The sequence below is a fragment of the Paenarthrobacter sp. TAF1 genome (genome assembly GCF_052113825.1).
GTDB classification, from domain to species: Bacteria; Actinomycetota; Actinomycetes; order Actinomycetales; family Micrococcaceae; genus Arthrobacter; species Arthrobacter nicotinovorans.
The window spans coordinates 397,910-511,384 of the sequence record NZ_JBFRDO010000002.1 but is presented as its reverse complement, the minus strand read 5'-3'; the positions used below and the strand labels follow the sequence as shown (position 1 = coordinate 511,384).

At 64.0% G+C, this 113,475-nt stretch carries 104 protein-coding genes (2 of these 104 only partly in view); 65 read left to right on the top strand and 39 right to left on the bottom strand.

The features are described from left to right. Together AB4Y81_RS04445 and acs are read right to left on the bottom strand one after the other, a co-directional pair. A protein-coding gene (locus AB4Y81_RS04445) for a DeoR/GlpR family DNA-binding transcription regulator (protein WP_441995423.1) crosses the window boundary here: on the bottom strand, positions 1–662 show its 5' portion. The gene continues 127 nt to the left of window position 1, outside the view; the window shows 662 of its 789 coding nt (coding positions 1–662); the start codon lies at positions 660–662; its stop codon lies off the left edge, out of view. 157 nt (positions 663–819) lie between these two features. Then, complete coding sequence (acs, locus tag AB4Y81_RS04440) at positions 820–2,865, bottom strand: acetate--CoA ligase (RefSeq protein ID WP_441995413.1); 2,046 nt, start codon at positions 2,863–2,865, stop codon at positions 820–822. Between the two features lie 426 nt (positions 2,866–3,291). Between acs and AB4Y81_RS04435 the strand changes: the two genes are divergently transcribed. Genes AB4Y81_RS04435 through AB4Y81_RS04425 form a run of 3 tightly spaced genes read left to right on the top strand, consistent with a single transcriptional unit; the run spans position 3,292 to position 6,232 of the window. Further along, a complete protein-coding gene (locus AB4Y81_RS04435) occupies positions 3,292–4,752 on the top strand; it encodes a hypothetical protein (RefSeq protein WP_441995412.1) in 1,461 nt (486 codons plus the stop codon). Positions 4,753–4,763: 11 nt separating this feature from the next. Next, on the top strand, positions 4,764–5,558 hold the full coding sequence (gene nth, locus AB4Y81_RS04430; RefSeq protein WP_018777035.1) for an endonuclease III: 795 nt from the start codon (positions 4,764–4,766) through the stop codon (positions 5,556–5,558). After that, positions 5,555–6,232, top strand: coding sequence for an NUDIX hydrolase (locus AB4Y81_RS04425; protein ID WP_018777034.1), 678 nt, complete (start codon positions 5,555–5,557; stop codon positions 6,230–6,232). The genes nth and AB4Y81_RS04425 overlap by 4 nt, the downstream gene beginning before the upstream one ends. 21 nt (positions 6,233–6,253) lie before the next feature. On the opposite strand, the gene AB4Y81_RS04420 is transcribed toward AB4Y81_RS04425, so the two are convergent. Both AB4Y81_RS04420 and AB4Y81_RS04415 read right to left on the bottom strand, forming a co-directional pair. Further along, entirely contained in the window at positions 6,254–6,454 is a 201-nt protein-coding gene (locus AB4Y81_RS04420) for a YegP family protein (RefSeq protein ID WP_179128305.1), read from the bottom strand. A 173-nt stretch (positions 6,455–6,627) separates the two neighbouring features. Further along, complete coding sequence (locus tag AB4Y81_RS04415) at positions 6,628–8,316, bottom strand: bifunctional 3'-5' exonuclease/DNA polymerase (RefSeq protein WP_441995422.1); 1,689 nt, start codon at positions 8,314–8,316, stop codon at positions 6,628–6,630. A gap of 163 nt (positions 8,317–8,479) precedes the next feature. On the opposite strand from AB4Y81_RS04415, the gene ssd reads away from it, so the two are divergent. From ssd to AB4Y81_RS04380, 7 genes are all read left to right on the top strand, one after another. Next, complete coding sequence (gene ssd, locus AB4Y81_RS04410) at positions 8,480–9,598, top strand: septum site-determining protein Ssd (protein ID WP_441995411.1); 1,119 nt, start codon at positions 8,480–8,482, stop codon at positions 9,596–9,598. Next, a complete protein-coding gene (locus AB4Y81_RS04405) occupies positions 9,595–10,788 on the top strand; it encodes a TadA family conjugal transfer-associated ATPase (RefSeq protein WP_441995410.1) in 1,194 nt (397 codons plus the stop codon). Before ssd ends, AB4Y81_RS04405 begins: the two co-directional genes overlap by 4 nt. Further along, positions 10,785–11,576: a hypothetical protein gene (locus tag AB4Y81_RS04400; protein ID WP_441995409.1), complete on the top strand. Its 792-nt coding sequence runs from the start codon at positions 10,785–10,787 to the stop codon at positions 11,574–11,576. Before AB4Y81_RS04405 ends, AB4Y81_RS04400 begins: the two co-directional genes overlap by 4 nt. After that, positions 11,576–12,217: a type II secretion system F family protein gene (locus AB4Y81_RS04395; protein ID WP_441995408.1), complete on the top strand. Its 642-nt coding sequence runs from the start codon at positions 11,576–11,578 to the stop codon at positions 12,215–12,217. The genes AB4Y81_RS04400 and AB4Y81_RS04395 overlap by 1 nt, the downstream gene beginning before the upstream one ends. 170 nt (positions 12,218–12,387) lie before the next feature. Beyond that, complete coding sequence (locus AB4Y81_RS04390) at positions 12,388–12,738, top strand: DUF4244 domain-containing protein (protein WP_441995407.1); 351 nt, start codon at positions 12,388–12,390, stop codon at positions 12,736–12,738. Next, the gene (locus AB4Y81_RS04385; protein WP_064721414.1) at positions 12,735–13,121 is read left to right on the top strand and encodes a TadE family type IV pilus minor pilin; all 387 of its coding nucleotides are present in this window, start codon (positions 12,735–12,737) and stop codon (positions 13,119–13,121) included. The genes AB4Y81_RS04390 and AB4Y81_RS04385 overlap by 4 nt, the downstream gene beginning before the upstream one ends. Beyond that, complete coding sequence (locus AB4Y81_RS04380; protein WP_039242804.1) at positions 13,118–13,480, top strand: Rv3654c family TadE-like protein; 363 nt, start codon at positions 13,118–13,120, stop codon at positions 13,478–13,480. Before AB4Y81_RS04385 ends, AB4Y81_RS04380 begins: the two co-directional genes overlap by 4 nt. A gap of 12 nt (positions 13,481–13,492) precedes the next feature. Here the strand turns inward: AB4Y81_RS04380 and AB4Y81_RS04375 are convergent, their stop codons facing one another. Both AB4Y81_RS04375 and AB4Y81_RS04370 read right to left on the bottom strand, forming a co-directional pair. Then, a complete protein-coding gene (locus AB4Y81_RS04375) occupies positions 13,493–15,835 on the bottom strand; it encodes a DEAD/DEAH box helicase (protein WP_441995406.1) in 2,343 nt (780 codons plus the stop codon). Positions 15,836–15,920: 85 nt separating this feature from the next. Continuing rightward, positions 15,921–16,616, bottom strand: a complete 696-nt coding sequence (locus tag AB4Y81_RS04370) for a GNAT family N-acetyltransferase (protein ID WP_441995405.1) — start codon at positions 16,614–16,616, stop codon at positions 15,921–15,923. A 127-nt stretch (positions 16,617–16,743) separates the two neighbouring features. On the opposite strand from AB4Y81_RS04370, the gene trhO reads away from it, so the two are divergent. Further along, entirely contained in the window at positions 16,744–17,640 is an 897-nt protein-coding gene (gene trhO / locus AB4Y81_RS04365) for an oxygen-dependent tRNA uridine(34) hydroxylase TrhO (RefSeq protein ID WP_055971129.1), read from the top strand. Between the two features lie 8 nt (positions 17,641–17,648). On the opposite strand, the gene AB4Y81_RS04360 is transcribed toward trhO, so the two are convergent. Together AB4Y81_RS04360 and AB4Y81_RS04355 are read right to left on the bottom strand one after the other, a co-directional pair. Beyond that, positions 17,649–18,176: a hypothetical protein gene (locus AB4Y81_RS04360; protein WP_441995404.1), complete on the bottom strand. Its 528-nt coding sequence runs from the start codon at positions 18,174–18,176 to the stop codon at positions 17,649–17,651. 66 nt (positions 18,177–18,242) lie between these two features. Continuing rightward, a complete protein-coding gene (locus tag AB4Y81_RS04355) occupies positions 18,243–18,686 on the bottom strand; it encodes a hypothetical protein (RefSeq protein ID WP_052247271.1) in 444 nt (147 codons plus the stop codon). 93 nt (positions 18,687–18,779) lie between these two features. On the opposite strand from AB4Y81_RS04355, the gene AB4Y81_RS04350 reads away from it, so the two are divergent. From AB4Y81_RS04350 to proC, 7 genes are all read left to right on the top strand, one after another. Further along, positions 18,780–20,429 (top strand): DUF7059 domain-containing protein, encoded by a 1,650-nt coding sequence (locus AB4Y81_RS04350; protein WP_441995403.1) that lies wholly within the window; start codon positions 18,780–18,782, stop codon positions 20,427–20,429. Further along, positions 20,426–21,136, top strand: a complete 711-nt coding sequence (locus AB4Y81_RS04345; RefSeq protein ID WP_026267060.1) for an ArsR/SmtB family transcription factor — start codon at positions 20,426–20,428, stop codon at positions 21,134–21,136. The genes AB4Y81_RS04350 and AB4Y81_RS04345 overlap by 4 nt, the downstream gene beginning before the upstream one ends. Before the next feature lie 124 nt (positions 21,137–21,260). Further along, positions 21,261–23,984 (top strand): type I DNA topoisomerase, encoded by a 2,724-nt coding sequence (gene topA, locus AB4Y81_RS04340; protein ID WP_441995402.1) that lies wholly within the window; start codon positions 21,261–21,263, stop codon positions 23,982–23,984. Between the two features lie 65 nt (positions 23,985–24,049). Next, complete coding sequence (locus AB4Y81_RS04335) at positions 24,050–24,484, top strand: SseB family protein (protein WP_018777016.1); 435 nt, start codon at positions 24,050–24,052, stop codon at positions 24,482–24,484. A gap of 89 nt (positions 24,485–24,573) precedes the next feature. Next, positions 24,574–25,695 carry a Ppx/GppA phosphatase family protein gene (locus AB4Y81_RS04330; RefSeq protein ID WP_018777015.1) on the top strand — a complete coding sequence of 374 codons (1,122 nt, stop codon included), beginning with the start codon at positions 24,574–24,576 and terminating at the stop codon, positions 25,693–25,695. Between the two features lies 1 nt (position 25,696). Beyond that, positions 25,697–26,527 carry a sugar phosphate isomerase/epimerase family protein gene (locus AB4Y81_RS04325; protein ID WP_441995401.1) on the top strand — a complete coding sequence of 277 codons (831 nt, stop codon included), beginning with the start codon at positions 25,697–25,699 and terminating at the stop codon, positions 26,525–26,527. A gap of 318 nt (positions 26,528–26,845) precedes the next feature. Continuing rightward, positions 26,846–27,676 (top strand): pyrroline-5-carboxylate reductase, encoded by an 831-nt coding sequence (proC, locus tag AB4Y81_RS04320; RefSeq protein ID WP_064721418.1) that lies wholly within the window; start codon positions 26,846–26,848, stop codon positions 27,674–27,676. Positions 27,677–27,740: 64 nt separating this feature from the next. Here the strand turns inward: proC and AB4Y81_RS04315 are convergent, their stop codons facing one another. Then, complete coding sequence (locus AB4Y81_RS04315) at positions 27,741–28,379, bottom strand: potassium channel family protein (protein WP_011775951.1); 639 nt, start codon at positions 28,377–28,379, stop codon at positions 27,741–27,743. Positions 28,380–28,419: 40 nt separating this feature from the next. Further along, positions 28,420–29,853, bottom strand: coding sequence for a TrkH family potassium uptake protein (locus tag AB4Y81_RS04310; protein ID WP_018777012.1), 1,434 nt, complete (start codon positions 29,851–29,853; stop codon positions 28,420–28,422). 102 nt (positions 29,854–29,955) lie between these two features. On the opposite strand from AB4Y81_RS04310, the gene AB4Y81_RS04305 reads away from it, so the two are divergent. Then, positions 29,956–31,182: an acetoin utilization protein AcuC gene (locus tag AB4Y81_RS04305; protein ID WP_189075403.1), complete on the top strand. Its 1,227-nt coding sequence runs from the start codon at positions 29,956–29,958 to the stop codon at positions 31,180–31,182. Between the two features lie 23 nt (positions 31,183–31,205). On the opposite strand, the gene AB4Y81_RS04300 is transcribed toward AB4Y81_RS04305, so the two are convergent. After that, complete coding sequence (locus tag AB4Y81_RS04300) at positions 31,206–31,682, bottom strand: hypothetical protein (RefSeq protein ID WP_039242798.1); 477 nt, start codon at positions 31,680–31,682, stop codon at positions 31,206–31,208. Positions 31,683–31,859: 177 nt separating this feature from the next. Between AB4Y81_RS04300 and AB4Y81_RS04295 the strand changes: the two genes are divergently transcribed. Both AB4Y81_RS04295 and gdhA read left to right on the top strand, forming a co-directional pair. Next, positions 31,860–32,393: an ArsR/SmtB family transcription factor gene (locus tag AB4Y81_RS04295; RefSeq protein ID WP_018777009.1), complete on the top strand. Its 534-nt coding sequence runs from the start codon at positions 31,860–31,862 to the stop codon at positions 32,391–32,393. A gap of 208 nt (positions 32,394–32,601) precedes the next feature. After that, positions 32,602–33,939, top strand: a complete 1,338-nt coding sequence (gene gdhA, locus AB4Y81_RS04290; RefSeq protein WP_055971149.1) for an NADP-specific glutamate dehydrogenase — start codon at positions 32,602–32,604, stop codon at positions 33,937–33,939. A 77-nt stretch (positions 33,940–34,016) separates the two neighbouring features. Here the strand turns inward: gdhA and AB4Y81_RS04285 are convergent, their stop codons facing one another. Next, positions 34,017–35,348 carry an alpha-hydroxy acid oxidase gene (locus AB4Y81_RS04285; RefSeq protein ID WP_441995400.1) on the bottom strand — a complete coding sequence of 444 codons (1,332 nt, stop codon included), beginning with the start codon at positions 35,346–35,348 and terminating at the stop codon, positions 34,017–34,019. Positions 35,349–35,438: 90 nt separating this feature from the next. Here AB4Y81_RS04285 and AB4Y81_RS04280 point away from each other — a divergent pair, with 90 nt between their 5' ends. Next, entirely contained in the window at positions 35,439–36,134 is a 696-nt protein-coding gene (locus tag AB4Y81_RS04280; protein ID WP_018777006.1) for a FadR/GntR family transcriptional regulator, read from the top strand. A 69-nt stretch (positions 36,135–36,203) separates the two neighbouring features. Here AB4Y81_RS04280 and AB4Y81_RS04275 read toward each other — a convergent pair whose 3' ends face one another. Next, positions 36,204–37,232 carry a LacI family DNA-binding transcriptional regulator gene (locus tag AB4Y81_RS04275; protein ID WP_018777005.1) on the bottom strand — a complete coding sequence of 343 codons (1,029 nt, stop codon included), beginning with the start codon at positions 37,230–37,232 and terminating at the stop codon, positions 36,204–36,206. Positions 37,233–37,412: 180 nt separating this feature from the next. Between AB4Y81_RS04275 and AB4Y81_RS04270 the strand changes: the two genes are divergently transcribed. Genes AB4Y81_RS04270 through AB4Y81_RS04250 form a run of 5 tightly spaced genes read left to right on the top strand, consistent with a single transcriptional unit; the run spans position 37,413 to position 43,340 of the window. Beyond that, positions 37,413–38,825 (top strand): Gfo/Idh/MocA family protein, encoded by a 1,413-nt coding sequence (locus AB4Y81_RS04270; RefSeq protein ID WP_018777004.1) that lies wholly within the window; start codon positions 37,413–37,415, stop codon positions 38,823–38,825. A gap of 31 nt (positions 38,826–38,856) precedes the next feature. Continuing rightward, the gene (locus AB4Y81_RS04265; protein WP_189075402.1) at positions 38,857–39,852 is read left to right on the top strand and encodes an NAD-dependent epimerase/dehydratase family protein; all 996 of its coding nucleotides are present in this window, start codon (positions 38,857–38,859) and stop codon (positions 39,850–39,852) included. Further along, positions 39,849–40,754 carry a 5-dehydro-4-deoxyglucarate dehydratase gene (locus tag AB4Y81_RS04260; RefSeq protein ID WP_189075401.1) on the top strand — a complete coding sequence of 302 codons (906 nt, stop codon included), beginning with the start codon at positions 39,849–39,851 and terminating at the stop codon, positions 40,752–40,754. The genes AB4Y81_RS04265 and AB4Y81_RS04260 overlap by 4 nt, the downstream gene beginning before the upstream one ends. Beyond that, complete coding sequence (locus AB4Y81_RS04255) at positions 40,754–41,908, top strand: mandelate racemase/muconate lactonizing enzyme family protein (RefSeq protein WP_189075400.1); 1,155 nt, start codon at positions 40,754–40,756, stop codon at positions 41,906–41,908. Before AB4Y81_RS04260 ends, AB4Y81_RS04255 begins: the two co-directional genes overlap by 1 nt. Continuing rightward, entirely contained in the window at positions 41,889–43,340 is a 1,452-nt protein-coding gene (locus tag AB4Y81_RS04250; protein WP_441995399.1) for an aldehyde dehydrogenase (NADP(+)), read from the top strand. Before AB4Y81_RS04255 ends, AB4Y81_RS04250 begins: the two co-directional genes overlap by 20 nt. 69 nt (positions 43,341–43,409) lie before the next feature. Here the strand turns inward: AB4Y81_RS04250 and AB4Y81_RS04245 are convergent, their stop codons facing one another. From AB4Y81_RS04245 to AB4Y81_RS04235, 3 genes are read right to left on the bottom strand one after another with little or no spacing between them, the layout of a single operon-like run. Then, positions 43,410–44,516 carry a M24 family metallopeptidase gene (locus AB4Y81_RS04245; protein WP_441995398.1) on the bottom strand — a complete coding sequence of 369 codons (1,107 nt, stop codon included), beginning with the start codon at positions 44,514–44,516 and terminating at the stop codon, positions 43,410–43,412. After that, positions 44,513–46,561 carry a DUF6807 family protein gene (locus tag AB4Y81_RS04240; RefSeq protein WP_441995397.1) on the bottom strand — a complete coding sequence of 683 codons (2,049 nt, stop codon included), beginning with the start codon at positions 46,559–46,561 and terminating at the stop codon, positions 44,513–44,515. Before AB4Y81_RS04240 ends, AB4Y81_RS04245 begins: the two co-directional genes overlap by 4 nt. Continuing rightward, positions 46,558–47,751 (bottom strand): dienelactone hydrolase family protein, encoded by a 1,194-nt coding sequence (locus tag AB4Y81_RS04235; protein ID WP_441995396.1) that lies wholly within the window; start codon positions 47,749–47,751, stop codon positions 46,558–46,560. Before AB4Y81_RS04235 ends, AB4Y81_RS04240 begins: the two co-directional genes overlap by 4 nt. 372 nt (positions 47,752–48,123) lie before the next feature. Between AB4Y81_RS04235 and AB4Y81_RS04230 the strand changes: the two genes are divergently transcribed. The 3 genes from AB4Y81_RS04230 (at position 48,124) to AB4Y81_RS04220 (ending at position 51,555) form a co-directional block, all read left to right on the top strand. Continuing rightward, positions 48,124–49,068, top strand: coding sequence for a carbohydrate ABC transporter permease (locus AB4Y81_RS04230; protein ID WP_026267057.1), 945 nt, complete (start codon positions 48,124–48,126; stop codon positions 49,066–49,068). Then, complete coding sequence (locus AB4Y81_RS04225; RefSeq protein ID WP_018776995.1) at positions 49,061–49,993, top strand: carbohydrate ABC transporter permease; 933 nt, start codon at positions 49,061–49,063, stop codon at positions 49,991–49,993. Before AB4Y81_RS04230 ends, AB4Y81_RS04225 begins: the two co-directional genes overlap by 8 nt. A 185-nt stretch (positions 49,994–50,178) precedes the next feature. After that, on the top strand, positions 50,179–51,555 hold the full coding sequence (locus tag AB4Y81_RS04220; RefSeq protein ID WP_055971174.1) for an ABC transporter substrate-binding protein: 1,377 nt from the start codon (positions 50,179–50,181) through the stop codon (positions 51,553–51,555). A 74-nt stretch (positions 51,556–51,629) separates the two neighbouring features. Here the strand turns inward: AB4Y81_RS04220 and AB4Y81_RS04215 are convergent, their stop codons facing one another. Next, the gene (locus tag AB4Y81_RS04215) at positions 51,630–53,648 is read right to left on the bottom strand and encodes a beta-galactosidase (RefSeq protein WP_441995395.1); all 2,019 of its coding nucleotides are present in this window, start codon (positions 53,646–53,648) and stop codon (positions 51,630–51,632) included. A gap of 194 nt (positions 53,649–53,842) precedes the next feature. On the opposite strand from AB4Y81_RS04215, the gene AB4Y81_RS04210 reads away from it, so the two are divergent. From AB4Y81_RS04210 to AB4Y81_RS04190, 5 genes are all read left to right on the top strand, one after another. Next, positions 53,843–55,132: an ABC transporter substrate-binding protein gene (locus AB4Y81_RS04210; protein ID WP_413305038.1), complete on the top strand. Its 1,290-nt coding sequence runs from the start codon at positions 53,843–53,845 to the stop codon at positions 55,130–55,132. A gap of 50 nt (positions 55,133–55,182) precedes the next feature. Continuing rightward, positions 55,183–56,133 carry a carbohydrate ABC transporter permease gene (locus AB4Y81_RS04205; RefSeq protein ID WP_018776991.1) on the top strand — a complete coding sequence of 317 codons (951 nt, stop codon included), beginning with the start codon at positions 55,183–55,185 and terminating at the stop codon, positions 56,131–56,133. Then, entirely contained in the window at positions 56,130–57,047 is a 918-nt protein-coding gene (locus tag AB4Y81_RS04200; protein WP_018776990.1) for a carbohydrate ABC transporter permease, read from the top strand. The genes AB4Y81_RS04205 and AB4Y81_RS04200 overlap by 4 nt, the downstream gene beginning before the upstream one ends. A 13-nt stretch (positions 57,048–57,060) precedes the next feature. Beyond that, positions 57,061–57,711: a Poxvirus protein I5 gene (locus AB4Y81_RS04195; protein ID WP_441995394.1), complete on the top strand. Its 651-nt coding sequence runs from the start codon at positions 57,061–57,063 to the stop codon at positions 57,709–57,711. Between the two features lie 96 nt (positions 57,712–57,807). Continuing rightward, positions 57,808–59,109, top strand: a complete 1,302-nt coding sequence (locus tag AB4Y81_RS04190; RefSeq protein ID WP_441995393.1) for an MFS transporter — start codon at positions 57,808–57,810, stop codon at positions 59,107–59,109. Here the strand turns inward: AB4Y81_RS04190 and AB4Y81_RS04185 are convergent. Then, positions 59,060–61,138 carry a DUF6807 family protein gene (locus tag AB4Y81_RS04185; protein WP_441995392.1) on the bottom strand — a complete coding sequence of 693 codons (2,079 nt, stop codon included), beginning with the start codon at positions 61,136–61,138 and terminating at the stop codon, positions 59,060–59,062. The two genes, AB4Y81_RS04190 and AB4Y81_RS04185, sit on opposite strands and share 50 nt — an antisense overlap. 211 nt (positions 61,139–61,349) lie before the next feature. Here AB4Y81_RS04185 and AB4Y81_RS04180 point away from each other — a divergent pair, with 211 nt between their 5' ends. The 4 genes from AB4Y81_RS04180 to AB4Y81_RS04165 all read left to right on the top strand — a co-directional run bounded on the left by AB4Y81_RS04180 (position 61,350) and on the right by AB4Y81_RS04165 (position 64,352). Next, on the top strand, positions 61,350–62,369 hold the full coding sequence (locus tag AB4Y81_RS04180) for an acetylxylan esterase (RefSeq protein WP_441995391.1): 1,020 nt from the start codon (positions 61,350–61,352) through the stop codon (positions 62,367–62,369). Positions 62,370–62,588: 219 nt separating this feature from the next. Further along, positions 62,589–63,737, top strand: a complete 1,149-nt coding sequence (locus tag AB4Y81_RS04175; RefSeq protein WP_039242783.1) for a 3-deoxy-7-phosphoheptulonate synthase — start codon at positions 62,589–62,591, stop codon at positions 63,735–63,737. 139 nt (positions 63,738–63,876) lie between these two features. Then, a complete protein-coding gene (locus AB4Y81_RS04170; protein ID WP_017199160.1) occupies positions 63,877–64,089 on the top strand; it encodes a helix-turn-helix domain-containing protein in 213 nt (70 codons plus the stop codon). A 164-nt stretch (positions 64,090–64,253) separates the two neighbouring features. Next, positions 64,254–64,352 carry a 30S ribosomal protein bS22 gene (locus AB4Y81_RS04165; RefSeq protein ID WP_003792170.1) on the top strand — a complete coding sequence of 33 codons (99 nt, stop codon included), beginning with the start codon at positions 64,254–64,256 and terminating at the stop codon, positions 64,350–64,352. Between the two features lie 231 nt (positions 64,353–64,583). On the opposite strand, the gene AB4Y81_RS04160 is transcribed toward AB4Y81_RS04165, so the two are convergent. Both AB4Y81_RS04160 and AB4Y81_RS04155 read right to left on the bottom strand, forming a co-directional pair. Next, positions 64,584–65,549 carry a DUF559 domain-containing protein gene (locus AB4Y81_RS04160; protein WP_275776051.1) on the bottom strand — a complete coding sequence of 322 codons (966 nt, stop codon included), beginning with the start codon at positions 65,547–65,549 and terminating at the stop codon, positions 64,584–64,586. A gap of 157 nt (positions 65,550–65,706) precedes the next feature. After that, complete coding sequence (locus tag AB4Y81_RS04155) at positions 65,707–66,525, bottom strand: HAD family hydrolase (protein ID WP_018776983.1); 819 nt, start codon at positions 66,523–66,525, stop codon at positions 65,707–65,709. 168 nt (positions 66,526–66,693) lie between these two features. Here AB4Y81_RS04155 and AB4Y81_RS04150 point away from each other — a divergent pair, with 168 nt between their 5' ends. Next, positions 66,694–66,948: a glutaredoxin family protein gene (locus AB4Y81_RS04150; protein ID WP_441995390.1), complete on the top strand. Its 255-nt coding sequence runs from the start codon at positions 66,694–66,696 to the stop codon at positions 66,946–66,948. Positions 66,949–67,025: 77 nt separating this feature from the next. Then, a complete protein-coding gene (locus AB4Y81_RS04145) occupies positions 67,026–67,733 on the top strand; it encodes a redox-sensing transcriptional repressor Rex (RefSeq protein ID WP_039242779.1) in 708 nt (235 codons plus the stop codon). A gap of 48 nt (positions 67,734–67,781) precedes the next feature. On the opposite strand, the gene AB4Y81_RS04140 is transcribed toward AB4Y81_RS04145, so the two are convergent. The 3 genes from AB4Y81_RS04140 to AB4Y81_RS04130 form a co-directional block, all read right to left on the bottom strand. Then, entirely contained in the window at positions 67,782–68,489 is a 708-nt protein-coding gene (locus AB4Y81_RS04140) for a hypothetical protein (RefSeq protein ID WP_441995389.1), read from the bottom strand. A 228-nt stretch (positions 68,490–68,717) separates the two neighbouring features. Further along, positions 68,718–69,398, bottom strand: coding sequence for a hypothetical protein (locus tag AB4Y81_RS04135; RefSeq protein WP_144027583.1), 681 nt, complete (start codon positions 69,396–69,398; stop codon positions 68,718–68,720). Positions 69,399–69,564: 166 nt separating this feature from the next. Continuing rightward, a complete protein-coding gene (locus AB4Y81_RS04130) occupies positions 69,565–70,116 on the bottom strand; it encodes a YceI family protein (protein WP_026267054.1) in 552 nt (183 codons plus the stop codon). Positions 70,117–70,324: 208 nt separating this feature from the next. On the opposite strand from AB4Y81_RS04130, the gene AB4Y81_RS04125 reads away from it, so the two are divergent. From AB4Y81_RS04125 to AB4Y81_RS04080, 10 genes are all read left to right on the top strand, one after another. Beyond that, positions 70,325–70,990 (top strand): histidine phosphatase family protein, encoded by a 666-nt coding sequence (locus tag AB4Y81_RS04125; protein WP_055971199.1) that lies wholly within the window; start codon positions 70,325–70,327, stop codon positions 70,988–70,990. A 6-nt stretch (positions 70,991–70,996) separates the two neighbouring features. Beyond that, positions 70,997–71,602: a TlpA family protein disulfide reductase gene (locus AB4Y81_RS04120; RefSeq protein ID WP_055971202.1), complete on the top strand. Its 606-nt coding sequence runs from the start codon at positions 70,997–70,999 to the stop codon at positions 71,600–71,602. 5 nt (positions 71,603–71,607) lie between these two features. Then, positions 71,608–72,363, top strand: a complete 756-nt coding sequence (locus tag AB4Y81_RS04115; RefSeq protein WP_018776973.1) for a cytochrome c biogenesis CcdA family protein — start codon at positions 71,608–71,610, stop codon at positions 72,361–72,363. Beyond that, on the top strand, positions 72,363–74,072 hold the full coding sequence (gene resB, locus AB4Y81_RS04110; protein ID WP_039242776.1) for a cytochrome c biogenesis protein ResB: 1,710 nt from the start codon (positions 72,363–72,365) through the stop codon (positions 74,070–74,072). The genes AB4Y81_RS04115 and resB overlap by 1 nt, the downstream gene beginning before the upstream one ends. After that, positions 74,072–75,139 (top strand): c-type cytochrome biogenesis protein CcsB, encoded by a 1,068-nt coding sequence (ccsB, locus tag AB4Y81_RS04105; protein ID WP_018776971.1) that lies wholly within the window; start codon positions 74,072–74,074, stop codon positions 75,137–75,139. The genes resB and ccsB overlap by 1 nt, the downstream gene beginning before the upstream one ends. A gap of 177 nt (positions 75,140–75,316) precedes the next feature. Continuing rightward, positions 75,317–77,368, top strand: coding sequence for an Hsp70 family protein (locus AB4Y81_RS04100; protein ID WP_441995388.1), 2,052 nt, complete (start codon positions 75,317–75,319; stop codon positions 77,366–77,368). Positions 77,369–77,371: 3 nt separating this feature from the next. Then, complete coding sequence (locus AB4Y81_RS04095) at positions 77,372–79,441, top strand: LuxR C-terminal-related transcriptional regulator (RefSeq protein WP_441995387.1); 2,070 nt, start codon at positions 77,372–77,374, stop codon at positions 79,439–79,441. Between the two features lie 174 nt (positions 79,442–79,615). Further along, positions 79,616–80,977, top strand: a complete 1,362-nt coding sequence (locus AB4Y81_RS04090) for an IniB N-terminal domain-containing protein (RefSeq protein WP_441995386.1) — start codon at positions 79,616–79,618, stop codon at positions 80,975–80,977. Between the two features lie 130 nt (positions 80,978–81,107). After that, a complete protein-coding gene (locus AB4Y81_RS04085) occupies positions 81,108–82,991 on the top strand; it encodes a dynamin family protein (protein ID WP_082499699.1) in 1,884 nt (627 codons plus the stop codon). After that, on the top strand, positions 82,988–84,466 hold the full coding sequence (locus tag AB4Y81_RS04080) for a dynamin family protein (RefSeq protein ID WP_441995385.1): 1,479 nt from the start codon (positions 82,988–82,990) through the stop codon (positions 84,464–84,466). Before AB4Y81_RS04085 ends, AB4Y81_RS04080 begins: the two co-directional genes overlap by 4 nt. On the opposite strand, the gene AB4Y81_RS04075 is transcribed toward AB4Y81_RS04080, so the two are convergent. Together AB4Y81_RS04075 and AB4Y81_RS04070 are read right to left on the bottom strand one after the other, a co-directional pair. Next, on the bottom strand, positions 84,447–85,037 hold the full coding sequence (locus tag AB4Y81_RS04075; protein WP_275776037.1) for a hypothetical protein: 591 nt from the start codon (positions 85,035–85,037) through the stop codon (positions 84,447–84,449). The two genes, AB4Y81_RS04080 and AB4Y81_RS04075, sit on opposite strands and share 20 nt — an antisense overlap. Before the next feature lie 6 nt (positions 85,038–85,043). Beyond that, positions 85,044–85,451, bottom strand: a complete 408-nt coding sequence (locus AB4Y81_RS04070; protein WP_275776036.1) for a PLD nuclease N-terminal domain-containing protein — start codon at positions 85,449–85,451, stop codon at positions 85,044–85,046. A gap of 87 nt (positions 85,452–85,538) precedes the next feature. On the opposite strand from AB4Y81_RS04070, the gene AB4Y81_RS04065 reads away from it, so the two are divergent. After that, a complete protein-coding gene (locus tag AB4Y81_RS04065) occupies positions 85,539–85,850 on the top strand; it encodes a DUF4229 domain-containing protein (RefSeq protein WP_018776963.1) in 312 nt (103 codons plus the stop codon). A 59-nt stretch (positions 85,851–85,909) separates the two neighbouring features. On the opposite strand, the gene AB4Y81_RS04060 is transcribed toward AB4Y81_RS04065, so the two are convergent. The 6 genes from AB4Y81_RS04060 to AB4Y81_RS04035 form a co-directional block, all read right to left on the bottom strand. Beyond that, positions 85,910–86,791, bottom strand: a complete 882-nt coding sequence (locus AB4Y81_RS04060) for a 1,4-dihydroxy-2-naphthoate polyprenyltransferase (protein WP_018776962.1) — start codon at positions 86,789–86,791, stop codon at positions 85,910–85,912. Positions 86,792–86,844: 53 nt separating this feature from the next. After that, positions 86,845–87,984, bottom strand: a complete 1,140-nt coding sequence (locus tag AB4Y81_RS04055) for an AMP-binding protein (RefSeq protein WP_441995382.1) — start codon at positions 87,982–87,984, stop codon at positions 86,845–86,847. A gap of 9 nt (positions 87,985–87,993) precedes the next feature. Beyond that, positions 87,994–88,956: a 1,4-dihydroxy-2-naphthoyl-CoA synthase gene (locus tag AB4Y81_RS04050; RefSeq protein WP_018776960.1), complete on the bottom strand. Its 963-nt coding sequence runs from the start codon at positions 88,954–88,956 to the stop codon at positions 87,994–87,996. 21 nt (positions 88,957–88,977) lie between these two features. Next, the gene (locus AB4Y81_RS04045; protein WP_026267050.1) at positions 88,978–89,415 is read right to left on the bottom strand and encodes a VOC family protein; all 438 of its coding nucleotides are present in this window, start codon (positions 89,413–89,415) and stop codon (positions 88,978–88,980) included. 105 nt (positions 89,416–89,520) lie between these two features. Further along, a complete protein-coding gene (locus AB4Y81_RS04040; protein WP_441995380.1) occupies positions 89,521–90,249 on the bottom strand; it encodes a CPBP family intramembrane glutamic endopeptidase in 729 nt (242 codons plus the stop codon). Between the two features lie 52 nt (positions 90,250–90,301). Continuing rightward, positions 90,302–91,552, bottom strand: coding sequence for an Nramp family divalent metal transporter (locus AB4Y81_RS04035; protein ID WP_055971229.1), 1,251 nt, complete (start codon positions 91,550–91,552; stop codon positions 90,302–90,304). A gap of 368 nt (positions 91,553–91,920) precedes the next feature. Between AB4Y81_RS04035 and AB4Y81_RS04030 the strand changes: the two genes are divergently transcribed. Further along, complete coding sequence (locus AB4Y81_RS04030; protein WP_189075380.1) at positions 91,921–93,384, top strand: amino acid permease; 1,464 nt, start codon at positions 91,921–91,923, stop codon at positions 93,382–93,384. A 131-nt stretch (positions 93,385–93,515) separates the two neighbouring features. On the opposite strand, the gene AB4Y81_RS04025 is transcribed toward AB4Y81_RS04030, so the two are convergent. Further along, entirely contained in the window at positions 93,516–94,241 is a 726-nt protein-coding gene (locus AB4Y81_RS04025; RefSeq protein ID WP_189075379.1) for a dienelactone hydrolase family protein, read from the bottom strand. 100 nt (positions 94,242–94,341) lie between these two features. On the opposite strand from AB4Y81_RS04025, the gene AB4Y81_RS04020 reads away from it, so the two are divergent. From AB4Y81_RS04020 to paaZ, 8 genes are all read left to right on the top strand, one after another. Continuing rightward, positions 94,342–94,476, top strand: a complete 135-nt coding sequence (locus tag AB4Y81_RS04020; protein WP_267912540.1) for a hypothetical protein — start codon at positions 94,342–94,344, stop codon at positions 94,474–94,476. Then, on the top strand, positions 94,476–95,132 hold the full coding sequence (locus AB4Y81_RS04015; protein WP_189075378.1) for a pentapeptide repeat-containing protein: 657 nt from the start codon (positions 94,476–94,478) through the stop codon (positions 95,130–95,132). Before AB4Y81_RS04020 ends, AB4Y81_RS04015 begins: the two co-directional genes overlap by 1 nt. A 131-nt stretch (positions 95,133–95,263) precedes the next feature. Then, positions 95,264–96,490 carry a thiolase family protein gene (locus AB4Y81_RS04010; RefSeq protein WP_064721445.1) on the top strand — a complete coding sequence of 409 codons (1,227 nt, stop codon included), beginning with the start codon at positions 95,264–95,266 and terminating at the stop codon, positions 96,488–96,490. After that, positions 96,490–97,293, top strand: a complete 804-nt coding sequence (locus tag AB4Y81_RS04005) for an enoyl-CoA hydratase/isomerase family protein (protein ID WP_039242761.1) — start codon at positions 96,490–96,492, stop codon at positions 97,291–97,293. The genes AB4Y81_RS04010 and AB4Y81_RS04005 overlap by 1 nt, the downstream gene beginning before the upstream one ends. Next, a complete protein-coding gene (locus AB4Y81_RS04000) occupies positions 97,290–98,153 on the top strand; it encodes a 3-hydroxyacyl-CoA dehydrogenase family protein (RefSeq protein ID WP_441995375.1) in 864 nt (287 codons plus the stop codon). The genes AB4Y81_RS04005 and AB4Y81_RS04000 overlap by 4 nt, the downstream gene beginning before the upstream one ends. 26 nt (positions 98,154–98,179) lie before the next feature. Then, the gene (locus tag AB4Y81_RS03995) at positions 98,180–98,782 is read left to right on the top strand and encodes a GNAT family N-acetyltransferase (RefSeq protein WP_055971248.1); all 603 of its coding nucleotides are present in this window, start codon (positions 98,180–98,182) and stop codon (positions 98,780–98,782) included. 96 nt (positions 98,783–98,878) lie between these two features. Further along, the gene (locus tag AB4Y81_RS03990; protein WP_055971250.1) at positions 98,879–99,607 is read left to right on the top strand and encodes a tyrosine-protein phosphatase; all 729 of its coding nucleotides are present in this window, start codon (positions 98,879–98,881) and stop codon (positions 99,605–99,607) included. Positions 99,608–99,734: 127 nt separating this feature from the next. Beyond that, a complete protein-coding gene (gene paaZ / locus AB4Y81_RS03985) occupies positions 99,735–101,834 on the top strand; it encodes a phenylacetic acid degradation bifunctional protein PaaZ (protein WP_039242757.1) in 2,100 nt (699 codons plus the stop codon). Between the two features lie 523 nt (positions 101,835–102,357). On the opposite strand, the gene AB4Y81_RS03980 is transcribed toward paaZ, so the two are convergent. From AB4Y81_RS03980 to AB4Y81_RS03970, 3 genes are read right to left on the bottom strand one after another with little or no spacing between them, the layout of a single operon-like run. Next, the gene (locus tag AB4Y81_RS03980) at positions 102,358–102,960 is read right to left on the bottom strand and encodes a TetR/AcrR family transcriptional regulator (RefSeq protein WP_018776946.1); all 603 of its coding nucleotides are present in this window, start codon (positions 102,958–102,960) and stop codon (positions 102,358–102,360) included. Between the two features lie 37 nt (positions 102,961–102,997). Beyond that, positions 102,998–104,347 carry a phenylacetate--CoA ligase PaaK gene (paaK, locus tag AB4Y81_RS03975; RefSeq protein WP_039242731.1) on the bottom strand — a complete coding sequence of 450 codons (1,350 nt, stop codon included), beginning with the start codon at positions 104,345–104,347 and terminating at the stop codon, positions 102,998–103,000. A gap of 9 nt (positions 104,348–104,356) precedes the next feature. Next, positions 104,357–104,827, bottom strand: coding sequence for a hotdog fold thioesterase (locus tag AB4Y81_RS03970; RefSeq protein ID WP_018776944.1), 471 nt, complete (start codon positions 104,825–104,827; stop codon positions 104,357–104,359). A 108-nt stretch (positions 104,828–104,935) separates the two neighbouring features. On the opposite strand from AB4Y81_RS03970, the gene AB4Y81_RS03965 reads away from it, so the two are divergent. After that, positions 104,936–105,514 carry a GNAT family N-acetyltransferase gene (locus AB4Y81_RS03965; RefSeq protein WP_018776943.1) on the top strand — a complete coding sequence of 193 codons (579 nt, stop codon included), beginning with the start codon at positions 104,936–104,938 and terminating at the stop codon, positions 105,512–105,514. Here the strand turns inward: AB4Y81_RS03965 and AB4Y81_RS03960 are convergent. Both AB4Y81_RS03960 and AB4Y81_RS03955 read right to left on the bottom strand, forming a co-directional pair. Next, positions 105,507–107,045, bottom strand: coding sequence for a putative bifunctional diguanylate cyclase/phosphodiesterase (locus AB4Y81_RS03960; protein WP_441995421.1), 1,539 nt, complete (start codon positions 107,043–107,045; stop codon positions 105,507–105,509). The two genes, AB4Y81_RS03965 and AB4Y81_RS03960, sit on opposite strands and share 8 nt — an antisense overlap. 17 nt (positions 107,046–107,062) lie before the next feature. Next, positions 107,063–108,115, bottom strand: coding sequence for a hypothetical protein (locus AB4Y81_RS03955; protein ID WP_441995371.1), 1,053 nt, complete (start codon positions 108,113–108,115; stop codon positions 107,063–107,065). A gap of 106 nt (positions 108,116–108,221) precedes the next feature. On the opposite strand from AB4Y81_RS03955, the gene AB4Y81_RS03950 reads away from it, so the two are divergent. Continuing rightward, complete coding sequence (locus AB4Y81_RS03950) at positions 108,222–108,392, top strand: hypothetical protein (RefSeq protein WP_162239598.1); 171 nt, start codon at positions 108,222–108,224, stop codon at positions 108,390–108,392. 157 nt (positions 108,393–108,549) lie between these two features. On the opposite strand, the gene AB4Y81_RS03945 is transcribed toward AB4Y81_RS03950, so the two are convergent. Then, a complete protein-coding gene (locus AB4Y81_RS03945) occupies positions 108,550–110,190 on the bottom strand; it encodes an ATP-binding protein (protein WP_441995369.1) in 1,641 nt (546 codons plus the stop codon). 202 nt (positions 110,191–110,392) lie between these two features. On the opposite strand from AB4Y81_RS03945, the gene AB4Y81_RS03940 reads away from it, so the two are divergent. Both AB4Y81_RS03940 and AB4Y81_RS03935 read left to right on the top strand, forming a co-directional pair. Next, positions 110,393–110,776: a DUF7793 family protein gene (locus AB4Y81_RS03940; RefSeq protein ID WP_039242755.1), complete on the top strand. Its 384-nt coding sequence runs from the start codon at positions 110,393–110,395 to the stop codon at positions 110,774–110,776. Positions 110,777–110,795: 19 nt separating this feature from the next. Beyond that, positions 110,796–111,605, top strand: a complete 810-nt coding sequence (locus tag AB4Y81_RS03935; RefSeq protein WP_039242728.1) for a class I SAM-dependent methyltransferase — start codon at positions 110,796–110,798, stop codon at positions 111,603–111,605. Here AB4Y81_RS03935 and AB4Y81_RS03930 read toward each other — a convergent pair. Continuing rightward, positions 111,598–113,475 carry the 3' portion of a S9 family peptidase gene (locus AB4Y81_RS03930; protein WP_055971265.1) on the bottom strand. The gene runs 342 nt beyond the window's last position, so only the last 1,878 of its 2,220 coding nucleotides appear in the window; its start codon lies off the right edge, out of view; its stop codon occupies positions 111,598–111,600. The two genes, AB4Y81_RS03935 and AB4Y81_RS03930, sit on opposite strands and share 8 nt — an antisense overlap.

The following is a 113,475-nucleotide window of genomic DNA, read 5'->3' as shown; positions in this document are numbered from 1 at the left end:
ACACCCCATTTGCTGTGGTCGGCAAGGACAACGGTGCTGCGTGCCGAGGCCATGAAGGCGCGGTCGGTCTCTGCCTCCAGCAGGTTGGGCGTCGTGAAACCGGCTTGCGCGTCCATGCCGTGGACACCCAGGAAAAGCAGGTCAAGGTGGAGCTGCTTCAGCGAAGCGGTGGCGATCGGGCCTACCAGGGCGTCCGACGGAGTGCGCTCGCCGCCGATCAGGATCACCGTGGATCCGAAGCGGCCAGGGCCCGAGGAAGCGCCGTGGTGGAAAAGATCCGCAATCCGCACGGAGTTGGTCACCACGGTGATCCGGGGCCCATTGACCAGTTCCTTGGCCAGGGCCCAGGTGGTGGTACCCGCACTCAGGCCAATCGCCATGCCCTCCTGGACCATGGAAGCAGCCTCGACGGCGATGGCATGCTTTTCGGCGGTAAGCTGCGTGGACTTCAGTTCGAATCCGGGTTCGTGGGTGCTGGCGTCGCCGGGCAGCTTGGCTCCGCCATGGATGCGCTCAACCCGGCCCGTTTCCTCGAGGGCTTCGATGTCCCGGCGAACGGTCATGGGGGAGACACCCAGCTGTTGGGCAAGATCAGAGACCCGCACCACGCGTTCGCGCTGGACGGCATCGATGATGGCGGAGTGGCGTGCTGCCTGAAGCATCAGGGCCTTTCTGGGATCCTCGTCAAACATGGGTCTGAGTCTGGCTCCAGTCTATGGCGCGGCCCCCGTTTAAAGGCGTGACGACGCCATTAAACGCACGACGTCGCCGCTCACCCCGGGAGGTGGGCGGCGACGTCGTTATGCCGGGTCCGGGACGCTACTTGCGCAGCGACTCGGCGATCTGGGTCATGATTCCGGGGTCGGCCAGGGTGGTGGCGTCGCCGGTGTCGCGGCCTTCTGCGATGTCCTTGAGGAGACGGCGCACGATCTTGCCGGAGCGGGTCTTGGGCAGTTCCGGGACGATCAGCAGCTGCTTGGGCTTGGCGATCGGTCCGATTTCCTTGCCCACGTGGTTGCGCAGTTCCAGCACGGTTTCGTCGCCGTTGTTCACGGCGTCACCGCGGAGGATGACGAACGCGACGACGGCCTGGCCGGTGGTCTCGTCAGCGGCACCGACCACTGCTGCTTCCGCGACGGACGGGTGGCTGACGAGGGCGGATTCGATTTCGGTGGTGGAGAGGCGGTGGCCGGAGACGTTCATGACGTCGTCCACGCGGCCCAGGAGCCAGACGTCGCCGTCTTCGTCCTTCTTGGCACCGTCGCCTGCGAAGTACATGGCCTCGAAGCGGGACCAGTAGGTGTCCTTGAACCGCTCGGGGTCGCCCCAGATGCCGCGGAGCATGGAGGGCCACGGTTCGCGGACCACCAGGTAGCCGCCTTCGCCGTTGGCTACCGATTGGCCGTTTTCGTCCACCACGTCCACGGCGATGCCGGGCAGCGGAACCTGCGCGGAGCCGGGCTTGGTGGCGGTGACGCCGGGCAGCGGGGCGATCATTTGCGCGCCGGTTTCGGTCTGCCACCAGGTGTCCACGATCGGCGCCGGGTGTTCTTTCTTCTCGCCGTTCTTGCCGGCGTTGCCGCCGATGACGTCCCGGTACCACATCCACGCTTCGGGGTTGATGGATTCACCCACGGAGCCGAGGACGCGGATGGAGGAGAGGTCGTACTTGTCCGGGATGTCCCGGCCCCACTTCATGAACGTCCGGATCGCGGTGGGGGCGGTGTAGAGGATGGAGACCTTGTACTTCTCCACGATTTCCCACCAGCGGCCCTGGTGCGGGGAGTCCGGGGTGCCTTCGTACATGACCTGGGTGGCGCCGTTGATGAGCGGCGCGTAGGTGACGTAGGAGTGGCCGGTGACCCATCCGACGTCGGCGGTGCACCAGTACACGTCCGTTTCCGGGTGGAGGTCGAACACGGCTTTGTGCGTGTAGGCGCCCTGGGTGAGGTAGCCGCCGGTGGTGTGCAGGATGCCCTTGGGCTTGCCCGTGGTACCGGAGGTGTAGAGGATGAACAGCGGGTGCTCGGAGTCATGCCCGACGGCGGTGTGCTCGTTGGATGCCTTGTCCACGGTGTCGGACCACCAGAGGTCGCGGCCTTCGACCCAGTTGACGTCCTCGCCGTTGCGCTTGACCACCACGACGTTCTGGACCGTATGACCGGGCTTGGAGAGGGCTTCGTCAACGGCCGGCTTCAGGGCGGAGGGCTTGCCGCGGCGGTAGGTGCCATCAGCGGTGACCACCAGCTTGGCTTCGGCGTCCTCAATCCGGGAACGCAACGCGTCAGCGGAGAAACCGCCGAACACCACGGAGTGCACAGCACCGATCCTGGCGCAGGCAAGCAACGTGATGACCGCTTCGGGGATCATGGGCAGGTACACGGCCACACGGTCACCCTTGGCCACGCCGAGGGACTTGAAGGCGTTAGCGGCCTTCTTGACCTCTTCGGTCAGCTCCGCGTACGTGTAGCTGCGGGTATCACCGGGCTCACCCTCGAAGTAGATGGCGACGCGGTCGCCCAGGCCGTTCTCCACATGCCGGTCCAGCGCGTTGTAGGCCGCGTTGATCTCGCCACCGACGAACCACTTCGCGAACGGCGGGTTGGACCAGTCCAGGGCCTCGGTGAAGTCCTTATCCCAGGTCAGCAGCTCGCGGGCCTGTTTGGCCCAAAAAGCCGGGCGGTCAGCCTCAGCTTCTTTATAGGCATCCGCTGACGTGATCGCGTTCGAGGCGAACTCTTCCGAAGGCGCGAACTTGCGGTTCTCGTGAAGGAGGTTTTCAAGCGCCTCTACGTGTGGGGCCTGCCCGTTCTGAGCCGAAGAAGCTGCAGCGGTGGCCGTGGATCCGGTGGTGTCTTGGGACATGGTGAACCTCATTATTCATCGATCTTTGCTGCGCGGAGCCCGCCGTGAGGTCCGCAGAGTATTGTCCGCCTTCCACACTATCGCCTCGAAAGGTCCTACGTGTGCGTGGTCACAAACGTGGCAGCGAGCGGCGCATTTTTAGCGCCGAATGGCACCTTGGGCGTCGAGGAAACGCTTACATGACGCCCGACGGCGGTGCCCCCTGCCGCTGCGGACCCCGGAAGGCGTGCCGGATTCTGTAAGTAACCTTGGAGTTCCCTGTGGGCCGGGCAGTATGACCGTTTTCAGCTAGAAGGCTGTCAGTGGGGTGGCATAGGCTGAAGAAGTCTTGGGACGCATCTTCAGGCGTGTCCGGTGTTGCCGCGGAATCCCGCGTGGATCACCGGACCGGACTGCCCAAGGCGCCGCCGTACGAAGGAGAAATACATGAACCAGCTGAGCCCAGGACCGCACGACTCACAGCCGACGGGACCGGACACCACGGCTGGAACGGCCACAGCAGCAAGTAGCAACGCCGCTGCGGAGGACACCTCTGCCGTGCCGGGAAAAAGCGATGCCACAACAAACGGCGCCGCCAAGTTCGACGCCGTCGCCGGCCCCTTCACCATCCGGGACCTCACCGTCTTTGGCTCGACGCTGCTGATGTTCGTCGCGTCCCTCCTGCCGATGTTCGGCTCGCTCTACAACCTGTGGAACCTCGGAAACCTGTTCTTCCTCCTGCTGGGCATCATCCTGCCCCTGGTTGTTGTTGCCCTCTTCGTCGCCCGGCGCTTGCAGCCGGGGACGATCATCCGGGTTGGCTCGCTGTCCATCGATCAGTTCGCCTCCGTGACAGCGTCCTTTGCATTCCCCCTGTTCTTCCTGACCCTTGCCATTGACTTCAATGGCAGCGTGCTTCTGGGCTTGATTGGTTCCGTGGGCCTGCTGGCCGCGACGGTCCTTGCCCCGCACCTGCCCTTGCTGTCCGCCGATTTCAAGGGCCGCGCTGCGACTCCGGCCCATGTTGTCGCCCGTGAAGCAGCGGTGCCCAGCCGCAAGCCGGTTGCACCCAAGGCACCGAAAGAGCCCAAGGCTCCCAAGCCCACCGCGACGACGTCAACGGTCACTCCGGGCGCTGCCAACGCGGGTGCGGGTTATCAAGGGTCCTCAGCGGCGTACCCGGCATCCGGTCCCGCTGCCACTGCCGCATCTGCAGCCGGCCCGGGCGCGGGTGCTCCCGGCACCGGAAACTCCGCTACTGGCAGTGCCAATGCCGTCGCCAGCCCCTTTGCTCCGCCGGCAACCTACGGAAGCACGCCGTCGCCTGTAACGGAAGCTCCCGCCGTCGTGCACTCTGCCGACTCCAAGCCCTTTGGGGAGCCGGCTGCCGGCCCCGAAGCCGCTGCCGTATCTGAACACGCCGGGTCAGCGACGTCGCCGGAGCGCGCAGACGCCGTGAAGGATCAGCAGACCGCGGACGAGTCCGCGGTCTCCCGGCCCGTGGCTGCCGAACCGGCCACCACCCAGCACCCGCAGCAGCCGGCCGCACAGCAGCCCTCCGCGCCGCAGACAGGAGCCCAGCAGGCCGACACCCAACAGCCGTGGGCTGCCACCATGGCCACCCCGATCGTCTCCGGAGACACCCGGAAGGTCAGCGACTCCATCGGCGCAACAGTGGATCCCGCCAGCCGGCCGGAAGAGTCCGACGCGCCGCAGTACGAGGCGTTTTGGTTCGCCGTGGCCCAGCCCCGCACCGCATACGACGAACAATCGGGCGCTCCCGCCTTCGTCATCGAACCAGGCGGCTGGGTGCTCGCGCTCGAAGACCGTGGCCATGAGTTCCTGGTCCAGGACACCGACGGCAAGGTCGGGGTTCTCCGGGAGCTCAGCAACATCGAACGCGGCTAGGCAGGGACGCCGTGGCCATCGCCGAAGCTGGCTCCCTCCTTGCACTCAAGCGCAGGGCCCGCAAGATCAACAGGGTCCTCGCTGAGAAGTATCCCTACGCGCACGCGGAGCTGGACTTCAGGAATCCCTTCGAGCTGGTGGTGGCCACGGTCCTATCCGCCCAAACCACGGACGTCGCGGTCAACCAGGTCACCAAGATCCTGTTCGCCCGCTACCCCGATGCCCGGGCCATGGCCGAAGCCGAGCCCGCCGAGCTGGAGGCGATCCTCCAGCCGACGGGCTTCTTCCGGGCCAAAGCCCGGAACGTCCTGGCGCTGAGCACGCGCCTGGTGGATGAGTACGACGGCGAGGTCCCCGGCAGGCTTGAGGACCTGGTGACGCTCCCTGGTGTCGGGCGCAAGACCGCCAATGTGGTCCTGGGAAACGCCTTCGGGATTCCCGGAATCACCGTTGACACGCACTTTGGCCGCCTGGCCCGCAGATTCGGATGGACGGAGTCCGACGACCCCGTCAAGATCGAATTTGATGTCGCCGAATTGTTTGAACCCCGGGACTGGACCATGTTGTCGCACCGTGTGGTTTTCCACGGACGGCGGGTTTGCCACTCCCGGAAGCCGGCCTGCGGCGCGTGCCCGGTGGCCAGCCTGTGCCCCAGCTACGGGGAAGGCGAAACGGACCCCGTCAAGGCCGCCAAACTCCTGAAGTATGAGCTGGCCCCCGGCAACGAGGAATTGCTGGAAAGGCTGCTGGCCGAGACAGACCGCGCCGCGGAGATCCGCATGGAATCGCAAAGGAGGCCCGGGTGACCGCGCTGGAGGAACTGACCGCGCTGGTGTCCCGTTTTGAGGCGGGTCAGCAGAAGGATTCCGCCCTATGGGACCTGCTCCCGGTCACGGCCGAGACCAACCGCGCAGCTGCCGTCCTCATGCTTTTTGGCGTCCTTGATGATGTTCCCGCCGAGTCAGGACGGCAGATCGCACCCGCAGACCTTGACGTCCTGCTGCTGGAACGGGCGCACACCCTGGATGACCACCCGGGGCAAGTGGCATTCCCGGGCGGGAGCGTGGACCCAGAAGACGAGTCAGTGGTGGCAGCCGCCCTGCGCGAAGCAGTAGAAGAAACGGGGCTGGATGCCGGCGGTGTCCGCGTCCTTGGCGTGATCCCGGAGCTTGGACTCATCCGCAGCAACTTCCGGGTAACGCCGGTGTTGGCATGGTGGGATGCTCCGTCGCCTGTCCGTGTGGTGGACTACGCTGAATCGGCACAGGTGTTCAGGGTTCCGGTCCGGGATCTGCTGGACCCTGCCAACCGCGTCACCGCCACGATTTCCCGCTTGGGCCGAACCTACACAAGCCCGGGCTTCACCATCAACGGCGTGCTGGTGTGGGGCTTCACCGGTATGGTCCTCAGCGGCCTCTTCGACGAGCTGGGTTGGACCGTGCCTTGGGACAGAGCCAACCTTCACCACCTCGACCTCTGACGGCGCCGCCGGTGCAACCGTTCAGGCGGCCTTGCGTGCCGGCGTCGAACGGTCCACGATCAAGCCGGTGGCCGCATTCTCCCGAACGGCCTTGATACCGGCCACAACGCCGTCAAGGTGCGGGAACGTCGGCGACTCCGCCACCACGGTTCCATCGGCTGCCGTGAGGCGGAACCGGTATGCCCGATCGTTTTCCTTGAGAATTTCAAACCTGCCTGCCATGCTTTTCCCCCTTGTGATGCTTTCCTGCATGCCCTGTGGGTCGCTGAAGCTGCCCACACTGTGAAAATATCGGCAAGCGGCGGCGAACCAAAGTCAACCGTCATTCGTGGGTCATCGCGCCTCATACGGCGAGATGTGACTGGAAAGTGTTCAACCTGGCGGCTACTGTGCGGCTATTTCGCCTTGTCATAGGATTCGACGACGGCGACGCTCACCGGGAACTCCACCGGGATCCGGCCGAACATGAGCTCTTTCGCAGCCGCTGCGGACTCTTCAATGGCACGGATGCAGGCGTCCACGGCGATATCGGGGGCGTGGACCATCACCTCATCGTGAAGGAAAAACACGAGCTCCCCGGACGGCGACCCTTCCGAGCGCAAAGCCCGCAACCGGCGTCGTAATTCCGCGAGCCAGCAGGCAGCCCACTCAGCTGCAGAACCCTGGACGACAAAGTTGCGTGTGAAGCGGCCGCGTGAGCGGGCCAGATTGTCCGCCCGGCGTTGTTCCTCGGCGGTGGTCGATTGCTGGCTCCGCAGCCAGCCGACAGAGGGCGGCGGGCTGCTCCGGCCAAGCCGGGTGGTGACAGTCCTGCCGGCCTCGCCCTCGCGGGCTGCCTGTTCCACGAACCCCACGGCGCGGGGATACATTCGGGCCAATTGGGGCATCAGCCTGCCTGATTCGCCGGTGGTGGCGCCGTAAATCGCACCCAGCAATGCAATCTTCGCCTTCGCCCGGTCGCCGCCAAAGCCTTGGGCTGCGATGCCGGCGTAGAGGTCCTTGTCGCGGGCAGCCTCGGCCATTTTTGTGTCCTGGGCCAAGGCCACCAGAACCCGGGGCTCCAACTGCGACGCGTCAGCCACGATCAGTTTGTGTCCCGGGTCAGCATGGACCGCTGCACGGATATTGCGCGGGATCTGCAGGGCGCCTCCACCACGCGAGGCCCAGCGGCCTGACACCACGCCACCCACCACGTATTCGGGATGGAACCGTCCATCACGGACCCACGCATCCAACCATGCCCATCCATTGGCTGTGTGCAGCCGGGAGAGCTTTTTGTAGGCGAGCAACGGCTGGATGGCCGGGTGCTTGGACTCCTGGAGTTCCCACTGCCGTGTGCTCTTGACCTCGATGCCGTTGCGGTGGAGGGCGCGCATCAGATCCTGCGGGGAATCGGGGTTCAGACCGGGGGAGTTGAGGATGGTCCGCAACTCAGCGCAGAGAGCTTCCAAAGCAGGAGGCCTGTGTCCGGGTGCCGGTCGGGGGCCGAGCACGTCGGCCAGGATCTGCTGATGCAGCTCCTCACGCCAGGGAACCCCGGCATGCTGCATTTCGACGGCAATGATCGCGCACGCCGATTCCGCTGCGAGCAGCAACTGCAGCCGTTGCCTGCATTGGTTGTCAGTAGTCAGGTCGGCGACCGCTTGCTGTTGGGCCGCGAACTCCGCCTTCAGTTCGGCCAGCCCAGCCCCCGGAGCCGCCGGGGAAAGGTCCTCGAAGAGGGCGCCCTGGTCCGCCGGCGGTGGTGGCGGCTGGAGGATGCGGGGAGGGCCGTCGTCGTCCTGGGTGAGCTTGACCGCATTCTTCGCATAGTCCGTGTGGGCGGTGAATTCCGAGTGCGCCAGGATTGCCCCGCACAGCGCCAGGTCGTGGCACCGCTCCAGCTCGACGCCCTGGGCCAGCAGTTCGGGGTACCAGTCCTGCGCGCGTTGCCACACCCAGCGGGGCCGCTGGGCTTCGAATTCACGGACGACGCCGGCCAGCTCACCACGGGTGAGGACGCGTGCGTCGGCAGTTGCCTTCCCGGTGGGGGAGAGCCGCTGTATGGCTGCGCCATCCGGGTGGGCGGCGAGCAGCAAATACATGCGTTCCATTCTGCCCTGTTGCTTGCGCTGCCGGTGTACAGCGGGACTTTTTTGCGCGCTAGTTGTCCTCCACATCCCTTGTTGGCGCATCGCGTGGGCGGGGTTTTGCACATACGGGCGGCCGCTCCTTACCGGGGTTCCGGGATTCGGCCACTGTGGTTCCATGAGCAAGCGAAATCGTAGGCACCGGCAATCCATCAGCCCCGCAACGGAAGGTGAGCCGAACAGATCGTGGCTGCCCCGGGATGCCTCCGGGGTACTCCTCGTTTCGGCGGATCCGTACCTCCAGGAGGAGGCAAAACGGGTGGTGGCCGCGGCAGGTGGAACGCTTCGAACAGCCGTCAGCGTGACCGAAGCCGTCCACGGATGGGACAGCGCGGACGTTGTCTTGGTGGGCAGCGATGTTCGTGAACTGCCACCTCGACGGCGGCCGCCCTCAGTACTGCTGGGCAGGGCGGGTGAAGGAGACGGGCTTTGGAGGTTGGCTGCTGCGCTGGGGGCCGACCGGGTGGCAGTCCTTCCGGAGGCAGCCGCTTGGCTGGCCGAGTATCTGAGCATGTCCGGAGCGCCCGACCCCGGAGGAACAGTGACGGGGATCGTCGGCGGTTGCGGCGGCGCCGGCGCGTCAACAGCGGCCATCTGGCTTGCCCAGGCCGCAGCCTCGGAAGGCGTCAGTACCCTCCTTATTGACGGAGATCCTTGGGGAGGTGGACTGGAACTTGCCCTGACGGACGGGTCTGTCCCGGGTCTTCGATGGCCGGATTTCCAGGAAAGCCGGGGGAGTATTGATCCTGCCCAGTTCAGGGATTCCTTGCCTGCCGCCGGTGGGTTCGCGTACTTGTCCTGGCCGGGTACGCGGGAAGCGGTGAAGAGTCCCGATGCGGGTGCCGTTGCCGCCATCATGGACGCTGCGCGCCGGGGGTTCGAACTCATCATCGTGGACCTCGGACGCAGCGGCGAAGGCGTGGGAAGACTCGCGTGGGACTGCGACAAAATGTTGTTGCTGACCACCGCCCACCTCAGGTCTGCAGTCGCATCCGCCCGGATCCTGAACGAACTTCCACCCGTGGAGACAGGGCTGATCGTGCGCGGGAGCAACGCATCGCCCGTCGGCCCCTCCTTCATCGCCGAATCGCTCGGGCTTCCATTGGTCGGCGTTGTTCCCGAGGTGCGTGGCGTCGCCGCAGGCACGGAACTGGGCCGCCTGCTTGAAATGGGCAGACGCAAGAGCGTCAGCCGCTTCACGGACGAGGTGCTGGAGCTGAACGGAGCAATCCAGTGAGCCGCTTCGTTGACGGTCCACGCCGCCGTCAGAACCCGAAACTGGACTCGGTACTGCTTGAAACGGTTCGCGGCTCGGTACTTGCCAACAACGGACCAGTCACTCCCTCCTCGGTGGCAGCAGCTGTGCAGGCCAGCGGCAGGTTGCTGGGCACTGCCGGAGCTTTGGAAGCCGCAGAATCGATCAATGCCGAACTGAACGGGCTCGGACCTTTACAGCAGCTCGCCCACGACCCGGCCGTCACTGACATTTTCGTCAATGCACCGGATTCGGTGTGGTTCGACCGCGGGCGAGGCCTGGAACGCAGCTCACTTCGTTTTGACGCCGAGCACCAGGTCAGATCGCTCGCATCCCGGCTGGTCGCCGCAGGGGGACGCCGGTTGGACGATGGTTCCCCGTGCGTGGACGTCCGGCTGAAGGGCGGCTACCGGGTGCACGCAGTGCTGTCTCCCATCTCCACCGCCGGAACTCTCTTGTCCATCCGCATTCGTCGGGAAGAAGTCTTCACACTGTCGGAGCTGCGGGAAAGCGGCATGTTCTGCGACAGGGTGGAGGCGGTTCTCCGTGCCATCATCGCGCAGAGGCTGAGCTTCCTGATCAGCGGCGCCACGGGATCAGGGAAGACCACCCTCCTGTCCACCCTGCTGGGCCTCAGCGATCCGGGCGAACGCATGGTGCTGATTGAGGACGCTGCAGAACTCAACCCGGTCCATCCCCACGTTGTCAGCCTTGAATCCCGCCACGGAAATCTTGAGGGTGGAGGCACGTTGGACCTGGGCGAACTGGTCCGCCAGGCGCTGCGCATGCGGCCGGACCGGCTGATCGTCGGGGAATGCCGGGGTGCTGAGGTCCGTGAATTGCTGACGGCCTTGAACACGGGCCATACCGGTGGCGGTGGCACCATTCACGCCAACACAGCTGAAGCGGTGCCCGCGCGCCTTGTTGCCCTCGGCGCGCTAGCCGGGTTGAACGCCGAGGCCGTCCGGTTGCAGGTCTCCTCGGCCCTGGACGCCATCATCCATGTGGCCAGGAACCACTCCGGACGCAGGGTGGCTTCCATCGGAGTGATGACCCAAACCCCGAAAGGACCGGAAGTGGTCTCCGCCCTCAGCCTGGGTCCAACCGGGATATCGCACGGACCGGCGTGGCCGGAACTCTCCGGTCGCCTTTCCCTGAACCACCAACCATGACAGTCGTCTTCGTCCTCGCCTTGGCTTTGGCTGCCTGGCTGCAGTTCCGGAGCAACCGGTCTGATCGCCGCCGCCTGGCGAACAGCCTGGGCATTGAAGGGGAGGCTCTCGCCCGTTCGCCACTCCAGTTCCCGTTCCTGCGGTTGCGGCGTCATCGATCTCCCGGGGGTCTGCCCCTTGTGGTCCTGGTCCAACAATTGGCAGCACTCCTGCGCGGTGGCCGTGGGACGTCACGGCTATGGGAAGAACTGTGGCTTGTCCATGCCTCCCGATCCTCGGGGGAAGCTGCCGCGCCTGCCCATGCCGCAGGCGGTGTTGCCTCGCTTTCCGCCACGTCGCTAAAAGTACTGGCTGCGGCGCGGGCCGCGTCCAGCGTGGGAAATTCCCCGGCTGAAGCGATCCGCGGAACTGCAGCGCAGAGTTACCCATCCCGGGGAAGCTCCGAGCGCAGGGTGTGGATGGAACTGGCTGCCTGCCTCGACGTTGCCGAAAGCAGTGGATGCCCCTTGGCAGAGCTCTTGGCCCGGTTCGCGGCACAACTGGAAGCCGAAGAGGATGCCGAGGCGGCACGCCAAACAGCGCTCGCGGGGCCGAAGGCCACCGTTCGGCTGCTGTCGTGGCTGCCGCTGCTCGGGCTGGCGCTCGGCATGGCGCTGGGTGTGGACCCCCTGGGTATCCTGCTGGACAACCCCTGGGGCATTGCCACTTTCGCGACCGGGCTTCTGCTCACAGCAGCGGGACGCATCTGGTCGTCGAAGCTGGTTGCAGCCGCGGTGGGAGGAAACTGATGCCCGGAGCATGGGTCCTCTTGATGATGGGCGTCCTGGCGCTCGCAGCGTTCGTTTCATTCCCGCTCCGGCACCGCGCAAGCCGGCTCCTTGCAGATCGGGCCGGGACATCAAGCGTACCCGGCACATCAAGTGTGCCCGGGACATCAAGTATGCCCGGCACAGCGTCGGACGGCGAGGCTCGGGAGGCCGTGAGCGCCGCAGTGGATGGCCTTCGCGACACCGCCATGATGTTGGAGCTGACGGCTTCCATGCTGGATGCCGGGGCGGGGATAGGGAGGGCATTGGAACTCCTCGCCAGAGCGGCGTCGCCCCCGATCAATCACTCGTTGAGACCCGTTGTAGCGGCGCTGGCCATTGGCGCCGACTGGGAAACCGCGTGGCAGACGCCTCAGCGACACGCCCCTGAGGCGCTGCGCCTGAGGGATGCCCTCGCCTTCGCCGCTCTGACCGGAGCTCCCTCCGCGTCGATCCTCTCTGCGCAGGCAGCCAGGGAACGGCGCGAGCACTTCCGGGCCGCAGAGAAACGTGCCGCGGCATTGGGCGTGAAACTCGTGGTGCCGTTGGGGCTTTGCTCCCTTCCGGCCTTCATCTGCCTGGGCATCGTGCCCGTACTGATCGCCATGCTTCCCGCGGCCTGAAGCGGACGTTCCGCCGTCGCTCGGCCGCGCTCCGCGGCACTGCTCCTCCACATGCGGTCGATCCGTAGGGGTTTTCCACTTGCAGGAATCCGGTTCTTCCGAGGCCTGCCCGGGCCGCGGAAGAGTCAAAGCAGCCAGTGAATGCTGGCATCCCTTGAAAGGAACAAACCGTGAAAACAACAGTCAGCCCGCCCCTCGCCGAGCTCATCGGCCCAAGTGTCCCATCCCTCCCCGCCCGTAAGGCCGAGTCAAGCCAAGGGGTTGTGGCGCTCCGGGATCCCGAACCGGGCGCAACATCCGTGCGTTTGCGAACCAGGCAAGGCCGCCGCTCGAACAGTCGCCCACGGACCGGCCCCCTGAAAGGGTTGATGGGTTCGGAAACGGGTATGGCCACCGCCGAATACGCGATCACCACCCTGGCCGCCGTTGGCCTGGCCGGATTGCTCGTGGTCATCCTGCGCAGCGAAGAAGTCCGGGGCTTCCTGCTCAACGTCATCCGCACGGCTTTGTCGCTGCCATGACAGAAGTGCTGCCTGCCCGCAGGAGAGTGGTCGCAGCAGCGCGGGAGCGGGGCGCCGTCACTGCCGAGTTCGCTGTCGCCTTGCCGGCTGTGGTGTTGCTACTGGCTTTCCTGTTGGCAGGCGGCGCTGCCGGCCTCACACAATTGCGGCTGGAAGAGGCTGTGAGGGCCGGAGCCAGGGCCGCAGCACGGGACGAGTCCATTGACTCGGTGAAAGATACCGTCGGACGGCTTGCGGGGAAGGACGTCACGTCGTCAGTGACCGACGACGGCAGCTGGCTCACGGTCACTGCCTCATCACCGGTTGGGGGCGCCTTGGGGTCGTTGATCCCATGGCGCCTGACAGCTTCGGCGGCCGCTCGCGCAGAGACGGGAACTCCATGAGGAACCGAACCATCAACGTCGATTCAGAGCGCGGGTCCGGGACGGTGCTTGCGCTGGCCTTGGGTGCTGTGGTGATCGCCCTCCTGCTTGGCCTGCTCCTGTTGGCACAAGCAGCGGTCATGGCCTCCCGGGCGGCGTCTGCTGCCGACCTCGCGGCCCTTGCAGGAGCCGATGCTGCCCGGGGCCTGACGTCGGGAGAGCCTTGCGCCGTGGCGGAAAGCGTGGTGGGGCAGCACCACGTAACCCTGGCATCCTGCGTGGTGACAGGTGGGGAGATCGTGGAGGTGGTTACCGAGTTGGCTTACCCCTTCAACGTAGGAGTCGCCTCGGGCCACGCCAGAGCGGGACCCCCACCGTAACTGCCGGAGCGCTTAGACGGCGTCCTTCAGCAGGACGCCGAGGAGGGTGATGGCGGCTGCCTTGTCCAGGGGATTGTTCTTGTTGCCGCATTTGGGCGACTGGACGCAGGACGGGCAGCCGGCCTCGCATTCACAGGCCTTGATGGCCTCCCGGGTCGCGGTCAACCAGGTTTTGGCTTTTTCGAAGCCCCGCTCCGCGAATCCGGCGCCTCCGGGATGTCCGTCGTAGACAAAGATCGTAGGTACCCCGGTGTCGGCGTGCAGGGCGGTGGAAACGCCGCCGATGTCCCAGCGGTCGCTTGACGCCACCAAGGGCAGAAGGCCGATGGCGGCGTGTTCTGCGGCATGGAGCGCGCCGGGGAACTCAGCTTCCACCAGTCCGGCGCCGTGCAGCGAGCGGTTGTCCACTACAAACCAGACGGCCTTGGTAAAGAGATCCCGGGCTCCGAGATCCAGCGGTTCCTCGCCGAGGATCTCATTTGAAATCAATGCCTTGCGTTGGAAGGAAACTACTTGGGTGGTTACTTTGACGTCGCCGAAGTGCACGGTGATGTCGCCCCATTGAACGGTGCGTGTGGTTTCCAGCACCTCGATCTGCGTCACGTCCCGTGCCGTGGTGTAGAAGTCGGGGTTCACGCGGCGGACCATGACGCAGTGGTCGGTCTCATTGAGATCCTCCACCAGATAGCTGTCGCCCTGATGGACGTAGATGGCCCCTGTGTGGGCCTGGTAATGGGTTTGTGGCGAGTCCATGGTTCCCAGGAGGGACCCGGTCTCGGCGTCCACGATGCTCACCGGTCCACCGCCGTCGGCCCGCAGGTTCACCATCCCGGCTGCGCTTTCCGGGTGTGTCCAGAACCATCCTGCCGGCCTCTTGCGGAGATAGCCCTGGGCCACCAAGCGATCAAGGAGGCCCTCTGCCGTGGGGCCGAAAAGGTCGAGTTCCGCCGGGCCGATGGGCAACTCCGCGGCCGCCGCGCACAAGTGCGGGCCAAGGACATAGGGGTTGCCCGGATCGAAGACAGTGGCTTCCACCGACACGTCAAAGATGGCCTCGGGGTGATTCACCAAGTAGGTGTCCAGGGGGTCGTCGCTGGCAACGAACGCAGCGATCGCGTCCTGTCCGGCACGCCCTGCGCGGCCAATCTGTTGGAACAGCGAAGCCCGCGTCCCGGGCCACCCCGCCACCAGCACAGCGTCCAGTCCCGAGATATCGATGCCCAGTTCAAGGGCAGACGTGCTGGAGACTCCGAGCAGTTGGCCGGATCTGAGTGCTTGTTCCAGGGCACGCCGTTCTTCGGGCAGATAACCGGATCTGTAGGCAGCCACCCGCCCCGGCAGGCTGGGATCCACCTCGTCCAGAAGCCTCTTGGTAATGGACGCAATGGACTCCGCCCCGCGCCGGGACTTGATGAACGCGATGGTGCGGACCCGCGAGGAAACCAGGTTGGCCAGGATGTCGGCCGTTTCGGCGACTGCCGTCCGCCGCTGTTTGGCCCCGTTTTCACCTTTGACGTCAGTCAGTGCAGGTTCCCAGAACGCCACTGTGGTGGATCCGTGCGGGGAGCAATCCTCGGACACTTCCCGCACCGGGGCACCGATAAGCCTGCCAAAGGAGACAGCGGGATCGGAGGCGGTGGCCGAGGCCGCGATGAACACCGGCTCGGGGAAGGAGGTCCCCGCGCCGTAGTAGGCGCAGATCCGGCGCAGACGCCTCATGAGGTTCGCTACATGCGAGCCAAAGACTCCACGGTAGCTGTGTGCTTCGTCCACGATCACGTAGCGAAGCCTCCGGAAGAACCTGGCCCACCACGTGTGGTTGGGCAGGATCCCGAAGTGCAGCATGTCCGGATTCGCCAGGATGAAATTGGCGTGGTCGCGGATCCACCGACGCGACGAGACGTCAGTGTCGCCGTCGTAGGTTTCGGCCCGGACGGTGGGCAACTTCAAGGCGCGGATCGCGGCGAGTTGGTCTGCAGCCAGGGCCTTGGTGGGTGAGAGGTAGAGCGTGACGGCGCCGTCGTCGTGGATTTTCCCCGGATCAGCCAGGACCCGCAATTCGGATCGATGGATGGCATCCAAGGCCGGCAGTTGGTACGCCAGGGACTTCCCCGAAGCGGTTCCGGTGGCGATGACCACGTGCTGGCCGCCATGCGCTATGTCCGCGGCCTGGATCTGGTGCCGGTACGGTTCCTGGATACCCAAGGTGTCGTAAGCAGCCACGACATCCGGATGCACCCAGGCCGGCCAAGGCTCATTGACGGCCTTTCGAGCAGGGATCGTGTGGACATGGCGAAGCTGCTCAGGGTCGGGGGCCCGGCCCAGCAAGGAGATCAGCGAATTCGGTGCAGCCACCGAATCATTCTGTCACTCTACGGAGACGCTGACGGCGGCCCACCGGGGGGAGCCGTCGTCGAGCCCGGCCGCCAAGCGTCAAACGTCAGGCGCCGGAGAGGTCCGAGCCATCCACTCCGCTGGCCGACATCATGAGCACGTGGCACACGACGTCCCAGCCAAGGTGCGAGTAGAGCTTCTGGCCATCAAGGGAGGCCAGGAGGAGGCCGTTCTCGACGTCGTGGGAGAAAGCCTGGGCGGCGAGTGCTTTCATGATGAAGCTGCCCAGTCCGCGGCGCTGGAACCTGGGTTCGGTGACGATCTTGTCGAATACGGCGGTGCCTTCCACCACATACACCCTGCCGCTGGCAGCCACTTCTTCGCCGGAATGCACCACTGCGTAGTGGACCCCGTTGGATTCGGAGGTGGCAAGTTCAAGGTCGTCGTCGGGAAGCCAGGGGTCCTCGGCATCCTGGGTTTCCATGTCGACGATCATCATGGTCTGGGAAGCGGACGTCACTTTCAGGCCGTGTTGTTCGGCCAGGTACTTGTACCGCTGGACGTCGTTGGTGAGTACCGTCAGGATCCGGGTGGGGGCTTCTGCGGTTTTGCCCGCCAGCGCAGCGAACTCTTCGTCGGAGGGATCGTGGGCGAAATATTCCCAGTCACCGGTCTTGTCGGCGCGGAGCGCGGCGGGGAAACGTCCCTCCTGGCGTGACTCATAGCCCCGGCAGCCGGACCAGCCGGCCACCCAGACTTCCAAGAGGTGAGCAATGTCTTCAACCAAGGCGTCTGGACTCATGTAGAGAGAGTATGCCAGCGCTCCCTGAAGGAACAGAGCGAGGTCAGCGGAAGGGTCGTTGCTTATTGAATTGTGACGTAGTCCCTCCGGCGCAACCGGATTTTACTGCACCAAGTACCCTTTAACAGTGGCTTTGAACCGAATTGTGCTCTTCTATGGCTTTACCCCGATCGCCGACCCGGACGCCGTGCGTCTGTGGCAGCGCGCCCTCTGCGAAAAGCTGGGCCTCACGGGCAGGATCCTCATTTCCAAGGACGGCATCAACGCCACCGTGGGCGGCGAACTGAACAACATGAAGCAGTACGTCAAAACCACCCGGGAGTACAAGGGCTTCCACGGGATCGACTTCAAATGGTCAGAGGGCAGCGCCGCGGATTTCCCACGGCTCAGCGTCAAGGTCCGCGACGAAATCGTTTCGTTTGGCGCGCCGGGCGAGTTGAAGGTGGATGAGAACGGTGTTGTGGGCGGCGGCAAGCACCTGCAGCCCGAGGAACTTCACGCCTTGGTGGATGCGAAAAAGGCCGGCGGCGACGACGTCGTGTTCTTTGACGGCCGCAATGCGTTCGAAGCCCAAATCGGCAAGTTCAAGGATGCGATCGTGCCGGACGTGGATACCACCCACGACTTCATCAAGGAACTCGATTCCGGCAAGTACGACGACCTCAAGGACAAGCCGGTGGTGACTTACTGCACCGGTGGAATCCGTTGCGAGGTGCTCTCCAGCCTGATGGTCAACCGGGGCTTCAAAGAGGTTTACCAGTTGGATGGCGGCATTGTCCGCTACGGAGAAACGTTCAAGGACCAAGGCCTCTGGGAAGGCTCCCTCTACGTGTTCGACAAGCGCATGCACGTCGAATTCAGCGAAGACGCCAAGACCATCGGCGAGTGCGTGAGGTGCGCATCGCCCACCAACAAGTTCGAGAATTGCTCCAACCCCAGTTGCCGCACGCTCACTCTGTACTGCGCCGAATGTGCGTCAAGCCCGGAAACGCTCCGCTGCCCCGGTGGCTGCGACGCGGCCTGAGCGAAAGCTCATAGCCTGCTTACCCGATACGCAAAGTTCGCGTCCGCGCCTGCCCCGACGGTAATGGCAAGCACGGCGTCCTTTTCCAGCTGGACCACGCTGACCCGGGCATTGGCACATCCCAGCGTCAGGTCGACGAGTTCTGCCCCGCCCACTTTGACCGAAAACGAGACCCGCCGCGTGCCTCGGCAAGCCAACGTCACCGCGTACGTGCCGCCCGGCAGCTGGACTGTCTGCTCAGTCCGTGACTCGCCGGCGGCCAGGGAGCCGCTGCTTGAATAGAACGCCTGCCCTTGGGATTCGGGCAGAGCGGCCTTGGCCCACTCATCCAGGGCCTTGCCGGTGACCGTTGATTCCAGAGCTGGATCCGGCGGGAGAACCACGTTGGTCGACGTCGGGCCGGGACTGCTCGCGGCCCTGCTGCCGTCTTCGTAGGTATATTCGCAGGCGCTGACGCTTCCGCAGAGCACAAGGAGTACGGCGGCGGCCCTCGCCAGCCGCTGCGCCGTTACGGAGGGAGCTGCCTTGCTGCCCATGAGCTGACTTTACGCCCGTGCGGGCTCCGGCTGAAGGCCGCCCCCGGGGATCGTTGTGGCGGTGTTCTAGCTGCCTGAAGGGACCAGGTGGTAGGCAAAGATCAGAGGAGCGTCAACACTGCTGGTTGAGATGCTGACAGGGCCGTTTCCAGGCACCTTGATCTTCACCACATCGAGGCTGGCGTTGCAGGCTGCCGCGGCGTCGGTGATCTTCTTCCCGCCCGAAGAAACCGCGAAGTAGGCCTTGCCGCCGCCATCGCATGCCATGGTGAGCGTGTAATTTCCGGCCGGAACGTCGGCGGACTCCTTTACAAGCGGATCCCGGTTGAGGATTTTGCCTGAATCCTCCAACACAGCGGTGCTGGTAGCGGGGAGGACTTTCTCCTTCCACGCAGGGACGTCGGCATCCTGGATGTTGACCGGAGCCTGGCAGGCTGAGACTCCCAGCAGTGCGGCAGCAGCGATGGAAACAAGGCCGGCAAGGCGCCTTGCAGTGGAGAAAGTGAGCATGGATCCAACGCTACCGGGTTCGGAAGGCGTGCTTTGTCCACATAGGGCGAACGACGAACCCATGGGCAGCTGTGCCGCACCTACACTGGCAAGGTGACTGACACAGCTTCCTTGTTTACCGCCGGCAATACTGACGATGCTCCCCGCAGCGACCAGCCGGACCTTCTTCTGGCCCTCTCCTCGGACCTTCGTGCCATCTCCTACACCGTGGACGGAGTGGCCGGGCTCCTGGGCGGGTCAGCCTCGGAAGCGCTGTCCCGGGACCAGCTCGTTCCAGCCCTGTTGGCCAGTGAACGTCAGCTGCTCTCCGAAGACCCGGCCGTCCGGGCGCTGGCCGTCATTGTCCGCCTGTGGCTTTTGGCCGTTCCGCAAAATGTCGCTGATGTCGATGCCGCACTGACCGGAACCGGGTCGAGCGGACTGGAAAGTCTGGGACTTGTAACTGTTGAGTCCGGGCTGGTCCAGGCCAGGGTGGACCTTCGTCCCTATGGCTGGGATGCCAACGCGGACGGCACCGGTGGAGCGGAACTGTGGGTGGCCAGCGACCTCGCTGCCCATCAGCAGCCAGGGGTTTTGAGGCACGATCACGTCCTGGGGATTGGCCGGGCCTCCACAACGCTTGTCCAGACCACGTCCCGGCGCCACACCGTACGCGCTTTGGATCTGGGGACGGGCTGCGGGATCCAGACATTCCACCTCCTGCACCACTGTGAGCATGTCACGGCCACGGATATCTCCCCCCGGGCGCTCGCCTTCACCCGCTTCAATCTCCTGCTCAACGCCACTGAGCTGGACTTGGACCCCGACAACCTGGAAGCCCGCGTGAGCTTGAGGCTGGGCTCGCTGCTGGAGCCGGTGGCCGGGGAACTGTTCGGCCTGGTGGTGTCCAACCCGCCGTTCGTGATCACTCCCCGCACCGGCGGTGAGTCCTCTGCCGAGCAGTTCACCTACAGGGACGGCGGATTGGCAGGTGACGGGATCGTGGCATCACTCGTGCAGTCCCTCGCCTCCGTCCTCGAACCGGGCGGTACCGCGCAGATGCTGGGCAACTGGGAGATTGCCGCGGGGGCGGGCTGGAAAGACCGTCCGAAGGCCTGGCTGAAGGATTCAGGTTTGGATGTGTGGTTTATCCAACGCGAGCAGGTTGGCCCGGAGCAGTACGCTGAAACGTGGCTGCAGGACGCCTCGCAGAACCGTGAAGGCGGCCATTACAAGGACGCCTACGCCGCCTACCTCAGCGACTTCGCTTCCCGGAATGTCGAGGGAATCGGTTTCGGCATGATCCTGCTGCGCCGCCCCGAGGCCGGGCACGGTGCCGTTATCAACCGCTTCGAGGAAATCACCTATCCCATAGAGCAGCCGATTGGGCCACATCTGGGTTCCGCGGTGGAGAGGGCGGACTGGGTGTCCGCGCACCCCATCCCGGAGGCGCATCTCATAGTGGCCGAGGACGTGACCGAGGAACGCCACCAACGGCCTGGAGCAGCCCATCCGGGTGTCATCCTCCTGCGTCAGGGGGCCGGTCTGCGGCGTACCAACCTGCTGAGCACGGAACTGGCCGGCTTTGTTTCAGCCTGCGATGGGCAGCTGTCTGTCAGCCAGATCGTTTCTGCCTTGGTGGCATTGCTGGGCGGAGACGATACCTTCGACGAAGGTGTTTTCCGTGAGGGATTGTTCAGCGAGGTCACCAACCTGGTCCTCGATGGTTTCCTGCTTCCCGACCCGGAGCGGTACGGCTCATGAATGGCCCAGGCGTGCCGCGCCCGTCGACGTCCGGTCGCCCCGATAGTGACCCTGACTACACTGATGAAGTGATTGCGAACAACGAGACATCCCAAACGTCGGGAGACGCCCCGCGGCGGAAGCGGGCAGAGAAGACGGTTGAGATTACCGATCCCAAGGCTATCCGCGCCTTGGCGCATGCTGCCCGCATTGAGGTCATCTCCGAGCTCTACGCTACCCAGGTAAGCCACACGGCCACCGAACTTGCCGCCAGGACGGGCCTGACCCCGAGCGCCATGAGCTACCACCTCCGGGCTCTCCAAAAGTGGGGAATTGTGGCACCGGCGGAGAACTCGGGAGATGCCCGTGAAAGGCGTTGGAAAGCGGCCGGGACGGACTTCACGATTTCCGGAGGCAGCGTCGCCAGCCCGGAGATCGCAGTGGTGGACTTGGAACTGGACGCCTTCCGACGCAGGGCATCGGCATTTGCCAAAGCCCGGGGTGAGCGGCGTCAGCGGGGGGAAACGGGGGAGGAGCCCGCAGCCGTGGTCCTCTCAAGCAACCTGCTGTACCTGACCAACCCGCAGAGGAAAGAGCTTGCGGACAGGATCCGGGAGGTTGTGCGGGAGTACGAACTTGAGGATCCCACCCGGATTCCCGAGGGTGCGCAGCGAATGGCAACCTTGTGGTCAATGATCCCTGACGACCGCGTGGCACCGGGCCAATAGCACCATCCCAGGTCCCCGAAGGACCGCCTGGTTTCCCTGGCCAAAACGCAGGATTCTGCAAACTATGGTGAACTAGGCCAATATGGGCAGCAGCCCAATTACACATTTTTTCTGTAGGAGCACCGTGCCCAGCAAGGCAAAAACCGGCAAGAAACTCGTGATCGTGGAGTCTCCGGCCAAGAGCAAGACCATCGCCAAGTACCTTGGCGAGGGCTTCATCGTCGAGGCTTCCATCGGCCATATCCGGGATCTTCCCCAGCCGTCAGACCTCCCTGCAGAACTGAAGAAGACTTCGCTGGGCAAGTTCGCGGTGGACATCGAAAACGACTTCAAGCCTTACTACGTGGTGTCTCCCGACAAGAAGAAAAAGGTTGCCGAGCTCAAAGCCCAGCTGAAAGATGCTGACGCTCTCTACCTCGCAACCGATGGGGACCGCGAAGGCGAAGCCATCGCGTGGCACCTCCTGGAGGTTCTGAAGCCCAAGGTTCCCGTATACCGGATGACCTTTGGTGAAATCACCAAGGAAGCCATCCACCGGGCCATGGACAACCTGCGCGACGTCGACACGGCGCTGGTCGATGCCCAGGAAACCCGCCGTATCCTCGACCGGCTCTACGGTTATGAAATTTCCCCCGTGCTGTGGCGCAAAGTAGCCCGCGGACTCTCGGCGGGCCGCGTGCAATCCGTGGTGACCCGCATGGTCGTGGACCGTGAACGCGAACGCATGGCCTTCCGGGCAGCCTCATACTGGGACCTGACGGGGCAGTTCGGCGCAGGATCAGGATCCTTCAAGGCCAAGCTCGCCGCCGTGGATGGTGCCAAGGTGGCCAGCGGCCGCGACTTCAACGACAACGGCCAGCTCACGTCCAGCAACGTTGTCCATCTCAACGAGGAACTGGCCACGTCTCTGGCGTCAGGGCTGGAAAACGCTGATTTCCGTGTCCGTTCGGTAGACACCAAGCCGTACACGCGCCGGCCTGCAGCTCCGTTCACAACCTCGACGTTGCAGCAGGAAGCTGGCCGCAAGCTCCGGTTCTCCTCCAAGAGCACCATGCAGATCGCGCAGCGCCTGTATGAAAACGGCTACATCACCTATATGCGTACCGACTCCTCGGCGCTGAGCGATGAAGCGCTCACCGCTTCCCGCCGCCAGGCTGCTGAACTGTACGGACCCGAGTACGTACCCCAGAGCCCGCGCGTTTACGCAAACAAGGCGGCCAACGCCCAGGAAGCCCACGAAGCCATCCGCCCCGCTGGTGACTCCTTCCGCACTCCGGCCCAGGTTGCCAAGCAGCTTAGCGGCGACGAATTCCGGTTGTACGAACTCATCTGGAAGCGCACCGTCGCCTCGCAGATGGCCGATGCCAAGGGATCCACTGCCACGATCCGCCTGGGCGCAGTTGCCGCCGATGGACGTGACGCAGAGTTCTCCGCCTCCGGCACCGTCATTACGTTCCCCGGCTTCCTTGCTGCCTACGAAGAGGGCAAGGACGAAAGCCGCGGCGACGACGAATCCGATGAAGCCCGCCGCCTGCCGAACGTTGCCAAGGACGATTCCCTGACTGCTTCGGACATCGTTGCTGTTGGCCACGAAACGTCCCCGCCCCCGCGGTACACGGAAGCGTCCCTCACCGCAGAGCTGGAAAAGCGCGGCATCGGCCGCCCATCCACATATGCGTCCACGATTTCCACCATCCAGGACCGCGGATACGTCCGGAAACAGGGCTCTGCCCTGGTTCCCAGCTGGATTGCCTTCTCGGTGATCCGGTTGCTGGAGCAGCACTTCACGGACTACGTGGACTACGAGTTCACGGCCGACATGGAAGGCGACCTGGACAAGATCGCCAACGGCCAGGCAGCGGGTACCACCTGGCTCAAGCACTTCTACTACGGTGAAGACGCCGATCCCGGCCTGCTGAGCATCGTCAACAACCTGGGCGAAATTGATGCGCGGGAAATCAACTCGGTGCCGATCGCCGAAGGCATCACACTGCGCGTTGGCAAGTTCGGACCCTACCTGGAGAGCTCCATCCCCACGGTGGATGAGAAGACGGGCGAGGTAGTTGAGTCTGCCCGTGCCAATGTCCCTGAGGAACTCGCTCCCGACGAGCTCACGGCCGAAAAAGCCAAAGAGCTCATGGAGACAGCCGCTCCCGAGGAACGCGTTCTGGGAACCGACCCGCACACCGGTCACACGGTTGTGGCAAAGAATGGTCGCTACGGTGCCTACGTCACCGAGATCATCCCGGAAATGACCGAGGAACAGTTGGCCAACCAACCGGTCGAGTATTACAAGAACGGCAAGCCCAAGCCTCCGAAGAAGCCGGTCAAGGCAAAGCCGCGCACCGGTTCGCTCTTCAAGTCCATGACGGTGGACAGCGTGACCCTGGATGAAGCGCTGCAGCTCATGAGCCTTCCGAGGGTCCTGGGCGAGGACGCCGAAGGCAACCCCATTACAGTCCAGAACGGCCGTTTTGGTCCGTACTTGAAGAAGGGCACGGACTCGCGGTCCATCGGATCCGAAGAGGAAATCTTCACGATCACTCTGGACCAGGCGTTGGAGATCTACTCGCAGCCCAAACAACGTGGAGCACGGGCAGCCGTCCCGCCCTTGGCCGAGTTCGGCCCTGACCCAGTGTCGGAGAAGAACATCGTCGTGAAGGAAGGCCGCTTCGGGCCCTACATCACGGACGGCGTCACGAACATTACTGTCCCGCGCTCAACCTCGCTTGAGGAACTGACCCGGGAACGCGCCGTCGAGCTTTTGGCTGAAAAGCGGGCCAAGGGACCGGTCAAGCGGACCACCACACGTAAGGCCCCGGCGAAGAAAGCCGCGGCGAGGAAGTAGCCGGGGCGTCGGCCGGGAAGCATTCGCGAATTGCGTCCCGGCCGTCATCGTGGTCGAGTAGAACCATGACTGAACAGACGGATTCCCCGGACAACGGACCCTTGAACGACCTCGAGGCGAAGCTCGCCTTGGCCGACCAGCCGGACGCGAACCCCGTGGACGTCATCCTCGCTTTCCTGAACAACGAGGTCTACCTCGTCAGCTCGGAAGCGGTGGACGGACCTGACTCCTCGGTTGAGCCGTTGGTGCTCTCGAACGCCGATGGACAACCCGTTCTTGCAGTGTTCAGCCACCCCAGCCGCGTTGACGACCGCTTCCTCGAGGCCGCACCGCACGTCCTGGGCACCATGGGTTCAGCCATCCTTGGAAACATCGGTGATGAGCTCGGCATGGTCATCAACCCGGGAAGCGAATTCGGCTTCGAAATCGACCCTGAGGGCATCGCGAATATCCGCCGCGACTTCAAGCGGGCGGACGAGGCAGCAGATCAGGCGGAATAGAAGCAAGCCAGGCAGCTGGCTTCCTTCGCGTCGGCGAAACGTCACCGCCAAGTTGCTTACCGGGCTTCAAATCGGTGAATAATGGCAGAATGCGTCTTGGCGTTCTCGACATCGGGTCCAATACCGTCCACCTTCTGCTGGTGGACGCCCACCCCGGCGCGCGCCCGGTAGCCTTCGCCTCCCACAAGCGTCCGCTGTCACTGGTGCAATACCTCGACGGTGATGGCAACATCAACGACGCCGGCCAGCATGAGCTCATCGAATTCGTCCTGGAGGCCTGGGAGTTCGCGGCCAGCCACAAAGCGGAGGACCTCCTGGCCTTCTGTACCTCGGCCATCCGGGAGGCAACCAACGGGCCCGAGGTCCTGGCCAGGGTCAAGCACGAAACCACTGTGACCCTCCAGGAACTCACAGGCAGCGAAGAAGCCTCCATGACGTTCTTCGCCGTGCGCCGTTGGTATGGCTGGGGCGCCGGGCCGATCCTGGACCTGGACATCGGAGGCGGCTCCTTCGAAATGGCTTACGGCACAGACGAGCTCCCGGAGTTCGCCACCTCGGTCCCTCTGGGTGCCAGCCGGTTGACGCGGGACTGGCTCCACGACGACCCTCCCAGCGCCAAAAGCGTCAAGGAACTCCGGCGCTACATCCGCTCCACCTTGAAGCCCGTTGTCCGCAACTTCCACGAACTCGGCCGCGCTAATCTTGTGGCCGGCACATCCAAGACCTTCCGTTCACTGGCCCGTATTGCCGGCGCCGCTCCCAGCGCCGCCGGACCCTACGTGAAGCGCGAACTCCATGCGGCGGACCTGGGCTTGTGGGCGCAACGGATTTCGGCCATGACGGTGGAAGACAGGCTGTACCTCCCAGGTGTCTCGGATGCCCGGGCGCGCCAGCTGTTGGCTGGTGCCCTGGTCGCTGAAGCGGCGCTGGAACTTTTCGAATTCCCCACGATGGAGATTTGTCCGTGGGCACTGCGGGAAGGCTTGATCCTGCGCCGGCTGGACCAATTGGTTTTTGAGGAAGCCCTCGACCCCGCACCCCACGTGGGGAAAAGGAAGAAGGACAAATCAAAAAAGAAAGCGGCCAAGGAAGACGGCCGAAGCGCCGAATATGAAGATTCCCACCCGGATGTGAAAGAGTTTCCGGTCCCGGTAAATACCCCTGCCCCTTCCCCCATTCCAGCCCCCGCGGCAGGCGGGCTGGCCTCCTGAGATGAGCAACGACGTCGAACCTGAAGTGAATGACCGCCAGATCCCAGTGGCGCTGTCCAGCGCCTCCGTCTATCCCCTGAGTGTCCATGACGCTTTCGCCGTCGCCCAGGACCTGGGCTACGAGGGCGTTGAAGTGATGGTCACCAACAACGCCGTGAGCCAGGACCCCGCTGCCCTGATCCAGCTCAGCCACCGCTACAACCAGGAGATCGTCTCCATCCACGCACCCACCCTGCTGTTGACCCAGCAGGTGTGGGGCACGGCGTGGAACAAGATCGAGAAATCCTGCCAGATGGCCGCTGAAGTGGGTTGCGATACCGTGGTGGTCCATCCGCCTTTCCGCTGGCAGTCCAACTACGCGGAGAACTTCGTTGAAGGCGTCCGTGAGATCGCGACGACCTATCAGGTCCGCATCGCCGTCGAGAACATGTATCCGTGGCGCGTACGGGGTCGGGAAGCGGTGGCTTACCTGCCGCACTGGGATCCGCTGGGACAGGATTACGACGACGTCACGTGGGACTTCTCGCATGYCGCCACTGCTGGAGCAAACAGCCTGGAGGCCATCAAGGCCCTGGGAAGCAAACTCAGGCACGTCCACCTGACGGACGGCTCGGGCTCGGGCAAGGACGAACACTTGGTTCCTGGCACGGGAACCCAACAGTGCGCGGATGCCCTGCAGCACTTGGCAGCCACCGGCTTCGACGGCGTTGTGGTGGCAGAGATTTCCACCCGCAAGGCGAAGGTGGCGGGGGAGCGGGAGGAGATGCTCGCCGAAACCCTGCGTTTCGCCCGGCAGCACCTCACGATCCCAGCGAACGCGGAGCGTGGCTAGGCATTAATTTCCCGGGTTGTTCGCTTGGCCTGCCGTTCCACGGCGGGCCATGCGAACAGTTCAGGGCTGCCTGTCGGCGCCTGAACAGGCTCTTAAATGCGAAAGCACCGGCGGCCGAATCGGGAAATGGGGGAAAACCCGCCCGGCCACCGGTGCTGCTGGCGGACATCCCCATGCCCGCCTCATCACTCGCACCCTCAATGAGGTAACTACTAAGTTACGGACCAAGCATGGGTGCTGCCTGCAATAACCTTGGGAACAAGCTGTGAATCCGGAACCCATTCGACCCTGTCCGAGGTCTGCTGCAATGATGGAGCCATGAGCAACCGAATCGCTTTCCTTGGCTGTGGATCCATGAACGAGGCAATCATGGGGGGTCTGCTCGCAGCGGGCACGGATCCCTCCGACATCGTGGCAACGGTTCGCCGGCCGGAACGCGCCGATGAACTTGCCCAGCGGCACGGCGTCATGGCGATCGCCGGCGAAGAAGAACCGGACAACAACAAGCTGGCCACCAAAGGTTCCGGGATGGTCATCCTCGGAGTGAAGCCAGTGGGCATTGCGGATCTTGCCCGGGAAATCAGCCCGTCATTGTCGAAGGACACCATTGTGGTGAGCGTCGCTGCAGCCGTTTCCATCGCGCAGCTTGAGGCGGCGCTGCCGGAAGGCCAGCCGGTGATCCGTACGATGCCCAACACCCCTGCCAGGCTGGGCCGCGGCGTCGTGTCTGTTTCGCCTGGAACGCACTGCACGCCGGAACAGCTGGAGAAGGTCAAAACGGCGTTGGCCGGTGCCGGCAAGGTGGTTGAGGTTCCCGAAGAGCAGGTGGACGCGTTGTCGGCCATCAGTGGCTCGGGCCCGGCCTACGCGTTCTATTTGGCTGAAGCAATGGCTGCTGCGGGCGTGGAGCTTGGCCTGGACGAAGAACTCTCCCTGATGCTGGCACGCGAAACGGTGGCCGGTGCAGGTTTCATGCTGGCCGAACCGGGGGCGGACCCGCGTGCGCTCCGCATCGCCGTCACGAGCCCCAACGGCACGACTGAACGCGCCATCATGGCATTTGACGACGGCGGGATCCCCAGGATCATTGCCGACGGCGCCAGGGCTGCAGCGGCCCGCGCAGCGGAGATCACCAAGCAGCTCGGCTAGTTCCCTACGGCAAACGCCCTCCCGCGAGCGGCGGAAGGGCGTTTGCTGTACCAAAAATCAGTGGCTACGGGCGGGCGGCGAACCGCTCCAGCAGGTCAACGTGTCCGGACACGATCAACATGTCGTGGCCGGACACTTTGGTTTCCGGCCGGGCGTAGGTGAAGTCCTCGCCGGGGGTTTTCACGCCGACAATCGTCACACCATATTTGGAACGGACCTTGGACTCTTCCAGCGTGAAGCCAACCGTTTCCTTGGGCGGGTACATCTTGACGATTGCGTAGTCGTCGTCGAACTCGATGAAGTCCAGCATCCTGCCCGATACCAGGTGGGCAGCGCGCACGCCGGCGTCGGCCTCCGGGTAGATCACGTGGTTGGCGCCGATGCGGGTGAGGATCTTGCCGTGCGAGGGGGTGATGGCCTTGACCCAGAGGTGCTGGATGCCGAGGTCCACGAGGTTCACGGTGATGAGCACGGACGATTCAATGGAGGTGCCCACGCCCACTACGGCGGAGCTGAACTCCTGGGCGCCCAACTGGCGGAGGGCATCGATGTTGGTGGCATCGGCCTCCACAACGTGCGTCAGCACAGGGGCCCACTTTTGAACCAGCGTGCGGTCGCGCTCGATGGCCAAAACTTCGCGGCCCTGCTTCACCAATTGCTCGGCTGTGGCAGAGCCGAACCGGCCCAGGCCAATGACCAGCACTGGGGCATTGTGTGCGGGGCGGTTGGCAGCCCCCGTGGTGTTAGCCAATGATTGGCCTCTCTTCCGGGTAGTGGAACAGCTGGCTGCGCTGGCGCAGGGCCAGGCCGGCTGCAAGGGTTACTGTGCCGACGCGTCCGGCGAACATCAGCGCTGTCAGTACATAAACTCCCGACGGCGGCAGCTCGGCACTGAGGTTGGTGCTGAGTCCCACGGTGGCGAAGGCGGAGATGGATTCGAAAAGCACCCGGTCCAGTGACGCTCCGCTGATGGAGAGCAACAAGAATGCTGCCACGGATACCAAGGTGGCGCCAGCAACGATCACCGAAATGGCCACACGCATGGTGCCTTGGGGAATGGTACGACCGTAGACCTTCACATCGGCGTCACCGCGGGCTTCGGCCATGATGGCAAGGAACATGACGGCAATGGTGGTCACTTTGATGCCACCTGCTGTGGAGGCGGACCCGCCGCCGGCAAACATGAGTGCGTCGGTGAGGAGCATTGTGGTGGATTCCATGTGGTTCTGGTCCACCAGGTTGAAGCCGCCCGAACGCGTCATTACGGACGCAAAGAGCGAATGCGTGATCTTGTCGCCGAGGTCCATGTTCGCGATGGTCCGCACGTTGTCCCACTCCATCATGGCCCAGAGCACTGTGCCGGCGACGAGCAGGATAAAGGAAACCTGGATGGTGAGCTTGGTGTGGAGGTTCCATTTCTTCCAGTTGAGCCCGTTCTGCTGCAGCACCATCACTACCGGGAAGCCCAGGCTGCCGAGGAAGACCCCGAGCATCAGGGGCACAAGTATCCAGAGGTCGGTTTCGTAGGGCACGATGCCGTCCGAGTGGGGCGTGAAACCGGCGTTGTTGAAAGAAGAGATCGAGTAGAAAACTCCGTGCCACACCGCTTGCCAAAAGTCTTCGCCGAGCACTATGAAGCGCGGAATGAGCGCCAGTGCGAGGGCCCCTTCGATGACCACCGAGGTCACGATCACGATTCGGAGCAGGGTACCCACCTCACCGAGGCGGCCTGCGTTGTTCATGGCTTCCTGTGCGATGAGCTTGCCGCGCACACCGAGCCGCTTGCTGACCATGAGGGCCAGGAGTGAGGCCAGCGTGAGGGTGCCCAAGCCTCCAACGAAGATGCCGACCAGGATGACGAGCTGGCCGAAAAACGTCCAATGGGTGGCTGTGGAAACCACAGTCAACCCGGTGACGCAGACACTCGATACGGCAGTGAACAGAGCCTGGTGCAGTGGCGTCACCACCCCTTCCGTCGAGGCCGCGGGAAGGGACAGCAATCCAGTGAAGAACAGGATGACGACGGCGAACACCGTCAGTGCCAAACGCGCCGGTGAGGTGTTGGCAATGTTGTCGATGAAGTCACGCACGCGCGTGAAGATCCAGAGACCTTCGCGTTCCTGCTGAATGGGTTGCCAGTTGCTCGGGCTCGTTGACCGCGACTGGCTGTGGGACATGGCGTTCTTCCTTGGTTGAAACAAGCTTTCCTGAGTAGTAAACCACTATTCGCGCGCGTAACCGGGCGTTGAGGCGTTCCAGCCTCAGGTAGCCTGTTCTGGATGAACTCCAGGCTTGGAACAGCTGCTTCCAGCATTACGCGGTCCGCACTGCCAACGACGGTGGTGTGGGATCCAGCCATGACTGCCTACAATTTTGGTCCGGGCCATCCCATGGCTCCGCAGCGGCTGGAACTGACAGCCCGCCTCGCGGAATCGTTGGGACTCTTCGGACACCATCATGTGGCGGTGGAGGCACCCAACGTGGCGACCGACGTCGAACTTCTTTCTGTCCACAGCCCCGGATATGTGGCGGCGGTTCGCCGCGTCAGCGAAGACCCGTCCACTCCGGAGGAAGACCGTGGCCTGGGCACCGAAGACGACCCCGCCTTTTTAGGAATGCATGAAGCCAGCGCCCGCCTGGCCGGAGGATCGCTTCTGGCGGCTGACACCATCCTTTCCGGCCGCGCTGTGCGGGCCGTGAACTTCAGCGGCGGCATGCACCACGCCGCCCGGGAGCGGGCCAGCGGATTCTGCGTTTACAACGATGTCGCCATGGCCATCCAGCGGCTGCTCGACGGCGGTGTGCAGCGCGTGGTGAGCATCGACGTCGACGCCCACCACGGGGACGGCACGCAGGGTATTTTCTGGAACGACCCCCGCGTCATGACCATCAGCCTCCACGAAACAGGCCTCACGCTGTTCCCCGGAACGGGTTTCGCCAACGAAACCGGTGGGCCGGACGCGATCGGAACAGCAGTCAACGTTGCGCTTCCGACGTTCACTGGGGACGCCGCCTGGTTGCGGGCTTTCCATGCTGTGGTTCCGCAGCTGGTGGGAGCCTTCCAACCTGAGGTGATCGTGAGCCAGCACGGCTGCGACTCGCATCGGAACGATCCCCTGACGCACCTCAACCTGAGTATCGACGGACAGCGCGAGGCCGCTTCCGCCGTCGCGAGTCTTGCTGCCCGCTATTGCGACAACCGTTGGATCGCCACCGGGGGAGGCGGCTACGACGTCACCGGCGTTGTGCCGCGCGCGTGGAGCCACCTGATCGGCATGGTGACGCAGCGCCCTGTGCCGCTCAGCACCCCGGTGCCGGAAGCCTGGCGGACCTATGTGAAGGAAACGTACGGAGTGACGGCACCGGAGTCGATGGGTGACGACGTTGACGTCTGGTGGCGCTCCTGGGAGGTTGGCTACGATCCCGCGGACGAGGTTGACCGGACGGTCATAGCGACCCGTAAGGAAATCTTCCCGCTGTATGGATTGGATCCGTGGTTCGACTAAGGCGCGGTTCGTGGGGCCTTAGGCTAGGGCTCGGTCTTCTCCGTTTGGAAGACCACTCCCGCTGCGCCGATGAGCCAGCCCAGCAGGGACAGGGCGAAAGCACCGATCAGATCCGTGGATGCCTGTCCTTTGAATAACCAGACCACCAGGACCAGCATCCCCATGGTCATGTAGACCATGATGGCGAAGATCACCCGGCCAGAGAGTTTCATGGCCACCTCTGACGGGCGGATCACGGGATTCGGGTCGCCGGCCTTCTGGTTCCCGCTCTTGACTTCGGCGATGGTGAAACCCAAGGCCGACGCCGTCAGGGAACTCAGCGAGGTCGCCAGGACTCCCGCCGCGGTCACCAGGGCGCCGTTGAGTTCGGGGGCTTTGGCGCCGCCGGTGGGCACCCAGGTCCCGACCCGCAGCAGCACAGTAGCCCACACGAGGACGAACAAAGCGAGGAAGACTGCGGCGATGATGTTGAAGATGTGCCGCCGAAAGAAGTCACTCATTGCCACTCACCCCGCGCTCTGGGCGGCCGGGGCCCTGGGAGCCCGGACGGGCCGTGACTCTGTTGTAGCACCAGCCATGGGGAGGGTCAACGAACTGCCGCCGCATCACAACGAAACCCGCCGCATCACAACGAAACAGGGATGCCAATCGGCGTATATGTCGCTAGGGTGTAAGGCATGGTGACTGACGACGTATTTGCCGTCATAGCTGAGGCAACCAGGCGCGACATCCTGGTCTCCCTCCGCTCTGGGGATAAAGCAGTAGGCGAACTGGTGGAGGAACTGGCTGCGAGCCAGCCCACTATCTCCAAGCATCTGAAGGTGCTCCGCGAGGCCGATCTCGTCAGCATGCGCGCCCAGGGCCAGAAGCGCTTCTACGCGCTCAATCCCAAGCCGCTGGCCGGCGTCGCCAATTGGCTCGAAACGTTCGACGTCGGTCCCTCGGTTCCCGCCGCCGTCGCGCCTGCCGCTGCGCCGGCTGCCGTCGAGCCTGCAGCCGCCCCGGTTGAGACGCCGACCCTTCCCGAGGCAATCAACCAAGCCGCGAAGGTCCACGCAAGCGGCACGCCCGTCTCACTCGATCCGGCATCCGACGATACCGTTCCCCAGCAAATCGGCCGGACCGTGGGCCGGGCCGCCACCAAGGCTGCTGACCTGTTGGCCAATCTGCCGAATCTGCCCAACCTCCCCAAGTTCGGCCGCAAACGCTGAGAAGCCTCCAGCTAACGTGATCCTCGTCACATTGTGAGTTCTTGTTAACCTTCCGCTTCCTTGATTTATCGGTGATTTTCTACGGTTGTGTTAACTCCGTCCAGAGGGTCACATTGGCTCCGGATGGAGATCCTATGTCCTCGGGTGCAACCATGGGCGGGACTGATTCGTCCCGCCGCTGGCCGGCGCACCGAGGTTAGGAAGACGCATGGATTCAAGGCTCGAAGCCGTCCGCGACACTGTTTTGGCGAGGAACCCGGGGGAGAAGGAATTCCACCAGGCCGTCAGTGAGGTCTTCGAAAGCCTTGGCCCGGTGCACGACCGTCATCCCGAGTTCCTGGAGGGTGCCGTCCTGGAACGTCTGTGCGAACCCGAACGCCAGATCATCTTCCGCGTCCCGTGGACCGACGACGCCGGACGCGTCCACGTGAACCGCGGCTTCCGGGTGGAGTTCAACTCCGCGCTCGGACCCTACAAAGGTGGACTCCGCTTCCACCCCTCCGTGTATCTGGGCATCGTCAAGTTCCTCGGTTTCGAGCAGATCTTCAAGAACGCCCTGACGGGCATGCCGATCGGCGGCGGCAAAGGCGGCTCGGACTTCGATCCCCGCGGACGTTCCGACGCCGAAATCATGCGCTTCTGCCAGTCCTTCATGACGGAGCTATACCGTCACATCGGCGAGTACACCGACGTTCCGGCCGGCGATATCGGCGTGGGTGGCCGCGAAATCGGCTACCTCTTTGGCCAGTACAAGCGCATCACCAACCGCTATGAATCCGGCGTCCTCACAGGCAAGGGCATTTCCTGGGGTGGTTCCCTGGTCCGTCCCGAAGCCACCGGGTATGGCACGGTGATTTTCGCCCAGGAGATGCTCAAGACCAAGGGCCAGTCCTTTGACGGCCAGCGTGTGGTGGTCTCCGGGTCGGGCAATGTCGCCATTCACGCCATCGCCAAGGCGCAGTCCCTCGGTGCCACGGTGGTGGCCTGCTCCGATTCGGCCGGCTACATCGTGGACGAGGCGGGGATCGACGTCGCGCTGTTGAGCCAGATCAAGGAGGTCGAGCGCGGGCGCCTCACCGATTACGCTGCCCGGCGGCCGGGTGCCAGCCACGTTGCCGGCGGTTCCGTATGGGATGTGAACGGTACTGTCGCGCTGCCGTGTGCCACCCAGAATGAACTCGACGGCGAGGCCGCAGCCAAGCTGGTCAGCAATGGACTGATCGCCGTGGCCGAGGGCGCCAACATGCCCTCCACGCGTTCGGCCGTATCCGTGTTCCAGGAAGCTGGGATCCTGTTCGGTCCGGGCAAGGCCGCCAACGCCGGTGGCGTTGCGACCTCCGCGCTGGAAATGCAGCAGAACGCCAGCCGTGACTCCTGGTCTTTCGAGCACACCGAGCAGCGCCTCACCGAGATCATGGTGGGTATCCATGACCGTTGCGCCGAGACCGCCGAGGAATACGGGGCGCCTGGAAACTACGTGGTGGGGGCCAATATCGGTGGCTTCGTCAAGGTAGCCGATGCGATGCTTGCGCAGGGCCTGATCTAGCCCCTCCCCAAATCCAAAAGCAGAGGCCGTTTTGAATATTCAAAACGGCCTCTACGGGTCTATGTGCTTGGCTGCGCTCAGCGCTGCAGGAGCCGCACGTGGTCCGGGTTCAGGTCCGAGACCTTGCTGACGCCCAGGAGTGCCATGGTCCGGGTCATGTCCTTCTCCAGGATCTGGATGGTCCGGTCCACGCCTTCACGGCCCCCGGCCATCAGTCCGTAGAGGTAGGCGCGGCCGATCAGTGCGAAGTCGGCGCCCAGGGCCAAGGCGGCCACGATGTCGGCGCCGCTCATGATGCCGGTGTCCAGGATGACTTCGGCCTTGCTGTTGTCTGCCTTCAACGCCGAGGTGACGTCCGGGAGCAGGTGGAACGGGATGGGTGCACGGTCCAGTTGGCGGCCGCCATGGTTGGACAGGATGATTCCGTCTGCGCCGTGGTCCACTACCTTGCGGGCGTCTTCCACGGTCTGGATGCCCTTGACCACCAGCTTGCCCTTCCAGGTTTCACGGAGCCAGTCCAGGTCCTCATAGGTGAGGGTGGGGTCGAACATGGAGTTGATGAGGTCAGCAACCGTACCGGTGTAGCGCGAGAGGGACGCGAATGTGAGGGGTTCGTGCGTGAGGAAGTTGAACCACCACGCCGGACGGTACGACGCGTCCAAGACCGTTTTCACCGTCAGTGCCGGCGGGATGGTCATGCCGTTGCGGACATCGCGAAGGCGCGCCCCGGCCACAGCAGTGTCCACGGTGACCATGAGGGTGTCGTTTCCTGCCTTGGCGGCACGCTCGATCAGTTCGAGCGAGCGGTCGCGGTCGGTCCACAGGTAAAGCTGGAACCAGTTGCGGCCGTTCGGGGCAGCGGTGGCGACATCCTCGATGGAGGCGGTGCCCATGGTGGACAAGGTGTAGGGAATACCCGCGGCCTCAGCGGCCTGCGAGCCGGCGTATTCGCCCTCGGACTGCATCATGCGCGTGAACCCGGTGGGTGCGATGCCGAAGGGGAGGCGTGATTCCTTGCCGAGAATGTCCGTGCGGAGATCGATCCGCGATACGTCCCGGAGGATGCCCGGGCGGAACTCGATGTCTTGGAAAGCCTGGCGTGCCCGGCGCAGCGTGATTTCTTCTTCGGCGGCACCGTCGGTGTAGTCAAACGGAGCCTTCGGAGTGCGGCGCTTGGCGATGTCCCGCAATTCCCAGATGGTGCTGGCGCGCTTCAGCCGTGCGGTCTTGCTGAATTCCGGCTTCTTGAACTGCATCAGCGGGGCAAGGTCCGAGACTTTAGGGATGCGGCGCTTCAGTGCCGGAGGCTGCACGACGGCGGGTCGCGGCTGGGGCGGGCGGCTCACGTTTTCGTCGCTCCCGGCATTTGCGGGGGCGGCGGTGATCTTGGGATCGAGGGTGTCGGTCATGCGGTTCTCCCTTGAATTCTATGGTCCTGCCACTGTGGTCTAACCACACTGTAATCCATGTGGTCGGACCACATCAACTAGTATTCCGTTATGCGTACCCACGAACTTGTCCTGCAATGGATCGAGAAGCAGCTCTCCGACGGCGACCTCACGCTCGGAGGGCGCCTGCCCGGCGAGCGGACCATGGCGGAGCAGCTGCAGGTGTCCCGGACTTCCGTCCGGGAAGCAGTCAGGATTCTTGAAGCAATGGGTGTGGTCCGCGCGGGCGTTGGTTCGGGGAAGGACGCCGGGACCGTGGTCATCGCGGAACCGGGCTCTGCGCTGGGATCCACCCTCCGGCTCCATGTGGCCACGCGCCATCTCCCCGTGGCCGATATCGTGGAGACGCGGGTCCTTCTGGAATCCTGGGCGGCGGAGCGCGCCAAGACGGGTGTTCCGGCGCTGGAGGAGGCGGCAGGTCTGCTGGATCAGATGGATTCCGAGCAGGATATCGACGCGTTCCTGGCTCTCGACGCCCGCTTCCACGTTGCCCTCGCCGAGGCGGCGGGAAACGCCGTCGTCAGTGCGATGATGGCGTCGCTGCGGGGCGCGATCGAAAACTATGCGGGTGAGCTGACAGGGAACCTGCCCGACTGGAGTGCCACGTGCGCCAGGCTGAGGGCGGAACACCGGGCCATCCTCGCCGCGGTGAACAACAACGACGGCGGCACGGCGGCTGCGCTGGTGGCGGCCCACATCCAAGGCTTCTACAAAGAAGCCGGAGTGGGCTCGTCCCACGGGTCATAGAGCAACGCGGGGTCACTTATGGCCCATAGAAGCCCCCCGAAAGGGCCATAAGTGACCCCGCGTTGCTTTCTAAGCCGGCTTGAGGGCAGGGGCTGCAGTGCTCTTCCGGATCTCGACCCTGGGCGAGAATTCGTCCTGAGCCTGGACGGGGGCATCGCCGGCCTGCTGGATCTGTTCGCGCATCCTCCGCCAGGCCAGGCTCCCGAGTTCGTTGATGGGCACGGCCGCAGTCGTGAGCGGGGGTGTGGTGTATTTTGCGAACGGAATGTCATCGAAGCCGGTGACCGAAATGTCCTCCGGGACGCGGATTCCGCGCTCGTGCAAGCCACTGAGCAGGCCCATGGCTACGAGGTCGTTGAAGGCCAGGATGCCCGTGGCGCCGCTGGCGATGATGGCATCCGTGGATTCGTGGCCCGAATCGAAGTTCGAACCTCCCGGGAGCATCTGCAGTTCGATCTCCGGGTGCTCCTTCCGGAACTGGTCCAAACCCACCAGCCGCTGCCGGTTTGAAGCGCTGTGCTCGGGCCCGGAAAGGAATACCAGCCTGCGGTGACCCAGGGATACCAGGTGTTGCGCCAGTTCCTGGATGCCCTGGCCATAGTCCACGCTCAGGCTCGGAGTGTTGGTGGCAATAGTGGTCCGGTTGATGAGTACCAGCGGGTGCAGGGTGGGTGCCAGTTCCTCAAGTTCGGCATCGCCCATGCGCGGCGCGCACAGGACAACGCCATCACAGCGCCGCCGGGCCTCCCCGGCCAGGATCGCTTCTTCGCTGGTGACTTCCGAAGAGTCGGCAATGAGGACACGGTACCCATCCTGGGCTGCTGCGATGCTGAGTCCGCGCAAGATGGCCTGGAAGGTAGGGTTCGCCAGGTCCGGGACCACAATGCCGATGGTGTCGGTTTTCCCGAGTGCCAGGCTTCGGCCCACGGGGTTGGGTTGGTACTTGAGCTCGGCCGCAGCCGCACGGACCCGCGCGGCGATGCCGGGGTCAACCGCGGCGTTACCGTTCATGACGCGTGAAACCGTGGCGTGCGAAACGCCGGCCTTCTCCGCGACGTCGGCAATCCCAACGCGCCTGTTGGTGTTCCTGCGTGCCATGTGGCCCCTTCCCTTTTGCCTGCCGCGCATGTGCTTCGTCGTTGGAGCAGTGGTTGACGTGACCACCTGAGTCTTGATAGAAAGCTTATATCCCTCCGAGAAAACGCTTTCTCAGTTATTCTTCCACACGAACCCGGGCCGTCAAACGGTTCACTCCTGCCTTTTGAAAGGGGCATTCACATGGTCAACGTCGACTCAGCCGAGACCCGGACCCCAGAAGCGGAAACGGCAACCCGGACAGACAGCCGCCAACGGACCAGGATCGCCCTGATTGGAACCGGCGGACGCTCGGAAATGTACATCCGGGCCATTTACGGACAGCACGCGGATGTCGCCGAACTCATTGCCCTTTCGGACGTCAACCAGGGCCGGGTGGACTTTTATCGGGAGCTCATCAAGGAACTCGGCGGAACACAGCCGGTGGCGTCCTTCGAGCCGGGCGAGCTGACCGGCTTCATCCAGGCCAACGGCATCGAACGAGTCATTGTCACCACACCCGATTACACCCACGCGGACTACATCGTCGAGGCACTTGAGGCCGGCGCCGACGTCGTGGTTGAAAAGCCGCTGACCATCGACGTTGAGGGCTGCCGCCGCATCACGGAGGCGGTCGCAAAGACCGGCCGCAACGTGGTGGTCACGTTCAACTACCGCTACTCGCCGCGAAACAGCGCGCTCAAGGAAGTCATCCAGAACGGGGTGATCGGCAAGGTCACGTCCATCGACTTCAGCTGGGTCCTGGACACCGTGCACGGCGCTGACTACTTCCGCCGCTGGCACCGTGAAAAGAAGAACTCCGGGGGCCTGCTGATCCACAAGGCCTCGCACCACTTCGACCTCGTCAACTGGTGGATCAACGACGTTCCCGAGCGCGTGTTCGCATCCGGTGGCCTGCGCTTCTACGGCGACAAGAATGCTGCCGAGCGTGGCTTGGGCTCCCGTCCCGAGCGTGGCACCGTTGATGGCCTTGAGCATGACCCCTTCCGTCTGGACATGCGCGAGGACGAACGCCTGAAGGCCCTGTACTACGACAACGAAAAGTTTGACGGCTACCTCCGCGACCAGGACGTCTTCACCGAAGGCATCACCATCGAAGACAACCTCGCACTGGTGGTGGACTACCAGGGCGGCCCCACACTCAGCTACTCGCTGAACGCCCACAGCCCGTGGGAAGGCTACCGCGTCACCGTCAACGGCACTGAAGGCCGGGCGGAACTCGAAGTGGTGGAACGAGCCGCGGTCGAGTCCAGCACCGACAAGAAGACTGTGGTTGACCCGAGCGCGACACCCATCGAGGAAGAGGACGCAGTCCGCCGTAACGGTGAACGCCTGGTTGTCCAACGACACTGGGAAGCTGCCTACGAGGTCCCCATCATCAATGGCGAGGGTGGTCACGGTGGCGGCGACAACCTGCTGCTCTCGGACCTGTTCAACGGTCCCGGCGAGGACCCGCTGGGCCGCCCGTCCGGCTACATCGACGGGCTTCGCTCGGTGTCCGTGGGAATCGCCGGCAACCAGTCCCTGGACACAGACCTTCCAGTCCGTATCAGCGAGCTTGGCCTCGGGGCTGACCTCAGCCGCAGCCAGGCCTGACCGGTTCACCTACCAACGCAAGGAACAGATCATGAGCAGGATTTTCGTCACCGGTGGTTCCGGCAGGCTCGGCCGCAGCGTTGTGGCCGGTCTCGCCGAAGCAGGCCACGAGGTGATTTCCGTTGACCGGGACGCCATCCCGGCGGAACAGCTGCCGGCCGGAGCCGGGCAATACACCGCAGACCTTCTTGCGCCGGGTGAGGCAGAACGCCTGATCCGGGAAACAGGGCCCGACGCCGTCATCCACCTCGCTGCTATCGCCGTACCCTTCAGCGCACCCGAGGACGTCATCTTCAGCACGAACACGCGGCTCGCCTACGCGGTGATCAGCGCGGCCACCGACGCCGGTGTCCCGAAGATCGTGACAGCAAGCAGCCCCACGGCCCTGGGCTACGGCTCGCCGGCCCGGTGGCTGCCGCCGTCGTTCCCCCTGGACGAGCGGACGCCGCCCAAGCCATGGAACGCCTACGCGCTGTCCAAGTTGATCGCCGAGCAAACGGTGCAGATGTTCGCAGCGGCGCAGGGCGACAAGCTCCGGTACGCGGCCTTCCGTCCGTGCTTCGTGATCTCCCCGGAGGAGTGGGAAGGAGCGCTCACGCAGCAAGGCCATACAGTCCGCGAACGCCTGGACGATCCCGCGCTGTCCGCTCCGGCCCTGTTCAACTACGTGGACGCCCGGGATGTCGCCGACTTCCTGGACGTTCTCCTGAACAAGATGGACACCATTCCCAACGGCGAGGTGTTCTTCGTGGGCGCCAAGGATGCCCTGGCTACAGCGCCCTTGGCGGAACTGTTCCCACGCTTCCTGCCGGGCAGCGGCCCGCTGACCCAACACTTGACGGGCACCAGCCCGGCGTTCTCCATCGACAAAGCCCGCGACCTTTTGGGCTGGGAACCGAAGCGTACCTGGCGCACCGAACTCACCCCGCCCTACGAAGGCCCCGACACTGCCGCAAACCGAGCACCACTCAATGACGAGATCACCGCCGGCCTGGTCCCGGCGGGAGCAACCAAGGAGACACCATGAATTTCGACGGCGTACTGTTCTTCCCCGTCACCCCCTTCGACGAAGACGGCAGCGTTGATGTTGCCCTGCTGAAGGAACACATCACTTCACGGCTCCCGTTCGGTCCGGGCGGCGTCTTCCCGGCGTGCGGCACCGGCGAGTTCCATGCCCTTTCCCTCGATGAGATCCGCACCGTGGTGACTGTCGCCGTCGAGGCCGTTGCGGGTGCCGTTCCCGTGGTCTCCGGTGCCGGCGGCCCGCTGGGCCATGCCATTGCCGCTGCCAAGGTGGCCGAGGAAGCCGGCGCGGACGCCCTCCTGGTGCTCCCGCCCTACCTGGTGACCGGCCCCACCGACGGCGTGGTGGCCTACGTTGAGGCCATCGCTGCGGCGAGTAGCCTGCCCGTGATCGTCTACCACCGCGGAACTGCCAAGTTCACGGCCGAAGCGATCACCCGCCTCACCGCAAACCCGAAGGTAGTCGGCTTCAAGGACGGCATCGGGGACGTGGGGCTGGCCCAGGAAATTGTCTCGGCCATCAACGCGAGCGGGCGTAAGGACTTCGCGCTCTTCAACGGCCTCCTCACGGCGGAACTGACCCAGGGTGCCTACCGTGGCCTGGGCATCCCGCTGTACTCGTCGGCAGCGTTCGCCATGGCTCCCGAAATCGCCAAGGCCTACTACGACGCCTACATCTCAGGTGACGAAGAACGCCGTCACGCGCTGCTTGAGGGCTTCTATGCGCCGCTGGTCCGCCTGCGCGACCAGACCCCCGGCTTTGGCGTCTCCCTTATCAAGGCCGGCCTGAGGCTCGCCGGATTGCCCGTTGGCCCGGTCCGTCCGCCGTTGGTTGATCCCAGCGAGGAACAGCTCCTGGAACTCAAGGCCATCCTGGCCAAGGGCCACGAGCTGGCCGGCAGCTGATGACCGCCCGCATTACGGGCCTCAGCACCCGGCTGATCACGGTGCCGCTGCTACGCAGTTGGGGCGCGGAGGCGCCCGAGAACCACGTGATTGTCACCGAACTGACCACGGACGACGGCGGCACGGGCCACGGCTTCTCATGGACACCGACCATCGGTCCCCAGGCAGTGAAGGCCCTCCTGGACCACGACATCGCCCCCTTCATCCGGGGCGTCGAGGCGAACCCGGAGATTGTGTGGGACCAGCTGTGGAAGCGGCTGCATGAAGCGGGCGGGGGAGGGCTGACCACCATCGCCATGGCGGGCGTGGACCTTGCCCTGTGGGACTTGAAAGCACGCCAGGCGGGAACGTCCGTCACGGGGCTCCTGGGCCGGCGCCAGGAATCCGTGGAGGTGTACGGCTCCGGAGTGAACCTGCACTACACCCTGGAACAGCTCGTGGAGCAAGCCCAGCGGTGGGTTGCTGCCGGACACAACGCGGTGAAGATCAAAGTGGGCAAGCCCGAGCTCCGGGAGGATGCCGAGCGCGTCGCTGCTGTGCGCCAGGTGATCGGCCCTGACCGGCTGCTCATGATCGACGCCAACCAGCGTTGGGACCTCGCCCACACGTTCCGTGCCTTGGATGTTTTGGGGGAGTACGGACTGGAGTGGCTGGAAGAACCGATTCGTGCCGACGACCTCTGGGCGTACCGGCGCCTGCGCAAGCACTCGCCGGTTCCCATTGCCCTGGGTGAGAACGTCCACACCATCTACCGCTTCCGTGACTTCATCGAAGCGGAAGCCGTGGACATCATCCAGCCCAACATTGTCCGAGTGGGCGGCATCACCCCATTCCGCAGGATCGTGGAGTTGGCCCGCACCCACAGCATCAGGGTGGCACCGCACTTGCTTCCGGAGCTCTCCGGACAGTTGGCGCTCACCTTGGCAGAGCCGGTCAGCGTGGAGGACGTGGAGGATGCCTCGTTCGGCCAACTCGGGATCCTGGCCGGACCTTCCCCGGTGCGGATCAGCAACACGACAGGCACCATCAGGCTTAGTTCAGCCGGCCTGCCCGGTCTCGGCTTCGAGTTCGCCGGGGCATTGACGCCGACGCAAGCCACTGACACTTCAGCCCCCGAAAGCAAAGGAAACCGCATTGAGTACAGCAACTCTTGACCTGACCGCCGTCACGGCCGCAGCCACGGCAGCGGCGAAGGTGACCGCAGCAGCTTCCGACGCCGAACGCGCGGCCTGGCTGACCGCCGTCGCCGACGCTTTGGACGCCAACGTCACCGAACTGGTAGCAATCGCCGACTCTGAAACAAGCCTCGGGACCGTCCGGCTCACGGGCGAGGTGGCGAGGACCAGCGGGCAGCTGCGCCTGTTCGCCAACGTCATCACTGAAGGCTCGTACCTCGAAGCCGTCATCGACCACGCTGACCCGTCCGCCACCCCGCCCAAGCCAGACCTGCGCCGCATACTGCGGCCGATCGGTCCCGTGGCCGTGTTCTCTGCGTCGAACTTCCCGTTCGCGTTCTCCGTGGCGGGCGGCGATACAGCGTCCGCGCTGGCTGTTGGCTGCCCGGTGGTCGTCAAAGCACACTCGGGCCACCTTCGGCTGTCCCAGAGGACCGCGGAAATCGTCACCGAGGCGCTGGCCAAGGCCGGAGCCCCGGATGGAATCTTCGCGCTGGTCAGCGGACGCGAAGCCGGAACGGCACTGGTCCAGGACCCGGCCATCAAGGCAGTAGGCTTCACCGGCTCCATCCCCGGCGGCCGGGCGCTGTTCGATCTCGCGACGTCCCGCCCGGAGCCCATCCCGTTCTACGGTGAACTGGGCAGCTTGAACCCGGTGGTCATCACTGCGGACGCGCTCGCCGAACGCGGTCAGCAGCTAGCGGCAGGCCTGGCGGGTTCCTTTACCCAGGGCGCCGGCCAGTTCTGCACCAAGCCCGGACTGGTGTTCATCCCGGCGGGATCGAACTTCGCATCGCACCTTGCCGAGGCCAGCAAGGACAAGCCGACAGCCGCCATGCTGACCGAGCGCATCGCGGAAGCCTATCCGGACGGGCTGCGCAACGTTGCTGAGCAACCGGGAGTCGCCGTCGTCAGCGGCACGGTGGAGCAGGACAGCCTGGCGGACGGCGCCGCGCCTGTGGTGTTCTCCACCAGCGCCGCAAATGTGCTGGAACGCCCTGATGAGTTGCTGGAGGAATGCTTCGGCCCCACCACGCTGCTGATCGAGTACACCTCCCAGGACGAACTGTCCGCCGCGCTCGCCAAGGTTCCCGGAAGCCTCACGGGCACTGTGCACGCACAACCCGGCGAGGACGTTTCTGCACTGGTGGAGCAGCTGAGCACTTTGGCCGGCAGGGTCCTGTTCGACGGTTGGCCCACGGGGGTGGCCGTGAACTGGGCCCAGCAACACGGCGGCCCCTACCCGGCCACGACCTCCTTGTTCACGTCCGTGGGCGCCACTGCAGTCCGCCGCTTCCAGCGCCCCGTGGCCTACCAGGACGCACCGGAGAGCGTGCTGCACCCGGCGCTGCACGACTCCAACCCGCTGGGGATCCCGCGGCGCGTGGACGGCGTCCTGACGCTCGGCTAACGCACCCAACACGAAAGGGGCGGGGTCACCATCACGGTGACCCCGCCCCTTTTCGCGTTACCTGCAGGGTCAGGGGCGCAAGGTCAGGGGACGACGGCGGCCGTCCACGTCGGTGGTCGGCCACCGCTCGTCTACGGTCAGGACGCGCAGGCCGGAATCCGTGAGCAGCACGGTGTCCTCGATCTTCACTCCGGGCCCGGACGGGTTCCACGTGAAGGGCTGGTTGAGGACGATGGTGTCCGTGACCTCTGCGGTGACCCGGGGGTCGCGGCCCGCGTAGCCTGCGGGACCACCCTGGTGGTGAAGCGTCCACTGATCATCACCGAATCCGTGGCGGGCGTAAGCTGCCTTGATCCCGGTGAAGACCTCGTTGAGCCGTGCTCCCGGGACCGTGGCCCGGAAAATGTCGGCCTCCACTTCTGCGATGCGGGCCTCGGCGTCGAGCTCCTGGGGAGTGCCGGCGTCGAAAGCCACCCACCGGGTCACGTTGGCAACCAGGCCGTTCCGGCGTGCGCACACCACGGCCATGGCACGGCGGCCGATCGGGGAGTGGGTGGCCAAGGGATGCCGGAAGTCGCTGCGTCCGGCACCGTTGCAGAGGAGGACCAGTGGCTCGGCGCCCACTGACACAATGCGGGCGGCCAGCTGCGAGACCAGTTCGAATTCCGTTGTTTCCGGGGTTGCGGCCGTCAGGACGTCTGTCATCGCCCGCGCCGCATCGACCGAAAGCTCGGAGTACCGGGCTGTTTCGGCGGGGAGCAACTGCTGGCGGGCAGCCCGTAGCTCCACGGGGACGGCTGCTTCCACCAGCGGGTTGCCGTCGAGGGCCAGGGCCGCCGCTGCCGCATGCAACTGCCCGTGCCACGGCACAGTGTCCAGGCTGACGCCCGCCGGCAATTCTTCGGCAGCTATCCGCGCGGCCTCGTTGTTGAACGTGACCAGGTGGTCGCCGCTGCGGTCCACCAGGAGGGCCGCAATGGGGTCTCCGGCCAGGCTGATGTGCACCCGGCTGCCGTCCAGGTACCAGGTGAGGGCGGTGTTGGACGTGAGCAGCAATGAGTCGTGGCCCGCAGCGTCAAGGATGTCCAGGACCCGACGACGCTTCACGGCACGGTCTGCAACGTTGCCCGGAGCGGTGGTTGCCGGAACCGCGGCGGATTGAGTAGGTGTGGTCATGCCTGTTCCCCCAAAGTGGTGATGAGTTGTTCGATGTCCTGTGTCGCGAGGAACCCGTCCGCGATAAGTACTGTCACTGTCCGGTGGACCGGGCGGCCGGGTTTCGTCGCCACGGGCCGGTCCCACGCCAGGGAGAGCCCGACGCCGGGATAGCCGGCGTGCCGGACGAACCAAGGGTCCGGAGCCTGCGGAGCGGCCAGAAAGACGAGTGTGGCGGGGTGTCCCAGCCCGGGATCGCCCGTGGCCTGCGCCGCGCCGGAGGTCCCGGCGTCGAAAGTTCCCGACCACGCCAGCCACGGTGTAACGCTGCCGTGCACGGCGTCCTCGCCCCGGGCTTCCGGGGTCCAGATGGTGGCATCGCCAACCTTCGGCAAACGCCAGAAGAAGCCGCCGTAACCGCCCTGTGGCCGCCCGTTGGAGCCCGGGCTGCCCAGCAGCACAGGACGGCCGGTGGCGGACTCCAGTGTGAAGTCCAGCGTCAGTTTCCACGCGGAATTCCCGACGGCGGCCCAGCGCCACCCGCGCTGCTCGCGGAGCACAGGTGATCCGTCGGGTCCTACCCAGCTCAGCTGCTCCTGCCTGTACCCGTCGCCCTGTTCCGCGGAATCAAGGACGATCCTGCCGTGGTCCTTCCGCCAGACATAGGCTCCGGCATCATGGGTGTAGGTCCTGCCTCCCCAGAAGTTGATGCCATCCACGTCCTGGAGGGCCACGCCCGCGCCCAAGTGCCACACGTGGTCCTCCGGGATGTGATCGGTCACGACGGTTCCGGCCAGGGTTCGCACAGGGTGGAGGTACGGACGCGGCGAAGATGTTGCCCGGATGAGGGACCCGTCCCGGAGGGTCGCAACAGGGGTTCCGTTGATCTCGAGCGTGGGCCCACCGGACACAGTCCATGGAGCGCCGAGCTCCGCGAAGGTTGATTGGCCCAGTGCTGCCCGTTGGATCAGGGATTCAATGCCGTGGACTACGGGGTGGGCGTCATCGCCGTCGCCCTCCCATGTCACCCGGTCCGGGTGTATCGGCCGTGGCGATTCGGCAGTGCGGATGGCCTCGAGGACCGCCATGTATGCGCCGGCGTCGCTGAGGGGGCTGAGCAGTTCCGCTTCGCTCCGTGCACCCAACAGGTTCTCCAGCAGGTCGGCACGGCCGAAGGTTTCGGTCCGGACCCCCTCTGCGGTGGTGATCTCCACGCGGTCTTCCGTGTAGGAGAGCGTGAGCTGGCCCAGTGTGCCGAACACGGTGACCGACGGCTCGGACTGTACGGGTGCGCAAAGCGTCAGTGCGCAGGTCAGCACAGTGCCGTCCGTTGTCCGCACCCGGACTACGGAGGTGTCGTCGCTTTCGGTGTCGTTTGCCCTGTAGAGGTCCGTGTCCACGGACTGCACATCGGCCACGGTCCGGGCACCTGCAAGTCGCAGCCCGGTTGCCACGGCGTGAGCCAGGGCATTGGTGGCCACGCCGTCCACCACGTCCGTTCCGTTGAGGCTGCGCTTGCCCGCCCAGCGGGAACGCTTGAAGTATGCCTTGTTCCGCAGCCACAACCCCGTGGCACTGATGCCCCGGACCTCGCCGATTCCGCCGGATGCCACCAGGGCTTCGATCGCGGGAAGGGCTTCTGAACCCAGGCTCTGGAACCCCACTTGCACCAGTCGTCCGGCGCTCGCCGCAGCTGCCATCACTTCCTCGTATTGCGCCATGGACGCCACGGGCGGCTTTTCCAGATACACATTGGCCCCGGCCTGGAGGGCAGCGAGTGCCAGGGGCGCGTGCGTCTGGATCGGCGTGGAAACGATGACGACATCGGGGGCCGTCCCTGCTGCGAGGAGCTCGTCGAGGGAAGCGAAAACTTCCACTTCGGGGCCGACAGTTCCGTCGGCCGGCGGCAGCGGATCGGCGACGGCCACCAGTTCAAGGACGCCGTCAGCGCCCAGGCGCCCAAGGTTTTCCAGGTGCCTTTCGCCGAAGCCGTGCACACCCACCAATGCGATGCGGGGAAGCCGGGGGCGGGCGTCCACTGTGACGGTGGTTGAGGGTTGGGTCATGAGTCTGTCCTAGTGCGGTCCGGTAAGGGTGAATTGATGCGGTGCCGGGGCTGCAGGGAGGTGGCGAGGAACGCTGCCGCCTCCTCCTGCATGGCCGGGGTGAAAACGTGTGGTTCCGGCCAGAAGCTGCCGGTGTACAGCCCGCGCGGCAGTTGCCGGGACAGGCGGGCGTGGGCGTCGCGCATTCCCTGCTCGGGGAAGAGGGCGTCAGCCATTGCGTACTGGACCAGCACACGGGCCGGGGACCGCGTGGCCAGGTCCGGCCAGTCCCCGAGCTTGGCGAGGCCGGGGGAGTGCAGCAACCACGAGTGCGCATCCAGGTACGCCGGCAGCAGCGAGGCGAAGGTAGTCATCATGCACGTCACCACATAGCTGCGGATCACAGGGCTCAGGGCAGCAAGCATCAAGGCCCGGCCGCCCCCGCCTGAAAACCCGAGGCAGGCTATCCGGTCCCGGTCCACCCCGGGCAGCGTGGCGAGGATTTCCAACGCCGCCAGATCGTCGTGGGCAACGGTCCCGGCAATGGTGGTTCCCATGAGTGCCGCCGCTTTCGCCACGGTTTCCTCATGGACCGCCGCCGCGGCGTCGTAGCGTTGCTGCGCGGAAGGTTCGACGCCGGCCTCCCGCCAGAGTGCCTGCTGGCCGTCAACTGCGGTAGCCGCCCGCCGCGGCAGTGGATCCAGGACGAACCGGCGGCTGCCCCACATGAAAGCGTCGTGGGCCAGGACAGCGAAACCCTGCTGTGCCAGCCACGTAGCGAGTGCCCGCCCGCCGTAAAGACTGGCCCGGATTTCCAGAGGCGGGATCCCGGCGGGCTGACCGGGCTGATTTTGGAGGGCCACCAATCGCTCGGCGCCGTAGAACTTGATCCCGCCATGGCAGTGCAGGGCGAGCACGGCCGGAAGCGGGCCGGTAACTTGTGCAGGGCGCACGAACCAAGCGGCTGTCCGGGGCCCGAAGCCCAACTGCCAGGACAGCGAGGAGGTGATGACGCCGTCGTGCTCCGTCTCCCGGTGAGTCGTGTACGAAAGGCGCGAAGCTATTGCGGGCACGCCCAAGATATCGGCCAGGTCCCTGCGCTCCGGGGAGTCCGCCTCATGGCGATGGGATGCCAGGTAGACGGGCCAGTCTTCGTAACCACCCAGCGCGGTGGGGCGGGTGGATGGCCCTGCCACGTCAGTTCGGGTCATGGCAGGCGGGGTCGGTGGGAAACAATGGTGTCCTGCCTTGTCGATGCGGAGGGTATGCGAATGCGCACGCCGGGCTTCTTCAGCGTGGAAAACCGTATTGGGCGAGTTCGCAAGAAAACGCTTTCTCAAAAATTAGCAAAAGGCTGTACATGGGTCAAGAAAACGTTTACTTTGGTACGGAGCCGCTGAAACCGGGACCCGCATCCTGGCACTTCGAAGGGGTAGCGCCAGAGCATCGGCGACGTCCCGGCAGGCAAACACCAACCACACTCGTACTCCGTGGATGGCCACGATGACCAAAGGAGACCACATGGCCGCATACGAATACGCGGGGACGCCGCAAGGCGCCCGCGGGACGGCGAGGGGGAAGCAATGAGCGCTATTGGCGAACTCTCAACCATGACGCGCCGCAAGGGCCCCATGACCAAGGAAGAGAAGAAGGCAAACGGGCGCGACAACAAGGCCGCCTACGTCTTTCTCCTTCCGTGGCTGCTTGGCCTGGCGGTCATCACGGTGGGGCCCATGCTCATGTCGCTCTACCTGTCCTTCACGGACTACAACCTCCTCCAGCCTCCGGAATGGGTGGGCCTGGACAACTTCGTCCGAATGTTCGGCGATGCCCGGTTGCACAACTCGCTACGGGTCACGTTCACCTACGTGCTGGTCGGCGTACCTCTGCAGCTGGCGGTTGCCTTGGTGATCGCCCTCGTCCTGGACAAGGGCCTTCGCGGTTTGCCGTTCTACCGTTCCATCTTCTACTTGCCCTCCCTGCTGGGCGGCTCCGTGGCTGTTGCCATCCTCTGGAAGCAGATCTTCGGCACCACCGGTCTGGTGAACCAGGTCCTGGCGATGATCGGAATAGAAGGGCCGGGCTGGATCTCGGATCCCAATACCGCTCTCGGATCCATCATCCTGCTCCACGTGTGGACCTTCGGCAGCCCCATGATCATCTTCCTGGCCGGGCTGCGGCAGATTCCGGTGATGTACTACGAGGCAGCCAAGGTGGATGGGGCCACCACGCTCCAGCAGTTCTGGCGGATCACCCTGCCGATGCTGAGCCCCATCATCTTCTTCAACCTGGTGCTGCAGATCATCGGTTCGTTCCAGTCGTTCACCCAGGCGTTCATCGTCTCCGGCGGCAACGGCGGACCGTCCGACTCCACCATGTTCTTCACCCTGTACCTCTACCAAAAGGGCTTCGGCCAGTTTGATATGGGCTACGCCTCAGCGATGGCCTGGTTCCTGCTGGTCATCATCGGTGTCTTCACTGCCATCAACTTCATCGCTTCAAAGTATTGGGTGTTCTACGATGACTAAACTCCAGACCCTCCCCGCCGCTAATGGCGGTTCCGCCGAAAAGTCCGGGAAGAACCCACGCCGGCGTGAATCCCGCGGAAGCCTGGCTTTCAGCCGCAGTGCCCGCGTCAAAGGCCTGATCAAGCACGCGATCCTCATCATTGTGGGCGGCGTGATGATCTACCCCCTGCTGTGGATGGTGATCTCTTCCCTGCGGCCGAATGACCTCATCTTCCGTGAGCCCGGACTGTGGCTGAACAACCTTGAAATGAGCAACTACACGGATGGTTGGTCGGCGCTGACCCACCCGTTCGGTCATTACATGATCAACTCGGCGATCGTGGTCCTGGGCTCGATTGTTGGCAACCTGGTTTCCTGTTCCATGGCTGCCTATGCGTTCGCCCGGCTGCAGTTCACCGGCAAGAAGCTGTTCTTCGGCATCATGCTGCTGACCATCATGCTGCCGTTCCACGTGGTGATCGTTCCGCAGTACATCCTGTTCTCGCAGATCGGCTGGGTAAATACTTTCTGGCCGCTGATTGTTCCCAAGCTGCTCGCCACGGATGCGTTCTTCGTGTTCCTGATGGTCCAGTTCATCCGCGGCATTCCGAAGGACCTCGATGAAGCAGCGCGCATTGACGGCGCAGGGCACCCCAGGATCTTCCTCCGGGTCATCCTTCCGCTGATGGTCCCGGCCCTGGCCACCACCACCATCTTCACCTTCATCTGGACCTGGAACGACTTCTTCGGGGCCCTGATCTACCTGACGGACCCGGACATGTTCACAGTTCCCGTCGCCCTTCGTGCCTTTGTCGATTCGCAGTCGGCCACCAGCTGGGGATCGCTGTTCGCGATGTCCATCGTGTCCCTGCTGCCGGTCTTCCTGGTGTTCCTCTTCGGCCAGAGGTTCCTCATCAAGGGCATCGCCACCACCGGTATCAAGTAGACGTGCCGGTCTCCATCCGGAGGGGGCGGCCCCCTCCGGGTGAGTGGCCGCCGTCGGACGTCCCGGACAAGAACAAAATGACATCCTTGTCATACAAGAATGTGACTTGTACCATAAATACCAAGCAAGAAAACGCTTTCTCAATCTTTCCATCGCATCAGGATCAACGAAGATCGGAGACATCAGTGCCCGTACATCCAGAGGGTGAAGCAGTCGCCCCCGCAGCAGCAACGTCAACAGGAGGACCCTTGGTGGCCAAGGCCAAACGCACCAAGCGCAAGCTCCGAGCCTCTGCCCTGATCGCCGCTACGGCCGCAGCGGTCCTTGCACTTACCGCCTGCGGCGGAGGTTCGGAACCCAAGAGCGCCGACGGCAAAGTGGAGCTCCGCTTCTCCTGGTGGGGTGGGGACAAGAGGGCCCAGCTGACGCAGGAAGCCATCAAGGCGTTCGAAGCCGAGAACCCCAACATCACCGTCAAGGCTGAGTTCGGCGACTGGTCCGGATACTGGGACAAGCTCGCGACGCAGGTCGCTGCCAACGACGCTCCGGACATCATTCAGATGGACGAAAAGTACATCACCGAATACTCCACCCGAGGCGCCTTGCTCGACCTCTCCAAGTACGACATCGATACCTCCAAACTCGATGAAGCTGCGCTGAACGCAGGCAAGGGCGAGAAGGGCCTCACAGGCATCGCGGCCGGCATCAATGCAGCGACAATTCTCGCGAACCCGGCAGTCTTCCAGGCAGCCGGCGTCCAACTCCCGGACGACAAGACCTGGACGTGGGAAGACTTCGAGCGCATTGCCGCCGAAGTGACCGCCAAGTCTCCCAAGGGGACTTACGGTGCCGCAGCCTACGGCACGGACGAGGCTTCGCTCGGGGTCTGGCTGCGACAGAACGGCAAGTCGCTCTACACCCAGGACGGCAAGCTTGGCTTCGAGCCCAATGACATCAAGGGCTACTGGGAATTCCTCAAGGAGATGAGCGAGAAGAAGGCAGTCCCGTCGGCGTCGGAAATCGTTGAAGCGGAAGCTGCGCCGCTCGACCAGAGCGGGCTGGCAACCGGCAAGAACGGTATGGCGTTCTGGTGGTCCAACCAGCTCCCCGCCCTTGAGAAGGCAGCGGGCGGCGAACTCCAGATCCTCCGGTTCCCGTCCAAGACGGGCAAGGCTGACGATGCCGGGCTTTGGTACAAGGCCTCACAGTTCTGGTCTGCGTCCTCACGGACCAAGCACCCTGAAGAAGCCGCCAAGTTCATCGACTTCCTGACCAACAACGTCAAGGCCGGCGAGATCCTCCTCGCTGACCGCGGCGTCTACCCGAACTCCGAGGTCCGGGAGGCTATCGCGCCCAAGCTGGCCAAGGCAGACGTCAAGGTGGTTGACTTCATCAGCGCCATCAAGGACGAGCTCGGTGATGCGCCGGCGGCTCCGCCGAAGGGTGCAGGTGCCATCCAGGAAATCATCAAGCGCTACACCTCGGAAGTCATGTTCGACAGGCTTTCGGCGGAAGAAGCAGGCAAGAAGGCAGTGGACGAAATGAAGTCCGCCATCAGTTAGCAACGTCGCAGCAGGAACCGTGCCCCGGGCTGATCATTCGTGATCCGTCCGGGGCACGGTTTTTTGCGTGCCGGTCAGCTTTCGGCGATGACTGCGACGGCGCCGGCGGGAACCACTCCACTGAAGCGGGCCCCGCTGAGGAGGTCCTCGCCGTCGGCCTTGACGGTGGCGTCCTCGGTGCCGTGGTTGATGGCAAACAGGAAGGTCCGGCCGTCGTCGCACCGCCGGCGTGACAGCTCGACGCCGACGGAGGCCTCGGTCACCGGCCTCACCCCGGCTTCTTCAACCAGTCGTGCGGTCAGCGCTTCAATCCCGGCGGCGTCCGGGAGGGTGGCGAGGTACCACGCCGATCCCGTCCCGACGCTGCGCCGGGTCAGTGCCGGAACGCCCTCCAGCGGGTAGCCGGTGAACGTCGCCTCCACGTGTGTCGCCGGTTCCGCGTGGACGTGTTCGCTCCAGACCGAAGCGTCAGTGCCGTCGCTCAGGGTGATGATGGCGCCGGGGAACAGCGGGTGGAATTCCTCGCTGCGGATTCCCAGGAGATCCCGGAAAGCGCCGGGGTAGCCACCCAGGCGCACATGGTCCTTCTCGTCCACGATGCCGCTGAAGTAGCTGATGAGGACAGTGGCTCCACCTGCCGCGGCTGCGGCGATGGAAGCTGCTGCCGCATCTGTCACGGAGTACAACGTGCACACCAGGATCAGCTCGTAGCCGGACAAATCGGCGCCGGGATGGACGAAGTCGGTGCTGATTCCCTGCAGGTAGAGTGCCCGGTGGAAGGCCCGCATGGTGTCCAGATACTTAAGCGAATTGCTCGGATGCGAGTCCAGTTCCGAAGCCCACCAGGCCTCGTAGTCGAACACGATCGCCACCTTGGAGTCCACCCGTGAACCCTTGACCGGTTCCAGTTTGGACAGGGCTTCTCCGAGCTCCACGACGTTCCGCCACACCTGGGTTTCGCGTCCGCCATGGGGGACCATGGCGGAGTGGAACTTCTCTGATCCGGCTTTGCTTTGCCGCCACTGGAAGAACATGACGGCGTCAGCGCCGCGGGCCACGTGGCTGAGTGAGTTGCGCAGCATTTCGCCGGGCATTTTGGGCTGGTTGTGCGGCTGCCAGTTGACCGCTGATGTCGAATGCTCCATCAGGATCCAGGGCGCACCGCCCGCCACGGCGCGGGTGAGATCGGCGCTGAAGGCCAGTTCGATGTGGCGCTCGGGGTCGGCGGCCACCAGATAGTGGTCGTTTGCCACGACGTCCATGTCTTTGGACCAGTCGAAGTAGTCCAGTGACTTGGTAGCGCTGGACACCATGAAGTTGGTGGTGGCCGGAATGTCAGGTGTGACCTCCCGGATGACTGCCAGCAGTTCGCGGTAGTAGTCGATGAACACCCACGAATTGAACCGGGCAAAATCAAGTTGCTGCCCTGGGTTCAGGGTGGTGGGGGCGGCACCTGGCGGGATGATCTCGTCAAAGGACGCGTAGTGCTGGGACCAGAAGGCCGTTCCCCACGATTCGTTGAGTTCTTCAATGGAGCCGTATCGCCGCTCGAGCCAGGCCCGGAACGCGGCGGCGTCCTCTTCGCCGTGGAACTCGCCCACATGGCAGCCGAGTTCATTGTCCACGTGCCAGAGGGCCAGGGCCGGGTGGTCTTTATAGCGTTCGGCGATGACCCTCGTCATGGTGGTGGCGTACCTGCGGTACACGGCGGACGACGGCGTGTAGTGGCGTCGGGAGCCCCTCTCAAGTCTGGTTCCTTCCGCCGTGACGGGCAGGATTTCGGGGTACTTGCGGGCCAGCCATGCCGGCGGTGATGCGGTAGCTGTGGCCAAGGCAACCTTGATGCCGGCTCCGTGGAGGTTGTCCATGACATCGTCCAGCCAGGCGAAATCGTAGTTGCCCTCGGTGGGTTCAAGCAGGCCCCAGGAGAAGATCCCGACGCTGAGGAAGGTGACGCCCGCTTCCTTCATAAGTCCGATGTCTTCTAAACGGACGTCCTCGGGCCACTGTTCCGGGTTGTAGTCACCGCCGTAAGCGATGCCGTCCAGGCTGCTCCACACGTCGGGTCGGTGGGGTGTTTCGGGGGAGGTCATGGGGACTCCTTGCTCGGGTTGCCGGATTTGGATGGAAGCTGTGTGTGGAAATGGGCGAAACCCACTGTCTTTGGAAAACGCTTGCCCAGATGGTCCATTGAGGATATTGTATCGATTCAGAACGAGTGTAAGCGAGATCACTGCCACGTTGCAGAAACTCGGAAAGCTTGCACCAACTGAGCAAGGAGGCTCTCATGATCGACAGAAGGAAATTCCTCACCACGGTGGCTCTCGGCACTGCATCTGCCGCGTTCCTCTCCGCTTGTGGCCAGTCGTCGTCGTCCAGCGGACAGACCGGTTCCGCGGACAACCCCGTCTCCATCACCTACACCTGGTGGGGCAACGACGACCGTGCCGAACGTACCCGCAAGGCCATTGCGTTGTTTGAGTCCAAGAACCCGGACATCAAGGTCAACGGCAACTTCTCGGACTTCGCGGGCTACTGGCAGAAGCGTGCTACGGAGGCCGCCGGCGGTGGCCTGCCGGATGTGATGCAGTGGGACCTGTCCTATCTGCGCGATTACGGGCAGCGGAACCAGCTCCTGGACCTGGGCACAGTAAAGATCAACACGGACGCCTTTGAGAAGTCCCTCCTTCCCTCGGGCCAGATCCGCGGCAAGACCTACGGCATCCCCACCAGCACCAATGCATTCGCGGTGTACTACGACCCCGCCAAGCTCGCTTCACTGGGCATTGCGGAGCCGGACGGTTCCTGGAACTACAAGGAATTCAACGCCTTCCTGGCTGAGGTTGGCGCCAAGGGTAACGGCACACTGTTCGGCGGCACCGACTACACGGGCATCTGGTGGAACTTCAACATCTGGCTGCGGCAGAACAACATCAAGGCCTTCACCGACGAAGGCAAACTCGGTTTCTCCAAAGACGACCTGAAGAAGTGGTGGAACCTCACCGCGGACCTGCGCGGTACCGGTGCGATTGTGGGCGAAGACAAGGCCACCCAGCTGCTGCCCAAGTCTCCGTTCGGTTCGAATGTCACCGCGACCGAAGTCACCTGGGACAACTTCATGGCCGGGTACCTCGCGGACAGCGGCGCCAAGGAACTCAAGCTGGTGCCGGTCCCGTCGGATGATCCGGACAACCTGGGCCTGTTCCTCAAGCCGTCCATGTTGATGGTGGCCAGCGCGAAGACCAAGTACAAGGACGCTGCTGCACGCTTCATCGACTTCATGGTCAACGATCCCGAGGTCGGCCAGATCTTCAAGACCTCCCGCGGTGTACCGGCGTCGAAGACCCAGCGTGACGGAACCACCTTCGAAGGCACCGACAAGCTCGTCGTCGATTACGAGAAGTCCATTGAAAAGTACCTCAAGGACGCACCGGAGCCGCCCATCGTTGGGTTCGGCACCCTCGAGTCCACGTTCAAGCGGGTCACCCAGGACCTGAACTACGGAAAGCTCACCGTGGACGGCGCAGTGGATGCGTGGTTCAAGGAAGCCGAAGACCTCATCAAGCAGAACGCCTGATCCAGACCTTCCGTGTCTGATCCTGGCTTCCCAACTGACGGACTGATCTCGTGACTCAAAGCCCAACCCTGAGCAGGCGCACCGCCTCCGCTCCCTCGCAGCCGCGCAAGTCGCGGCGGCGCGGGGCGGACGCCCGCGCCGGCTACACCTTCCTGCTGCCCTGGCTGCTGGGATTCATCGCCTTGACCGTAGGACCGATGATTTCCTCGCTGTACCTTTCCTTCACCAACTACAACCTCTTTGATGCCCCCAAATGGATCGGCTTCGATAACTACACCACCCTCTTCCAGGACGAACGCTTCCTGCAGTCGGTAGGTGTGACCCTGCAATACGTTGTCTTCGGTACCCCGCTGAAGCTCGCGGCGGCGTTGGCCATCGCGATGCTGCTCAACAGCAAACGCAAGGGCCAGGGTTTCTACCGGTCCGCGTTCTACGCCCCGTCCCTGATCGGCGCATCGGTGTCCATCGCAATCGTCTGGAAGGCCATGTTCGGCGATTCCGGCCCCGTGGACCAGGGACTGTCCTTCTTCGGAATCAACCTCGGTGGCTGGGTGGGCAACCCCAACATGACCATGGGCATGATGATCCTGCTGACCGTGTGGCAGTTCGGCGCCCCCATGGTGATCTTCCTCGCCGGCCTCAAGCAGATCCCCACGGACCTTTACGAAGCAGCGTCAATGGACGGCGCCGGACCGGTCCGGAAGTTCCTGAACATCACCTGGCCCATGCTGTCCCCGGTGATTTTCTTCAACCTCCTGATGGAAACCATCCACGCGTTCCAGATCTTCGCCTCGGCCTACATCATCTCCAACGGTGAAGGCGGCCCGGCAGGATCCACCCTCTTCTACACCCTTTACCTGTACTTGCGCGGTTTCTCCGATTTCCGGATGGGTTACGCCTCGGCGATGGCCTGGCTCCTGGTGATCGTGGTCGGCATCATCACGCTGATCTTCTTCAAGACCTCCAAGTCCTGGGTCCACTACAGCGGTGATTCAAAATGACAACCACGGCAACGCCCATCCAGTCCACGCCAAGCACTCCGGCGCCGGCCTACAACCCGAAGTCCGAATCCGTTATGGCCAAGCGGATCAAGAGCGCCATCTTCCACATTATTGCCCTGGCACTGGTGGCCATGGTTCTCTACCCTGCCCTGTGGATGATCACTTCCGCCTTCAAACCGAACTCCGAAATCGGCGGCGCGAACAACGCGTTGTGGTCGAACAACTTCAGCTTCGACAACTTCGCCACGGCCATGGAAGGCATCGGCGGGGTCTCCACACTGACGTTCTTCACCAACTCGCTGATCCTGGCCGTCGGCGCCGTCGTCGGGACCGTGCTCTCAGCGAGCATCTCCGCCTACGCCTTCGCCCGGATCAACTTCCCCGGCCGCGGACTGTTCTTCGGCATGATGATCGCCACCCTGTTACTGCCTTTCCACGTGGTGATCATTCCGCAGTACATCGTGTTCCAGCAGCTGGGCCTCGTAGACACCTACGTGCCCTTGCTGATCGGCAAGTTCCTGGCAGCGGATGCGTTCTTCGTGTTCCTCATGGTCCAGTTCATGCGCGGACTGCCGGCCGAACTGGACGAAGCAGCGCGCATCGACGGCGCAGGACACGTCCGCATCTTCGGTTCCATCATGCTCCCGCTCATGAAACCGGCCCTGATTTCCACGTCGATCTTCTCCTTCATCTGGAGCTGGAACGACTTCCTGGGGCCGCTGCTCTACTTGAACACCCCCGAGAAGTACCCGCTGCCGTTGGCATTGCGGCTCTTTGTGGACCAGACCCAGTCATCGGACTACGGAGCGATGATCGCCATGTCGGTCCTGGCCCTCCTGCCCGTGCTGGTCTTCTTCCTGGTCTTCCAGCGCTACATCGTCGAAGGCGTTTCAACACAAGGCCTCAAGGGCTAGGGGAGAGACAGAAATGAGCACCATGGACGCCACTGGCAAGTCCTCGCCGAAGCCCGGGATTCCGGTCAACCGTTTTGCCCTCTTCGCCGAGACCATCCTGGCGGGAGTCATCGTGCTCCTCCTGTCCATCCCCTTGGTGACGGCGCCGGCTGCCTACGCGGCCGGCGTCGCGCACCTGGAGAGGCACCTCAGCGGCAGGGACGATTCGCTCCGCAGCCTGTGGGGGAATTTCCGCCGTGCGCTGCCCGGCAGCTGGAAGATCGGAATCACGACGGCGGCAGCCGCCGTCGTGCTTGTCCTGAACCTGCTGCTCGCCCTGGTGGGCCAACTGCCCGGCCGGGCAGTCATCCTGCCCGCCACGCTGATCCTGGCTGCGGCCGGCGCCGTGCTGTTCCTTCGGATCGTCGCGAATTGGAGCGGGGGAGTGGCCTGGGACGGCGACGCCGACCGGCATCCCGCCGACGTCCCCGGACCACAGCGCTGGGCTGCTGCCTACTCCAGTGCCAAGGCTGATTCGCTCCGTGACTGGAGCGGCTCACTGCTGCTGCTCGCGGCCGTGTTCATGGCAGTGGTGTTCGTCTGGATGTTGCAAGCCTTGTTCGTCATTGTCCCCGGAACCCTAGTCCTGGCCGCTGCGGCCGTCAAAATCCGCTCCCACCACTAGGAGTTTTTGTACAGCTGATGCCCTAAAGAAGCCTTCTTAAAGGCATCAGCTGTACAAAAACTCCCCACCGACCCAGCTGAATCGAGCAGACCCCCAGTGTCGCCGCGCCCCTTTCCACCGCGCCTTTTTCCACGTCGATCCACCCCCACTCAGCCTGCAAGCCCACGGGCCCGCTCGGTCGAGACCTGGCACTATCCGTTGCGGCACCACAACTACCGGATCTTTGTGGCCCTCTCGTTGGTGGGCAGCGGCGGGGTCTGGATGCAGCGTTTGGCCCAGGACTGGCTGGTTCTCCAGCTCACGGGCAGCCCGGCCGCCGTGGGTCTTGCCGTCGCGCTCCAATTCCTGCCCATGCTGGTGGTGGGCCCGGTCAGCGGTGTCTTGGTGGACCTATTCCCCAAACGCCGCATTCTCGTTGTTTGCCAATCGGTGGCCGCCGTCCTGGCTGCCGGGCTCGCTGTCTGGAACGCGATGGGAGGCAGCGACGTCTGGGTTGTCTACGCCGCGTGCATCGCACTGGGAGTAACCAGCGCCATTGACGGCCCCGCACGGCAGGTTTTCGTCAACGAAGTGGTGGGCGACGCCGGGTTGCCGGCGGCCATCGGACTGAACAGCGCCATCGGCCAACTGGGGGCCATGGCCGGACCCGCGCTGGCAGGCGTTGTCATTGCCCAGGCAGGCCCGGCGGCGGCGTTCGCGGCCAATGCCTGCCTTGGCGTAGCGGTCCTGGTGATGATCGCAGCCATCAGGCCCGGGGAACTCCATCACTCGCCGGTGGTGCCTGATCCTACGGTGCGAAAAGGCCGGGTATTGGCGGGATTCCACTTCGTCCGTGCCCGCCCACGACTCCTCCTCACCATGCTGCTGGCAGGCTTGCTGGGTGCCTTCGGAATGAACGGTCCTGTGGTGCTGGCCGCCTTCGCCGACCGGGTCTGGCACAGCGGTCCCGCGGGCTTCGGTTTGTTCAACACCGTCAGTGCCCTCGGCGCGTTGGCCGGGGCGCTGGTGGCTACCCGGATCAAGCGCTTTGGCCGGAAAGGAATCGTGGCCAGCGCAGGCCTTTTTGGGTTGACACAAGCGATCGCCGCCGTGATGCCAACGCAGGAATGGTTCGTGGCCATGCTCGTGGTGGTTGGCTTCATGACGCTCGTCTTCCTCACCAGCGCGGCCACTGCCGTGCAGCTTGAAGCCGGCGCGCATGTCCGGGGCCGGGTCCTGGCGCTCTACTTTCCGCTGCTCCTGGGTGGCCATGCGTTGGGCGGGCTGCTGGCGGGGTGGCTCACCGAAGACTTCGGCGTGCGGACCGGTCTGGTGGTGACCGGTGCCCTGGGCATGGCCTCCGCCGTGATCATTGGCCTCCTGATGTGGGGCTCAGGGCGTCGTCGCGTCCAGCCGTAACCAAGTCCTCGATCTCCCGCGGATCCAGCAAGCCGTCACTGATCCAGACGGAGTTGGTCCGCGTCAGCGTCTCACCGGCAGCCAACTCGACGGACTCATCCCAGGCCAGAGCCGAGCCAACGGCCGGGTAGCCCCCGCACCTGACGAACCATGGGTCCGCCGACTCCCGGGGTGCGGCGAACACCAAGGTGGCAGGGCCGGCGTCGAACTCTCCCGTCCAGGCCAACCAGGGCGAAACCGAGCCGTGCACGGCGGATTCGCCGCCGGCTGTGGAGGAAAAGACGCGCGGCGAGGCGTTTGCCGGAAGCCGCCAAAAGAATCCGCCGTAGCCGCTGCCGGGGGCACCATGCGATCCCGGGCTCCCCAGCGAGGCGTCGACGACGGCGGTGAGCCGGGTCCGGATGTCCAGTCGCCACGTGCGGGCGGTGATGGCGGTCCGTTCGAAGGTCCGGCGTTCCTGGAGGAGGAGGCTGCCGTCCGAACCGAACCAGTCGAGGTCCAAGGCGGTGTGGTCGGCAGCGCGGGCAGCAGCGGCGATCTCGATCCGGCCGTGGTCCATCAGGTCCACGTACTTTCCGGCGCTCCGCCGGTAGCTTCGACCTCCCCAGAAATTGCTCCCGTTGACGTCCTGCAGCGCGAAACCAGCCCCTAGGTGCCAGACGTGGTCCGACGGAAGATGGTCCGTCACCACTGTCCCGGACGGGGTGCTGACGGGGTGCAGGTAAGGGCGGGGCGAGAGCCAGGATTCGAGGCCGCTCCCGTTCCGAAGGACGGTGTCGGACGGTCCGTTCGCGAACAGCGGTTCGGTGTTCCTCGTTGCCTGTCGTGCCCAAGGTAGGCCCAATTCGGCGAAGGTTGCGTGGGCATGCGTCGCACGTTCCACGGCGTCCTGGATGCCCGGAATCACCGCATGGGCCTGCTGGCCTGTGCCCACCCACTCCGCGAAGTCCGGCGAGATCGGCTGGGGCGGTTCCGCAGTGCGGATGGCTTCCACAACACGCATGAACGCACCGCTGTGCTGGAGTGGACTGATCAGCGGTACGCCGGTGGCCAGGTGCTCTATCAGGTTCCCGGTGAGGTCGTCGCGCCCGAAGACACGGCTGCTTTCGCCCGCCTCCGTGGTGACGGCCACGCGGTCCTCGGTGTAGTGGAAGACAGCTGTTCCTTTAGTGCCCTGCAGCGTGATGTATGGTTCCATTGATTCGGCCGAGCAGAGGGTGAGGGCGCAGGTTATCGGTAGGCCGCCGAGGGTCCGGAGGCGGATCACGGAGGTGTCGTCGGCTTCAATGTCGTTCGCGCGGTACAGGTCGGTTTCCACCGAGGCCAGGTCATGTGGTTCGCGTGCCCCGGCGATGCGCAGGGCCGTCGCGATCGCATGGGCCAAGGGGTTGGTAGCCACGCCGTCCACCACGTCGACGCCATCCAGGCTGCGCTTTCCGGCCCAGCGCGAGCGTTTGTAGTAGGCCCGGTCCCGGACCCAACGCCCGGTCGCCGCGATTCCCTTGAGGGTGCCAATGCCGGGGAAGTCCGCCGTGGAGTTGCCGGCCGCCAGTTGTTCCAATGCGGCCAGGGCATGTGAGCCAAGGCTTTGGAACCCCACCTGGACACTCCGGCCGGTCGCGGATGCCGCTTCCTGCAGCCGCAGGAAATCCGCCATGGATGCCACAGGGGGCTTTTCCAGGTAGAGGTCCGCATGGGAGGCCAGCACGGACAGTGCCAGGGGTGCGTGGGTCTGGATGGGTGTTGCCACGATGATGATGTCCGGGCGGTGGTCTGCGGCAAGCAGTTCATCCAGTGTGCTGTGGACCGCCGTGGTGCCCGGCAAGCCTCCTGCAGCAGGGGGATTGGGGTCTGCCACCGCAACAAGTTCCACCATTCCATCGGCGGCGAGCCGCTCAAGGTTGTGGAGGTGGTGAGTGCCGAATCCATGGACTCCTACCAAARCAACCCGTGCCCGTACCGGGGTGGTTCCCGATGTGCTCTGCAAGGGCCTCGAACCCATGGCGGGCTCGAAAGATGGGGTGTCCATGGCTCTCCTCTGCTGGGGCTGCAACGAAGGCGCGTGACGTCGTCGTCGGAGTCTTTACGGTGTACTGTGCTGGCTAAGACTCTACTTAGCAAGCGCTTTCCAATGGTAGCTACAGATCAGTGTAGCGCGGGGTACGAAGAAATGTAACGATTCAAAAAAGTCGGCTTTGCCCGGTGGCGTCGCCCTCAGAACCATGACGTAGGATGTCCTCATGCCTCTCTTTGACCTCCCCCTCGAGCAACTCCGCGAGTACGTCTCACCAGCGCTCCCGCCGGCCGACCTGGATCAATTCTGGGACCGGACCATCGCCGAAGCCCGTATGGTTCCGCTCGATGCAGTGTTCGAACCGGTGGACAACTACCTCAGCGTGATCGACACGTTCGATGTCACGTTCTCCGGCTTCGGGGGAGACCGGATCAGAGGCTGGCTGCACGTGCCCGCCCACCTTGAGGCCGGGCAGCAGCTACCCGTCGTGGTGGAATACATCGGCTACTCGGGCGGTCGCGGCCTGGTCAACCAGAACACCCGCTGGGCGCAGGCCGGCTATGCGCACTTCATCATGGACACCCGCGGGCAGGGCTACGGTGGTGTCGCCGGGGATACCCCGGATCCCCACCCCTCAGCGGGCGAGGTCAACTATGCGGGCCTGATGACCCGCGGTGCCGACCACCAGGACAACTACTACTTCCGCCGGGTCTACGTCGACGCCTTCCGCGCGGTAGAGGCGGCACAGAACCATCCCGCCGTCGACCCTTCCGCGGTGGTCCTCACCGGCATAAGCCAGGGCGGCGGCATCACTGTGGCGGCTGCCGGGCTGACGGCCGGAAGGCTCGACGGCGTCATCGCCGCGCTGCCCGACGTCCCCTTCCTGCAGGACTTCCCGCGCGCCATCGACATCGCCCCGCGTGGTCCGTACCCGGAGATCGCCGGTTTCCTGGGCCGCCACCGCGACCGTTACGAGCCCATGCTGGCGGTGCTCAACTACTTCGACGGCGTCCACCTTGGCCGGGCGGCAAGCGTCCCGGCGCTGTTCTCAGCAGCCCAAATGGACGATATCTGCCCGCCGTCCACGGTATTCGCGAGCTACAACAACTACGGCGCTGATTCCCGGGCAAAGGGCAGCGCGCCCGCCAAGGACATCGAGGTGTACCGCTTCAACAACCACGAGGGCGGCCAGGAACACCACTGGATCAAGCAGTTGCAGTTCCTGCGCAAACTTTTGTCATCATGATGAACACGATTTGCCGGGTTTGATCGGGCGCGGTTATGGTGTGGCTATGACAAACCGTTGGTATGCGTATTTTTCGTTGGCTCTGGAGGGGCCCGCGTCTAACTGACACGCATCCAACTTTCCTTCAGAGCCAACAGGGCAGAGATGATTCTCTGCCCTTCGCCATATCCGGCGGGTTCTGAAAAGGGGCCCGCTCCGTATCCCGGACAGGACCCAGACATGACCAGCACCGCCCCCGAATCCATCGAAGCGCTCGATTCCGCAGCCGCAACGGACGCCGCGCAGCCCGCCACCTCCAACCTGCGGGTTGCCCGCTTCGAGCCCCTTCCGGCCCCGCAGGACCTCATCGCCGAGTTGCCGCTGGACGCCCGCTCAGCAGCCGTCGTCGACCGTGGCCGTGACCAGGTCCGCGCCATCATGGACGGCGTCGACGACCGCCTGCTGGTGATCGTGGGACCCTGCTCCATCCACGATCCCAAAGCCGGACTTGAATACGCCCGCCGCTTGGTCAGCCAGGCCGAGAAGCACAAGGAAGACCTGCTGATCGTGATGCGTACGTACTTCGAAAAGCCGCGCACCACCGTCGGATGGAAGGGGCTCATCAACGATCCCCACCTGGATGGCAGCCACGACATCGCTGCAGGCCTTCGTGCCGCCCGCGGTTTCCTGAAGCAGGTCACCGCCCTGGGCCTGCCCACAGCCACCGAATTCCTGGAGCCCATCAGCCCGCAGTACATGGCTGACCTGGTCTCGTGGGGTGCCATCGGTGCCCGCACCACCGAGAGCCAAATCCACCGCCAGCTCGCCTCGGGCCTGTCCATGCCGATCGGCTTCAAGAACGGTACCGACGGCGACCTCCAGGTTGCCATCGACGCTTGCGGCGCCTCGGCCGCTGAACAGGCCTTCCTGGGAATCGACGACGACGGCCGGGCGGCCCTCGTGGCGACCTCCGGCAATCCGGACACGCACGTGATTCTCCGCGGCGGACGCAAGGGACCGAACTACTCGCAGGACGATGTGGCAGCGGCTTCCGCCAAACTGGCGGCCAAGGGACTCAACCCGCGCTTGATCGTTGATGCGAGCCATGCCAACAGCGGCAAGAGCCACCACCGCCAGGCAGAGGTTGCCCTGGAGATCGGAGCCCAGCTCGAAGCAGGTGCTTCCTCCCCGATTGCCGGCATCATGCTGGAGAGCTTCCTGGTGGGCGGTGCGCAGAACCTGGATGTTGCCAAGCAGTTGGCCGGTGAACAGGAGCTCGTGTACGGCCAGAGCGTTACTGATGCCTGCATGGAATGGGATGTCACCGCTTCGGTGCTGGAGCAGCTCGCGGCCTCAGCCCGGAAGCGCCGGGAAGTCTCGGGGGAGTAGTATCCCACTTCGTCGAAAGGCTTTCACATAGGCCCCATCAGCCTCTAGAGTATCTAGCACATGGTTGTTTGATGGCTCAGCATCGTCACACCGTTTCCTGGGGGTGTCCTAGTCGGCTGAGAGCAAAGGAATATGGGAAATGTCCGCGGAGACCAACTTCTCGAATGCGCGATTCATGACGGTGGCTGAAGTGGCCGACGTCTTGCGTGTTTCCAAAATGACCGTGTACCGCCTGGTCCACTCAGGGGAAATGCCGGCCGTCAGGTTTGGCCGCTCCTTCCGGGTCCCCGAAGAAGCCGTGGCCCAGTACCTCAAAGGTGCTGTGGTGGACGGACAATCCGAGACCGCCTGAGGCTGCCGGGGTCCGTCCAACGGACCGTGGTCATGGGGTACCCCTTTGAAGCGGTACTCTGTTAAGGAACGTTTTACGTCAATGTAAGAATCTGTCAGTTGTGCTTGTCTGCTTCCGCGGATGTGTTCCAACAGACAGGAACTTCTAGTTTGTAAGGAACTTTCGTGGGTTCAGTTATTAAGAAGCGCCGCAAGCGTATGGCCAAGAAGAAGCACCGCAAGCTGCTTCGCAAGACTCGCCACCAGCGCCGCAATAAGAAGTAGAGATACTTCATCAAGCGTGAATGCCCGTTGCCTCTCGAGGTGGCGGGCATTTTTGCATCCCTGACGCTTGCTCACATCCCGCGGGTTTGGGTGTGGCGCTTGCTCACGTTCCGTGGGTTTGGTGGTGACGCTTGCTCACGTTCCGCGGGTTTGGGTGTGGCGCTTGCTCACATCCCGCGGGTTTGGGTGTGACGCTTGCTCACGTTCCGTGGGTTTGGGTGTGGCGCTTGCTCACGTCCGGGGCCGTGCGAAGCCGGAACGGACTGCGGGGTCTACCCATCCTTGCCGCAACGCCCTCTTTATCTGCCGGGTAGCGTTTGCGAAATTGTCTGCGAGGTCGTCCTTCCCGAAGATGAGCACCGTCCACCCGGCAGTCTCGAACGCTTTGTCCCTGCGCCGATCGCTAAAGATCTGTTCCTCCGCGAGGTGATGGCCGCCGTCGTACTGGATAGCGATCCGACGCTCCCGGTAACCGAGGTCGGCAGAAGGGGAGAGGGGATCGGCCAGCCGGAGCCGAAGTTGCAGTTCGGGTTCCGGAAGACCGTCGTCAAGCATCGCAAGACGAAGCAGCGACTCGGGGGCTGAGTCAGCGCCTACCCGCATCAGGTCGATTGCTTCCCGAGCCCGCACGACACCTTGAAGGTTCTTGTGGAGCTCCACCATCGAGCGGAGGGAAGCAATGGTTGCAAACGCTGTGTCCCGTTGTTCAAATTCGGGCCTGGGTACGCGGATGAGTTGGTCTCCGACGCAGACGAGTTCCTTCAACGGCAATATGCGGGCCAAATCCAGCCAGGTCCGGGACCGGGTGCTGATCCAAAACCCTCGGACCAACTCAACCTCGCTCTCCGCCACTACGACGCTATGCCCGGAGACGCCCTTTCGCCGCACTGCCGGCAGATTTCGAGGCTTGCTCAGGTGCAGCTCATTGGAATCGGCGAGCCACGGAGGGAGCGGCAAGCCGTGCAGCCGGGCGGCAGTGACATGCGAAATCCAGGCGCCTGGACTCGCGACCGAGAGCGATCGGGCAGCTGCTTCAAGGTCGAAGTCCCAATCCGATGGCCGGTAGATACCTTTACTCACTGCTTCAATGCTGACGCGGTTCCAGAGATTGCGATGCGCGAGACCGGCAGCCTTGGCCTCGTCAAGAGTGAACGGAGCGGATCCCAGTTGGGACGGAACGGGTTTCGGTATCTGCATACGGCATTGTTACCCGGATCCGGCTGTGAGCGCAGAAGTTATCCACAGGCGGGTCTGCCCTCATCCCGGGACGTGAGGGAGGGATTGGTTCAAGCAGTGGGGATGTGAGGGAGGGTTTGGTTCAAGCAGTGGGGATGTGAGGGAGGGTTTGGCGACGCTAGAGGCGGGGGCCGCGGAATCGTGAGAAGCCGCGCCACAGGCCGTAGATCGCCCCTCCGACGGTGGCGGCTTTGAGGCCGAGGGTTGCCGCGCGTCGGCCGGACCGGAAGTCGTATACGGGCCAGTTGTTGTCGCGGGCATGGCGTCGCAGCTTGGCGTCAGGATTGATGACGACGGGGTGCCCCACCATTGTCAAAAGCGGGATGTCGTTGGCGGAATCGCTGTAGGCCCAGCAGTGGTCCAGATCCAGGCCCTCCCGGTCGGCGACCAACTGCACGGCGACCGCCTTGGCCGGTCCGTGCAGGATGTCTCCGACCAATTTCCCCGTGTACATGCCCTCATGCACTTCACCCACGGTCCCCAATGCACCGGTGAGCCCGAGCCGGGTGGAAATTACGGTGGCAACCTCGATCGGCGTCGCCGTCACCAGCCAGACCTTACGGCCCACCCTGAGATGTTGCTCTGCGAGAGCCTTCGTTCCGGGCCAAATCCGGGACTCGATCATTTCGTCGTAGACCTCTTCGCCCAGGGCTTTGATGTCATCTACGGTGATGCCGGCCGCCAGGGTCAAGGCCGAGTCGCGAACGGCATGGACGTCCTCCATGTTCTCGCCGCGCATCACGAACTTAAATTGCTTCCAGGCGAACCCGGCCGCTTGCGGCAAGGTAAAAGCTTTGCGTTCATACATTTTGCGTGCGACGTGGAAGAGGCTCGCACCCTTCATCAACGTGTTGTCGACGTCGAAGAAAGCAGCTTCGCCGCTGTGCTTCTGCGCTTGGGCAGCAGCGGCAACGGCGACGTTCTTCTCCTCGGGCATGCCTTGAGTCTAGTCAATGGCGGGTACCCCGCGTTGAGGGCGCACTCGAAGGCCCTTACCTGTGGGGTGTGAGGGAGGGTGGGGTTGAAGGGGGTGGGGTGTGAGGGAGGGTGGGGTTGAAGGGGGTGGGGTGTGAGGGAGGATCGCGGGGCGGTTACCGTTAATCACATGGCTACTCCCGACGTCGTCCTCCTCACCAAAGCTGACTGCCACCTCTGCACGGACGCCCGCGCCGCCGTCGAACGCGTTACTGCGGGCCTCGGCTTGAGCTGGTCTGAACAGCGGATCGACGCCGACCCCCAACTTCAGGAGCGCTACGCGGAAGAGATTCCGGTGGTGCTGGTGAACGGTATCCAGCGCGATTTTTGGAAGATCGACGAGGCCCGGCTGACCCGCACCTTGAAGAAGGCCCTGGAGGGCTGAGGGTGGCCTTGCCCGTATGTAGCGGCTTTTGTTGAGTCCGGCCCGGGGGTCATAGAGTGGAACAACAAAGCGACGCAATGGAGAATACCGTGACTGCGCTGGAACCGTCCGCGGAAGCACTATCCGGGGACAACGAACCTGCGGCTAAGCAGATCCCGCCCGCGGCTGTGGCCCGGATGACCCTCTATTTGCGTGCGCTGAACTCGCTCTTGGCCGAAGGAGTTGAGCGCGTCTCCTCCGAAGCGCTGGCCGAGGCGTCAGGCGTCAGTTCCTCCACGCTCCGCAAGGACCTCTCGTACGTAGGCTCGTATGGCACGCGCGGGGTGGGCTATGAAGTCCAGTACTTGAGCCGTCACATCGCCGCGGCGCTGGGTCTGACCCATGACTGGAAAGTCGCCATCGTCGGTGCCGGCAACCTCGGCAAGGCCCTGGCCCGGTATGGCGGCTTCGAGTCCAGGGGATTCGACGTCGTAGCCATCTTCGACGCGGACCCCATGGTGATAGGCAACGAGGTAGGGTGGCTGCGCGTCAGCGACTCAGCCGAGCTTGAGCGGGTCCTGGAGCGAACCCACACGAACATGGTGGTGCTTGCCCTGCCGGCCACGGTGGCGCAGGCAGTGTGTGACCGGGTTATTGCTGCCGGCATCAGGAGCATCCTGAGCTTTGCTCCGGTGCTCCTGCAAGTTCCGCCGCACGTGAATCTGCGGAAAGTGGACATGGCCACGGAGCTGCAGATTCTTGCCTACCACGCACAACGGGCGCAGACCCCGGGCCAGGCTGTTTAGCCTTCGCCGGGTCCGCGCCCGTAGTGGTGTGTTTGGAACCCTGTCGCTTTAGCGTCCGGAGGGAGTCTGGTACGGGTTTCCGAACTGCGGTGTCTTGCGGAAGTACGGAGCCGACGCCGGCAGGTACAGCAGGACGATCGCTACGATTCCGAGCAGTGCTGAAAGCGTCGCCAGGCTGAGCGGCACGAGGGCAAAGATCGAGAGCGCGGCGAGGACCGTGCCGAGGATGCGAGCCCAGTTCTTGCCCTTGCGGACGTTGATGGCAACGAGTGCGTACAGGCCGGCACCAATGACACCGAGTGCAATCATGACGCCGACGATGAAGCCTTGGACGTCTTCAAAGCGGACATCCGCGGCGCCGCCGGCCGACATCTGGTCTTCGAACATGCTCCTGAAGGAGGGGTCGTTCAGTGCCGCCATGGAAATAAGGATGGAGATCAGCCAGATTGCGCCTGCGCCGACAATCAACCAGAAGGCGATGTTGACCATTTGCGGGACTGTGGCAGGACCCGGCTGCTGACTCGGCCAGTTGGTGTCCTGACCGTACTGGGGCGCCTGGCCATAGGGCGAAGCGCCGGTCTGGCCGTACTGCGGTGCTGCGGGCTGGCCGTACTGTGGTGCAGCAGGCTGGCCATATTGCGGAGCTGCCGGCGGTGGGGACTGCTGGCCGTACTGTGGTGCAGCGGGCTGCGTGCCCGGCTGCTCAGGCTGGTTGGAGTCGCCCGGGTTCGACGGCGGGTATGGAGGGTTGCTCATGGCATTCCTTTGCTTGTTCGACTGCAGGTACGGCCGCCGGGATCAGCAAAGTGACCCTGCCCCCAGCGTGGTTCTGCTTCCACCGTACCCCCAGGGTCCCGCGCCGCTGCATACCACACGCAGGAATTTCAAGAGGGCAGGGAAAATCATCATGTTGGCGTACGTCTTCATGATGAAGGCCGCGGGAATCCCAGGGGATCCGGCCGCGGCCTTCATGCTCAGCAAGTGCTAAACGAAGTGTTTCTGCGATTCCGGGAGCCACATCATGATTGCTGCGGCAACAGCGGCCGCTGAACTGAGCAGCCCGAGGTTGAAAGTGATCAGGAGGAACAGCAGGGAGAAGACCGCGAAGCCGCCCAAAATGGAGAGGACCAGCCGGGCCCACCGGGCGCCCTCCTTCATGCGGATGGCGATGAAGGCGTAGACGGCGGCCATGATGATGCTGAAGACGAAGTTGAAGATCCCCGTCCCGATGGCCAGGGCTCCGAAGTAGTCGCGGTAGATGAAGATATTGGCGAAGTTGGCGATGACGCCCAGTGCCGCTGCGGCAATCCACAGCCAGTAGGACGTGGTGAGGGTCTTAGGGACGCCCGTGGTGTCACGGAATCTCTGGGCGATGTTGTTGAAGTCCAAACCGAAGACGTTCCGCGGAGGTGCGTTATAGCCGAGTCCGGCGGGCGGTGCGGGGTTCGGGCCGGCCGGTGCTGTGTAGGCGGGTTGTCCCGGCTGCTGGTAGGCAGGGGGAGGTTGGTAACCTTGCTGCCCTTGGTAGCCACCTGGCGGAACAGATCCGCTTTGGGGAGGCTGGTAACCGCCGGGAGGTTGGTAGCCCGCAGGAGGAACATTGCCTGGCTGCGGTGGCTGGGCGCCGGGCTGCTGTGGCTGAGGTGCTTCATCTGGGGTACTCATGGCATCACTGTAGACCGCAGGTTGAAGGTTGCATAGGAAATTCCGAGCCAACTCGCAGCTAAATACAGGGTGTTTGCCGAACAATGGCCGGGTGACTCATGTGTATGCGAAACGGCGCCCCTGCAGCGCGAAGCTGGGCAGGGACGCCGTCCGGGGTGTTCTGGAATCAGGCTGCGGCCGGAGCGATGAACGCGAGTTCGAGGTTGATAACGACCTTGTCGCTGACCAAAACGCCACCGGCTTCGAGGACTGCGTTCCAGGTAAGGCCGAAGTCCTTGCGGCTGATGGTGGTTTCACCCGAGACGCCTGCGCGGGTGTTGCCGAACGGGTCTACTGCAACCCCGTTGAATTCGGTCTCGATGGAGACCTCCTTGGTGACGCCCTTGATTGTGAGATCGCCCACGAGGTCGAAGCTGTTTCCGTTGGCCTTGACGTGGCGGGACACGAAGGTGATTTCCGGGAACTTCTCGACGTCGAAGAAGTCTTCGCCCTTGACGTGGCCATCGCGGTTGACATCGCCGGAGTCGAAGCTGGCGGTCTGGATGGTTGCGGAGACCTTGGAGTCCGTCAGGGTTTCGCCGACTTCCAAAGTGGCCGAAGCGTCCTTGAACTGGCCGCGGACCTTGCTGATGCCTGCGTGGCGGACGGTGAAGCCGATCTCGCTGTGGGAAGCGTCGAGGGTCCAGGTGCCGGTGGTGACGGAAGCGGGGAGGGTCATCATGGTTGTTGCTCCTATAGGTAGTGGAAGGTACTGCGTGCTTGCCCGGTTGAACCAATTGCTTGAAGCGTCAACCGAGCTTCGTGTCTAGTATAAACATGCATATGCATCTTTTATTCCAACTCCACGGAACATTTACGGAAAACTTTGAGTTCTACTTGCGGTAGAAGATTTCGGATCGCCCCGCTTCTTTGAGAAACTGGTAAACATGCCCCAAGCAACTGTCCATCTGCTTCGCCATGGCGAGGTCCACAATCCCGACGGCGTCCTCTACGGTCGCCTGCCGGAGTTCCACCTCTCCGAGCGTGGCCGGGAGATGGCCCGTATGCTGGCCGACCACTTTGTTGCCCGCGCCGCCGAGGGTGCGAAGATAGTCCATCTGGTGGCCTCTCCGTTGACGCGTGCCCAGGAGACGGCCATGCCGACGGCGGAAGCACTGCACCTCGAAATCACGGTCGAGCCGCGCATCATCGAAGCCGAGAACCACTTCCAGGGACTCCACCCCACAAAGAGCGAGTTCCTGAAGCCCAAGCACTGGTTCTACTTCCGGAATCCAATGCGGCCCTCCTGGGGCGAGCCGTACAAGGAGCAGGCAGCCCGCGTGCTGGCTGCAGTTGAGGATGCCCGCGTCAAGGCAATCGAACTTGGCGGGGACGGCGCCGAGGCCATCCTGGTCAGCCACCAGCTGCCGATCTGGTCAACACGGCTCACGGCTGAGGGCCGTCGCCTGGCGCACGATCCCCGCAAACGTGAATGCACTTTGACGTCGCTTACGTCCCTGACGCTCGACGACGACGGCCGGATTATCCGGGTTGAGTACAGCGAACCTGCCGCCGCGCTGCTTCCCGGTGCGGCCAGCACTCCGGGGGCATAGGAAGACATGGACAACAACCTTTCACGTCGAGGCGTTCTTACCGCCGGCGGTGTCCTGCTGGCGGGACTGACCATGGGGCTTTCCGCATGCGCCCAGAAGGACTCCCTTGCGGAGCAGGCAAAGGCGGGCGACAACAAGAACTACGTGGCCGGCGACGGCTCGGTGACGGAATTCGCCAAAGCCGACCGTGCAGCGCCCGTAGCCCTCAAAGGCACCCTGTTCAACGGAAATGAAGTCAAGCCCGAGGACCTCAAGGGCAAGGTCACGGTCCTGAACTTCTGGTTTGCTGCGTGCGCTCCCTGCCGGATCGAAGCGCCGCAGCTTGAAGCGCTGCACCAGGAATTCAAGGACCAGGGCGTCCAATTCTTCGGCGTGAACCTCCGCGATGAAAAGGCCACCGCTGAGGCCTTCGACAAGACGTTCAACCTCACCTACCCGAGCTTCAACGACAAGGACGGGTCCGTGCTGCTGTCCGTGTCCGGCATCGTTCCGCCCGGTGCCGTCCCCACAACCCTGGTCCTTGATAAGGAAGGCAAAGTTGCCTCCCGCGTGCTTGGCGAGATTGAAAAGAGCACCTTGAAGGCCCTCATCACTTCAGCCGTGGCCGAGTAGTCGCCGTGAACAGTCCTTTCGCCGAGACCATCCTCAACGGTTCCCTGCTGCTGGCCGTGCCGGTCGCATTGCTGGCCGGGCTGGTTTCGTTCCTCTCGCCGTGCGTGCTGCCGTTGGTACCCGGGTACCTGGGGTACGTCACCGGGCTGACCGGCGTCGACCTGCAAAAGCAGCGGCGTGGCCGGATGCTGGCGGGGATCGGGCTGTTTGTCCTCGGATTCTCCGTAATTTTCGTGCTCCTGGGCGGCGCCTTCGGCCAGCTCGGGACGCTGCTGACGGGCCCGCAGAACGCCTGGATCACGCAGCTGCTGGGCCTTCTGGTGATCGTCATGGGCGTCGTGTTCATGGGCGGCTTCGGCTGGCTTCAGCGTGATGCCAAGATCCACGCCAAACCGCCGGCCGGACTGTGGGGTGCGCCGCTGCTTGGACTCACGTTCGGTTTGGGCTGGGCACCATGCATTGGCCCGACCTACTCCGCGGTACAGTTGCTGAGCTTGTCCGGCGGATCGTCGGCGGCCAAAGGTGCGCTCCTGGCGTTCATCTACAGCCTTGGCCTGGGCATCCCGTTCCTCCTGATCGCCTTGGCCGTCCGCCGGGGCATGGGTGTCATGTCCTTCTTCCGCAAGCACCGTTTGGCCATCCAGCGGATCGGCGGAGGCATCCTGATTTTGCTCGGCATCCTGATGGCCACCGGTGTGTGGGGCCAGTGGGTGACCGGGTTGCAGTACTGGTTCCAAAATGACGTGAAGTTGCCAATCTGATGAGCGAGTCCGTGAAAGCCAAGAAGAAGTCACCATCCGCTGAAGGCGCCACCACAGCGGAAGGAAAACTCCAGCAGGCCAAGTCTGAGGCCGCGGTACCCGTGCTCGGATTCAAGGGCATGCTCAGGTGGGCCTGGACCCAGTTGACGAGCATGCGTACAGCACTGTTCCTGCTGCTCCTGCTGGCCGTCGGTGCAGTGCCGGGTTCGCTGTTCCCGCAGCGCGCCGCCAACCCTGTCACGGTCACTGAGTGGATCAAGAACAACCCTGCAACCGGGCCGTTCCTGGATGCCCTCCAGATGTTCGACGTCTATTCGTCCGCCTGGTTCTCGGCCATCTACATTCTGCTGTTCATCTCCCTGATCGGCTGCGTGACCCCCCGCGCCATTGCGCACTACAAAGCCATGAAGTCGCAGCCGCCGCGCACTCCCAAGCGCCTTTCGCGGCTTCCGGAGTACGGTACCCTGGCGCTGCCCGCCGACGCCGGGATCCCGGCGTCGAAAGCCATCAACGATGCCGCCGGGCTGCTCAAGAAGCGCGGTTACCGCGTCGACGTACGCGACGCCGACGGCGCCCTGCCGTCCTTGGGTGCCGAGCGTGGCTTCCTGAAGGAAGTCGGCAACCTGGTGTTCCACACCTCGTTGATCGGCGTGCTGGTGTCCGTGGCCATCGGCGGCCTGTTCGGATACAGCGGCCAGCGCATCCTGGTCGAAGGCGAAACTTTCGTCAACACCCTGGTTGGCTATGACCAGTTCACCCCGGGCACCAACTTCCAAAGCAGCTCGCTGCAGCCGTACTCGGTCCGTTTGGACAAGTTCCAGGCAACGTTTGACCGGGAGTCGCCCAAGAAGACCGGCCAGCCGATCGACTACACGGCCGAGGTCACCACCAAGGAAAACCCCGGCGCGCCCGAGCAGAAGGAAGTGCTGAAGGTCAACGACCCCATTTCCCTGGGCGGAACAAGCCTGTACCTCACGGGCAACGGCTACGCACCCGTGGTCACGGTCCGGGACGGCGACGGCAACGTGGCTTTCCAGGGTCCGGTGACTGCGAAGGTCCAGGGAGCCAACTACTACTCGTCCGTGGTCATCAAGGTCCCGGACGGCACTCCCGACCAGCTTGGCTTCAACGGCTTCTTCCTGCCGACCGCCTTCGAGTCGGAACAAGGAATCTCCTTCAGTGCCGACCCCGCTTTGGCGAACCCGCAGTTGAACCTGGATTCCTACTACGGCGACCTGGGCCTGGATGAGGGAACCCCCCAGAATGTCTTTGAACTGGACGTCAAGAACCTTACCCAGCTGAACGGGCGCAAGCTCGAGGCCGGCGGCATCGTGCTCGGTTTGGGCCAGACCGCAACTCTGCCCGAGGGCAAGGGAAGCATCACCTTCGACAGTGTCAAGAAGTACATCGGCGTTGACATCCACCACAACCCCGGCCAGCTGTACGCCCTTATCTTCGGCCTGCTGGCGGTGGGTGGCCTGATGGTTTCCCTTTACGTCAACCGCCGCCGGGTCTGGGTCCGCACCGGAACCCACCAGGACGGCCGCACCATGGTGGAGTACGGCTTGCTGGCACGCGGTGAAGACCACCGCCTCGCCGGAGAAGCCGCAGCACTGCGTGAAATCTTTGCCCGCGAATGGAACCTCCCGGAATCACCGGAGCCTCCCGCACCTCGAACCGTCTCTTCCTCAACCTCGAAGGACCAGTAATGCCAGCCATCAACGAAACCCTGGGCCAGTACAGCGAGCTGTTCATGCTGTTGGCCGCCGGCACGTACACCGTGGCGTTCATCGCCTTTGCCTGGGATCTGGCGAAGAGCAGCAAGACCTTCCAGGCAGTGGATTTGAAGGCAGCAGCCAGGTCCACCAGCGAAAAGGTCAGCGTTGCAGCCGGTCGCGTTGGGGCTGCCCTGTCAGGTCCCGACGCCGGCGGGCCGGCCGGCCGGGCCGAGCGTCCGACGTCGGGCCCCACCCATGCAGGCGGGACTGCGGCAGGCGACATGCGGTACACGGCCGAACGGCGCGTTCCCGCTCGCGTGGCAGTGGCCTTGACGGTGCTTGGCGTGCTGATTCACGGCGCAGGAGTGGTGACCCGGGCATTGGGCGCCGGCCGCGTGCCGTGGGGCAACATGTATGAATTCCTCACCACGGGCGCTTTCGTTGCCGTGGCCGTCTTCCTGATCACGCTGATCCGCCGCGACCTGCGGTTCCTCGGCACGTTCGTGCTGGGCTTGGCTATCATCATGCTGGTGGCTGCGTCGGTGTCTTTCTGGACCCCGGTTGGCCACCTGGTCCCCGCATTGCAGAGCTACTGGCTCATCATCCACGTCTCCATCGCGGTCCTGTCATCCGCTTTGTTCACCCTGACCTTCGCCATGTCCGTCCTGCAGTTGCTGCAGTCGTACCGGCAGAAGAACCTGGCGGCCGGCCGTGCAGACAACCTGGCCTTCATGCGCGTGGTTCCCAACGCCCTGAGCCTGGAGAACCTGTCCTACCGCATCAACGCGATCGCGTTCATTGGCTGGACGTTCACGCTCATGTTCGGCGCCATCTGGGCCGAGAAGGCCTGGGGCCGGTTCTGGGGCTGGGATCCCAAGGAAGTCTGGACCTTCGTGATCTGGGTTGTCTACGCGGGCTACCTGCACGCCCGTGCCACCCGTGGTTGGACAGGCACCCGTGCAGCGTGGTTGTCAATCGTCGGATACGCCTGCGTCATCATCAACTTCACGTTGGTAAATACCGTTTTCAACGGCTTGCATTCCTACTCCGGCCTCTAAGGTCCAATCCGGCGCTGAGCAGGAGCTTTACTTCAATAGTCATCAGCGGCCTCGGGAAATTGACAATTCGGTGTAGCAATTAAGCCTTTTGCGTGTCCGGAGCAGGTGCTAACTTGTTCAAGACCCGCTAGTGAAGCAGCTCGCTTGCGTCGTGCCATGTGAACTCTCGAGGTACCCATGAGCTATGTTCTCGCCATTGATGTCGGGACAAGTTACACCGCCGCAGCTCTTATCAAGCCTGGGCGGAGCGCCGCACCCACGCCTGAAATCCTGCCCCTTGGGATCCATGGAAGCACTGTGCCTTCGGTGCTTTTCTACGCGGACGACGGCCGGATATTGGTGGGCGAGGCGGCTGAACGCCGGGGCCTGGACGATCCCCGGCGGATGGTCAGGGAATTCAAGCGCCGTATAGGCGACTCCGTTCCACTCGCTGTGGGTGAGGGCTGGATGTCGCCCGAGGACGTGTACGCCACCATGGCTCGATGGGTGGTGGACAGGGCCGAAGAGCGGGAGGGGAGCCTGCCGTCGTCGATCATCATGACGCACCCCGCAGCGTGGGGCGCGCACCGTACCTCGACGGTCCTCGCCGCGTTGAACGTTGCGGGCCTGCACGATGTCACCCTGATCAGCGAACCCGTTGCCGCCGCCCTGCACTACGCCACCCAAACCCGCGTGGAGGACGGCAGTACCATCGCCGTGTATGACCTTGGTGGCGGAACGTTCGATACCGCGGTCCTGCGCAAGGCGGGCGCTGGCAGCTTCGAACTCCTGGGCCGTCCCGACGGCATTGAAACTCTTGGCGGCGCCGATTTCGACGCCGCCGTTCTGCGCCACGTCATGGGTCACCTCGGGGACGCCTTGGAGGGACTCGAGCCGGAGGCGCCGGAAAGCAAGGCAGCGTTATCCAGGCTGCGGCGGGAGTGCCGCGAAGCCAAGGAAGCGCTGTCCATGGACAGCGAGGCCAGTATCGCCGTCGCGCTGCCGGGAACCCAGCGGACCCTGCGGCTGGTGCGGTCCGAGTTCGAGGCCCTGATCGAGGCGTCCATCCGGGAAACCGTGCACGCTCTCGAACGGAGCCTGCGCAGCATCCACCTTGAGCCCGGGGACCTGAGTACCGTGCTGCTCATCGGCGGCTCGTCCCGCATTCCCTTGGTGGCGGAAATGATTTCGGTGGAACTGGACCGTCCTATCGCCGTCGATGCCGATCCCAAGTCGTCCATCTGCCTTGGCGCCGCTGTCGCGGGTCTGGGTACCGCAACTGCAGCAGACCTGGAAGCGGCCGAAGCTGAGGCTGCCCCGGCGACGGTGATGGAAGGACGTGGCGTTGCCAAGCGGGCGAAGACTGCGCGGCCGCCCGTCGCCGGCTCCAGGCCCCACCTCGGTGCCGTCAAAGCCGCGGTCGCTCCCGGGGGCGCACACCGCTCCCACGTCCGCCTGGCCGCAGCGGCGGTTGCAGCAGCAACTGCGCTGACCATTGCCACCGCCACGGCGGCGCAGAGCCCTGAAGGCAGCGGCATTCTGGCGTCCATGTTCGGAAACCAGGCTGCCGACGTCATGCGCGGCGACGGCTCGCCGGTTGCCGCAGCCCAAGCCAACGGCGGGGGCGGTGCCGCCCCGGGTGCAGCACCGGCGGTGGGAGGTCCGACCGCGGGACTTGAGGCCAGTGCCCGCGCTGGAGTGACGCGGGCGGGGACCGGGACCGGAAAGAGCCCGGCACGGTCGGGAAGCACGGGAAACGGCTCAGGTGCGGGATCGGGGGCTGCCCAGGGCCAGACAGCCGGTACCGGCGGAGCAGGCAGTGCGGCCGGGACAGGCAACGCGGCCGGGACAGGCAGTGCAGCCGGGACAGGCGGGGCTGCCACTGGAACCACGACGCCGGGGACTCCCGGAAGCGGCTCCAGCAACCCTCCGGCGGCGACGCCCACCCCGGAGCCTACAGGCGGGGCCGCCAGCGGACCCACACCACCACCGGCAACGACGCCACCCACTGTGCCGCCGCCGGTAACCGATCCTTCCACGCCACCTGTCATACCGACGGACCCGGTTACCCCATCGCCGGAACCCACGGTGCCGCAGCCAGAACCCACAGTGACCCAGGACCCTGCTCCACCGTCGCCTGAACCAACAGTGCAGCCCGAGCCCACCATCCCGCCGGCCACAGTCGCCCCGGAGCCCCTGCCAACAGAAACAAGTCCGGCCCCGGATCCAGCACTGACTCCGGCGGTCTGACCCATGACGGGACAGGACCACCGGCCGCGGCATTTTCCGCCCGGGCGGGATGAGCAGCCGTCCGGCCTCCCGGCCGACGCCCCGGGGGAGGCTCCGGGCCCTGAACTGCCCGGTCAGCCCGCCGCAGTCCAGGAGTTGCTGCTGGCGCTGTCCTTGGGTTTTTCCCTCCACTCCCTTCTGCCCGGCAGCCTAGAACACCGCGAAGACCTGGACTCGGTCATCCACGTGGCAAAGGACGCCGGGCTGATATCGCCTGATGGATCAGTGGTTGGGACCGTCCACTATGCCTTGCTCTCGAGCACACCGCCGGCGCGCATCCGGGCCCTGCAGAGGGAACTGGTGGACAGGACCGCGGCAGAGGGCCGTCCCTTGGGCGACGTTGCCCGGCAGCTTGCGCAGAACGGGTTCCAGGATCCACGGATCGTCGCGGAGCTGGAGCGTGCCGCGGAGGGGGTTCTGGACTCCGAGCCCGGCCTGGCGGCCGAACTCTATGCAGAAGCACTTCTCGCCGGAGGACAGGAGACCACCACCGCGGCCAGGCGGGCGCAGGCAGCGGCGGCCTTGGGCGATCTGGACACTGCCGGCAGGATAGTGGACCGGCTCCTGGCAACGCCGGAGGCCCCTCACATCCGCCTGGGAGTTGACGTTGCTGCGGCTGTTTGGGCACAGCGGGGCATGCTCTCCCGGAGCGCGGACACCTACACCTGGCTGGGGTGGGATAGGATCGACGGTTCGGCGCCCCTTGCAGCCGTGGCCATGATCGGTTCAGGCAACGTTGCGGGCGCCGGTCAGTTGGCGGCTGCTGCCTCGCCGGAGGGCTCACCTACACTCCTGGCTGTGGCTCTGTCATTGACCCAGCAGGGACTTCGTCAAACACTTGGGCCCACGCCGCAAATCGCACTGCCCGAGCTCATCAGGGCCTCCGACATGATGAACGCGGCCGGCACGTCGATTCCCCTTGTGGAGACACCGGCGGCCCTTGCCGCGCTGTGCGCCCTCCACACCGGGGAAGCCGGCATCGCCGATATGGTCCTCAAGGCAGCGCTTGCCGCCGGACAGGGCGGCAATACGGCCCGTCCCAGGCTGTTCCTGTTGCAGGCCTGGACCGCCATGCAGCAGGACAACCCGGACGAAGCCCGCTTGGCCATCAACGAAGCAGTGAAAGCGAACCACTGGCCCCTGGCGCCGAGGGATGATTTCCTGCTGGCTGCATTGGATGTCGGTTTGGCACGCCGGGGCAGCGAAGTCCACGAGCTGCTTCTGGCGTGGGAGCGGGCCCGCGAGGCAATGATGCATGTGTCAGTGGACCTGTTCAGTCTCCTGCCCTGGGGAGAGCTCATGATCGCCGCCGCACGGTTGCGGGAGACCCGCCGGGTGGGGCATTACCTGGACGGTGTCTGGCACTTTCTTGGCCGGCTGGGGGATGCCCCATTATGGTCGGTACCCCTGCATTGGGCTGGAGTGCAGGCAGCCCTTCTAAGCGAAAGTCCGGCCGAACTCGCTCCCCACGCTGCTGCGCTGGTGCATGCCTCCGAACACAGCCACCTGGCGTCCGTGCTCGCTGCAGCGGGCAAAGCCTGGGTTTCGGTCCTGGCCGCACGGTTTGAAGCGTCCGACGTCGAAACCGCCGCCCGTGGTTTGGCCTCGGTCGGATTGCCCTGGGAAGGCGCACGGCTGGCCGGCCATGCCGCTGCGCACGCCGAAGAGCGGCGGGACATGGTGCGGCTCCTTGCCTGTGCCCGGGACATCCACCCCCAGGGGGATTCCCCATCGGCCCCGCCTCCGGAGCGGGCCGGCGCTTCACAAGCTGACGTCTCCTTGCATGCACTTGCCGGGGAGTACGGGAGTCCGGGGGTTCAGGATTCATCCGGGCTCAGCCCCAGGGAGCGCGAGGTCGCCCGGCTCATCCTGGAAGGCAAGACCTACCGCGAGATCGGCGAGGCCATCTACATCTCGCCCCGCACCGCGGAACACCATGTGGCGCGCATGCGGCGTCGCTTGGGAGCGGAAAACCGTTCAGAGCTGCTGGTCCGCCTGCGCCTGGCGTTGGGGGAGGGGTACCCCCCTCCGTAAGCGGGACCCCCTCAGCCCCCTAACGGAAAATCCGGCAATCCCCTAACGGCAGGGCATGGGGTAGGGGGACCACCCCCGATGCCCGGTCTTCGGTCCCGGCAATACGTTGAATGCAAGCCCGGCAAAGGCGCCGGGCCAATTTCGAAAAACCACAGAATTTGAGGGAGCACTCCAATGCCAACACTCGCACAACAGCTCGTGCAGTTCCTGATGAGCCTGTTCAACGATCCTGACGCCGCAGAAGACTTTGTACGCGATCCCGAAGCGGCCCTCGCCGCTGCGGGCCTGCGGGATGTCTCCTCCGCAGATGTCGACGCCGTCCGCCCCGTGGTCCTCGACTACGCACCGATCAATGCCCGGTCGTCCTTCGACCGTGAATACAACACCGGAGGAAACCACGCGACGACCGGCGGCGGACGGCCCGAGCACGATGGCGGCGGCTGGAGTGGCGGCGGACGCCCGGAGCACGATGACGATCACGGCGGCGGYGGTGGCGGCGCCGGCGGTGGTTGGGATGGCGGGCATGACGGTCATGACCACGACCACGACGACGATCACGGCGGCGGCGGTGGCGGTGCCGGCGGTGGTTGGGATGGCGGGCATGACGGTCATGACCACGACGACGATCACGGCGGCGGCGGTGGCGGTGCCGGCGGTGGTTGGGGCGGCGGGCACGACGACCATGCACATGCGGTCCAGCAACTCGTCCACGTGGTGAACAACTACTCCTACACCACCACCATCGATGACCGCGACACGATCACGGACCAGTCGGTGAACCAGAACATCTGGGCCAACGGAGATGTCTCCCAGATGTTCAACCAGGACGCAGTGATCGCCTCCGGTGATGGTGCCATTGCCGCCGGCGACGATGTCACGAATTCCGGAAACACCACGACCACAACCACCACCACGAACAACGATGACCACACCGTGGACAACTCGGTCAACGTCAACACCAGCGGCAACAACAACGATGTCTCGGTGGGCAACGACTACTCGGATCATTCGGTGACCAAGGACTCGTACAACACCGACGATTCCTACAACACCGAGGATTCGTACAACACCGATGTTGACGTGGACGTGGAGATCGAGGATTCGTTCAACGAGGACAACTCCAACCACACAACGAATACCACCAACACAACGAACACGACCACCACAACCAACACCACCAACACGGCCACGGACTCGTTCAACGACAACTCCACGGACGTGGATGTCGATCTGGAGGACGTACAAGTGGTGAACGATTCCGTGGTGGTCCAGGACAACGAACTGGACCTGGAATACTCGCCGGACTACTCCACCAACGTGGAAGTGGACGACGTCAACGTCATCAACGATTCCATCGTTGTGGCCGACAACGAGTTGACCTACACCGAGGACAACTCCACCACCGTAGGCGACGTCGACGTTGACTACACCAACGTCGAGGACAACGTTGTTGTGGCGGATAACGAACTCGATGTCGAGTACAACGACATTGATGATTCGGTGGTGGTTGCCAAGAACGACGTCGACATCGACTGAGGCAGCACCCTCCGCGCAGGAGGTGCAAGCACAAGCGCGAAACCCCAGCAGTGCCCGGCAGGTGGACCCCCTCCTGCCGGGCACTTCGTGGCCCCCGGACAAGGGGCGGCATGTGAGCAAAGGAAGAACCGTGGCGGAAACAGTACGCATGACCACCCTTGTCGAGCACGGGATAGCACTGGCAGGTGAGCGGAACGACCTCAGGCGGCGCTTGGACAACACGCTCCGACGCCTCCAGGACCCCAACGTCCGGGTGATTGTGGTGGGCGAGTTCAAACAAGGGAAGAGCCAGCTCATCAACGCTTTGGTCAACGCTCCTGTGTGCCCGGTGGATGACGACATCGCCACCACCGTTCCCACGCTGGTAAGGCAAGGTGATCCGGCGTCAGCGGTTGTCCTTGTCCCTGCGGCCGATCCCCCCGGGCCGGACAGCTTTACGGACATCGACGGCGGTGAATCGCGCCTTGAGCGCAAGCCCGTGCCGTTGGCCGAATTGTCGGACTTCGTCTCCGAGAAGGGCAACCCGGGAAATGCCAGGAACATCGTTGCAGCGGAGGTGGCCCTTCCCAGGAAGCTCCTGTCAGGCGGGCTCTGCATTGTGGATTCCCCGGGAGTGGGAGGACTTGGCTCAAGCCACACCCTGACCACGCTCACGGCATTGCCCTCGGCACATGCCATGCTGTTTGTCTCCGATGCGTCCCAGGAGTACACAGAACCGGAAATGCGCTTCCTCCGGCAAGCCATGCGCGTGAGTCCCAACGTAGCCTGCGTGCTGTCCAAAACTGACCTCTATCCGGCATGGCGCCAGATCGCTGAGCTGGACAAGGGCCACCTGGCCGACGTCGGGCCGGAAATCCCCCTGTTTCCTGTCTCTTCGGAGCTGCGGCTCGAGGCCGCGAGGCTCCAGGACGCCGAATTGAACAACGAATCCGGGTTCCCGGAGCTGGTCTCCTACCTGCGAAACGCCATTGTTGCTGAGGCGGCCCTCATTCAGCGCCGGTCCGTAGGCAACGACCTCGTGTCGGTTACGGGGAACCTCATGCTGGCGTTGCGGTCGGAACTTGGGGCCTTGGAAAATCCCGAAGACACACCGCAGATGATCGCGGGCCTGAAAGCGGCCAAGGACGATGCCGACGCGCTCCGGAAGAAGTCCGCCCGATGGCAGACCACCCTGAATGACGGCATTGGCGATCTCATCGCGGACATGGAATATGACCTCAAGGACCGTCTTCGGCGAATACAACGCGAAGCCGAGGCGGCCATTGACCAGGGCGATCCCGGTCCCGCGTGGGAACAGTTCGCCAAGTGGCTTGAACAAAGCGTTGCCGCCGCCGTTTCCGACACTTTCGTGTGGACCAGCGAGCGGGCACAGTGGCTGGCCGGACAGGTGGCAGAGCATTTTTCCGAAGACGAAGTGGCTTTGCCTGCCCTCCACGTTGCCGACACCGGCGGAGTGCTTGACCCCGTGGCAGAAATCCAGGACATGGAAGATGGCCGTATGGGACCTGTGCAGAAGGTTCTGATCGGCATGCGCGGGTCCTACGGCGGGGTGCTGATGTTTGGCCTCTTGACGGGTTTGTTTGGCTTGGCCCTGATCAACCCGCTGTCTGTGGGGGCCGGGCTCATGCTGGGCCGGAAAGCGTATCGGGAGGAGCAGGAAGCACGGCTGAAACGTCGGCAGGCAGAGGCCAAACTCCTGGTGCGGAAGCAGGTGGACGACGTCGTGTTCCAGGTGGGCAAGCAACTCAAGGACCGGTTGCGGCTGGTTCAGCGGGCCACCCGGGATCACTTCACCGACATCGCAGAGGAACACCACCGTTCCCTCACCGAATCCGTGGCTGCGGCGCAGAAGGCGGCAGCCACCTACGCTGCCGAGCGGGACCTGCGGATCAAGGAGATCAAGAACCAGCTCAAAGCCGTGGAAAACTTGCACGCGGTTGCCCGGCAACTTCAGGAAGAAGGGGCCGGAGGACAGCACGCCGTTCCGGCGTCGTCCGCGGTTCCGGCGGGATGATCGAATCGGGAATCGCCGGCGCAGCGGAGCTGCTCCGGCAAGCGCGGGAGGTCTTCCAGGGGGACCCGGCTGCCCTGGCTGTCCTGGACGACCTCGACCAACGCCTTGCCGGGCCGTTGCGCATTGCGGTGGCCGGAATGGTCAAAGCCGGAAAGTCCACCCTTCTCAATGCCATCATCGGCGAGGAGATCGCTCCTACCGACGCCGGTGAGTGCACGAAGATCGTCACGTGGTACCGCTACGGGCACGCTCCCCGTATCACCCTGCACCCCTTGGCAGGCGGGCCGCAGGCGCTGCCAGTGCACCGTGAAGATGGCCGCTTGGTGTTTTCATTGGGGGAATTCCAGGCGGAGGACGTGGAAAAGCTCGTGGTTGATTGGCCGGCAGCCAGCCTCCGGGATCTCACCTTGATCGACACTCCGGGCATCGCTTCCCTGTCCAAGGATGTATCCGGGAGGTCCACGGCCTTCCTGCTTCCCGAAGACGCTCCCACCGCTGCGGACGCCGTCATCTACCTGATGCGTCATTTGCACGCCTCGGATGTCCGGTTCCTCGAATCCTTCAAGGACACCGCCGCCGGGAAGTCCGGGACGGTCAATGCCCTCGCTGTCCTGTCACGCGCGGATGAGATAGGTGCCGGCAGGATAGATTCGCTCATTTCCGCTGCCGTGATTGCCGACAGATACAGCCGGGACGAAAACCTCAAACCGCTCGCGCTGGGAGTGGTACCCGTGGCGGGACTGCTGGCGCAGAGCTCCAGGACCATGCGCCAGGGCGACGTGGACGCCCTCATGCTCCTTGCGCGAATGGACCGGAACCAGCGCGAAAGGATGATGCTTTCTGTTGACCGCTTTGTCCGCGCGGCCGGACCGGAAGGCGTGGAGCCCGGCCTGAAGGCTTCCCTGGTCCAACGGTTCGGGCTGTTCGGGATCAGGCTGGCAGTGGCCCTGATCCGGGGCGGAATCACCAACCCGACGGAACTGGCGCACGAACTGGCGCGACRCAGCGGACTCGGCCGCCTGCTGGACACCGTGGCCTCCTTGTTCCAAACGCGGGCCGACGCACTCAAGGCGCGTGCCGCCGTCGTGGGTTTGGAGTCACTGCTGAGCGGCTCCCAACCCGGCCAGTCAGCAGTCCTCGAACCGGCGCTGGAGGAGTTGCTCGCCGGCGCGCACGAATTCCGCGAACTCAAGCTCCTGGGCTCGCTGCGGACAGGTGGTGTGGTCCTGCCACCCGGGCAGGCAGAGGACGCGGAACGACTGGTGGGCGGCCGCGGCAACCTTCCGTTCCAGAGGCTGGGACTTCCCCCGGACGCGGACGCGGAGGAGATCGCGCGCGAAACCCGCAGGGCCCTTGACCGTTGGCGGCAGATCGCGGAAAACCCGTTGTTGGTCGAGCCTTCGGCGGTGGAAGCCTGCCGGGTTGTCCTGCGCAGTTGCGAAGGTATCCTGGCGGCTATGCCCGCCGCCCGCTGAGCAGCCAGGCTGTCGTCGACGGCAGGAAAAGCAGAATCAGGCCGGCTGCAGCGAGGATGAATTGCGCGGCGAGAAGCACCATGGCCATGACGCCGTCATTGCCCGGAGCCACCACATAATCAGCGGTGATCACGGTGACGACGGCGTGGAGGAGGAGCAGGGGAGCCAAGGCCCAACGGGGCCACGTGCGTCGCCTGAAAAGGATCGCCAAGAGGACGACTTCCATCGCGACCACCACGGCGATCATGGCCAGGCTGCCGAGGAATACGACGGCGGCGGCCCCCTCGACGGAGTTAGCGTCGCCGTCCGGGACCATGGACTGGATAACGCCCTTCAAGCGTTCAAAGTGGGCGTCGCGGCCAAGGAACCCCGTGAAGACCACGGCGATGCCGGCCACGAAACTTGCCAGCCACAGCGAACGGGACAACCGGGCCGGGCCGGGAGGCTTTACCGCTGCAGGGATGGGCGGCGGAGTGGAAAGGGACATGCCCGGGCGCTGGGGTGGCGCCGGTGGCCCGCTGACTGATGGCGTGGAGGGTGACTGCCGTGAACCATCAGCTTGCTGGGCCATGTTTGCCTACTTCAGCTCGTCGGTATCATGCGTATCCGGCTCACCGCGTTGGGCATCGTCCGTGCCTGAAGACGTGTCCCGGAGTTTGCGTTCCTTGGCTTCGAGATCCGCCTTGAGCTTCTTCAGGCGGTCCTCTTCGGCTTGGTTGCGACGGCGGGTCTCCAGGTTGCGGAGGAACTCGGGGTCGTCGTCCGGTGCGGTGGGGTGGCGCCTTACGGGGGTGGCCGTGGGCTTGTTGTAGGGACGGCCGAAAATGAACCACAGAACGGCACCCAGCAACGGCAGGACGATCATCACGATGATCCACGCGGTCTTCGAAATGCCGCGGGTCTGGTGCCGGTCAGTGCGTATGACATCCACCAGGGCATAGACGAAGACAACAAGAACGACGACGACGCCTATAACGCGGAGCATGCATCAAGTCTAGTGCCCGGAAGCCGTTCGCTGGACGCCCTCTTTGGGCCGTGACCAGAGTGCAACCATTCGGGCGGCTAAACTTGGATGGTGGCTTTCCTGAAGTATTCCCTCATCCGCCTGGCGCTGTTCGTGCCGTTGTTCATCATCTTCGCCCTTTTGCAGGTGGGTCTGCTGCCTGCGGCCATCTTCGCAGGGCTCATGGCCTTCGCCATCAGCTACCTGTTCTTCCAGAAGCAGCGCGACGAAGCCACGGCGGCGATGCGCGAGCGTTTCTCCGGGCGCGCCAAGCCCATCCGCACCGCAGGCGAGGTTGAAGACGCCGAAGCTGAGGACAGCCTGGTGGAGAAGAACCCGGACATTGCCGTCAATAACGACAAGCGCCCCGGCGCGGCCTAAGAATTGAAACAGCGAACGCCCCTCAGCACATTGCCGGGGGCGTTCGCTTTTTGTGGAGCCTAGAAGCCGCGGCTCAGAATGAGCCCGAGCGAGAACAACAGGCTGTAGCCGAGGTTGATCAGGCCGGTCTGCTTGAGCACCGGGATGAGGCTCTTGCGCTTCTTGCCGTTGACCATCAGCCATGCAGGCATGAGGCAGGCGGGGATCAGCAGGAGCACGATCAACATCCAGGGCTTCGTGGGCGCCAGGACGATCACCAGCAGGATGGACACGGCCAGCATCAGCACGTAGCTTTCGCGGGCATGACGGTCACCCAGGCGGACTGCCAAGGTCCGCTTTCCGGCCGCGGTGTCCGTGGGGATGTCCCGTACGTTGTTGGCCATGAGCAAGGCGCAGGCGATGAGGCCGGTACCTATTGCGCCGATGACTGCGGCCAGGCTCACCTGGCCGGCCTGCGTGTAGGTGGTACCCAGGGTGGCCACCAGTCCGAAGAACACAAACACGAACACATCACCCAGGCCCATGTAGCCGTAGGGGTTCTTGCCGCCCGTGTAACCCCACGCTGCCAGGACGCAACCGATGCCCACCAGGATGAGCCACCACGTTTGGGTAATGATCACCAGGATGAGGCCGCACAGCATGGCAGCGCCGAACAGGGCGAAGGCCGCCCACTTCACCTGTTCCGGCTTCGCTGCCCCGGAACCCACCAAGCGCAGCGGGCCGACCCGGTCCTCATCGGTTCCGCGGATGCCGTCGGAGTAGTCGTTGGCGTAGTTGACGCCGATCTGCAGCAGAAGCGCGACAAGCGCCGCGAGGATCGCGTTCGGCAGCCGGAAAGCATGGAGCTCGTACGCCGCTGCCGAACCGATCAGGACCGGCGCTATTGCCGCGGGCAGGGTGCGGAGCCGGGCTCCTTGGATCCATTGTGCAGCTGTCGCCACGTGTAGTACCTCGTGTGTTTCGCGTTTGATCTCAGTTGGGGGGAAGAACTTGTCTATTGTCCCTGATGCAGATTGGAAAGCTGTTCAATCATGGCCAGCCTGTCCGGTTTTCCGTTCGGCAGCATCAGCAATTCCTTGTCGGCCAAGACTGTTTTCGGGGCCAGGACGCCCAGGGCGGCTTCCCGCCGGGCCGTGAAACCCTTGATTCCTTCAGGGCTGGGATCCTCGACGGCCACGTAGGCCGCAACAGCCTGGCCCCATTCCCGCGAGGGGACGCCTGCGACGAAAGCCGCGGTGACGCCGTCGAGCTCTTCCAGCTTGCTCTGGATATACGTGGCGGAGGCCTTGACGCCCCCGGTGATGATGACGTCGTCGGCGCGTCCCAGCACGGTGAGTTTGCCTTCCGGGGACAGTTCCCCGAGGTCGCCGGTGACGTACCAGCGCGTACCGTCCTCTTCGAAGAACGCAGCCTTTGACGCACGGGCAGCATCCAGGTAACCCGCGGCCACCGTGTCGCCGCCCAGCAGGACCCGGCCTTCCAGGTCGCCGTCGCCGATCCGGATTTCGACGCCGTCCAGCGGCTCGCCGTCGTACACGCACCCGCCGCACGTTTCGGCGGAACCGTAGGTGGTGACCACCTTCAGGCCCGCGGCCTGGGCGGCTGCCAGGAGGTCGGGCGACGCCGGTGCGCCGCCCAGCAGGATGGCGTTGAAGCGGCGCAGTACGGCGAGGGTTTCGGGCGCGGGGGAGTCCAGGAGCCGTTGCAGCTGCGTGGGCACCAGGGAGGTGAACCGGATCTTGTCCGTCAGTTCCTCGGCTGCGGCGGTGAAGGCCTCCGGAGTGAAGCCGTTGGTCTGGTCCATCACCCACGGCCGGGTTCCCGCATAAAGGGAGCGGACCAGCACCTGCACGCCGGCCACGTACTGCAGGGGCAGCGCGAGCAGCCACTGGCCTTCGCCGCGCAGTGCCATGGCGGTCGCCACCGACGACGCCGCGAGGGCATAGACGGTCAGTACAGTTGCCTTGGGTGTTCCCGTGGAACCGGAGGTGCGGACCACCACTGCGGCATCCTCGACGCCGGTCTCCACCGGCACCGCCCGGGGTTCGCCGTTTTCATCCAAGACGATTTCGACGGCGGGACCCTCACCGTGGAGGGCAGCCATCAGGGCTTTGAGGACAGGATCGACGTTCACGGAGGAGTCCTAGAAGTAGTAGGGGAAGCTGGACCAGTCGGGATCCCGCTTTTGGAGGAACGCTTCCTTGCCTTCCACGGCCTCGTCCGTCATGTATGCCAGGCGGGTGGCTTCGCCCGCGAAGACCTGCTGCCCGGCCAGTCCGTCGTCGGCCAGGTTGAACGCGAATTTGAGCATGCGGATGGCCTGCGGGGATTGGCGGGCGATGTCGGCGGCGTACTCGAGGGCGACTTCTTCGAGGCGTTCGTGGTCCACGGCCTCGTTGACGGCACCCATCCGGACCATGTCCTCGGCGGAGTATTCGCGGGCGAGGAAGAAGATTTCCCGCGCGGCTTTCTGCCCGATCTGGCGCGCCAGCAGCGCAGAGCCGTATCCGGCGTCGAAACTTCCTACCGTGGCGTCCGTCTGCTTGAACTTGCCGTGTTGGCGGGAGGCGATGGTGAGGTCGCTGACCACGTGCAGGGAGTGCCCGCCGCCGGCCGCCCAGCCGTTGACGACGGCGATGACCACCTTGGGCATGGTCCGCATGAGCCGCTGGACTTCCAGGATGTGGAGGCGGCCTGCACGGGCTGGGTCTATAAATTCAGCAGAGTCTCCTGGGGCGTCTTCTACTGCGTACCTGTAACCGTCGCGGCCACGGATCCGCTGGTCGCCACCGGAACAGAACGAATGTCCGCCGTCCTTTTCGGACGGCCCGTTGCCGGTGAGCAGCACGGTGGCGACGTCCGGAGTCATCCGGGCGTGGTCCATGGCCCGGTAGAGCTCATCGACGGTGCCGGGACGGAAGGCGTTGCGGACCTCGGGACGGTTGAACGCGATACGGACTGTGGGGAGATCCTTGACCGTGCCGTCCGCGGACCGTTCGACCTGCCGGTGGTACGTCATGTCCTTGAAGTCGTCGAAACCCGAAACCGTGCGCCAGCGCGAGGGGTCAAAGATGTCGGAAACCTTGGCCGGGAGATCGTTGTTCACAGTCCGAGTCTAGTAATGGCCTTAGCTGATGCAGAACTCGTTGCCTTCGGGGTCGGCCATGGTGTGCCATTCCTGGGGTCCCTGGCGGGCGGTCCAGAGGTGTTTGGCGCCGCGGGCTTCCAGCTCCTTGCGCACGACGTCCTTGTCCCGGCCGTCCAGGCGGACGTCCCAGTGCACCCGGTTCTTGACGGTCTTGGGGTTGGGATCGGTCTGGAAGAGGATACGGCGGCCTGTTTTGGGATCGGTGTCTTCGGCGGGCACGATCGCACACCCTTCGGCCCAGACGAGTTTGCCGTTGTGGGTGATGGTCTGGTCTTCGGTGGCGAATCCCTGCTCGATCATGGACCGGATGAACGCCTCGTCCTGGGGTTCGACGGTCCATTCGAGGGTCTCGGCCCACCAGTCGGCGAGTTCGTGGGGCTTCCTGCAGTCGACGGCTACCTGGATGTTGAGTGTCATGCCCACCAAGCTATTCCGACGGCGGGTGGCTGGGTAGCGCAATGCGGTCAACTTCCGTCCGGGTTACCCGAGCGGGGGACAGTGCGCGTAGAGATTTGCTGTCCCTTAGTTGGACAGGAGCTCGGGCGGGACCGCGTAGATCAGCACGACCGCCATGAGGTTCTTGGCCGCGTGCACGAAGTAGGAAAACATCAGGTTCTTGCCTGTCCAGACATAGACGGCCACCAGCACCGCGGCCATTCCCAGATAGGGCGCCAAGGCTGAAAGCACCAGTCCTTCGCGGCCCACCACATGGATGGACGCGAAAACCACCACGGAGATCACGCAGCAGATCCAGATGTTCACATGCTGCGACAACTTGCCGATCAGGAGATGGCGGAATAGGTACTCCTCAACAAACGGCCCCAGAACCACCAGCAGGGGCACCATCAACCAGGCCGGAACGTGCTGCAGCAATCCCTGGATACCCAGTTGGTTCTCGGAGCTTTGGGCAGTCCCGAACGCGGCGACGAGCAGAGCCGTCAGGATAAGCATCACCACGATCGCGAGGGGAATCATGCCCAAGGTGAACCACGGACGCGTCCCCAGGATCTTCAGGTCACGTCCCGCCACACGCCAGGCTGACGCCACGGCAAATATTCCGACGCCGGCATAGAAGACCGCGTTGACGGCATAGGACGCTGTGGCCGGGTCGGGAAACAGCTGAAGCATCAGCCGTTCGACTGCTTCCCCGCTGACCGTGAAGTAGACGGTGAACCCGAGATAGACGGCTACGGCCAAGGCATCCAGGGCAGTGAATCTGTGCAAAGGTGCCTTGGTGTGAAGAGTGCCCATGGCTCCAGCCTAGCTTTGCTGCCTGATGCTCCGGATCAGGCCAGGCCGGATATCAGGACTGCCCTGTGAGGGTGAGCGTGATGAGGACACAGTTCAAACCGACGATCAGCACGGCACTTGTCCAACCCGCGATCTTCAGCGGCATGCCGTCGGTGTGGAGGCCCATGACATCCTTCTTGCCGGTGAGCCGGATCAGGGGAATCAAGGCGAAAGGAATACCGAAGCTGAGCAACACCTGGCTCAGCACCAGGGCGAGTGTCGGCTCAATCCCGGCACCCAGCACGATCAGTGCGGGAATCAGGGTGATGACGCGGCGGGTGAGCAGGGGAATACGGACTTTGAGGAGGCCGCCCATGATGGTCGCGCCGGCATAGCAACCAACCGAAGTGGACGCCAGTCCGGATGCCAGCAAGCCGATGGCAAAGATCACGCCGATGGCCGGGCCCAGGGCGGACGTCACCGCGGCGTGGGCTCCGGCGATAGTGTCCGTGCCTTCTATGCCGCGCAGGCTGGAGGCGGCAAGAAGGAGCATCGAGATGTTGACGACCCCGGCCAGGAGCAGGGCGCCGACGACGTCCGTGCGGGTGGCGCGGATCAGCTTTGTCCGGATGACGGGGTCCGGGGAGAAACCGTGCCGGTCGCGGGCAAGGGCCGAGTGGAGGTAGATCGCGTGGGGCATCACGGTGGCGCCCAGCATGCTCGCTGCCAGAAGGATGGTGTCCGTACCTTCAAAACGCGGAACCAGCCCGCCAAGGGCGCTCCCCGCATCCGGGGGATTGACGAACAGCCCGGACACGAAGCCCACGGCGATGATCCCCAGGAGAACCAGGATGGCGTACTCGAAGGAGCGCTGGCCCCGCCGCGACTGCAAGGCCAAAAGCAGCATGGAGGCGATGCCGACGATCACGCCACCGGCAAGCAGCGGAATTCCGAACAGCAGGTTCAAGGCCACGGCTCCACCGATGACTTCCGCCATATCCGTGGCTCCGGCGACAACTTCAGCTTGCAGCCAATAGAGGCGCCGGCGCTTGTTGCCGAGCCGCTTGCCAAGAATCTCAGGGAGGCTCATTCCTGTGGCGAGGCCGAGTTTGGCTGACTGGTACTGGACCAGGACTGCCATGGCGTTGGCTACAACCAGGACCCAGACCAGCAGGTAGCCGTAGTTGGCACCGGCCGTGAGGTTGGCTGCGACGTTTCCCGGATCCACGTAGGCGATCGCAGCAACGAAGGCAGGCCCCAGGAGCAGGAGCCGGGACCATACTTTGCCGGGGGTGGCACGTGTTTCCAGGGTGGGTGCAGCCATTGGGGTTCCTCATCGTTGGGGGTACTCACTACGAGGATAGCGAAATTTAGGCACACCGAAAAGTTTTATTTAGGCAATCCATTGGAGAACCGCGGCCCGGGGTCGGAGATGGCCCATCCAGCGGATGAATATGGGCCATATCCGACCCCGCGTTGCTTCCGGAGAAAGGGGTGCTGTTGCCTGCGTCACGGGCATTCCGGTTAATCCCGTAAGATAGACGGGTTGCGCGAAGCTTCGGCGTTCTGCGTTCTTTGTCACACTTCGGGATCCTCAAAGCGGGAAAGCTCGAATTATGTGTGCCAAAGCCGCCCGTGTCCCGGCACTGGGCGAAACCCTTACAGCAATACCCCAACCCACAAGGAACAGCTGTGCCGCAAAGTACTCCCACAGATCTCCAGAGCCCCAAGGCCTCATCCACAGCCGCAGGCTCTACCCTCAGCGCCGAGGGATACAAAAAGACCCTGAGCCGCCGCCACGTCACCATGATCGCCATGGGTGGCGCCATCGGCGTCGGCCTCTTCATGGGTGCCGGTGGCCGCCTGGCCTCCACGGGCCCGGCCCTCATCTTCTCCTACGCCATCGCCGGCGTCATCGCCTACCTGCTGATGCGCGCACTCGGTGAGCTCATCATGTACCGCCAGACATCGGGCTCCTTCGTGAGCTACGCCGGCGAAATGTTCGGCAAGAAGGGCGCCTTCCTCTCCGGTTGGATGTACTTCATCAACTGGGCCATGACGGGCATTGCCGAACTCATCGCGATCGGACTGTACTTCCAGTTCTTCTTCCCCAACGTTCCGATTGAACTGTCCGCCATTGCCGCATTGGTGCTGCTGGTGGCTGTGAACCTGTTCAGCGTCAAGGCGTTCGGCGAGTTCGAATTCTGGGCGTCCTGCCTCAAGGTCGCAGCAATCGTGATCTTCCTGGCCGTTGGCACGTTCATGGTTGTCACCAACGCCAAGGTGGGCGAGGGCCATGCGTCCGTTGCCAACCTCTTCCACGAAGACGGCGGCATGTTCCCCAAGGGCGGCCTGGTGATGATCCTGGTCCTCAACGCCGTGATCTTCGCTTACAACGCCATTGAACTCGTCGGCATCACCGCAGGCGAGATGGAGAACCCGGAACGCGAAGTTCCCAAGGCGATCCGCGCCGTCGTATTCCGCATAGTTGTCTTCTACGTCGGTTCGGTGACGCTGCTTGCCATGCTGCTGCCGTCCGACCAGTACGTCGCCGGCACCTCGCCGTTCGTTACCGTGTTCGGCCAGATGGGACTTGGCTGGATGGGCGATGTCATGAACATGATCGTCATCACCGCCGCGCTGTCCTCCTGCAACTCCGGTCTCTACTCGATCGGCCGTATCTTCCGCACCATGGCCAACAACGGCCACGCCCCGCAGTGGCTCACCAAGATGTCCACCCGCCATGTGCCGTACGCGGCCATCCTCGCGATCGGCGGCGTGTACCTCGTTGGCATCCTGCTCAACATCTGGCTGGGTGGCTCGCACGCCTTCGACCTCGCACTGAACACGGCCTCCATCGGCGTGATCTTCACGTGGGGTTCCATCTTCGCCAGCCAGATCGCGCTCCGTAAGAAGCATGGCAAGGTCTCCAGCCTCCCCATGCCCGGTTCGCCGTGGACCAGCTGGCTGGGTTTGGTCGCCCTGCTTGCCATCACTGTGCTGATCGGTTTCGACACCATGACCGACAAGGCAACAGGCGAGGTCTTCCTGCTGGGCCTGTGGACCCTTGCCACCATTCCGTTCTTCGCCCTGGTGCTGTGGATCGGCTGGCAGAAGGTCAAGAACAACCAGCCGAAGAGCGAGCTTTTCAGCTGACGCTTATGAGCTGACAGAGGCTCGACGACGGGCGCCCCCTCCAGTGATTGGTTCACCGGAAGGGGCGCCCGCCGTCGTTTCGGCCCGCTTTTGCCCGAATCAGCTTTTGCCCGGGTCAGCTTTTGCCCGGGTCAGCCTGCCAGGTGCTTCGCGAAATGCTTTTCGATGCGCCGCCATGCTTCCGGGGCGGAGGCTGGATCGGGTTTGATGCCCATGACCCGCGTCAGGGGGCGGAGCAGCTTCGGTCCTACCGGGGCGTCGTTCATGAAGGCGTGGCCCGCCGTCGGAAATTCCTTGACGTCATGCTCAATGCCGAGGCTGTTGAGGGCCTGATCCAGCTTGGCGGCAGCTCCGGGCAGGGTGCGGTCCTTGCCGCCGTAATTGGCAACCACCGGACACGCGCCTTGGAGGGCGTTATGCAGGTCCCGCGGGAGTTGGCCGTAGTTCACGGCCGCGGCGTCAAAACCATCGTTTGCGGCGAGTAACGCGAAAGCGCCGCCCATGCAGAAGCCGATGACGCCCACCTTGCCGGTGCACCTGTCATCGTTGCGCAACCACTCTTTGGCGGTGGCCACATCGGTGAAAGCCCGGCCCTCGCCCGAGAGCATAGAGCGCATGGTGGCGACGAGGCAGCGCCTTGCACCGCCGTCGCTGTACAGATCCACCGCGAGCGTCAGGTAGCCCGCCGTCGCCAGCCGGTCAGCCTGGCGACGCATCACATCATCCAATCCAAAGGCTTCGTGGATCATCACCACCCCGGGAAACGGACCCTCGCCCGGGGGCTCGGCCAGGTATCCCTTGAGGGACACTGAGCCTCCCGCTGCTTTGCTCTGTCCGCTCAAATCGATGGTGACCATGGGGTGGCCTTTCGGTGTGGTTTCCAGCGCCGGCGGTGGTTTGGCAGGGTTGCTGACCCCCGGGGACGGTTTTGTCGGCGCCCGGGGATAGGCTCGAAGCATGGAACCAGCCACCACTTTGACGCAGCATATCAACGCCGGACCGGAGCGGGCCCGGGCCGGCTTGCCGGATCTTCCGCCGGACACCGGGACCACCGCTCCAGCGGCGATTGCAAGAAAAGCGGAGGCGCTCTGATGGCGGCTGCGAAGGTGGCGGCCCCCAAGATCTCCCCGGTGCGGTTGGATGAACTGCGCGACGACGACGCCCCGGAGTTCCAGCGCGGCGAACGGTACGACGGCGTCCGGCTCACCCGGGTCTCGGCGGACGGGGAGGAACTGAGCGGCGCGGATTTCATTGAGTGTGAATTCAACGGTGTGTCCTTCAACGAGGCACAACTGCGGGGAGCGACGTTCCGTGAGTGCATCCTGGCTGAGCCGTACGCGCCCGTGTTCATGGCTGCGCGTACGTCCTGGCAGGATGTCGAGATCACCAATCCCCGATGGGGTTCGGCCGAACTTTATGAGGGCAACTGGCGCTCGGTCCGAATCGACGGCGGCAAGCTGGACTACGTGAATCTCCGTGGTTCCAAGCTCATGGATGTCCAGATCTCCGATTGCATCATCAACGAACTCGATCTCGGTGGATGCACGGGAACGCGGGTGGCGTTGAAGAACTGCACCATCGGAACCCTTGATGTGACGGGCGCCAAGCTCAAGGACGTGGATCTGCGGACATCGGAGTTTCGGGGAATCAATGGTTTGGCCGGGCTGGCGGGGGCGGTTATCGACGATTACCAGTTGAGCTTGATGGCGCCGTTGTTGGCCGGTCATCTCGGAATCCGGGTGGTCTGAGCGGGGTGGGATGCGGTCCGGCGGGCAGCTTCATCTGTTGACCCTCCCGCTGGGCCGTGTAATCTTTATAGAACGAACGGTCGGTATATTATTCGAGGCCGGTCCCTTTCACTTTCGCGAAGGATGTTCTCATGGTCGAGGCTTTTCTTGTTGGCGGCGCACGGACGCCTGTGGGTCGCTATGGTGGGGCGCTGTCCTCAGTCCGACCCGATGATCTCGCCGCATTGGTGGTCCGGGAAGCTGTGGCGCGTGCCGGCGTCGACCCTGACTCGATTGATGAGGTGATCCTCGGCAACGCCAACGGCGCCGGGGAGGAAAACCGCAATGTTGCCCGAATGGCAACCCTCCTTGCCGGGCTTCCCCTCCACATCCCGGGCATTACGGTCAACCGGCTCTGCGCTTCCGGATTGAGCGCCATCATCATGGCCAGTCAGATGATCAAATCCGGTGCCGCGGACATCGTGGTTGCCGGCGGCGTCGAGTCCATGAGCCGTGCGCCGTGGGTCCAGGAGAAGCCGACCACGGCCTTCGCCAAGCCTGGCCAGATTTTTGATACCTCCATCGGCTGGCGCTTCGCCAACCCGCTCTTCACCAAGGGCGAGCTGTCGCGCGACGGCAAGATGACCTACTCAATGCCGGAAACTGCCGAGGAAGTCGGCCGTGTGGACAATATCTCCCGCGAAGACGCCGACGCGTTTGCCGTTCGGTCGCACGAGCGTGCGCTGGCAGCCATCGCCGGCGGACGGTTCAAAGATGAGATCGTTCCCGTCACCGTGAAAACGCGGAAGTCCGAGACCGTGGTGGACACGGACGAAGGCCCCCGGGAAGGAACCACCATGGACGTCCTTGCCGGATTGCGCCCCGTGGTTCCCGGTGGATCCGTGGTCACCGCCGGGAACTCCTCCTCCCTCAACGACGGCGCTTCGGCCATCATCGTCGCCTCCGAAGCCGCCATCAAGAAGTTCGGCCTCACACCACGCGCCCGCATCATCGACGGCGCCTCAGCCGGCTGCGAGCCCGAGATCATGGGCATCGGTCCCGTCCCTGCCACCCAAAAGGTGCTGGCCCGCACCGGGCTCAGCGTCGACCAGCTCGGTGCCGTGGAACTCAACGAGGCTTTCGCCACCCAGTCCCTCGCCAGCATGCGTCGCCTTGGACTTGACCCTGAAATCGTCAACAACGACGGCGGTGCCATCAGTTTGGGACACCCCCTCGGTTCCAGCGGCTCAAGGATCGCCATCACACTGCTGGGCCGGATGGAACGCGAATTGGCCTCGGCGACGGGACCGAAACTCGGCCTGGCCACCATGTGCATCGGCGTGGGCCAAGGCACGGCAATGCTGCTGGAAGGCGTGTAATGGCACTGAATCCTGAAGACTTCACTACGCTCCTGCTCGAAGAACGCGACGACCGCCTGACCGTTCTGCTGAACCGCCCCGAGGTCCGCAACGCGATCGACCAGAAAATGGTGGACGAGCTTCATGCCGTGTGTGCCGAGCTGGAGCGGAACCCCAGAATACTGATCATTGCCGGTACCGACGGTGTGTTCGCATCCGGTGCCGATATCGGCCAGTTGCGTGAGCGGCGCAGGGACGACGCTTTGCAGGGCATCAACTCCACGATCTTTGTCCGCATCGCCAAGCTGCCCATGCCCGTCATCGCTGCGTTGGATGGTTACTGCCTGGGCGGCGGCGCTGAGTTGGCATACGCTGCCGATTTCCGGATCGGCACCCCGAGCGTGCGTATCGGCAACCCGGAAACCGGATTGGGCATCATGGCCGCTGCCGGCGCCACCTGGCGTCTCAAGGAACTCGTCGGGGAACCGAAAGCCAAGGAGATCCTCCTGGCCGGGGCGGTACTGCGGGCTGAAGAGGCGCTGCGGATCAACCTCATTACCGGGATCTACGAAGCTCCCGAGCTGATGGATGCGGCCCATGCCCTGGCAGACCGGATCGCCCGCCAGGATCCGATGGCCGTGCGCATCACCAAGTCGGTGTTCCACGCGCCGGCGGAGGCCCATCCCGTGATCGACACCCTCGCCCAGGGGATCCTCTTTGAGTCCCAGGCGAAGTTCGACCGCATGCAGGCATTCCTCGACAAGAAGTCGGCCAAAGCTTCGCAAGATTCCGACGCTTCCACGCAGGACAGGACGCAGAAATGACCACAGTATCCGCAATCCCGCACGTCGTAGGTGTCCTCGGCGGAGGCCGGATGGGCGCCGGCATCGCGCACGCCTTCCTCACCAAAGGTGCCACGGTCATTGTGGTGGAACGCGACCATGAGGCTGCAGCCGGTGCGCACTCGCGGGTAGCCGACGCCGTGGCCAAATCCGCAGCGCGTGGCACCCTCGCTGAAACAACCGACGAGGCAATGTCGCGCTTCAGTACCTCCACGGACTACGAATCCTTCGTCCACTGCGGCCTGGTGATTGAAGCCGTGCCAGAGGACTACGACCTCAAGGTCACGGCGCTCAAGGCCGTGGAGGACCACCTGTCTGCCGATGCTTTCCTGGCCTCCAACACGTCGTCGCTGTCTGTCACAGGACTCGCCAACGAACTTCGCCGGCCTGCAAACTTCGTCGGGCTGCACTTCTTCAACCCTGTTCCCGCATCCACCCTCATCGAGGTGGTGCTGGCCAAGGAGACGTCTCCCGAACTCGCTGAAGCGGCAAAAAGCTGGACGGAGGCACTCGGCAAGACCGCCGTCGTCGTCAATGACGCTCCGGGCTTTGCATCCTCACGGCTGGGGGTGGCCATAGCCCTGGAAGCGATGCGCATGGTGGAAGAGGGCGTGGCGTCCGCGGAGGACATCGATGCCGCGATGGTTCTCGGCTACAAGCACCCCACGGGCCCGCTGAAGACCACGGACATTGTCGGGTTGGACGTGCGGCTTGGCATTGCCGAGTACCTGCAGTCCACGCTGGGCGACCGTTTTGCTCCGCCACAGATCCTTCGGGACAAAGTGGCGCGGGGAGAGCTGGGCCGCAAAACGGGCAAGGGCTTCTTCGACTGGAACGACTAAGCGCTGGGTCCAGTTAGGCTATCCGGGTGACTTTCATTGAACCCATTACCCTGACCGGCAAGTTCGTGACCCTTGAGCCGTTGAGCCAGGAACACCACGATGGCCTGGTGGATGCGGCCCGCGACGGAGATCTGTGGAAGCTTTGGTACACCTCCGTTCCGACGCCGGAGGGCATGGCTGCGGACATCGAGCGTCGCCTTTCCTTGCAGGAGGCGGGCTCCATGCTGCCGTTCGCCACGCGCTCCAAAGCCACGGGCAAACTGATCGGCATGACCACGTACATGAACATCGACGCCGCGACCCCTCGCGTGGAGATCGGTTCCACCTGGAACGCGGCGTCGGCGCACGGTACAGGAACCAACCCGGATTCCAAGCTGCTGCTGCTGCGGCACGCCTTTGAAGCCCTGGGCTGCCCGGCCGTGGAATTCCGCACGCACTGGCTGAACCACCAGTCCCGTGAAGCCATCGCCCGGCTCGGCGCCAAGCAGGACGGGGTTCTCCGGAACCACTCCCGCACCAAGGACGGCGTGCTTCGCGACACAGTGGTGTTCTCCATCCTTGAGCACGAGTGGCCGGCTGTGCGCAACGGTCTCGAGTACCGGCTGGCCAAGTACGGCGCCGAGGGGTGAGCTTTCGGCGGTAAGCGCCCGCGGTTGGTCCCGAGAGCTCACTCCTCGGCGCGCAGGCGGTCCCTTCCGGCCCGTCAATGTGCTTAGCTGGCTGCTATGGACGGGACTTCTTCAACGCACCAAAGTGTCCACTGGGATGGCGCTGTCAACGCCTGGAAGATCGCCGGCGACGTGTACCGGATGGGTCGCCACGAATGGGTCACCGGGGACGGTTGGCAGCAAATGTACGACGACGGCGTCCGCACCGTGATCGACCTCCGCGCCTCGCGCGAGCGGCGGCAACGCGACACGGATCCTGAGGTGCCGGACGATGTGAAGGCGCGCATCGACGTCGTCCATTGCCCCACGGAAGACCCGGACCACAGCCAATTCAGTGAGCTGTTCGGCCCGTACCTGAGGGATCCGGCCCAGTATGGCGACTATCTGCAGCTGTTCGGGAGGAAGGTCGCCGCCGTCTTCAAAGCCATCGCTGCCTCACCGGGCAAAGTGGTGGTGCACTGTTCTGCCGGGAGGGACCGGAGCGGAATGATCGCCCTGATGCTGCAGCGGCTCGCGGGGATGGACGATCAGGAAATCCTTGCCGGGTATGAGCTTGCTGCCCGCGGGATCAATGAGCGGCACCGGACCCATGGGGCGCCCCACGCACATGATCCGTATCTTCCCGACGAGCAGCTCGAGGCCATGTTGGCTGAACGCCTGGCGGCTTTGCGGAGCTTCCTGGCTTCGCTTGATGTTGCTGGATTCCTCACGGACAACGGGCTTTCTCTGGAAGAGCTGGGCGCGGTCCGGGCCAAGGTGGGAGCCGGGGCGGGCTTCTCCGCTTGAAAAACAACTGCTGTACTCGCCGGGGGATTCATGTACCCTGTATATATTACCGAACGGCCGGTCAGTAATGTTGGCTTCAGTCATCTGACCGTGCCGATTTCCTGTGCCTTGGAAGGACCCGTCGACGATGACCACTACCGCAGTCGCCCCGGAAACCACAGCCGTTGCCACCGTCCCCAGCTACGTCCAGGATGCCTGGTGGACCCCGGCCCCCGATGCCAAGAAGGTTCCTGTTCGCGACGCCAGCACCGGAGAAGTCCTGGCGAACGTGAGCACCGACGGCCTGGACCTGGCCGCCGTCGTGCATTTCGCGCGGACCACCGGCCAGGCTGAACTCGGGAAGCTGACGTTCCACCAGCGCGCGCTCAAGCTCAAAGAGCTTGCCATGTACCTCAACGGGCGCCGTGAAGAGCTGTACGCGTCGTCCTCGCAGAGCGGCGCCACCAAGATCGACAACATGATCGATATCGACGGCGGCATCGGCGTCCTCTTCACCTTCGGTTCCAAGGGCCGCCGCGAACTCCCGAACTCGCAGGTCATTGTCGATGGCCCCATGGAGGTGCTCTCCAAGGACGGCTCGTTCGCCGGTGAGCACATCTACACCCGCATTCCAGGCGTCGCTGTTCAGATCAACGCCTTCAACTTCCCCGTCTGGGGCATGCTGGAAAAGTTCGCCCCAGCGTTCCTGGCCGGCGTTCCCACCATCGTGAAGCCTGCCACGCCCACCGGCTATGTGGCCGCTGACGCCGTCAGGGCAATCGTCGAGTCCGGCATCCTCCCGGCCGGTTCCCTGCAGCTGATCTCCGGGTCTGCCCGGACCATCCTGGACGAACTCGACTACCGCGACCTCGTTTCCTTCACGGGCTCGGCATCCACCGCCAACTCCCTCAAATCCCATCGGAACGTGGTGCAGGGCGGTGTCCGCTTCACCTCCGAGACCGACTCGCTCAACGCAGCAATCCTTGGCCCCGACGCCGTTCCCGGGACCCCTGAATTCGATGCCTTCGTCAAAGCCGTCGTCACCGAGATGACCGTCAAGGCCGGCCAGAAGTGCACTGCCATCCGCCGCGTCATCGTTCCCCAGGAGTTGACCGCTGACGTCGCGGCCGCCGTCGGAGCCCGCATCAACGAACGCGTCGTACTCGGCGACCCGCGCGCCGAGGGCGTCACCATGGGCGCCCTGGCTTCCCTCGAACAGCTCGCCGACGTCCGCGCGGCCGTGCAGTCAATGCTCGACGCCGGAGGTGAACTTGCGTACGGATCCCTCGATTCGCCGTCGGTCACCTCCGTTGGAGGCACCGTAGGAGTTGTGGAGGACGGCGCGTTCATGTCGCCCGTGCTCCTCAGCTGGGCAGACGCCGAAGCCGAAGAAGTCCACTCCCTGGAAGCCTTCGGGCCGGTTTCTTCCGTGCTCGGGTACTCCGACCTTGCCGACGCCATCCGCTTGGCAGCTCGCGGCTCAGGCTCGCTGGTGGCTTCCGTGTGCACCAACGATCCCGCTGTCGCCCGCGAACTGGTGACAGGAATCGCAGCCCACCACGGCCGCGTGCACATGCTCAACCGCGAAGACGCACGCTCCTCCACCGGACACGGCTCGCCGGTGCCCCACCTGGTCCACGGCGGTCCGGGCCGCGCCGGCGGTGGCGAGGAACTGGGTGGCATCCGTTCCGTCCTGCACCACATGCAGCGCACGGCCATCCAAGGTTCGCCGAACATGCTCACCGCGGTCACTGGCCAGTGGCACACCGGCGCCGACCGCAACTTCACTGTGGAAACAGAAGGTGAGCACCCGTTCCGGAAGCACCTTTCGACCCTCCGCATTGGTGACGCCGTCCGTTCGGAACTGCGGGAGGTCAGGCTTGAAGACATCACCGCCTTCGCGAACTCCACGGGCGACACCTTCTACGCGCACACCAACCAGGAAGCCGCCGAAGCCAACCCCTTCTTCCCGGGCATCGTGGCCCACGGCTACTTGCTGCTGAGCTGGGCCGCGGGGCTGTTCGTGGAGCCCGCGCCGGGTCCCGTGCTGGCCAACTACGGCCTGGAGAACCTGCGCTTCATCACCCCGGTCGCAGCCGGCGACTCCATCCGCGTCACACTGACGGCCAAGAAGATCACCCCGCGTGAGACCGACGAATACGGCGAGGTGGCGTGGGACGCCGTCCTGACCAACCAGAACGACGAGATCGTGGCCACCTACGACGTCCTGACCCTCGTGGAGAAGTAACCCTTCCTCACGTTCCTAGGGTTTGGTCGTGACGCTTGCTCACATCCCGCGTGTTTGGTGGTGTCGCTTGCTCACGTTCCTTGGGTTTGGTGGTAACCCTTCCTCACGTTCCTAGGGTTTGGTCGTGACGCTTGCTCACATCCCGCGTGTTTCGTCGTGACGCTTGCTCACGTTCCTAGGGTTTGGTGGTAACCCTTCCTCACGAACGAAACGCCTTCTCACATCGTGGGATGGCGTTTCGTTTTGTGCCTGCGCGTCTATGGGCATTGCACGACGACGGCACCTGGCGCGCATGCCACGCCCACCTTTGGGGAGGGTGTGATGGAGCGTYGGCATCAAACACGTGGGGTGTGATGGAGCGTTGGCATCAAACACGTGGGGTGTGATGGAGCGTTGGCATCAAACACGTGGGGTGTGATGGAGCGTCGGCAACGAAGGGCGTGGGGTGTGATGGAGCGTTTGGCATCAAGCACGGGGGATGTGAGGGAGCGTCGGCATCAAGCACGCGGGATGTGCGGGAGGGTCAGGCTGCGGTGTGGAGTCCGTCGAAGGCCATGGTGATGACGTCGTCCGCGAGCTTCTCAGGGGACAGGGAACCGCCGGGCTTGTACCACTCCACGATCGAGTTGATGGTGCCGAACAGGAGCCGTGTGACCGTCCGGGGATCGATGTCCTGGCGCAGGGAGCCGTCCTCGCGGGCGGCGGAAATCAACTCAGCCACCTTGTGGTCGAATGCGCGCCGGCGTTCCAGTGCGTCCCGTTCGATCTCCGTGTTTCCGCGCAAACGCAGCAGCAGGGTCACAAACGGCAAGCGGTCCACCAGCACCGCGATGGTCTGCCGCAGCACGAACTCGAGCCGCGCATCAGCAGGTCCGGACGTTGCTGAGGGCTCCTCCAGGATGGCCTCAAGACCACCCAGTGCGTGGTCCAGGGCGAGCTTCAGCAGATCGCCCTTGGACGGCACGTGGTGGTAGATGGCTGACTTGGAGATCCCGAGGTTCTCGGCCAGGATGCCCATGGACGTGGCGTCGTACCCGTGGCGGTTGAAGACGTCGACGGCGATGCGGAGCACCGACTGCTGGTCATAACCGGGCCGTCCGCGCTTGGTGGTGGTCTCAGTAGGCATGCTGGCATTTTCTCACGATCTCAACCGGGGAAGGCGCTCAGCCCTTGGGCCGCATGTCGTAGATCCGGCGGAGCTTGCCGTTGGACCGCTCAAGCGAGCCCGGCTCCACAACGTCGACTACGCAGGATGACCCGACGTGAATCTTGATCTGCTCACGCAAGGTGTGGGCCGCCGTCGTGCCGGCGTCAACGGTGACGTTTTCGCGCCGCTCAATCTTCACGGTCAGCGAGTCCATGCGCTTGCCCTCTGGGCGCGTGATTTCGAGCTGGAAGTGGGGGCTGAGCTCGGGGATGCGGAGTGCGATTTCTTCGATCTGCGACGGGAAGAGGTTCACGCCACGGAGGATGATCATGTCGTCGCTGCGGCCGGTGATGCGGCCCATGCGGCGGTGCGCGGGACGTGCGGTGCCGGGCAGCAGGCGGGTGAGGTCCTTGGTGCGGTACCGGATGATCGGCAGCGCTTCCTTGGTCAACGAGGTGAAAACGAGTTCGCCCGGTTCGCCGTCGCCCAGGACCGTGGAGTGATCGAACGGGTCGATGATTTCGGGGCGGAAGTGGTCTTCCCAGATGTGGCAGCCGTCCTGCGTTTCAACCGCTTCACCCGCAACTCCCGGACCCATGACTTCGGAGAGCCCGTAAATGTCCGAGGCTTTGATGTTCATGGTGACTTCGAGTTCGTGCCGCATTTCCTCTGTCCACGGCTCTGCGCCGAGCACTGCGTATTTGAGGGAGGTGGACGTGGGATCGATTCCCATGTGCGCCATGGCGTCGGCGATGGTGAGCAGGTAGGTGGGTGTGGCCAGGATGGCGTCCGGCTTGAAGTCCTGGATGAGCTGGATCTGGCGTTCGGTCTGGCCGCCTGACATGGGGATGACGGTGCAGCCGAGCGCTTCGGCGCCGGCGTGCGCGCCCAGGCCGCCGGTGAAGAGGCCGTAGCCGTAGGCGTTGTGGACTTTCATGCCGGGGCGGACGCCGGAGGCGCGGAAGGACCGGGCCACCAGTGTTGCCCAGTTGGCGAGGTCGTTCTTGGTGTAGCCGACCACAGTAGGCCGTCCGGTGGTGCCGGAGCTGGCGTGGATGCGTGCCACCTGGTCCTGCGGGACGGCGAACATGCCGAACGGGTACTCCAGGCGGAGGTCTTCCTTGGTGGTGTAGGGGAACTTGCCAAGGTCGCTCAGTTCGCGGAGGTCCGACGGGTGCACGCCGGCTTCATCGAACTTGCGCTTGTACAGGGGAACGCGATCGTAGGCGTAGGCCACCGTGTGCTGGAGGCGGGTGAGCTGGAGTGCCTCGAGTTCGTCGCGGGAGATGGTCTCTTCACGGTCCAGCACGGGAGAACCGGCTTCGGACATGTTGGCGGTGGGTGCGGCCACGGTGTTCTGCGTCATGGGGGTTTCCTACTTCTTGGAGATGGTACGGCTGCGGCCACGGAACTCAGCAATGAGTTCGCCGGTCTCTGCGTCGGATGCGGTGTCCGGGGCAGCATCGGGGGAGGCCGCGAAGATCTGGATGTCGTACAGTCCGCTGCGTCCCGTGCTTGCGCGGCGGTTTGCGACGGCGGTAATCACCTGGCCCTGGTAGGCCGGCTTGATGAAGTTGATGTCGACGCCGGAGGCCACCGTGATGGAGGCCGCCTCCTCGGGTGTCGGGTTGGCCGGGTTGCAGGCCAGTGCGAAGGCGGTGTCGCCGAAGGCAAAGATCATTCCGCCGTGGGCCATGCCGAATCCGTTGAGCATCTCCTGCCGGAGGTGCATGCGGATTGTGGCGTGGCCGTCGTCGAGCTTGAGGACCTCGATACCCATCCATTCGGACGCGTAGTCGTTCGTCAGGATGTGGTGCGATGCACCGGAGAGGGTTGTTTCAACCATGCGTCATTGCCTCCAGCTTTATTTACCGAATGTTCATTAGGTAATCCCAGATCGCGCCACGTGTCAAGACTGGGCCACTATTCGTCCCGGCCTAGTAGCCTCATGTGCATGCCCGAAATTGAGCTCCCGATTGTCACCGACCGCCTGATCCTGCGCCGTTTCGGCGTGGAAGACCTGGAACGCTTCCACGAATACCAAGCCCTCCCCGAAACAGCCCGCTTCCTGTTCCGCCACGAACTCACCAAGACCAAGTCCATGGAGGTCCTGGGCCGCTACGCCAACTTCGAGTTCAACCAGGAAGGGGATTGGGTGTGCCTGGCCATTGAGCGCCAGGACCAGCCGGGCCTGGTAGGCGAGGTCGTGCTGAAATGGCTGGAAGGCACCGGGCAGGGCGAGCTTGGCTGGATCCTGCACCCGGATGCCCGTGGCCACGGATACGCCACGGAGGCAGCCGAAGCCGTCCTGCGCCTGGCGTTCGAGCAGTTGTCCTTCCACCGCGTGGACGCCAAGCTCGATGCCCTCAACGAAGGCTCGGCGGGGATCTGCCAGCGGCTCGGGATGCGTTTGGAGGCAACCTTGGTGGACAACTGGCACTACAAGGGCCAGTGGGCTACGGAGAACATCTACGCAATCCTGGACTCGGAGTGGCGCAACCGGCACCGCCCGTGGACCCGCAGCGTCAGCTGACCGGCCACGTGTTGTGGTGCTTCAGCTGCTCGGTCAGCTGTGCCTCGGCCAGCGGCCTGCTGAAGTAGTAGCCCTGTCCGCTGGTGCAGCCAATGCCCAACAGGTACTCGGCCTGCTCCGCAGTTTCGATGCCTTCCCAGACGGCATTCAGCCCGCATGCCCGGATCAGCTGCAATACCGCTGCCAGGAGGGCAGGCTGGGAAGGATCGCTGCCCAGTGCTGACAGCAGTGTCCGGTCCACTTTCACGGTGTCGACGGGCAACTGCCGCAGGTAGCTGATGGACGAATAGCCCGTGCCGAAGTCATCGATCTCCAGCCCCACCCCCAAACGGCGCAGGCTGTTGAGGGTGTATCGATCCAGGTCGTTTCCCTGGATGACGGCGCTCTCGGTCAGCTCCAGCACCAGGAGCGAGGGGTCCAGGTCTGCCTCAGAGAGCGCCTCCCGCACGTCTTCCACGAACTCCAGCCGCTGCAGATCCGCCGCCGAAACGTTGATGCGCATGCTGAAGCGGTGGCGTCGGGTCATGGGGTCGGTTCGCCATTGCTTCAATTGTTCGACGGCGGTGCGGAGCACCCAGCCGCCCAGATCGGAGATCATTCCCGTTTCTTCGGCGATGGGGATGAACTCATCGGGCATGATGAGTCCACGGGTGGGGTGGTTCCAACGGACCAGGGCCTCCACGCCTTCGATTTCCCGGGTGTCCAGCCTGACGATGGGCTGGTAGTGGAGCACCAGCTGGGAACCGGCGATTGCCTCCTTGAGTTCGCCGATCAGTTGGTTGCGCATCTGCCGCGCGTGCAACATGGCCGCTTCGAAGATCTTCAGCCGTCCACGGCCGTCGGATTTGGACTCGTACATGGCGATGTCCGCCTCCATCATGAGTTCCTCCGCGCGCTGGCCGGGGTCGGCCATGCGCAGGCCCATGCTGGCACCGCACCGTAGGTGCTGGCCTTCGATCTCCATGACCTCTACGACGGCGGCGAGGATGCGGTTGCCGATGGCGGCGGCTTCGCTGGGGCTTACCCCAGGGATCAGAACCGCGAATTCGTCACCACCCATCCGTGCCACCATGTCCTGTTCCCGGACCGCCCCGCTGATCCTCCCGGCTACGGTTTCCAGGACTTTGTCGCCGATGGTGTGGCCCAGGGAGTCGTTGATGGCTTTGAAACCGTCCATGTCCAGCAGCAGGATGGCGGCCCTCTTCTTGCCGTCTACCTCCCCGGCCTGTGCTTCGTTGAGCGCGGCGGCAAAGGCCGAACGGTTGTGAAGGCCCGTCAAGGGATCGGTCATGGCCATGCGGCGCATTGCGAGGTGGGCTTCGTTGAGCTGCTGGGTACGGGCCTGCACCCGCTGTTCCAGCTCCTCGTAAACAATCTGCAGGTCTTCGGCAAGGAGGTTCGTGCCCATGATGACGGCGTCGATCTCATCGCGCGCTTCGGAGACCTCCACCCGGGTGCTCAGGTCTCCTGCAGCGAGCCGGACAATGCCTTCGAGGAGCAGCTCCAAGCGGGGATCGTTCCCGGAATACATGCTTGCCTCGGCCACAACTAAACCTTGCGTGGCCCGTCCTGCAGTTCAACAGTCTTCTGCAAGTAGTCGCGAACCGCCGCACTGCGCTCGGGCAGTGCTGCTTGGTCAAAAAGCTTTGCTGCGACTTCGCATGCTGCCAGGCCGTCGTCCGTCCGGCCGGAGTCCAACAGGGCCCGGGCCAGGAGGAAATGCGCTTCGGCCGCGGTTTGGGTGGCCAAGATGGAGGAGCGGGCACTCAACGGCTCAAGGATGGCCAGGGCCTCCTTCATTTGGCCGTTGAGGAAATTCCAGTGGGCGCGGACCAGTGACATTTCCAGGTGGTCCCGCTCTGAGCCGCCCACAATATCGGTGGCGAGCTCGGCCCGTTCGATGCAGCGCAAGGTGGCGGCGTCGTCGAGCTTGGCCTGGAGCCGCATTTCCGCCGAGGCGCGGTTGAAGCGTGCCCACAGATCGACGTCTTTCGACGGCGAAAGCCGTTCCGCGGCAAGGTCGTGATATCTGCCGCCATCGGCCACCCGGTCGGCCAGGAACGCTACGTTTCCTATGACCCAATAGCCTTTGCCCGCGGTGTCTTCGTCAATGTCGTCGGTGATCAACGTTTCCAGGACAAGGCATTCGCGCCAGGCGTCATCCAGGAGCCGGCTTTCTGCCAGGGCTGCAATAAGCGCACGCTGGGCCAGGATCTGCACGTACAGCAAATCGGAGTCCAAGGACGCGAGTTTCGCGGCATCGGCTGCGGTGGTGGCAGCCTCCGCGAGCCGGCCCAGTCCTTGGTATGCCACGGCCACCATGGTTCCCGCTTTCGCGCCGAGCTCGGGGGAAGTGGCTGTGAAGCTGTGGTCCTTCAGCTCTGTGGCCAGTTGAAGGTATTCCTCGATCCGTCCCTGGTCACGGAGGCATTCGGCCTGCAAATAGCGCATGTCCCACCAGGAATGGTCGTCCCCGGCTTCCGAGGCCAGCTCCGCGGCTTCACCCGCAAGCCTGAAGGCCTCGTCGAAATCCCGTTCCTTCCACTTGGCACGGGCCGTGAGACCGGCCACGAGGTGCGAGGCGAGGTGGGGACTATTCATGTGCCCATTATCCATGTCATTGYCGGAGAAAAGCTCGTATAGTTTGCCCCGTGACTTTATTCAAGTCACAGTCAACAATTCGCATCAGTACGAAAGGGCATAGCGGATGAAAAAATTTGCGGCAACCCTGCTCATGGCGGCAGTTCTGGCAGTAACGGGATTCGCTGCTCCGGCTAATGCCGAGCCTTCGCAGGACAGCACGGCAATCGGCTGGTGGCCGAACAGCACCACCACAACCAAGACGAACACCACCAGCATCGGGTGGTGGCCGAACTAAACATTGGGGGAGCCTCTCAAGGCCACTTGACATAAAATTGATGCCCCGGGCCGCTGCCTGGGGCATCAATTTTTGTTTCAAATTATGTCGCGCATTAGTGACGGCCCGGGTGTGGTCCGGCTGAGCCATTGACAGGGCTGTCACAGGGCCTCGAAACCTAAGGTCCGCCGACGGGCAGCTCCACGGACACCGTGGTCCCGGAGCCGAGGGTGGAGTCAAACACCATGCGTCCCATGTGGCGGCTGATGATGTCATGTGCGATTGCCAGGCCCAGGCCGCTGCCGGGAACTGCTGCCGAGGTGGCATTGGAAGCGCGGTAGAAACGGGTCAGGATATGGGGGAGATCGTGTTCCGGGATACCAAGGCCGTTGTCTGCGATCTTGACCAACGCTGCCCGCCCACCATCCTTGGAAGAGGACACGGCGCTGCTGATGCCCACCCGGCCGCCCTCGGGGGTGAACTTGATGGCGTTGGCCACGATGTTCGTGAAGACCTGTTCCAGTTTTGCCTCGTCCGCGGTGACTTCGATGTCCTCGGGGCCCTCCGTGACAGACACCGACACGTGGCGGGACTCTGCCAGTGGCCTCAGCGTCGCCACGACAACCTGGAGGAGCTTGGCGATGTCCACCGGTTTGAGGTCGAGGTTGCTGCCGTCCTGCATCGATACCGTCAGCATGTCCTCAATGAGCTTCCGCAGGCGGCTGGAGTTCCGGGCTATGACGTCCAGCATCCTGTTGATGCCCTCGGGAACCGGGCCACCTGAACCGTCCTGGATCATGTCCAGGTAGGCAGTGATGGAGGTCAACGGGGTGCGAAGCTCGTGGTTCACGGTGGCCAGGAAGTCAGTCTTGGCCTTGTCCAGTTGCCGCAGCTGGTGCAGGACACGCTGCTGTGCGCTGATGAGGTTTCCCTGGATGAGTCCGTGCGCAACGTTTCCGGCCACGTGCTGCAGGAGTGCGATTTCGGGCCGGGTCCATTCGTGCCGGTCCTCCACTGTGGAGAGCAGGATGATGCCCATGGCCGATGCGCCTTCGCCCACAGGCAGCAGCACTGTAGAGACGGGGTTGAGTTCGTTGGACCAGGTTTTCAGGGCCTGGGCGATGGCCGAGTCGGGGTCCTCACGGTGGTCGGTAATGGCCAGCACATCTGCCGCAGCCCATAGTTTGTTGGCCACCTCCGTGATGGCGCCCTCACTGCCGCCCAGCCTTGCCGGAAGCATCTGGCGTCCCGGGCGGCTCCATTGGGCGCGGATGCTGGGGACCCGTTCATCCTGGAACGTCGCGAACCAGACGTGGTCCACACCCAGGGCGTCGCCGAAACCCTGGACGACGTGGTCTGCGATCAGCTGGGGGTCGTTCGTTTCCCGGATCGCTGACGAAACTCCCCGCAGGCTCTCGCGCAAGGCCTCGACCTCGCCCCGGGAGCGCGCGCGTTCCTTGGAGCGGCCGATCAGGGTTTGCACCCGATGGACAATTTCGCCCCCGCGGACCGGGCTCATGACGTAGTCGGCAACCCGCCATGACTCCACGGCTTCCACATCCAGCGATTCGTCTTCACCGAGGAGGAGCAGGACCGGGACCCCGGGATTGCGGAGGGACTGCCCGAGCGAGCTTTCCGCTACCACTACCGCGGGGCGCTCGTGCTGGAGCAGCGAAGCGATTTCGCCGGCGTCCTTGGCAGGAAGAACGCGGAAGCCCGCGGCAGCGAGGGCCGCCGATGCCACGGCCAGGCGGTCCGCATCGGAATCTGCGACCACGGCGGAAAGGGAATGCTGTACTTCGGCATTGTCCTGGCCCACTGAGCCCCTTCCCTTCAACGCTTAACCACGTAAATTCCGGATGTGGCAACACCCTATCAGCGGCGTGGGGGCGTACGGACGCCACGCAGCAAACGGGCTGGATGAGTCGTGGGTCACGCCTTTACATTGTCCTTCGGATTCGACAGCCTTGAAGAAGCACCGAAGCCCACTGCCTGTGGCCCAGAATCGGATGAGGAGCATCGTGGACCAACCCGCCACACCGCCGGAACACCAGCAGGTGATGTTTGAGCTGGAGCTTGAAGAGTCCGGAATTCTGCGTCTTACCTGGCCTCGCGGCGCCAGGATCAAGGAAGGGGACGCACAGCGGGCCATGGACCGGGTCAACGAGCTGTGCGGCCAGGAACGCCACCCCATGATTGTGGACATGGCAACCACGGACGACGTCACGCGCGGCGCCCGCTCCGTCTTCGCCAAACCCTGCCAAGCCAACAGGATCGCCCTTTGGGGTTCGTCGCCGGTGGACCGGGTCATTGCCAATTTCTTCCTGGGCATCATGAAGCCGCCGTGTCCCACCAAATTCTTCACCTCCGAAACAGAAGCGCTGGAGTGGCTGGTGCAGGGATAAGGCACCCTATATTTGGAGCATGCTCTCTGCGCTGAGGAAGTACCTGCTGATCCCACGCCTCATCAGGCTCTCCTCTTCGGCGCCCAAGGATCCGCTGACCGCCTGGGACCAATACTGGGGCAACGTGCGATCGACGGGAGCCAGCGGCGATGTCCTCTGGGACTCGGGAAGCGACCATGAACTGAACGGCTACCTTCCCAAGCTGGCGAAACTTGACCCGGCCCTCCCTGTGGTGGACGTTGGATGCGGCAACGGCAGTTTCACCCGGCTCCTCGCAGGGCACTTCCCCCTGGCCCTGGGGCTCGACTACTCCGCCAACGCCATCGACCGCGCCCGGCAGGAGTCAGCCGGCATCACGACGGCGGCATTCGCCGTGTGCGACATGACGGCACCGGACGCTGCGCAGACTGTCGCAACGGCGCTGGAAAAGGCGGGCTGGACCGGCGACGCCAACGTCTTCATCCGAGGCGTGCTGCACGTGCTGGACCGCAAAGGACGTGCAGCCTTGGCGGCAAACCTGCTGCCCGTCGTCGGACGCCGTGGCGGCGTGTTCCTGGCAGAGACCAACTTTCCCGGCACCCCCGTGGACTACGTCAGCCACCTCGGCGCTACCCGCAAGTCGATCCCTGCACCGCTTGAATGGGCCATCCGCGGATTGCCCATGCCGGGCCGCTTCGGCGCGGCGCAGCGCGCCAAGGCCTTTCCGACGGCGGACTGGAACGTTGTGGAGGACGGCGCGACGAACATCGAAACCCGTCCGTTGAGCAACCCATCGGTTCCGGATGTGATCCCGGGGTATTACGCCATCCTCCGCTCAAGGTCTACTTGAGGCCGGCTCCCGGAAGCAGTTTCGTGGCGCCCAGGGAGTCGGCCACGAAGGCGTAGTCCCAGGCACGCTCGCGCCACTGCACGTAGCGGCCCGACGCGCCACCGTGGCCGCCGTCCATCTCGATCTTCATGACGATCGGCTCCGTCCCAGTGGAGGTGGCGCGCAGAGCCTGGACCCACTTGGCCGGTTCAACGTAAAGCACGCGGGTGTCATTGAAGGACGTCACAGCGGCGATCTTTGGATAGGCCGTGGCTCCCACATTCTCGTAGGGAGTGTACGACTTCATGTACGCATACGCCTGGGGATCGGTAATCGGGTTTCCCCATTCCTCCCATTCGAGGGCGGACAAAGGCAGCTCGGGGTCCAGGATGGTGGTCAGGGCGTCCACGAACGGGACCTGCGCCACCACCGCAGCGTACTTTTCGGGGGCCATGTTGGCGACGGCGCCCATCAGCAGTCCGCCTGCGGAGCCGCCCATCGCGGCAATACGCGAGGGGTCGACCAAGCCCGAGGACGCCAGCCAGTCCGTTGCGGCAATGAAGTCCGTGAAGGTGTTCTTCTTGTTGAGCTTCTTCCCGTCCTCGTACCAGTGGCGTCCCAGTTCGCCGCCGCCCCGGATATGGGCGATGACCATGACAATGCCGCGGTCCAGGAGTGACAACCGCGCTACGCCGAATCCGGGGTCCATGCTGACCTCGTACGAGCCATATCCGTAGACGAGACCCGCCGCAGTGCCGTCCGGCTGTACCGAAGCGTGACGCAGTACCGACAACGGGACCCGGGTGCCGTCGTCGGCCGTTGCCCATTCGCGCGTCGCCACGTAGTCGGAAGAGGAGTAGCCGCCCAGGACGGGGCTTTCCTTGCGGAGCAGAAGCTGGCCATCGGGCAGCCCGGGAGTGGGGAGGACGAAGTCGTACACCCGTGACGGTGTGAAGTAGGAGGTGTAGCCCATCCGGATCACGGGGGCTTCATAATCCGAGCCCGAAACGCCTGCCGTGTAGAGCTCTTCGTCGAAGGCCGGCTCCACGGGTGCGCCCTGCGCCGGGGTGCCCAGCCCTGCCAACGGCAGCACCTGCACCCTTTCGATGGTGTCTTTGCGGATGGAAAGAACCAGATGGGTGGAGGTCACGCCTGCGCCGTTGACCCTGACGTCGTCCGAATGCGCGACGACGGTACGCCAGTTCTGCGCGGCGATGGGCTTGGTGAGCTCCGCCGGGTCCACCAGGCTGACCATCGAGTTGATGGCGTCCTTGTTGTGGGTCAGGAGCAGGGTTTCCCGGCCGTCCAGGAGGAAGGGCTCGGCCTCGTAGAGAATGTGCTCTTCACGTGGAATGACGGTGCTGAGGCCGGATTCGTAGTCGTCGAAACGAAGCAGGCGGGTTTCGCTGAACTCCGAGCAGCCGATGCTGAGCACGAGGTGGCGACGGTCGGAGGCGAGGTCGAAGCCCAGCCACATGGCGACGTCGTCCTCCTGGTAGAGAACCTCATCCTCGGTGACGGGCGTGCCCAGGACGTGGGCCTTCACCTGGTAGGGCCGCCACGACTCGTCCACCACTGTGTAGAAAAGCCTGGTGCCGTCCGGGGAGAAGGCAACCCCGTAGAAAATGTCCTCAATGACATCCGGAAGGAGTTCGCCTGTGCGCAGGTCCTTGATCCGCAGAGTGAATCGTTCGTCCCCGGAGTTGTCCACTGCGTAGGCGTAGAGGTTGCCATCCACGGTCACGGCAGCGCCGCCGACGCTGAAGAACGGCTGGCCCTCGGCTTCGATGTTGCCGTCAAGGAGCACTTCCTCGCCGGGCAGTTCCACGCCGGCCTCCACGGCCGGGGGAGTCCAGTCCGCCACGGGATCGCCCGTGTTCCGGGCCAGGAC

Excerpts from the sequence above, each read along its gene's own strand:
- acs (WP_441995413.1), bottom strand. The coding sequence starts at position 2,865 with ATGTCCCAAGACACCACCGGATCCACGGCCACCGCTGCAGCTTCTTCG.
- AB4Y81_RS04435 (WP_441995412.1), top strand. The coding sequence starts at position 3,292 with ATGAACCAGCTGAGCCCAGGACCGCACGACTCACAGCCGACGGGACCG.
- AB4Y81_RS04420 (WP_179128305.1), bottom strand. The coding sequence starts at position 6,454 with ATGGCAGGCAGGTTTGAAATTCTCAAGGAAAACGATCGGGCATACCGG.
- AB4Y81_RS04415 (WP_441995422.1), bottom strand. The coding sequence starts at position 8,316 with ATGTATTTGCTGCTCGCCGCCCACCCGGATGGCGCAGCCATACAGCGG.
- ssd (WP_441995411.1), top strand. The coding sequence starts at position 8,480 with ATGAGCAAGCGAAATCGTAGGCACCGGCAATCCATCAGCCCCGCAACG.
- AB4Y81_RS04400 (WP_441995409.1), top strand. The coding sequence starts at position 10,785 with ATGACAGTCGTCTTCGTCCTCGCCTTGGCTTTGGCTGCCTGGCTGCAG.
- AB4Y81_RS04395 (WP_441995408.1), top strand. The coding sequence starts at position 11,576 with ATGCCCGGAGCATGGGTCCTCTTGATGATGGGCGTCCTGGCGCTCGCA.
- AB4Y81_RS04385 (WP_064721414.1), top strand. The coding sequence starts at position 12,735 with ATGACAGAAGTGCTGCCTGCCCGCAGGAGAGTGGTCGCAGCAGCGCGG.
- AB4Y81_RS04380 (WP_039242804.1), top strand. The coding sequence starts at position 13,118 with ATGAGGAACCGAACCATCAACGTCGATTCAGAGCGCGGGTCCGGGACG.
- AB4Y81_RS04370 (WP_441995405.1), bottom strand. The coding sequence starts at position 16,616 with ATGAGTCCAGACGCCTTGGTTGAAGACATTGCTCACCTCTTGGAAGTC.
- AB4Y81_RS04360 (WP_441995404.1), bottom strand. The coding sequence starts at position 18,176 with ATGGGCAGCAAGGCAGCTCCCTCCGTAACGGCGCAGCGGCTGGCGAGG.
- AB4Y81_RS04355 (WP_052247271.1), bottom strand. The coding sequence starts at position 18,686 with ATGCTCACTTTCTCCACTGCAAGGCGCCTTGCCGGCCTTGTTTCCATC.
- AB4Y81_RS04345 (WP_026267060.1), top strand. The coding sequence starts at position 20,426 with ATGAATGGCCCAGGCGTGCCGCGCCCGTCGACGTCCGGTCGCCCCGAT.
- AB4Y81_RS04335 (WP_018777016.1), top strand. The coding sequence starts at position 24,050 with ATGACTGAACAGACGGATTCCCCGGACAACGGACCCTTGAACGACCTC.
- AB4Y81_RS04330 (WP_018777015.1), top strand. The coding sequence starts at position 24,574 with ATGCGTCTTGGCGTTCTCGACATCGGGTCCAATACCGTCCACCTTCTG.
- proC (WP_064721418.1), top strand. The coding sequence starts at position 26,846 with ATGAGCAACCGAATCGCTTTCCTTGGCTGTGGATCCATGAACGAGGCA.
- AB4Y81_RS04310 (WP_018777012.1), bottom strand. The coding sequence starts at position 29,853 with ATGTCCCACAGCCAGTCGCGGTCAACGAGCCCGAGCAACTGGCAACCC.
- AB4Y81_RS04305 (WP_189075403.1), top strand. The coding sequence starts at position 29,956 with ATGAACTCCAGGCTTGGAACAGCTGCTTCCAGCATTACGCGGTCCGCA.
- AB4Y81_RS04300 (WP_039242798.1), bottom strand. The coding sequence starts at position 31,682 with ATGAGTGACTTCTTTCGGCGGCACATCTTCAACATCATCGCCGCAGTC.
- AB4Y81_RS04295 (WP_018777009.1), top strand. The coding sequence starts at position 31,860 with ATGGTGACTGACGACGTATTTGCCGTCATAGCTGAGGCAACCAGGCGC.
- gdhA (WP_055971149.1), top strand. The coding sequence starts at position 32,602 with ATGGATTCAAGGCTCGAAGCCGTCCGCGACACTGTTTTGGCGAGGAAC.
- AB4Y81_RS04285 (WP_441995400.1), bottom strand. The coding sequence starts at position 35,348 with ATGACCGACACCCTCGATCCCAAGATCACCGCCGCCCCCGCAAATGCC.
- AB4Y81_RS04280 (WP_018777006.1), top strand. The coding sequence starts at position 35,439 with ATGCGTACCCACGAACTTGTCCTGCAATGGATCGAGAAGCAGCTCTCC.
- AB4Y81_RS04275 (WP_018777005.1), bottom strand. The coding sequence starts at position 37,232 with ATGGCACGCAGGAACACCAACAGGCGCGTTGGGATTGCCGACGTCGCG.
- AB4Y81_RS04270 (WP_018777004.1), top strand. The coding sequence starts at position 37,413 with ATGGTCAACGTCGACTCAGCCGAGACCCGGACCCCAGAAGCGGAAACG.
- AB4Y81_RS04265 (WP_189075402.1), top strand. The coding sequence starts at position 38,857 with ATGAGCAGGATTTTCGTCACCGGTGGTTCCGGCAGGCTCGGCCGCAGC.
- AB4Y81_RS04260 (WP_189075401.1), top strand. The coding sequence starts at position 39,849 with ATGAATTTCGACGGCGTACTGTTCTTCCCCGTCACCCCCTTCGACGAA.
- AB4Y81_RS04255 (WP_189075400.1), top strand. The coding sequence starts at position 40,754 with ATGACCGCCCGCATTACGGGCCTCAGCACCCGGCTGATCACGGTGCCG.
- AB4Y81_RS04245 (WP_441995398.1), bottom strand. The coding sequence starts at position 44,516 with ATGACCACACCTACTCAATCCGCCGCGGTTCCGGCAACCACCGCTCCG.
- AB4Y81_RS04240 (WP_441995397.1), bottom strand. The coding sequence starts at position 46,561 with ATGACCCAACCCTCAACCACCGTCACAGTGGACGCCCGCCCCCGGCTT.
- AB4Y81_RS04235 (WP_441995396.1), bottom strand. The coding sequence starts at position 47,751 with ATGACCCGAACTGACGTGGCAGGGCCATCCACCCGCCCCACCGCGCTG.
- AB4Y81_RS04230 (WP_026267057.1), top strand. The coding sequence starts at position 48,124 with ATGAGCGCTATTGGCGAACTCTCAACCATGACGCGCCGCAAGGGCCCC.
- AB4Y81_RS04225 (WP_018776995.1), top strand. The coding sequence starts at position 49,061 with ATGACTAAACTCCAGACCCTCCCCGCCGCTAATGGCGGTTCCGCCGAA.
- AB4Y81_RS04215 (WP_441995395.1), bottom strand. The coding sequence starts at position 53,648 with ATGACCTCCCCCGAAACACCCCACCGACCCGACGTGTGGAGCAGCCTG.
- AB4Y81_RS04210 (WP_413305038.1), top strand. The coding sequence starts at position 53,843 with ATGATCGACAGAAGGAAATTCCTCACCACGGTGGCTCTCGGCACTGCA.
- AB4Y81_RS04200 (WP_018776990.1), top strand. The coding sequence starts at position 56,130 with ATGACAACCACGGCAACGCCCATCCAGTCCACGCCAAGCACTCCGGCG.
- AB4Y81_RS04195 (WP_441995394.1), top strand. The coding sequence starts at position 57,061 with ATGAGCACCATGGACGCCACTGGCAAGTCCTCGCCGAAGCCCGGGATT.
- AB4Y81_RS04180 (WP_441995391.1), top strand. The coding sequence starts at position 61,350 with ATGCCTCTCTTTGACCTCCCCCTCGAGCAACTCCGCGAGTACGTCTCA.
- AB4Y81_RS04175 (WP_039242783.1), top strand. The coding sequence starts at position 62,589 with ATGACCAGCACCGCCCCCGAATCCATCGAAGCGCTCGATTCCGCAGCC.
- AB4Y81_RS04170 (WP_017199160.1), top strand. The coding sequence starts at position 63,877 with ATGTCCGCGGAGACCAACTTCTCGAATGCGCGATTCATGACGGTGGCT.
- AB4Y81_RS04160 (WP_275776051.1), bottom strand. The coding sequence starts at position 65,549 with ATGCAGATACCGAAACCCGTTCCGTCCCAACTGGGATCCGCTCCGTTC.
- AB4Y81_RS04155 (WP_018776983.1), bottom strand. The coding sequence starts at position 66,525 with ATGCCCGAGGAGAAGAACGTCGCCGTTGCCGCTGCTGCCCAAGCGCAG.
- AB4Y81_RS04150 (WP_441995390.1), top strand. The coding sequence starts at position 66,694 with ATGGCTACTCCCGACGTCGTCCTCCTCACCAAAGCTGACTGCCACCTC.
- AB4Y81_RS04145 (WP_039242779.1), top strand. The coding sequence starts at position 67,026 with ATGGAGAATACCGTGACTGCGCTGGAACCGTCCGCGGAAGCACTATCC.
- AB4Y81_RS04140 (WP_441995389.1), bottom strand. The coding sequence starts at position 68,489 with ATGAGCAACCCTCCATACCCGCCGTCGAACCCGGGCGACTCCAACCAG.
- AB4Y81_RS04135 (WP_144027583.1), bottom strand. The coding sequence starts at position 69,398 with ATGAGTACCCCAGATGAAGCACCTCAGCCACAGCAGCCCGGCGCCCAG.
- AB4Y81_RS04130 (WP_026267054.1), bottom strand. The coding sequence starts at position 70,116 with ATGACCCTCCCCGCTTCCGTCACCACCGGCACCTGGACCCTCGACGCT.
- AB4Y81_RS04125 (WP_055971199.1), top strand. The coding sequence starts at position 70,325 with ATGCCCCAAGCAACTGTCCATCTGCTTCGCCATGGCGAGGTCCACAAT.
- AB4Y81_RS04120 (WP_055971202.1), top strand. The coding sequence starts at position 70,997 with ATGGACAACAACCTTTCACGTCGAGGCGTTCTTACCGCCGGCGGTGTC.
- resB (WP_039242776.1), top strand. The coding sequence starts at position 72,363 with ATGAGCGAGTCCGTGAAAGCCAAGAAGAAGTCACCATCCGCTGAAGGC.
- ccsB (WP_018776971.1), top strand. The coding sequence starts at position 74,072 with ATGCCAGCCATCAACGAAACCCTGGGCCAGTACAGCGAGCTGTTCATG.
- AB4Y81_RS04100 (WP_441995388.1), top strand. The coding sequence starts at position 75,317 with ATGAGCTATGTTCTCGCCATTGATGTCGGGACAAGTTACACCGCCGCA.
- AB4Y81_RS04095 (WP_441995387.1), top strand. The coding sequence starts at position 77,372 with ATGACGGGACAGGACCACCGGCCGCGGCATTTTCCGCCCGGGCGGGAT.
- AB4Y81_RS04075 (WP_275776037.1), bottom strand. The coding sequence starts at position 85,037 with ATGGCCCAGCAAGCTGATGGTTCACGGCAGTCACCCTCCACGCCATCA.
- AB4Y81_RS04070 (WP_275776036.1), bottom strand. The coding sequence starts at position 85,451 with ATGCTCCGCGTTATAGGCGTCGTCGTCGTTCTTGTTGTCTTCGTCTAT.
- AB4Y81_RS04065 (WP_018776963.1), top strand. The coding sequence starts at position 85,539 with ATGGTGGCTTTCCTGAAGTATTCCCTCATCCGCCTGGCGCTGTTCGTG.
- AB4Y81_RS04045 (WP_026267050.1), bottom strand. The coding sequence starts at position 89,415 with ATGACACTCAACATCCAGGTAGCCGTCGACTGCAGGAAGCCCCACGAA.
- AB4Y81_RS04040 (WP_441995380.1), bottom strand. The coding sequence starts at position 90,249 with ATGGGCACTCTTCACACCAAGGCACCTTTGCACAGATTCACTGCCCTG.
- AB4Y81_RS04035 (WP_055971229.1), bottom strand. The coding sequence starts at position 91,552 with ATGGCTGCACCCACCCTGGAAACACGTGCCACCCCCGGCAAAGTATGG.
- AB4Y81_RS04025 (WP_189075379.1), bottom strand. The coding sequence starts at position 94,241 with ATGGTCACCATCGATTTGAGCGGACAGAGCAAAGCAGCGGGAGGCTCA.
- AB4Y81_RS04020 (WP_267912540.1), top strand. The coding sequence starts at position 94,342 with ATGGAACCAGCCACCACTTTGACGCAGCATATCAACGCCGGACCGGAG.
- AB4Y81_RS04015 (WP_189075378.1), top strand. The coding sequence starts at position 94,476 with ATGGCGGCTGCGAAGGTGGCGGCCCCCAAGATCTCCCCGGTGCGGTTG.
- AB4Y81_RS04010 (WP_064721445.1), top strand. The coding sequence starts at position 95,264 with ATGGTCGAGGCTTTTCTTGTTGGCGGCGCACGGACGCCTGTGGGTCGC.
- AB4Y81_RS04005 (WP_039242761.1), top strand. The coding sequence starts at position 96,490 with ATGGCACTGAATCCTGAAGACTTCACTACGCTCCTGCTCGAAGAACGC.
- AB4Y81_RS04000 (WP_441995375.1), top strand. The coding sequence starts at position 97,290 with ATGACCACAGTATCCGCAATCCCGCACGTCGTAGGTGTCCTCGGCGGA.
- AB4Y81_RS03990 (WP_055971250.1), top strand. The coding sequence starts at position 98,879 with ATGGACGGGACTTCTTCAACGCACCAAAGTGTCCACTGGGATGGCGCT.
- paaZ (WP_039242757.1), top strand. The coding sequence starts at position 99,735 with ATGACCACTACCGCAGTCGCCCCGGAAACCACAGCCGTTGCCACCGTC.
- AB4Y81_RS03980 (WP_018776946.1), bottom strand. The coding sequence starts at position 102,960 with ATGCCTACTGAGACCACCACCAAGCGCGGACGGCCCGGTTATGACCAG.
- paaK (WP_039242731.1), bottom strand. The coding sequence starts at position 104,347 with ATGACGCAGAACACCGTGGCCGCACCCACCGCCAACATGTCCGAAGCC.
- AB4Y81_RS03970 (WP_018776944.1), bottom strand. The coding sequence starts at position 104,827 with ATGGTTGAAACAACCCTCTCCGGTGCATCGCACCACATCCTGACGAAC.
- AB4Y81_RS03965 (WP_018776943.1), top strand. The coding sequence starts at position 104,936 with ATGCCCGAAATTGAGCTCCCGATTGTCACCGACCGCCTGATCCTGCGC.
- AB4Y81_RS03960 (WP_441995421.1), bottom strand. The coding sequence starts at position 107,045 with ATGTATTCCGGGAACGATCCCCGCTTGGAGCTGCTCCTCGAAGGCATT.
- AB4Y81_RS03955 (WP_441995371.1), bottom strand. The coding sequence starts at position 108,115 with ATGAATAGTCCCCACCTCGCCTCGCACCTCGTGGCCGGTCTCACGGCC.
- AB4Y81_RS03950 (WP_162239598.1), top strand. The coding sequence starts at position 108,222 with ATGAAAAAATTTGCGGCAACCCTGCTCATGGCGGCAGTTCTGGCAGTA.
- AB4Y81_RS03935 (WP_039242728.1), top strand. The coding sequence starts at position 110,796 with ATGCTCTCTGCGCTGAGGAAGTACCTGCTGATCCCACGCCTCATCAGG.